101 protein-coding genes, 3 tRNA genes and 1 riboswitch (2 of these 105 only partly in view) are annotated in these 115343 nt (G+C 63.4%); of the genes, 42 read left to right on the forward strand and 62 right to left on the reverse strand.

All coding sequences use genetic code 11. The features are described 5' to 3' along the window. Positions 1-468: the 5' portion of a lysine--tRNA ligase gene (locus Q7V31_RS08735; protein WP_304733683.1), read on the reverse strand. Its footprint begins 1155 nt before the window's first position; only the first 468 of its 1623 coding nucleotides appear in the window; the start codon lies at positions 466-468; its stop codon lies beyond the left edge, outside the window. A 161-nt stretch (positions 469-629) separates the two neighbouring features. Between Q7V31_RS08735 and Q7V31_RS08740 the strand changes: the two genes are divergently transcribed. The 3 genes from Q7V31_RS08740 (at position 630) to Q7V31_RS08750 (ending at position 6013) form a co-directional block, all read left to right on the forward strand. After that, positions 630-2519: a sensor histidine kinase KdpD gene (locus Q7V31_RS08740; protein WP_304733684.1), complete on the forward strand. Its 1890-nt coding sequence runs from the start codon at positions 630-632 to the stop codon at positions 2517-2519. A gap of 36 nt (positions 2520-2555) precedes the next feature. Beyond that, on the forward strand, positions 2556-5468 hold the full coding sequence (locus Q7V31_RS08745; protein ID WP_304733685.1) for an ATP-dependent DNA helicase: 2913 nt from the start codon (positions 2556-2558) through the stop codon (positions 5466-5468). Positions 5469-5602: 134 nt separating this feature from the next. After that, the gene (locus tag Q7V31_RS08750) at positions 5603-6013 is read left to right on the forward strand and encodes a tellurite resistance TerB family protein (protein WP_304733686.1); all 411 of its coding nucleotides are present in this window, start codon (positions 5603-5605) and stop codon (positions 6011-6013) included. A gap of 4 nt (positions 6014-6017) precedes the next feature. Here Q7V31_RS08750 and Q7V31_RS08755 read toward each other — a convergent pair whose 3' ends face one another. Next, a complete protein-coding gene (locus Q7V31_RS08755) occupies positions 6018-6743 on the reverse strand; it encodes a hypothetical protein (RefSeq protein WP_304733687.1) in 726 nt (241 codons plus the stop codon). A 248-nt stretch (positions 6744-6991) separates the two neighbouring features. Here Q7V31_RS08755 and Q7V31_RS08760 point away from each other — a divergent pair, with 248 nt between their 5' ends. After that, the gene (locus Q7V31_RS08760; protein ID WP_304733688.1) at positions 6992-7819 is read left to right on the forward strand and encodes a sterol desaturase family protein; all 828 of its coding nucleotides are present in this window, start codon (positions 6992-6994) and stop codon (positions 7817-7819) included. Beyond that, positions 7816-8346, forward strand: coding sequence for a histidine phosphatase family protein (locus tag Q7V31_RS08765; protein ID WP_304733689.1), 531 nt, complete (start codon positions 7816-7818; stop codon positions 8344-8346). The genes Q7V31_RS08760 and Q7V31_RS08765 overlap by 4 nt, the downstream gene beginning before the upstream one ends. A gap of 9 nt (positions 8347-8355) precedes the next feature. Here the strand turns inward: Q7V31_RS08765 and Q7V31_RS08770 are convergent, their stop codons facing one another. Next, positions 8356-9312: a transporter substrate-binding domain-containing protein gene (locus tag Q7V31_RS08770; RefSeq protein WP_304733690.1), complete on the reverse strand. Its 957-nt coding sequence runs from the start codon at positions 9310-9312 to the stop codon at positions 8356-8358. A gap of 245 nt (positions 9313-9557) precedes the next feature. Between Q7V31_RS08770 and Q7V31_RS08775 the strand changes: the two genes are divergently transcribed. Both Q7V31_RS08775 and Q7V31_RS08780 read left to right on the forward strand, forming a co-directional pair. Continuing rightward, complete coding sequence (locus Q7V31_RS08775; protein WP_304733691.1) at positions 9558-11558, forward strand: glycosyltransferase family 2 protein; 2001 nt, start codon at positions 9558-9560, stop codon at positions 11556-11558. Positions 11559-11632: 74 nt separating this feature from the next. Continuing rightward, positions 11633-12163, forward strand: a complete 531-nt coding sequence (locus Q7V31_RS08780; RefSeq protein ID WP_304733692.1) for a PleD family two-component system response regulator — start codon at positions 11633-11635, stop codon at positions 12161-12163. A gap of 3 nt (positions 12164-12166) precedes the next feature. On the opposite strand, the gene Q7V31_RS08785 is transcribed toward Q7V31_RS08780, so the two are convergent. Next, positions 12167-13693, reverse strand: coding sequence for a malonyl-CoA synthase (locus Q7V31_RS08785; RefSeq protein WP_304733693.1), 1527 nt, complete (start codon positions 13691-13693; stop codon positions 12167-12169). A 60-nt stretch (positions 13694-13753) separates the two neighbouring features. Next, positions 13754-15724, reverse strand: coding sequence for a BCCT family transporter (locus Q7V31_RS08790; protein ID WP_304733694.1), 1971 nt, complete (start codon positions 15722-15724; stop codon positions 13754-13756). A 218-nt stretch (positions 15725-15942) separates the two neighbouring features. Here Q7V31_RS08790 and Q7V31_RS08795 point away from each other — a divergent pair, with 218 nt between their 5' ends. The 5 genes from Q7V31_RS08795 to Q7V31_RS08815 all read left to right on the forward strand — a co-directional run bounded on the left by Q7V31_RS08795 (position 15943) and on the right by Q7V31_RS08815 (position 22096). Further along, positions 15943-16536 carry a hypothetical protein gene (locus tag Q7V31_RS08795; protein ID WP_304733695.1) on the forward strand — a complete coding sequence of 198 codons (594 nt, stop codon included), beginning with the start codon at positions 15943-15945 and terminating at the stop codon, positions 16534-16536. Positions 16537-16874: 338 nt separating this feature from the next. Continuing rightward, entirely contained in the window at positions 16875-17528 is a 654-nt protein-coding gene (locus Q7V31_RS08800) for a TetR/AcrR family transcriptional regulator (RefSeq protein ID WP_304733696.1), read from the forward strand. Positions 17529-17554: 26 nt separating this feature from the next. Then, positions 17555-19897, forward strand: coding sequence for an RND family transporter (locus tag Q7V31_RS08805; protein WP_304733697.1), 2343 nt, complete (start codon positions 17555-17557; stop codon positions 19895-19897). A gap of 72 nt (positions 19898-19969) precedes the next feature. Then, on the forward strand, positions 19970-20806 hold the full coding sequence (locus Q7V31_RS08810; protein ID WP_304733698.1) for an outer membrane lipoprotein-sorting protein: 837 nt from the start codon (positions 19970-19972) through the stop codon (positions 20804-20806). 81 nt (positions 20807-20887) lie between these two features. Continuing rightward, entirely contained in the window at positions 20888-22096 is a 1209-nt protein-coding gene (locus tag Q7V31_RS08815) for a hypothetical protein (RefSeq protein WP_304733699.1), read from the forward strand. Positions 22097-22104: 8 nt separating this feature from the next. On the opposite strand, the gene Q7V31_RS08820 is transcribed toward Q7V31_RS08815, so the two are convergent. Next, positions 22105-22178: transfer RNA gene (locus Q7V31_RS08820), tRNA-Gly, on the reverse strand. A gap of 109 nt (positions 22179-22287) precedes the next feature. Here Q7V31_RS08820 and Q7V31_RS08825 point away from each other — a divergent pair. Beyond that, on the forward strand, positions 22288-23220 hold the full coding sequence (locus tag Q7V31_RS08825; RefSeq protein ID WP_304733700.1) for a radical SAM protein: 933 nt from the start codon (positions 22288-22290) through the stop codon (positions 23218-23220). On the opposite strand, the gene Q7V31_RS08830 is transcribed toward Q7V31_RS08825, so the two are convergent. Further along, positions 23217-24365 carry an alpha-hydroxy acid oxidase gene (locus Q7V31_RS08830; protein ID WP_304733701.1) on the reverse strand — a complete coding sequence of 383 codons (1149 nt, stop codon included), beginning with the start codon at positions 24363-24365 and terminating at the stop codon, positions 23217-23219. The two genes, Q7V31_RS08825 and Q7V31_RS08830, sit on opposite strands and share 4 nt — an antisense overlap. A 232-nt stretch (positions 24366-24597) precedes the next feature. Here Q7V31_RS08830 and Q7V31_RS08835 point away from each other — a divergent pair, with 232 nt between their 5' ends. After that, on the forward strand, positions 24598-25329 hold the full coding sequence (locus Q7V31_RS08835; protein WP_304733702.1) for a dienelactone hydrolase family protein: 732 nt from the start codon (positions 24598-24600) through the stop codon (positions 25327-25329). Positions 25330-25445: 116 nt separating this feature from the next. Further along, positions 25446-26087 carry an N-acetyltransferase gene (locus Q7V31_RS08840; RefSeq protein ID WP_304733703.1) on the forward strand — a complete coding sequence of 214 codons (642 nt, stop codon included), beginning with the start codon at positions 25446-25448 and terminating at the stop codon, positions 26085-26087. Here the strand turns inward: Q7V31_RS08840 and Q7V31_RS08845 are convergent, their stop codons facing one another. Next, a complete protein-coding gene (locus Q7V31_RS08845) occupies positions 26088-27179 on the reverse strand; it encodes a 2'-deoxycytidine 5'-triphosphate deaminase (RefSeq protein WP_370690647.1) in 1092 nt (363 codons plus the stop codon). It abuts the gene before it with no gap. Between the two features lie 171 nt (positions 27180-27350). Further along, positions 27351-27430, forward strand: a riboswitch (SAM riboswitch). A gap of 41 nt (positions 27431-27471) precedes the next feature. Here Q7V31_RS08845 and metZ point away from each other — a divergent pair. The 3 genes from metZ (at position 27472) to argE (ending at position 30499) form a co-directional block, all read left to right on the forward strand. Continuing rightward, complete coding sequence (gene metZ / locus Q7V31_RS08850) at positions 27472-28671, forward strand: O-succinylhomoserine sulfhydrylase (protein WP_304733705.1); 1200 nt, start codon at positions 27472-27474, stop codon at positions 28669-28671. Positions 28672-28824: 153 nt separating this feature from the next. Then, a complete protein-coding gene (gene apaG, locus Q7V31_RS08855) occupies positions 28825-29217 on the forward strand; it encodes a Co2+/Mg2+ efflux protein ApaG (protein WP_304733706.1) in 393 nt (130 codons plus the stop codon). A 103-nt stretch (positions 29218-29320) separates the two neighbouring features. Then, on the forward strand, positions 29321-30499 hold the full coding sequence (gene argE / locus Q7V31_RS08860; RefSeq protein ID WP_304733707.1) for an acetylornithine deacetylase: 1179 nt from the start codon (positions 29321-29323) through the stop codon (positions 30497-30499). A gap of 9 nt (positions 30500-30508) precedes the next feature. On the opposite strand, the gene Q7V31_RS08865 is transcribed toward argE, so the two are convergent. From Q7V31_RS08865 to Q7V31_RS08890, 6 genes are all read right to left on the reverse strand, one after another. After that, positions 30509-31108, reverse strand: a complete 600-nt coding sequence (locus tag Q7V31_RS08865) for a hypothetical protein (protein WP_304733708.1) — start codon at positions 31106-31108, stop codon at positions 30509-30511. After that, the gene (locus Q7V31_RS08870; protein ID WP_304733709.1) at positions 31105-32055 is read right to left on the reverse strand and encodes an Hsp33 family molecular chaperone; all 951 of its coding nucleotides are present in this window, start codon (positions 32053-32055) and stop codon (positions 31105-31107) included. Before Q7V31_RS08870 ends, Q7V31_RS08865 begins: the two co-directional genes overlap by 4 nt. Further along, positions 32052-32981 carry an ornithine carbamoyltransferase gene (gene argF / locus Q7V31_RS08875; RefSeq protein WP_304733710.1) on the reverse strand — a complete coding sequence of 310 codons (930 nt, stop codon included), beginning with the start codon at positions 32979-32981 and terminating at the stop codon, positions 32052-32054. The genes Q7V31_RS08870 and argF overlap by 4 nt, the downstream gene beginning before the upstream one ends. Further along, positions 32978-34189, reverse strand: coding sequence for an aspartate aminotransferase family protein (locus Q7V31_RS08880; RefSeq protein ID WP_304733711.1), 1212 nt, complete (start codon positions 34187-34189; stop codon positions 32978-32980). Before Q7V31_RS08880 ends, argF begins: the two co-directional genes overlap by 4 nt. Positions 34190-34536: 347 nt before the next feature. After that, complete coding sequence (locus Q7V31_RS08885; RefSeq protein ID WP_304733712.1) at positions 34537-34890, reverse strand: MliC family protein; 354 nt, start codon at positions 34888-34890, stop codon at positions 34537-34539. Between the two features lie 10 nt (positions 34891-34900). Further along, complete coding sequence (locus Q7V31_RS08890; RefSeq protein WP_304733713.1) at positions 34901-35710, reverse strand: ABC transporter permease; 810 nt, start codon at positions 35708-35710, stop codon at positions 34901-34903. Positions 35711-35945: 235 nt separating this feature from the next. Here Q7V31_RS08890 and Q7V31_RS08895 point away from each other — a divergent pair, with 235 nt between their 5' ends. Then, positions 35946-36461: a GcrA family cell cycle regulator gene (locus tag Q7V31_RS08895; protein ID WP_370690640.1), complete on the forward strand. Its 516-nt coding sequence runs from the start codon at positions 35946-35948 to the stop codon at positions 36459-36461. 92 nt (positions 36462-36553) lie between these two features. Here the strand turns inward: Q7V31_RS08895 and phoB are convergent, their stop codons facing one another. From phoB to Q7V31_RS08935, 8 genes are all read right to left on the reverse strand, one after another. After that, the gene (gene phoB, locus Q7V31_RS08900) at positions 36554-37249 is read right to left on the reverse strand and encodes a phosphate regulon transcriptional regulator PhoB (RefSeq protein ID WP_304733714.1); all 696 of its coding nucleotides are present in this window, start codon (positions 37247-37249) and stop codon (positions 36554-36556) included. A 95-nt stretch (positions 37250-37344) separates the two neighbouring features. Beyond that, positions 37345-38061: a phosphate signaling complex protein PhoU gene (gene phoU, locus Q7V31_RS08905; protein WP_304733715.1), complete on the reverse strand. Its 717-nt coding sequence runs from the start codon at positions 38059-38061 to the stop codon at positions 37345-37347. Positions 38062-38081: 20 nt separating this feature from the next. After that, a complete protein-coding gene (gene pstB, locus Q7V31_RS08910; protein WP_304733716.1) occupies positions 38082-38900 on the reverse strand; it encodes a phosphate ABC transporter ATP-binding protein PstB in 819 nt (272 codons plus the stop codon). A 44-nt stretch (positions 38901-38944) separates the two neighbouring features. Next, complete coding sequence (gene pstA, locus Q7V31_RS08915) at positions 38945-40231, reverse strand: phosphate ABC transporter permease PstA (RefSeq protein WP_304733717.1); 1287 nt, start codon at positions 40229-40231, stop codon at positions 38945-38947. After that, the gene (pstC, locus tag Q7V31_RS08920; RefSeq protein ID WP_304733718.1) at positions 40224-41603 is read right to left on the reverse strand and encodes a phosphate ABC transporter permease subunit PstC; all 1380 of its coding nucleotides are present in this window, start codon (positions 41601-41603) and stop codon (positions 40224-40226) included. The genes pstA and pstC overlap by 8 nt, the downstream gene beginning before the upstream one ends. Positions 41604-41686: 83 nt before the next feature. Next, entirely contained in the window at positions 41687-42730 is a 1044-nt protein-coding gene (locus Q7V31_RS08925; protein WP_304733719.1) for a substrate-binding domain-containing protein, read from the reverse strand. Between the two features lie 180 nt (positions 42731-42910). Continuing rightward, entirely contained in the window at positions 42911-44218 is a 1308-nt protein-coding gene (locus tag Q7V31_RS08930) for an ATP-binding protein (RefSeq protein ID WP_304733720.1), read from the reverse strand. 9 nt (positions 44219-44227) lie between these two features. Beyond that, positions 44228-45445 carry an acyl-CoA dehydrogenase family protein gene (locus tag Q7V31_RS08935; protein WP_304733721.1) on the reverse strand — a complete coding sequence of 406 codons (1218 nt, stop codon included), beginning with the start codon at positions 45443-45445 and terminating at the stop codon, positions 44228-44230. Positions 45446-45603: 158 nt separating this feature from the next. Between Q7V31_RS08935 and Q7V31_RS08940 the strand changes: the two genes are divergently transcribed. The 4 genes from Q7V31_RS08940 to Q7V31_RS08955 all read left to right on the forward strand — a co-directional run bounded on the left by Q7V31_RS08940 (position 45604) and on the right by Q7V31_RS08955 (position 49061). After that, positions 45604-46443 (forward strand): SDR family oxidoreductase, encoded by an 840-nt coding sequence (locus Q7V31_RS08940; RefSeq protein ID WP_304733722.1) that lies wholly within the window; start codon positions 45604-45606, stop codon positions 46441-46443. Between the two features lie 50 nt (positions 46444-46493). Then, positions 46494-47396 (forward strand): metal-dependent hydrolase, encoded by a 903-nt coding sequence (locus Q7V31_RS08945; protein WP_304733723.1) that lies wholly within the window; start codon positions 46494-46496, stop codon positions 47394-47396. Then, a complete protein-coding gene (locus Q7V31_RS08950; protein ID WP_304733724.1) occupies positions 47393-47917 on the forward strand; it encodes a hypothetical protein in 525 nt (174 codons plus the stop codon). Before Q7V31_RS08945 ends, Q7V31_RS08950 begins: the two co-directional genes overlap by 4 nt. A 247-nt stretch (positions 47918-48164) precedes the next feature. Then, positions 48165-49061 carry an alpha/beta fold hydrolase gene (locus tag Q7V31_RS08955; RefSeq protein ID WP_304733725.1) on the forward strand — a complete coding sequence of 299 codons (897 nt, stop codon included), beginning with the start codon at positions 48165-48167 and terminating at the stop codon, positions 49059-49061. A gap of 419 nt (positions 49062-49480) precedes the next feature. Here the strand turns inward: Q7V31_RS08955 and Q7V31_RS08960 are convergent, their stop codons facing one another. Both Q7V31_RS08960 and Q7V31_RS08965 read right to left on the reverse strand, forming a co-directional pair. Further along, complete coding sequence (locus tag Q7V31_RS08960) at positions 49481-50212, reverse strand: methyltransferase domain-containing protein (protein WP_304733726.1); 732 nt, start codon at positions 50210-50212, stop codon at positions 49481-49483. A gap of 917 nt (positions 50213-51129) precedes the next feature. Continuing rightward, entirely contained in the window at positions 51130-51816 is a 687-nt protein-coding gene (locus tag Q7V31_RS08965; protein ID WP_304733727.1) for a TetR/AcrR family transcriptional regulator, read from the reverse strand. 164 nt (positions 51817-51980) lie between these two features. On the opposite strand from Q7V31_RS08965, the gene Q7V31_RS08970 reads away from it, so the two are divergent. Next, positions 51981-52451, forward strand: a complete 471-nt coding sequence (locus Q7V31_RS08970; RefSeq protein ID WP_304733728.1) for a DUF3237 domain-containing protein — start codon at positions 51981-51983, stop codon at positions 52449-52451. 79 nt (positions 52452-52530) lie between these two features. Here Q7V31_RS08970 and Q7V31_RS08975 read toward each other — a convergent pair whose 3' ends face one another. After that, complete coding sequence (locus tag Q7V31_RS08975; protein WP_304733729.1) at positions 52531-52737, reverse strand: hypothetical protein; 207 nt, start codon at positions 52735-52737, stop codon at positions 52531-52533. A gap of 308 nt (positions 52738-53045) precedes the next feature. Here Q7V31_RS08975 and Q7V31_RS08980 point away from each other — a divergent pair, with 308 nt between their 5' ends. Then, positions 53046-54257, forward strand: a complete 1212-nt coding sequence (locus Q7V31_RS08980; RefSeq protein WP_304733730.1) for a DNA methyltransferase — start codon at positions 53046-53048, stop codon at positions 54255-54257. Here Q7V31_RS08980 and Q7V31_RS08985 read toward each other — a convergent pair. Next, a complete protein-coding gene (locus Q7V31_RS08985) occupies positions 54254-56803 on the reverse strand; it encodes a hypothetical protein (protein ID WP_304733731.1) in 2550 nt (849 codons plus the stop codon). The two genes, Q7V31_RS08980 and Q7V31_RS08985, sit on opposite strands and share 4 nt — an antisense overlap. Positions 56804-56817: 14 nt before the next feature. Next, on the reverse strand, positions 56818-57342 hold the full coding sequence (locus Q7V31_RS08990) for a hypothetical protein (RefSeq protein ID WP_304733732.1): 525 nt from the start codon (positions 57340-57342) through the stop codon (positions 56818-56820). Between the two features lie 1079 nt (positions 57343-58421). Between Q7V31_RS08990 and Q7V31_RS08995 the strand changes: the two genes are divergently transcribed. Continuing rightward, entirely contained in the window at positions 58422-60371 is a 1950-nt protein-coding gene (locus Q7V31_RS08995) for an autotransporter assembly complex family protein (RefSeq protein WP_304733733.1), read from the forward strand. Between the two features lie 649 nt (positions 60372-61020). After that, complete coding sequence (locus tag Q7V31_RS09000) at positions 61021-65241, forward strand: translocation/assembly module TamB domain-containing protein (protein ID WP_304733734.1); 4221 nt, start codon at positions 61021-61023, stop codon at positions 65239-65241. Between the two features lie 6 nt (positions 65242-65247). On the opposite strand, the gene Q7V31_RS09005 is transcribed toward Q7V31_RS09000, so the two are convergent. After that, positions 65248-65811, reverse strand: coding sequence for a hypothetical protein (locus tag Q7V31_RS09005; RefSeq protein WP_304733735.1), 564 nt, complete (start codon positions 65809-65811; stop codon positions 65248-65250). A gap of 131 nt (positions 65812-65942) precedes the next feature. Here Q7V31_RS09005 and Q7V31_RS09010 point away from each other — a divergent pair, with 131 nt between their 5' ends. The 3 genes from Q7V31_RS09010 to Q7V31_RS09020 all read left to right on the forward strand — a co-directional run bounded on the left by Q7V31_RS09010 (position 65943) and on the right by Q7V31_RS09020 (position 68329). Further along, entirely contained in the window at positions 65943-66263 is a 321-nt protein-coding gene (locus tag Q7V31_RS09010) for a 2Fe-2S iron-sulfur cluster-binding protein (RefSeq protein WP_304733736.1), read from the forward strand. Between the two features lie 63 nt (positions 66264-66326). Further along, entirely contained in the window at positions 66327-67430 is a 1104-nt protein-coding gene (locus Q7V31_RS09015) for a ferritin-like domain-containing protein (protein ID WP_304733737.1), read from the forward strand. Between the two features lie 89 nt (positions 67431-67519). Further along, the gene (locus tag Q7V31_RS09020; RefSeq protein ID WP_304733738.1) at positions 67520-68329 is read left to right on the forward strand and encodes a PAS domain S-box protein; all 810 of its coding nucleotides are present in this window, start codon (positions 67520-67522) and stop codon (positions 68327-68329) included. A 24-nt stretch (positions 68330-68353) separates the two neighbouring features. Here the strand turns inward: Q7V31_RS09020 and Q7V31_RS09025 are convergent, their stop codons facing one another. From Q7V31_RS09025 to Q7V31_RS09060, 8 genes are all read right to left on the reverse strand, one after another. Then, positions 68354-69373 carry an NADP-dependent oxidoreductase gene (locus Q7V31_RS09025; RefSeq protein ID WP_304733739.1) on the reverse strand — a complete coding sequence of 340 codons (1020 nt, stop codon included), beginning with the start codon at positions 69371-69373 and terminating at the stop codon, positions 68354-68356. A gap of 18 nt (positions 69374-69391) precedes the next feature. Then, positions 69392-71299, reverse strand: coding sequence for an alkyl/aryl-sulfatase (locus tag Q7V31_RS09030; RefSeq protein WP_304733740.1), 1908 nt, complete (start codon positions 71297-71299; stop codon positions 69392-69394). A 139-nt stretch (positions 71300-71438) separates the two neighbouring features. Next, positions 71439-71963 (reverse strand): PAS domain-containing protein, encoded by a 525-nt coding sequence (locus Q7V31_RS09035; protein ID WP_304733741.1) that lies wholly within the window; start codon positions 71961-71963, stop codon positions 71439-71441. A gap of 130 nt (positions 71964-72093) precedes the next feature. Continuing rightward, positions 72094-73809 carry an AMP-binding protein gene (locus Q7V31_RS09040; RefSeq protein WP_370690641.1) on the reverse strand — a complete coding sequence of 572 codons (1716 nt, stop codon included), beginning with the start codon at positions 73807-73809 and terminating at the stop codon, positions 72094-72096. Positions 73810-73836: 27 nt separating this feature from the next. After that, positions 73837-75780, reverse strand: coding sequence for an acetoacetate--CoA ligase (locus Q7V31_RS09045; protein WP_304733742.1), 1944 nt, complete (start codon positions 75778-75780; stop codon positions 73837-73839). Further along, the gene (locus tag Q7V31_RS09050; RefSeq protein WP_304733743.1) at positions 75777-77777 is read right to left on the reverse strand and encodes an acetyl/propionyl/methylcrotonyl-CoA carboxylase subunit alpha; all 2001 of its coding nucleotides are present in this window, start codon (positions 77775-77777) and stop codon (positions 75777-75779) included. Before Q7V31_RS09050 ends, Q7V31_RS09045 begins: the two co-directional genes overlap by 4 nt. A 10-nt stretch (positions 77778-77787) precedes the next feature. Continuing rightward, positions 77788-79380, reverse strand: coding sequence for a carboxyl transferase domain-containing protein (locus Q7V31_RS09055; RefSeq protein WP_304733744.1), 1593 nt, complete (start codon positions 79378-79380; stop codon positions 77788-77790). A gap of 7 nt (positions 79381-79387) precedes the next feature. Beyond that, on the reverse strand, positions 79388-80560 hold the full coding sequence (locus Q7V31_RS09060) for an isovaleryl-CoA dehydrogenase (RefSeq protein ID WP_304733745.1): 1173 nt from the start codon (positions 80558-80560) through the stop codon (positions 79388-79390). 88 nt (positions 80561-80648) lie between these two features. Between Q7V31_RS09060 and Q7V31_RS09065 the strand changes: the two genes are divergently transcribed. Then, positions 80649-81242, forward strand: coding sequence for a TetR/AcrR family transcriptional regulator (locus tag Q7V31_RS09065; protein ID WP_304733746.1), 594 nt, complete (start codon positions 80649-80651; stop codon positions 81240-81242). Between the two features lie 394 nt (positions 81243-81636). On the opposite strand, the gene Q7V31_RS09070 is transcribed toward Q7V31_RS09065, so the two are convergent. From Q7V31_RS09070 to Q7V31_RS09110, 9 genes are all read right to left on the reverse strand, one after another. Then, positions 81637-82116 (reverse strand): hypothetical protein, encoded by a 480-nt coding sequence (locus tag Q7V31_RS09070; protein WP_304733747.1) that lies wholly within the window; start codon positions 82114-82116, stop codon positions 81637-81639. Between the two features lie 185 nt (positions 82117-82301). After that, entirely contained in the window at positions 82302-82460 is a 159-nt protein-coding gene (locus tag Q7V31_RS09075; protein WP_304733748.1) for a hypothetical protein, read from the reverse strand. Between the two features lie 13 nt (positions 82461-82473). Continuing rightward, the gene (locus Q7V31_RS09080; RefSeq protein WP_304733749.1) at positions 82474-82929 is read right to left on the reverse strand and encodes an SMI1/KNR4 family protein; all 456 of its coding nucleotides are present in this window, start codon (positions 82927-82929) and stop codon (positions 82474-82476) included. Between the two features lie 168 nt (positions 82930-83097). After that, positions 83098-83967 (reverse strand): hypothetical protein, encoded by an 870-nt coding sequence (locus Q7V31_RS09085; RefSeq protein WP_304733750.1) that lies wholly within the window; start codon positions 83965-83967, stop codon positions 83098-83100. 662 nt (positions 83968-84629) lie between these two features. Then, positions 84630-85466 carry an SDR family oxidoreductase gene (locus Q7V31_RS09090; RefSeq protein ID WP_304733751.1) on the reverse strand — a complete coding sequence of 279 codons (837 nt, stop codon included), beginning with the start codon at positions 85464-85466 and terminating at the stop codon, positions 84630-84632. Between the two features lie 63 nt (positions 85467-85529). Next, complete coding sequence (locus tag Q7V31_RS09095) at positions 85530-85937, reverse strand: GFA family protein (RefSeq protein ID WP_304733752.1); 408 nt, start codon at positions 85935-85937, stop codon at positions 85530-85532. A gap of 106 nt (positions 85938-86043) precedes the next feature. Continuing rightward, the gene (locus tag Q7V31_RS09100; RefSeq protein ID WP_304733753.1) at positions 86044-87447 is read right to left on the reverse strand and encodes an aldehyde dehydrogenase family protein; all 1404 of its coding nucleotides are present in this window, start codon (positions 87445-87447) and stop codon (positions 86044-86046) included. A 34-nt stretch (positions 87448-87481) separates the two neighbouring features. Beyond that, positions 87482-87898: a MerR family DNA-binding transcriptional regulator gene (locus Q7V31_RS09105; RefSeq protein ID WP_304733754.1), complete on the reverse strand. Its 417-nt coding sequence runs from the start codon at positions 87896-87898 to the stop codon at positions 87482-87484. Positions 87899-87958: 60 nt separating this feature from the next. Continuing rightward, positions 87959-89203, reverse strand: a complete 1245-nt coding sequence (locus tag Q7V31_RS09110) for an acetyl-CoA C-acetyltransferase (protein ID WP_304733755.1) — start codon at positions 89201-89203, stop codon at positions 87959-87961. Positions 89204-89333: 130 nt separating this feature from the next. Here Q7V31_RS09110 and Q7V31_RS09115 point away from each other — a divergent pair, with 130 nt between their 5' ends. Then, positions 89334-89975, forward strand: coding sequence for a TetR family transcriptional regulator (locus tag Q7V31_RS09115; protein WP_304733756.1), 642 nt, complete (start codon positions 89334-89336; stop codon positions 89973-89975). A gap of 58 nt (positions 89976-90033) precedes the next feature. Here Q7V31_RS09115 and Q7V31_RS09120 read toward each other — a convergent pair. After that, positions 90034-90110: transfer RNA gene (locus Q7V31_RS09120), tRNA-Leu, on the reverse strand. A 231-nt stretch (positions 90111-90341) separates the two neighbouring features. On the opposite strand from Q7V31_RS09120, the gene Q7V31_RS09125 reads away from it, so the two are divergent. Further along, entirely contained in the window at positions 90342-90626 is a 285-nt protein-coding gene (locus tag Q7V31_RS09125; RefSeq protein ID WP_304733757.1) for a hypothetical protein, read from the forward strand. A 110-nt stretch (positions 90627-90736) separates the two neighbouring features. Next, on the forward strand, positions 90737-91438 hold the full coding sequence (locus tag Q7V31_RS09130) for a VIT family protein (protein WP_304733758.1): 702 nt from the start codon (positions 90737-90739) through the stop codon (positions 91436-91438). 109 nt (positions 91439-91547) lie between these two features. On the opposite strand, the gene Q7V31_RS09135 is transcribed toward Q7V31_RS09130, so the two are convergent. From Q7V31_RS09135 to Q7V31_RS09165, 7 genes are all read right to left on the reverse strand, one after another. Further along, positions 91548-91895: an OsmC family protein gene (locus tag Q7V31_RS09135; protein ID WP_304733759.1), complete on the reverse strand. Its 348-nt coding sequence runs from the start codon at positions 91893-91895 to the stop codon at positions 91548-91550. A 5-nt stretch (positions 91896-91900) separates the two neighbouring features. Continuing rightward, positions 91901-92746: a universal stress protein gene (locus tag Q7V31_RS09140; protein ID WP_304733760.1), complete on the reverse strand. Its 846-nt coding sequence runs from the start codon at positions 92744-92746 to the stop codon at positions 91901-91903. 10 nt (positions 92747-92756) lie between these two features. Beyond that, complete coding sequence (locus Q7V31_RS09145; protein ID WP_304733761.1) at positions 92757-93233, reverse strand: arsenate reductase ArsC; 477 nt, start codon at positions 93231-93233, stop codon at positions 92757-92759. Further along, entirely contained in the window at positions 93230-94315 is a 1086-nt protein-coding gene (gene arsB, locus Q7V31_RS09150; protein WP_304733762.1) for an ACR3 family arsenite efflux transporter, read from the reverse strand. Before arsB ends, Q7V31_RS09145 begins: the two co-directional genes overlap by 4 nt. A 45-nt stretch (positions 94316-94360) precedes the next feature. Further along, a complete protein-coding gene (locus Q7V31_RS09155; RefSeq protein WP_304733763.1) occupies positions 94361-94708 on the reverse strand; it encodes a helix-turn-helix transcriptional regulator in 348 nt (115 codons plus the stop codon). Between the two features lie 104 nt (positions 94709-94812). Beyond that, a tRNA-Arg gene (locus tag Q7V31_RS09160) sits at positions 94813-94889 on the reverse strand. 102 nt (positions 94890-94991) lie between these two features. Beyond that, complete coding sequence (locus Q7V31_RS09165) at positions 94992-96023, reverse strand: P1 family peptidase (RefSeq protein ID WP_304733764.1); 1032 nt, start codon at positions 96021-96023, stop codon at positions 94992-94994. 81 nt (positions 96024-96104) lie between these two features. Between Q7V31_RS09165 and ggt the strand changes: the two genes are divergently transcribed. Then, positions 96105-97832, forward strand: coding sequence for a gamma-glutamyltransferase (gene ggt / locus Q7V31_RS09170; protein ID WP_304733765.1), 1728 nt, complete (start codon positions 96105-96107; stop codon positions 97830-97832). Between the two features lie 112 nt (positions 97833-97944). On the opposite strand, the gene glk is transcribed toward ggt, so the two are convergent. From glk to Q7V31_RS09195, 5 genes are read right to left on the reverse strand one after another with little or no spacing between them, the layout of a single operon-like run. Beyond that, positions 97945-98937 carry a glucokinase gene (gene glk, locus Q7V31_RS09175; RefSeq protein ID WP_304733766.1) on the reverse strand — a complete coding sequence of 331 codons (993 nt, stop codon included), beginning with the start codon at positions 98935-98937 and terminating at the stop codon, positions 97945-97947. Beyond that, positions 98934-100415, reverse strand: a complete 1482-nt coding sequence (locus Q7V31_RS09180; RefSeq protein ID WP_304733767.1) for an ATP-binding protein — start codon at positions 100413-100415, stop codon at positions 98934-98936. The genes glk and Q7V31_RS09180 overlap by 4 nt, the downstream gene beginning before the upstream one ends. 31 nt (positions 100416-100446) lie before the next feature. Continuing rightward, positions 100447-101871 (reverse strand): NAD(P)/FAD-dependent oxidoreductase, encoded by a 1425-nt coding sequence (locus Q7V31_RS09185; RefSeq protein ID WP_304733768.1) that lies wholly within the window; start codon positions 101869-101871, stop codon positions 100447-100449. A 45-nt stretch (positions 101872-101916) separates the two neighbouring features. Then, entirely contained in the window at positions 101917-102651 is a 735-nt protein-coding gene (locus Q7V31_RS09190; protein WP_304733769.1) for a TVP38/TMEM64 family protein, read from the reverse strand. Beyond that, a complete protein-coding gene (locus Q7V31_RS09195) occupies positions 102648-103391 on the reverse strand; it encodes a DUF547 domain-containing protein (protein ID WP_304733770.1) in 744 nt (247 codons plus the stop codon). Before Q7V31_RS09195 ends, Q7V31_RS09190 begins: the two co-directional genes overlap by 4 nt. 337 nt (positions 103392-103728) lie before the next feature. Here Q7V31_RS09195 and rpmH point away from each other — a divergent pair, with 337 nt between their 5' ends. The 6 genes from rpmH (at position 103729) to Q7V31_RS09225 (ending at position 108891) form a co-directional block, all read left to right on the forward strand. Beyond that, entirely contained in the window at positions 103729-103863 is a 135-nt protein-coding gene (gene rpmH, locus Q7V31_RS09200) for a 50S ribosomal protein L34 (protein ID WP_293508957.1), read from the forward strand. 80 nt (positions 103864-103943) lie between these two features. Continuing rightward, on the forward strand, positions 103944-104366 hold the full coding sequence (gene rnpA / locus Q7V31_RS09205) for a ribonuclease P protein component (protein WP_304733771.1): 423 nt from the start codon (positions 103944-103946) through the stop codon (positions 104364-104366). Further along, a complete protein-coding gene (gene yidC, locus Q7V31_RS09210) occupies positions 104359-106188 on the forward strand; it encodes a membrane protein insertase YidC (RefSeq protein ID WP_304733772.1) in 1830 nt (609 codons plus the stop codon). Before rnpA ends, yidC begins: the two co-directional genes overlap by 8 nt. Before the next feature lie 3 nt (positions 106189-106191). Beyond that, on the forward strand, positions 106192-106890 hold the full coding sequence (gene yihA, locus Q7V31_RS09215) for a ribosome biogenesis GTP-binding protein YihA/YsxC (protein ID WP_304733773.1): 699 nt from the start codon (positions 106192-106194) through the stop codon (positions 106888-106890). Positions 106891-106916: 26 nt separating this feature from the next. Then, positions 106917-107849 carry an acetylglutamate kinase gene (argB, locus tag Q7V31_RS09220; protein WP_304733774.1) on the forward strand — a complete coding sequence of 311 codons (933 nt, stop codon included), beginning with the start codon at positions 106917-106919 and terminating at the stop codon, positions 107847-107849. 40 nt (positions 107850-107889) lie between these two features. Continuing rightward, the gene (locus Q7V31_RS09225; protein WP_304733775.1) at positions 107890-108891 is read left to right on the forward strand and encodes a DUF1036 domain-containing protein; all 1002 of its coding nucleotides are present in this window, start codon (positions 107890-107892) and stop codon (positions 108889-108891) included. Between the two features lie 19 nt (positions 108892-108910). On the opposite strand, the gene Q7V31_RS09230 is transcribed toward Q7V31_RS09225, so the two are convergent. Then, the gene (locus Q7V31_RS09230; RefSeq protein ID WP_304733776.1) at positions 108911-110140 is read right to left on the reverse strand and encodes a DUF2336 domain-containing protein; all 1230 of its coding nucleotides are present in this window, start codon (positions 110138-110140) and stop codon (positions 108911-108913) included. Positions 110141-110329: 189 nt separating this feature from the next. Between Q7V31_RS09230 and Q7V31_RS09235 the strand changes: the two genes are divergently transcribed. After that, positions 110330-111076, forward strand: a complete 747-nt coding sequence (locus tag Q7V31_RS09235) for a pyrimidine 5'-nucleotidase (RefSeq protein WP_304733777.1) — start codon at positions 110330-110332, stop codon at positions 111074-111076. Here Q7V31_RS09235 and mutL read toward each other — a convergent pair. From mutL to Q7V31_RS09250, 3 genes are all read right to left on the reverse strand, one after another. Next, a complete protein-coding gene (mutL, locus tag Q7V31_RS09240) occupies positions 111059-112876 on the reverse strand; it encodes a DNA mismatch repair endonuclease MutL (RefSeq protein WP_304733778.1) in 1818 nt (605 codons plus the stop codon). The genes Q7V31_RS09235 and mutL overlap by 18 nt on opposite strands. 7 nt (positions 112877-112883) lie before the next feature. Next, complete coding sequence (locus tag Q7V31_RS09245) at positions 112884-114215, reverse strand: glucose-6-phosphate isomerase (protein ID WP_304733779.1); 1332 nt, start codon at positions 114213-114215, stop codon at positions 112884-112886. Positions 114216-114325: 110 nt separating this feature from the next. After that, positions 114326-115343, reverse strand: the 3' portion of a protein-coding gene (locus Q7V31_RS09250) for a pitrilysin family protein (RefSeq protein WP_304733780.1). The gene runs 359 nt beyond the window's last position; only the last 1018 of its 1377 coding nucleotides appear in the window; its start codon lies off the right edge, out of view; it ends in the stop codon at positions 114326-114328.

Raw genomic sequence — 115343 nt, forward strand, 5'->3', positions numbered from 1 at the left:
TTCGGTCGAACTGGCGAATTCATATTCGAAGCCGTAGCTGTCGAGGAAGGCACGCAGACGGGCGTTGTTGTGCTCGCCGAAGCTTGGATGGGTACCGAAGGGATCGGGCACCCTGGTCAGCGGCATGTTGATGTAGCCGGCCAGCATGTCCTGGTTCGGAACGTTGGTCGGCACCTTGCGCAGGCCGTCCATGTCGTCGGAGAAACAGAGCAGGCGCGTTGGCACGCCGGGCGCCAGAATTTCAAAGGCGCGGCGAACCATGGTGGTGCGCGCCACTTCGCCGAACGTGCCTATATGCGGCAGGCCGGAAGGGCCGTAGCCTGTCTCAAACAGGACCGGGCGGGTGGGACCGCCTTCCTTCTCCAGCCGGTCGACGATCTTGCGTGCTTCCTCGAAAGGCCAAGCCTTGCTGACGCGGGCGGCCTCAAGAAGCGTGGTCGGTGCTATCGCCGTTGTTTCTGCTGGCATTTTTCGACTCGAAAGGATGATTTAAGGCTTTATCAAGCGCGCGGACCCTATGCTTACCACACCCCTCCGTCAACGCGGCAATCCGGGCCAAACAGGCGGCCGGCGGCCGATTTCGAGGGCTTGTGAACCAGAATTCCTGGGGCCCTCCGGAGACCCGAAAGTTGACCCATAGCGAGCCGGACAAGACGTCGACCCAGGCCGAGACTGACAGCGAAGCCGTAACCATCGCGCCATCCGGTCCGGTTCACCGTACCCACCCCATCGAGGCCCGTATCGACGCCGAACAGGTCCGCCTGCTGTTGACGCTGGGCGAGGCAAGTCGCCTGACGGTTTTCGGCGGCATTGTTGTTGTGGGGCTGGCCTTCTGGCCGCATGCGCCGATCTGGACCATCGGCGTCGTGGCGGCCATACAACTTGTCGCGCAGGTGCTTTTCGACCGGGTGCGTGCGGGGTTTCGCGCCGATCCCGATGTCGTCACCAATGCGGCGTTGTGGGGCAAGCGCTACGCGCTCGTCACCATTGTCAGCGGCTCGACCTGGGGCGTGGGCGCGCTGCTGTGGCTGCCGGGCGCGTCCTTTGCCCATGAAATCTTCTATGTGCTGGTGCTGGCCTGCCTTGCCATGGCAACGGCGATCACGCGCGCCAATCATCCGCGCGCCGTCGTCTACTACATCGCAGCCTCCTGCCTGCCGACCACCATCCTGCTGGTCTGGCGCGCCGATCCGCTTGCCATTGCAACCGTCGTGCTGGCAGGCATGTTCTTCGCCACCGTTGCCGGCTGGACGCGGCGTGTGAATGCCGGTTATCGCGAGGCCTTCCGGCTGCGCTTCGAGAATGCCGACCTCGCCGAGCGAATGGCCCGGGCCCATGCCGCCGCCGAACAGAAGCGCCGCGACGCCGAGGAGGCGGAAGCACGCGCAAAGGCCGCCATGCGCGCCAAACAAGCCTTCCTCGACATCCTGAACCACGAAGTGCGCGCGCCTCTGGAAGGCCTGAGCAACATGGCGCTGCACATTGCCGACGAACCGCTGAGCGACACGCAAAGAACGATCGCACGGTCGATGGAGGAAACCAGTCAGCTGCTGCGCCGCCTGTTCGACGACATGCTCGATCTGTCGCAGATGGAAGCGTTGTCGCTGGAATTGAGGCCCCGGCACTTCGATCCGGCGGAGCTGGCGGGCAGCGTCGTTCGCATGTTGCGGCACCAGGCGAACGAACGCGGCTTGTCGCTCGAACTCGATGCGGCGGTCGCTGCCGGCACCGATATGCTTGCCGATGCCGACCGCGTGCGCCAGGTGCTGACGAACCTGATCGGCAACGGCATCAAATTCACCGAAAAAGGCGGCATTGTCGTTCGAGTCGCGCCCATCCAAACGGCGGGCGGCGAAAAGGTGATGAGGTTCTCCGTGACCGACACCGGGCGCGGACTTTCGGATGAGTCCCGCGCGAAACTCTTCGAGACCTTCTGGCAAGGCGACGATGCGCGCGACTTCCGGTTTGCCGGGAAAGCGGGCGGCATGGGCCTCGGCCTGCCGATATGCGACCGTCTGGTGCGGCTCATGGGCGGCAAGATCGGCGTCGACAGCGCGCCGGACCAAGGCAGTACGTTCTGGTTCCTGCTCCCGGCGCAGCCCGGTGGCGCTGCGGATTATTTTGCGTCGCTGACAGCCGATGCCACGCCGCCAAGACGCCAGCCCGCCGACAAACTGATCGATCTCGGGCATCTTTACGAGATCGAACGCGAGATCGGGTCGCAGCGCATCACGGATCACCTGGTGGCCGGACTCGAACGCGTGCTGACGGTCCATCGCCGGATCGAGAACGCGCGCACCACGCGCGATGAGGCGGCGCTGGCGGAAGGCGCACGTGCCATGCAGGCCGCCGCCGACGATATCGGCCTCTCGGCGATTTCGCATGTCGCCAGCGACATCGAGATGGCGCTCGAACATGGCAAGGCCGAGGCCGCCATGCGCGAGGTGCCGCGGCTGCAGCAGAAAATCACCGCCACGTGGCGCGAACTCGCCAAGGCCTATCCGAGCCTCGCCAACTGATTTCATTCGAGGCGGGCCCGGCTATACTCGCCGCCCATGCCCCGCCCCTCCAACTCCGATTCGCCGATCGACCCGGCCGGCGGCTCCGCCGGTGGCGGCGACGGTGCTTTCCTGCCCGATGTACCGTCCGTCGTGCCGTCGCGGGCCGCCGGCGGCGCGGTGGTCGTCAGCGCCGAGGGTGAAGTCGACGAACTCGGGTCCGAGGCGGCGTTGAAGTTGATCGAGCAGGAGCCGGTGATGCTGGTCCATGCCAGCTTCACAGCGCGGCGGATCGCCCGCGGGCGGCCGTTCGGTGCGCCGGGACCACATGTGTTCGACCTGATGGAGCTCTTCGCCTTCGTGCATCCGGCGATGCCCTGCCTGCCGACGCCGGAGGGACTGGCACGCGCGCTCGGCCTCGATGCCGGCGACACACCGGAGACGCAGGCGCTGATGCTGCACGCAGCCGCAGCGCAAATGCTGAAGCGGTTGCAGGATCGCAGCCTGCCCGACCGTCCGTCGGCCGCCCGCACGGCCTTCCGCATGGCTGAAGGCGGCTGGGCCTGGGGACCGGGCGTGGTTGCCGCGCTTGCCGATGTACTGGGACGGGAGGGGCGGCCACCCGCGGGCCGCGGCTTCGATATCTGGAACGAACTGCCGGAGTGGGAAGAGCAGGCGCCGCGTCCGCCGGCGGGTTCGCTGCCGGTGAGCGAGGCCGAGGCGCGGGCGCGTCTGGCCGATCTTGCCGGCGCGGATGCCGAACGGCGCGAGGGGCAGGCCGAATTTGCCGGCGTGGCGGCGTTCGCTTTCGGCCCGCGCGAGGCTGCGGGTGCGCCCAATGTCGTCATCGCCGAGGCCGGCACCGGAATCGGCAAGACCATTGGTTATATCGCGCCCGCGAGCCTATGGGCCGAACGCAACAAGGGGACGGTGTGGATTTCGACCTATACCAAGAACCTGCAGCGGCAACTCGACCAGGAACTTTCGCGGCTCTATCCCGATCCGGCGGAAAAAGCCGAGAGAACCGTCGTTCGCAAGGGGCGCGAGAACTATCTCTGCCTGCTCAATTTCGCCGAGCTGGCGGACCGCGCGGCGCTGGGCGGCGGCGCGACCGCCGTCGGGCTGGTCGCGCGCTGGGCGAAGGCCAGCCGCGACGGCGACATGGTGGGCGGCGACTTTCCAGCATGGCTGGCGGCCCGGCTCGGCGGCGCGACGGGGCGCACGGGCCTGACCGACCGGCGCGGCGAATGCGTCTATACGGCCTGCCCGCACTACCGCAAATGCTTCATCGAGCGCGCGATCCGCAAGGCACGCCGCGCCGACATCGTGGTTGCCAATCATGCCCTGGTGATGCGGCAGGCGGCACTCGATCAAGCGATGGGGCAGATCGCAACGACCACAGCGACCGACACAGCCGGCGGCGCCGAGGATGAAGCGCCGAGCGGGCGGGAAGCGCGGTCGCGCTTCGTTTTCGACGAGGGGCATCACATTTTCGACGCCGCCGACAGTGCCTTCTCGGCCTCGATCTCGGGCATCGAAACCGCCGAGCTCCGGCGCTGGATCCGAGGCGCGGAAGGCCAGCGCGGGCGGCGCGGGCGCGGCCTTGACGAACGTATCGGCGACCTCATCGGTGGCGACGATCTGGCCGAAGAGGCGCTGGCCGCCGCGCTTTCAGCCGCCGCCGCGCTGCCCGCGCCGGGCTGGACCGCGCGGCTCAACGACGGCATGCCGCGCGGTGCGGCCGAAAAGTTTCTTGCCCTCGTGCGTCAGCAGGTTCATGCGCGGGCCGAAGACAATGACAGCCCCTTTTCACTCGAGGCGGAGACCGAACCGCCGGTGGCCGGCCTCGCATCGGCGGCGCGCGAACTCGATGCGGCGCTGCAACGCCTTGTGGCGCCATTGCGGCTCGTTGCGGAGCGCCTGCGCGCACGGCTCGACGACGCGGCCGAAGACCTCGACACCGCGACACGCATCCGCATGGACGCGGCGGCGCGCGGGCTCGACCGGCGCTCGCGTATCCTTGTTCCGGCCTGGCAGGCGATGCTGGCCAGTCTCAACGCTACAATGCCGGAGGCGTTCGTCGACTGGTTTTCGATCGAACGGATGTTCGGCCGCGAGGGCGATGTCGGCATGCACCGCCACTGGCGCGACCCGACCATCCCGTTCGCCAGAGCCGTGCTGGAGCCGGCCCATGGCGCGTTGATCACGTCGGCGACGCTGCGCGACCGTCTGATCGAGGAGACCGAGGACGACGAAGGCTGGGAGACGGCCGAAATCAGAACCGGCGCCGCGCATCTCGCATTGCCGGCGCGGCGCGCCTTCATGACTTCGCCCTTCGACTACGAAAATCAGGTGCGTATATTCGTGGTGCGCGATGTCGCACGTGGCGACATGGATCAGGTGGCCGCAGCCTATCGCGAACTCTTTCGCGCGGCGGGCGGCGGCGGGCTCGGGCTTTTCACCGCCATTCACCGGTTGCGCGCCGTGCATGAACGGATCGTGGCGCCGCTCGAAGAAGCCGGGCTGACGCTCTATGCACAGCATGTGGATGCGCTCGACACCGGCACGCTGGTCGACATATTCCGGGCTGAGAAGCACTCCTGCCTGCTGGGCACCGATGCCGTGCGCGATGGCGTCGACGTGCCGGGCGATGCCTTGCGCATGATTGTGTTCGACCGCGTGCCCTGGCCCCGGCCGGACATTCTGCACAAGGCGCGGCGCGAGGTTTTCGGCAAGACACGCTATGATGACATGCTGACCCGCCTCAGGCTGAAACAGGCCTTCGGGCGGCTGATCCGGCGCGCCAGCGACCGCGGCGTCTTTGTCGCGCTCGACGCGCGGTTGCCGACCCGGCTGACCTCGGCTTTCCCGCCGGGGGTCCCGGTTCACCGGGTGGGTCTGGCCGAGGCAATTGCCGAAGCGCGGATCTTTCTTGGCACCGCGCTTGCTCCCGACCAGACCAAACTCTAGAGACGTTCATCGTTTCACGGAAACGATGAACGTTTCTAAGTCTTTGTTTTGTCGCGTTTCCGGACGGTGAACCGGCTTCCACTTCACCTGGAAACGCTCTAAGCTCGCGCGCAAATTCGAGCCAAGGAAGCCTCATGTCGACGATTTCTCCCGAGACCGCCCTGATCTACATCATGGTGACGATGAGCGCCGTCGATCGCGCGATGAGCGACAATGAACTGCGCGACATCGGCACCATCGTCCAGACCCTGCCCGCCTTTCGCAACTTCAATCCCGAACGGCTGATTCCGGTGGCAAAGGAATGCGCGGCAATCCTGCAGGAAGATGGAGGGCTCGACGCGGTGTTCGGACTGGTGAAGGACGCGTTGCCGCCACATTTGCGCGAGACGGGCTATGCGCTGGCCGTCGAGATTGCGACATCCGACCTTGCGGTCGGCGCAGAAGAAATCCGGCTGCTGCAATTGCTGCGCGACACGCTCGATATCGACAAGCTGACGACGGCGGCCATCGAACGCGGTGCCCGCGCACGGCACATGCCGCTCTGACCGTTCAACTGCAGGAACCGGAACCCGTTTCGCGCATGTCGTCTTCGATGCGGTCGTAGAAGGTGCGGGTGCAACGCGAGGGGCCATCGTAGCGGTCGATCTCGCGATGGAGCATGACCGGCACGCCGTCATTCCATATATAGACGTCGACACCGCCCTCGGCGGCACTTGAGCGCCAGCGGCTCAAGATTTCCCGTGTCTCCGGGTCAAATTCAGGTGAGACGATTTCGTCGAGTGCGGCGCTTTCGACGAAGCGGTCGTCATCCGTGACCCAGAGCCAACTGCGGTAGCGCGTATTAGGGCCCGCCGTTCCCTCGGCGATGACGCGCATGTCGAGATAGCCGTCGAAATCCATGTCGATAAGCTCAAAGCCACCATTGTCGATCGCGGTCGGGGTTCGAGCATCGAGGCCGGCAATCACCTGGAACGGTTCGGCGCGACCTTCCCGACGGATCGAAATGGCGGTTATGACGCGCTCTCCGGTTTCCGGATCAAGATGCCAGCGCAAATCGAGCAGGAACTGCGGCAAGACCGGATTGATCCTGCTTTGGCAGACGATCGGTCCGTCCTGCGCAGCACCCGCCGGCTTGCGGCACGTAAAGTCGGCCTGAAAGGTTTCGTCGCCCGCGACCATTGCCGATGGCGACCGCGGGCTGGCCGACGCCCCATCGGGACGTTCGGGGGCGCCATCGCCCGGTTCACCGGCCTGTGCCGCAACGTCAGCCGCCACGTTGCCGGTCCCCGCCGGCGTGGCCTCTGCGGGCGCCGCCAGCAACGCCAAAAATACCGCCCCAGAAAAAACACCACCACGCATCGCAGCCGTCCCTTCCGGACCCTAGCATCCGGGTCTCGGCGCTATTTTATCCGAATGCCCCGCAAGGTGTCCTTTTTCTTGGTGGCAAAGCGACATTATAGTCGCGTTCTGCAGGGCGTTTCTTTGCGCTCGATGTGCGGCAATACCCTACCCAGCCGAGGCGCATGACCCAGTTCCTGTCGACCCACGAACCCGCGTTCCGGCTCGCCGCCTTTGTGGCAGTCCTGGCGTCAATGGCGCTGTGGGAATTGGCGGCGCCACGCCGGGCGCCGAGCATGCCCCGCTGGCGCCGCTGGCCGACCAATCTGGCGCTCTCGGCAATCGGTACCTTGCTGGTGCGGATCGTCGTACCGCTTGTCGCGGCGGCGGCGGCCGTCGAGGCCGCGCGGCGCGGCATCGGGCTTTTCAACTGGATCGGCGCACCGGCCGCCGTCGCAATTCCGCTTTCGATGATCGCACTCGATCTGCTCATCTATGCCCAGCATGTGGTCTTTCACCGCCTCGGTTTTCTGTGGCGGCTGCACCGGATTCATCACGCCGATCCGGATGTCGACGTGACGACCGGCATCCGCTTCCACCCGGTTGAAATCCTGATCAGCATGGGCGTAAAGATTCTGGCCGTGGCGCTTCTTGGTGCCCCCGTCGTGGCGGTTGTCCTGTTCGAGGTCCTGCTCAATGCGGCGGCAATGTTCAATCACTCGAATGTGCGGCTGCCTGTCGCAGCCGACCGGATTTTGCGGCGGATCGTCGTGACACCCGATATGCACCGGGTGCATCATTCGGTGCATCAGGATGAGCATGACATGAATTTCGGCTTCAGCCTTTCGATCTGGGACCGGCTCTTCGGCACCTATCGCGCCCAACCGCGCGATGGCCATGAAGCCATGCGGATCGGCCTTTTGGCCTATCCGGCGCCGGCACCGGCCGGTCTTGGCTGGAGCCTCGTCAATCCCTTTTCAGGCGCCGTGGAGCGCGGGGAGAAACGGATATGAAACGGCTGTGCCTGTGGCGCCACGCGAAATCGGATTGGGGCGATCCGGCGAAAGACGATTTCGACCGCCCCCTCAATGCCCGCGGCGCCAAAGCAGCCGAATTCATGGCCGGGTACATTACCAATTCGACGTATCGCCCCGACACTGTGCTCTGTTCGACGGCAGCGCGCGCCAGGGAAACATGTGCGCCGTTGGCCGCCCGGCTGGGCAATAGAGTGCCTATCATCTATCGCGACGAACTTTATCATGCGATGCCAGACGCGATGCTCGACGAAATCCGGCGGGCGCCGGACACAGCGCAAACGCTGCTGCTCGTCGCCCATAATCCGGGGCTTGTGCTGCTGGCGATGGCGCTGGCGGAAGATCCGGACGAGGAGACGGCGCTGCGCATTGCGCATGGGGTCCCCACCGGGGGCTTCATCGTTTTCGAGTTTGATGTCGAACGCTGGAGCGACATTGCGGACGGAAAGGGCCGCAGCGTCTTTTTCGGTCGGCCGCGCGACCTGATGACGGATGAAAAGACCTGAACGCCGTCTTCAGTAAATGTTGTTGGCGAAATAGCGGGCGCTGATACGGGCGTAGGTACCGTCGACAACCAGTTCTTCAAGCGCCGTGTTGAGCCGGTCGCGCAGGGCCTTGTCGTCGGCACGGAGCGCGATGCCCGCGCCTTCGCCGAACCATGCCGGGTCCGCATAGCTCGACCCCGCCAGGCGGCAACACGCGGCACCTCCGCCCGACGCCGTCCAGCGCAACAACACATTCCGGTCGGCGAAGAGAAGATCGGCGCGGCCGACCGCCAATGCATTCTGAGCCTCGGCGAGCGTCGCCAGCGCCAGCGGGTCGGCTTCCGGAAACCTCATCCGTACATAGGCGTGGTGCACCGAACCCGCCTGTACCGCTATGCGCCTGCCGGCAAGTGCGGCGGGTGTCGCGGCAGCCAGCGCGTTCGCCCGCTGCGTCGCAAAATGGCCCGGCGTCGAATAGTAGCGTTCGGTAAAGACGACCCCGCTATCTGCGGCCGGCGACGCGCGTCCGGACACGGGGATCAGCATCGAGGCGACAACCGCGTCACCCTCGCCACGCTTCAGCGCCGGCAGAAGCTCGCTCCACGGCCGAAGCTCGAAACTGCATTCGGCCTTCAGGCGCGCGCACAGGGCGCCGGCGATTTCAATGTCGAAGCCTGTGAGTTCGCCCGCATCATTGCGAAAGTTGAAGGGCGGATAATCGCCTTCGGTCAGGAGGCGCAGTCGCTCGACGTCCGGCTCCGGTGTGGCGGTAAGCGGCCGAGCGGGATGGGGCAGTGGAAGGTTCAGAGCCGCATATTGCTCGATCGTCAGGGGTGGCGACGTTGCGGTTGCCAGAAGCCCCGCCTCGCTCTCCCGCACGGCGGGCGCCTCGTCGACCCACGGCAGGGGCATGCCCTCATAGAGACGCACCAGCGTGCCCGCGAGCAGGACAATCGCAATGGTGTTGAGATAAAGCAGAAACCTCATATTCGCCCCAGATATTCCGGCCACACCGGTCGCACATCGACGGCTGTCTCAGTATGGCACATCGAGACGACGGTTCCTGTGCCGCCACAGGAATCCGCGCCGCTTTCGGCCTTTCAGCAGCAAGGACCGTACCCTCGTCATTCAGGCTATTAAGGTTAAGGGAAATCTATACTAGTATTCAATTTCCGTAATCCGAGTGTGTGTTGCCGAGAACTCCGCCACGCGTTCGAATCCGGAGATCCCTATTGGAAAACAGGAAAGATGCCGATGGCCGGCAGGCTTGGTCCGCGCCGATGCGCAACGACGGCCGCAGTCCACCGAGACAACGGCTTTCGGGTATCGCACCGCCGCTGATCGGTGAACTCGCCGTTGCGTCGGGTTTGGCGTTGCCCGAGACAATAAAGGCGGCACTCGATCGACAGCGCCGCTGGGGGACGTCTCTCGGCCGCATCATGGTCAGCTCCGGCTTGGCGCGGCAGGTCGATATGGCCCGTCTCTATGCCGCGCAGCACGGACTTCCCTTCGTCGATCTGCAGAACGATCCCCGCGATGCGACGTTGCGACACGCTGTTGATGTCGACTTCTATCTGCGCGAGCAATGCCTGCCCTGGCGACGGCGAGGTGCGGAGACAATCTACGTGGCGGCAGATCCCGCCGCGGCACGCCAAGCGATCGCACAGCATGAGGGACGGCCGCAGCCTGTTTTCGTTACGTCGCCGCGTGACATCAACCAGACCGTCATGGACGAATTCGGCGATGCGCTCAGCGAACGGGCGATCTCGGATCTCGCGCGCCGCATGCCGGAGAGTTCGGCCGCGACACCGGTGACCCGTCCTCAGGCAATCTTCCTGGCATGCCTGAGTGCACTGGCCATCGTCGCGTTCATTGCCGGGCCCGACATCACCCTGGTCACGCTCAATATTGTGTTCGGCCTGAGTTTCTTTGCCATCGCGGTTTTGAGATACACATCCATTTTCGTGGGCCTGATGGCGCGCCCGACCGATGAGGAGCGCGCGTATGAAAGGCACGGCGCGCCCGCCGATGTGGACCTGCCGGTCTATACCGTCATGGTGCCGCTCTTCGATGAAGCCCGTGTGCTGCCGATTATCGCGCAGGCGCTTCAAAAAATTGACTACCCGGCATCGAAGCTCGATATCAAATTCGTTTTCGAGGAGAGCGATACCGCAACTTGGGAAACGGCGAAGGCGCTGAAGTTGCCCGGCCATTTCGAGTTCATCCGTGTACCGACAACCATGCCGCGAACAAAGCCCAAAGCATGCAACTTCGCCCTGCCCTTCGCCCGTGGCGCGTTTCTTGTCATCTACGACGCCGAAGACATGCCGGAGCCCCAGCAACTCAAGAAGGCCGTTGCCGCATTTGCCTTGGGCGACGAAAAGCTGGCCTGCGTGCAGGCACAACTCAACTATTACAACTGGAACGAAAACTGGATTACGCGGCAATTCTCCATTGAGTACGCCGCTTTTTTTGACCTGCTGCTGCCAACGCTGACGCGCCTGGGGATGCCGATCCCGCTGGGCGGTACGTCGACGCATTTCCGCATCGCGGCACTGCGCGAGGCCGGTGCCTGGGACCCAAACAATGTGACAGAGGACGCCGATCTCGGTCAGCGTTTCGCACTGAAAGGCTACCGCTGCGGGATCATACGCTCGACGACACAGGAGGAGGCCAATTGCCGCCTCAACAACTGGATCCGCCAGCGCTCACGCTGGGTCAAGGGCTGGATGCAGACCTATCTGGTCCGGATGCGTCATCCCATGCAGCTCTATCGGGCGCTGGGCCTTCGGGGCTTTGTCGGTTTCCAGATCGTGATCGGCGGCTTTTCGCTCTCGAACCTGCTGCATCCCGTGTTCTATGCGGCGACGGCACTGGCGCTCGTCCTCACAGGAACGCCGGCCGGATTTCAACACGGAACCGCGCTCGCCATTTTCAATTTGGTTGTGCTAGTCGCGGGATATTCCGCTGCCATTGCAGCCGGCATGGTTGCCATCTTGGTGCGCGGACTGGCACCGCTTTTTCTGCAGACACTGACAATGCCGGCTTACTGGCTGCTGATCTCGATTGCTGCCTACAAGGCGATCTGGCAGCTCATCACGCGGCCATTTCATTGGGAAAAGACCGACCATGGGCTGAGCCGCATGATGGCGGATCAACTCGCCCGCCTCCCGCCCCTGCGAAATCCGGCTGAAATGCGCCATAGAAGTTCGATCTCCGACGATCCTTCCTAACGAATCGCTAAAGAGTTTCGGCCATAGTCGGGCCCGGCGCCGGACAGCGGCGGGTGGGCAGACGAGAGACCAAAATGGCGCAGGACAGCACGTCCCAGGAAATCAAGACCCTCGGCCCGGAGCAATACCTGAAGCTCGGCGTGCTGATCGTCGAAGATACACAGTTCATGGCCAACCTTCTGCGCAGCATCCTTTCAGCGCTCGGTGTTCGCAACATCACCAGCGTTCGCTCCGGCGAAGAGGCGTTGACGGCCCTGATGCGCGGCAAGGTCGATCTCGTGATCATGGATGACCTAACGCCGCCGCTCGATGGCCTTTCGGTTGTGCGCGCCCTTCGTACGGCTGACGAAGACGAGCTCAGCACCATTCCGGTCATCTATGTGACGGAGCAACGCGAACGCAGCGCCATTATCGGAGCCCGGGACGCCGGCGTCACAGAAATTCTTTCAAAACCCTTTTCGGCGCAGCAACTGATGGCACGCATCGAGACGGTCCTGACGCACCCACGCGCGATCGTGCGTTCGGCTGAATTTACAGGTCCCGATCGCCGCCGCCGTGAGGGCAAGGCTGTCGTGAAACGACGCGACAGCGACATCAAGAACTGACACTCAGGCGCAGGCAGACTTGTAGTCTTCGCGCAGGAAGTTTTTTTGAACCTTGCCCATCGTATTGCGCGGCAGGCTTTCCACGAAGAAGGCGCGCTTCGGAACTTTGTAATTGGCGATCTTCTCCTTCAGCCGAGCGATGAGTGTTGCTTCGTCGAGGACTGCGCCCTCACGCAACACAACAACGGCGACACCCGCCTCTCCAAAATCCGCGTGCGGCACGCCGACGATGGCCGATTCCAGAACCTCGGGCATGTCGTCCACCAGCTCCTCGATCTCTTTCGGATAGACGTTGAAGCCGCCCGAGATGATCAGATCCTTGGCACGACCGACCAGATGCACATAACCGTCGGCGTCGATCATCGCGACATCGCCGGTCCTGAACCATCCGCCGTCGGCAAATTCCTCGGCCGACTTTTCGGGCATTCGCCAATAGCCCTTGAAGACATTGGGCCCGCGCACTTCGAGGCCACCGATTTCGCCCGGTGTGCGCGGCACGCCTTCGTCGTCCGTCACCCGCAGTTCGACATCCGGAAGCGGCAAACCGACGGTGCCTGCGCGACGTTCGCCATCATAGGGGTTCGACGTATTCATACCCGTTTCCGTCATGCCATAACGCTCGAGAATGGCGTGGCCGGTGCGGGCCTGAAATTCGTCGAATGTTTCAGTGAGAAGGGGCGCCGAACCGGAGGTAAACAGGCGCATGTGGCGGACCAGCGCGGCGTCGAAATCCGCGCCTGCGAGAAGGCGTGTGTAGAACGTCGGCACACCCATGAATGTCGTGGCGCGCGGCAACAGATCGATTACATCGGCACGGTCGAATTTCGGCCGCCAGATCATTCTGGCGCCCGAAAGAAGAGCGCAGTGGCAAGCGACGAAAAGTCCATGTGCGTGAAAAATCGGCAAGGCGTGCAAAAGCACGTCCTGGTCGGTGAAGCGCCACGCTTCGCGCAGCGCGAGCCCGTTCGAAGCGAGATTGCCATGTGTCAGCATGGCGCCTTTGGGCTTTCCGGTGGTTCCGGACGTATAGAGGATGACGGCGAGGTCGTCGGCGCCGCGGGTGAGGGGCGGCGCGGCGTCTGTGACCGCCGCGGCCGCTTCGATAAAACTGCCCCGGGCCCCGGCGTCGAGCGTCAGAACGCGCGGCACCCCGCGACGCCGCGCAAGATCACCGATGACCGCTTCCACCGCAGGATCGCAGACCATAAGAGCGGGCTCGGCATCGCCCACAAGGTAGTCAACCTCCTCAATGCGATAGGCCGAGTTCATCGGCAAAAAAATGAACCCGCCACGCAGACAGGCGAGATAGAGGATCAGCGCCTCAGGCGACTTCTCAACCTGCAGTGCCACGCGGTCACCGGGTTTCAGACCTGTCTGTGCAAGGAGGGCTGCATAATTGGCCACATGGGCGGACAGGCGCGCAAATGACCACTCGCGCGGTCCGTGGGCGCGGCCCGGCACCTCCAGCGCAATACGCGCTCGGTCTTCGGGAAAGCCGTTCTCGATCAGCGTGTACAGTGAAAAGCTCATATTGCCTCGGGCGGGGCGATGGACAGGCCCGATATATACAGGAGACGGCGGCGGACCGCATTATCCGGTGCGCTGCATGTGAAGAAAATTGAGGTGGCGTTCGTACTGCCCTAGCAGGTCGGCAATCACCTGCTCCTTGGTGTAACCCAGAATATCATATCCTTGGCCACCTTCGTGCAAGGATACCTCCGCACGCCATGTGCGCTCCGGCCCCTCGCGCTCTCCCTCCAGCATCGCCATCGCGAAGGCAGGCAAGACGACGCCGCGCAATGATACGTCGTAGCGGAATTCCTCCTCGTTTCCATGCAATATGGTGAACGTGACTTTTTCGTCGTCGATAGACAGCGCCGCATCGAGACCGCGCGCTCGAATCTCGGTGACGACCTCCTCCAGAGCTGACCTCACGACCGTGCGCATGAAAGTGACTGCGCGCTCGCGGGTCGGCTGGTGAAGCATCGCACTCAGCCGCTGACGCCAAGGAACCGGCAAATGGCCCATGCCCGACGCGACGGGCATCGCGACTTGCATGTTTGTTTGACGTTGCACTTCCTGCCGGAGTGCGGTGAAAAGTCCGTAGCAGACGAGCAGCATGATCACCGCCAGCGGGAAACCGGAGGCGATCGCGCCTGTTTGCAAAGCGGCCAGGCCACCAGCCAGCAAGAGGATTGCGGCAACGAGGCCCTGCGTCAGCGCCCAGAAGACACGTTGCCAGACGCGCGATTCAATATTGCCGCCGGCGGTGATGATGTCGATGACGAGGCTGCCGCTGTCCGATGACGTGACAAAGAACGTGACGATCAGAATCGTCGCAATCGTCATTGTGATGACGGCAAATGGCAGTTGTTCGAGAAACTGGAAAAGTGCGACCGCGACATTGGCTTCGACAGCGGCAACCATCGATGCGGCACCCGACAACTCCATCGACAAGGCCGTGTTTCCGAACGCCGTGAACCAGAGGAACGTGAAACCCGATGGCACCAGCAACACGCCGACAACGAATTCCCGTATCGTGCGTCCACGCGAAATTCGAGCGATGAACATGCCGACAAAGGGCGACCAGGAAATCCACCAGCCCCAATAGAACAGGGTCCAGCCGCCAATCCAGTCATTGGGCCGATATGCATAGAGGGTGAATGTGCGGCCAACGATTTCGCTCAGATAAGCGCCGGTGTTTTGCATCACCGCCTGTAGCAGGAAGACGGTCGGGCCGGCGGCAAAGACGAAGACAACAAGAAAGACCGCCAGCGTCAGATTGAGTTCCGAGAGACGACGGATTCCGCGGTTGAGCCCCGACGCAACGGAGATGGTGGCAAGCAGTGCGACACCAGCCACCAGCGCCACCTGGACGGTGATTGTGACGGGAATGCCGAGGAGGTAGTTGAGGCCGGCATTGATCTGCATCACGCCGAGGCCGAGCGATGTCGCCACGCCGAACATGGTGCCCAGGACGGCGAAGATGTCGACGAGATGGCCGGGCCAGCCGTAAATGCGATCCCCGATCAAAGGATGGAGCGCCGAGCGCGGCGTCAGCGGCAATCCTTGACGGAACGCGAAGTAGGCCAGTGCCAGACCCATCACCGCGTAGATTGCCCAGGCATGCAGACCCCAGTGGAAAAAGGAAAGTTGCATGGCCCTGCGCGCAGCGTCGATCGTTCCGCCGTCGCCAGCCGGCGGCGATGAAAAATGGAGCACCGGTTCGGCGACACCATAGAACATGATGCCGATGCCCATGCCGGCGCTGAACAGCATCGCAAACCAGGAGTGCGTCGAAAAATCGGGCTCGGCGTCGTCGGGGCCAAGCTTGATCCGACCCATCGAACTAAGCGCAAGCCCCACGGCAAAGACCAGAAAGGTCGCGACGGCAGCGACGTAGAACCAGCCGAGCTCTCGGACAATAAAAGACTGAACCCCGGAGAACACCGAAGCGGCCAGAGAGGGCGAGGATGCGACGAAGAAAATCACCGCAAAAATCAGCGCCGCTGAACCGAGAAACACCGGCTTGCTGGCCTGAAAAAGCGGGGGTCCGTTCATTTCCGGTTCCTTTCGACTGCAAGTGGGGCGGTGCATTGGAAAAGCGGTACAACCAGCAGCGAATGAGGTTCGCCGCGCCGATTCCGCGCCGGATACTGATTTTGCGTAGCCGCAGCATGGCATGCTGGAGACGCATGGCCAACCCCCGCATTCCGCAGGTGGCAGGCGACACGCATGCAGGCTAGGCTTGCTTACTCATTTCACGGAGGTTGTTCCCCATGCGTATTCTGACGATTACGACCGTCCTCGTCGCAGCGTTTGCATCATCCAGTGCGGCGGCTGCGACCCTGACACCGCCCGACACAGCCTACAGCGCCACACGCGTCGTTGAGGCGGCGGGCATGACGATAAGCGGCGCGATCTACTACGACCACGGCCGGGAGCGTTGGGAAACGTCAATGCAGGGAATGCGGCAAGTATCGATCCTGCTACCCGACGAAAAGAAGCTTTTGATGTACATGCCCGATATGAACATGGCGATGGAGATGGGCGCGGGCGACGTCGCCGATTACGGCATTGGCGAGATTTACGACGAAGGCATCGAGGCCGAAGAGCTGGGTGAAGAATCGGTCGAAGGCGAACGGACGACCAAATACAGAATCGACCGGGACGACGTTGCAGCAACGATCTTTGTCTGGATGACACGCGATGGCATTCCGATGAAAGCCGAGGGCGCCGGCGCCGAAGGACGATTCTCGATGCTGCTGACCAACCTGACGCGCGGGGCACAGGACCCAGCGTTGTTTCGTCTACCCGATGGTGTTACGGCCATGAAAATGCCGGCAGGCATGCCGCCGATGATGCCGCGTTAGAGCCGCATCGCGCTATACAAGCGGACTGGCCAGTGCGGAACCGAATATAATTACGAAGAAAAGCAGCAGGCCGAGTGAAAGCCCGAGCGTACCTGCCGCGACATGCCTTGCGATTGCCATCTCGTCCATCCGGGAATCGTGACCGCCAATCGCTTTAATGTGCCGCGGCGACCATAGACTTGCATGACCCATACGGACCATGCCTCCGGCAGCCCATTGCAGGCTGCCGGGAAATCGGCGCAGGGCTCTTTCCGCGCGAGCCACATGACCGGGCTCTTGACCAAATGCCGGGAAGGGCTTATTTAAACCAACATACCAACTGGTTGGTTTATATTAAAATGCCTGAAAATCCCAGGACCTCGGCCGTTTTAGCGGCCTCCCCGGAGCCCGATGGCCGGCATGTTCGCGGCAACCGGACGCGGCATGCCCTGCTCGAGGCGGCCTTTGACGAGATCTACGAACAGGGATTCCGTTCGGCGAGCCTCAACGAGATCCTCCGCAGGGCCGGCTGCACCAAGGGCTCGCTCTATCACCACTTCCCCGACAAGCATGCGCTGGGTGTCGCGGCGGCGGCGGAATTTATCGGGGCATATATCAGGGATGTCTGGATCGAGCCGCTGCGCGCGACAGCTGACCCGCTCGCCACGATCCGCGCCATCATCGAACGCCATGCCCATGGCGGCATCGGCGTCGATCCGCGCTTCGGCTGCCCCTACCAGAATCTCAGCCAGGAACTTTCCGGCATTGATGCCGGTTTCCAGGAAATTTTCACCGACCTTTTCGAACGCTGGCGCGGCGCCATCGCCGATGCGCTGGCGCGCGGTCAGGCCGAGGGCACCGTTCGTACCGGGATCGATGCGCGGGCCGTGGCGACGCTGATCGTCGCCAGCCATCAGGGCGTCGTCAGCATGATCAAGGCGACGCAGGACCTCGAAGTGGGGCACGCGGCGGCAACGGCATTTTTCGACTATCTGGAAAGCCTGCGGCCGTAACCGGCCGGCGGGGCAAGTGAGGGTTCATGAACGATTGGGTCGTCGCCTACGGCAAGGCAATTGTGAAGTTCCGCTGGCTGGTGGTGCTGGCCTCTGTCGCCGGCGTGCTCTACCTCGCCAGCGGCGGCCGCTTCATCGAGTTCTCGAACGATTACCGCTATTTCTTCACCGACCAGAACCCGAACCTGCAGGCCTTCGAACGGCTGGAGCGGACCTATACGAGCCCCGACACGCTGCTCTGGGTGCTGAAGCCCGATGAGGGCAAAGTGACGACACCCGAACGGCTCGCCATCGTCAAGGAAATCACCGAACGCGCCTGGCAGACGCCCTTCTCGACCCGCGTCGACAGCCTGACCAACTACCAGTACACCAGCGCCGAGAACGACGACCTGACGGTGCGTGACCTCGTGGAAGATCCGGCAAGCCTGAGCGCCGCCGAGGCCGACGCCATCGGTGCCATTGCGCTTGCAGAACCCGTGATCGCCAATCGCCTGATTTCCGAGGACGAAACGACGACGGCGATTGCCGCAACGCTGAAAATGCCGCGCGACGACCAGCAGGCAACGGCGGAAGTGATGGCCCATGCGCGCGCGCTGCTGGCCGACATGCGCGCCGCGCACCCCGATATCCGTTTCGAGCTGACGGGCTCGGTGGCGCTTTCCAATTCGTTTGCCGAGGCGGCGCAGCGCGACCTCGCGACGCTGACGCCGGCCATGTATCTGGTGCTGGCGCTGACGGTCTTCTTTTTGACGCGCTCGATCCCCGGCACCATCGCGACGATCCTCGTCGTCACTCTGTCGGCGGCCGCCGCCATGGGCCTCGTGATGGGCTGGGCGGGCGTCAAGCTGACGCCGCCCTCGTCGGGCGCGCCGACCATCATACTGACCATCGCGGTGGCGGACTCGATCCACATTCTCGTCACCATGCTGATCGAGATGCGGCGCGGTCTGTCGAAACACGACGCCATCGTCGAAAGCCTGCGCGTCAACTGGGGACCGGTGTTCCTGACCAGCGTGACGACCGCCATCGGTTTCGCGAGCCTCAACTTCTCCGACGCGCCGCCCTTCCGCGACCTCGGCAACACGGCCGCCGTCGGCGCCCTGATCGCCTGGTTCCTGTCGGTGACGCTCTTGCCGGCGCTCGCCGCCATCCTGCCGATGAAGGCGAAGGACACGCTGGTCAGGCAGAGCGAGTTCATGGGCCGTATCGCCGAAGTGGTGATCGCCAACCGCCGCGTGTTGCTGGTCGGGATGATCGTGGTGATCGCCGGCCTTGCGACGCTCTTGCCGCGCTTCACCTTCAACGACCGCTTCGTCACCTATTTCGACGAGCGCATGGAGTTCCGCGTCGCTTCCGACTGGGCCGCCGACAACCTGACCGGCATCTACCAGATCAGCTATTCGCTGGGATCGGGCGAAACGGGCGGCGTGTCGAACCCCGAATATGTGGCCAAAGTCGAGGATTTCGCCAACTGGTTCCGCACGCAACCGGAAGTCGTCCACGTCTCGACCTTCTCCGACGTGATGAAACGCATCAACAAGAGCATGCATGGCGACGACGAAAGCTATTACCGCGTGCCCGACGACCGCGAGATGGCCGCTCAGTTCCTGCTGCTTTACGAGATGTCGCTGCCTTACGGCCTCGATCTCAACGACCAGATCAATGTCGACAAATCGGCGACCAAGCTGACGCTGACGCTGACCGACATTTCGACCGTCGAGATGCAGGGGCTGATCGACCGCGCCGACCGATGGCTGAAGACCAACGCGCCGGAACATATGTATTCCTATCCCGCGGGACAGGCCGTCATGTTCGCCTTTATCGGCCGCAACAATTTCAACGCCATGACCACCGGCACGGCCATCGCGCTGGTACTGATCTCGGCCTGCCTGATGCTGGCGCTCCGAAATCTCAGGCTCGGCATCGTCAGTCTGATCCCGAACCTGACGCCGCCGATTGCCGCTTTCGGCATCCTGGCGCTCTTCACGACCGAGGTCGGTTTCTGGTCGACCTTCGTGATCGCGACGGCGCTCGGTCTCATTGTCGACGCGACGGTGCATTTCCTGTCGAAATACCGCCGCGCCAGCATCGAGCAGGGCAAGTCGCCGGAGGACAGCGTACGCTACGCCTTCTCGACAGTCGGCACGGCCTTGTGGGTATCCACCTTTGTTCTGATCGTCGGCTTCGCTATTCTGGCCTTGTCACCTTTCAAGGTGAACGCGATGCTGGGTATCATGGTGGCGCTGACCGTCGCCGTGGCGCTGATCATCGATTTCCTGTTGCTGCCAGCGTTGCTCATTACCGTCGATCGCAGAAAGAAAATAGCGCCGCCGGCAGATGTCGTGGCATCTGCCTCACCGGCGGAATAGGCCGGGCCGCAAGCGGCACCAAACACGACTGCATGTATCTCCGTCCGCACGCGGGGAAAAAAGGAGGATCAAATGCATATTCGAGATTCGCTCAAGCTGGTTACAGCCGTCACGGCATTGCTTCTGCCCCTCTCGGCATCCGCCAGCGCGGAAGCCGTCGCGCTGCCCGACGACCCGGCGGCCAAGGGCCTTGCAATCGCCGAAGAAACCGACCGACGGAACCAGGGGTTCGGCGACACCAAAGCCACCATGAAAATGATCCTCGAAAATGCATATGGGGAAACAAGCGAGCGCGCGCTCCGGTCCATGACGCTCGAAAACCCGAACCCGGAGGAAGGCGACTGGACACTCAATGTCTTCGACAAGCCTCGCGATGTCGACGGCACGGCGCTTCTCACCTATGCGAAAATCCTCGATCCGGACGATCAGTGGATGTATCTGCCCGCAGTCAAACGCGTGAAACGCATTTCCTCCGTCAACAAATCCGGCCCCTTCATGGGCAGCGAATTCGCCTTCGAGGATTTCTCGTCCACAGAAGTCGGCAAGTACAGCTACAAATGGCTGCGCGACGAACTCTGCCCCGAACCGGTGGCGGAGCGTACCTGCCACGTGACCGAGCGCTACCCGCTCTATGAGCACTCTGGATACACGCGACAGGTCGTGTGGACCGACACGACCGACTATCAGGGGCGCAAGGTCGAATACTACGATCGCAAGGGCGAATTGCTCAAAACACTCACACTGACCGACTACAAGCTATACGAAAGCAAGTTCTGGCGAGCGCATGACCTCTTCATGGCGAATGTCGTGACTGGCAAGTCGACCCGTTTGACCTGGGAAGAATACAGCTTTGGCAACGGACTGACCCAGAACGACTTCAGCACCAACGCGTTGCAGCGCGCCCGCTGATCGCAGAGACAGCATGGAAACCGCGGCCCGCCGGACGGAGAGGCATGGCGGGCCGCGGCAACGACCGGTTGGGGGACTTTGATGCATTCCAGAATTTTCGATATGCGGACGGCACTGGCGCTGAGCATGACGCTTGCGACGGGTGCCGCGCAGGCCAGCGACATCCGTGTCACGGGCTATGTGGAACCGGAGTTGCAGTTTTTCACGCAAAGCGCGAGTGGCGCGGAACAGCGGCGCTGGAATGCATCTGTCGCCGCCGAAGTCACGTTTTCTAGATTCTGGGACAATTCGAGCCAGTGGATCGTGGTGACGCCCTTTGCGCGCTGGGACCGGCAGGACGACCACCGCACACATGTCGACGTTCGCGAGGCGAAATACGCGCGCGCCATCGATAACTGGGAGTTCCGCATTGGCCTCGACAAGGTCTTCTGGGGCGTGACGGAGGCCGTTCACCTTGTCGACATCATCAACCAGACGGATCTCGTGGAGAGTATCGATGGCGAGGAGAAACTCGGTCAGCCGATGATCATGGTTTCGTCCGTCTGGGAGGTCGGAACGTTTACAGGCTACCTGCTTCCCTATTTTCGCGAGCGGACCTTTCCGAGCCGCTCGGGCCGCCCGGCCTTCGACCTGCCGGTTGACGAAACGCAGACACAGTACGAGAGCGGCGCGAAGCAGCACCATCTCGATTTCGCATTGCGCTACAGCAATACGTTCGACATCTGGGATGTCGGTGTCAGTTATTTTCAGGGCACCAATCGCAATCCGCTGCTCCTGCCGGGCCTCGATGCCAGCGCACGGCCCGTGCTCGTGCCGTTCTACGCACAGGCGAAGCGGCTCAGCACAGATGTCCAGGCAACGGCTGGCGCCTGGCTCTACAAATTCGAGGGGTTCTGGCAGAACCAGCTCGGCGAACAGCACCTGCAGGCGACAGGCGGCATCGAATATACGTTCTACAGCATCTTCGACACGGCCTCGGATGTCGGCCTCGTCGCCGAATATGTCTGGGATGACAGGGGTGCCAACCGGCAGAACCCGTTTGCGAACGATGTCTTTGTGGCGCTGCGCTGGACGCCGAACGATGCTGCATCGACGGCCGTGCTTGCGGGCACAACTGTAGATCTCGACACACAGGCGCTGGGTTTTTCAATCGAGGCGCAACGCCGTTTCGGCGATGATTATTTCGTCAGTCTGGAAGCGCGTTTTTTCGGCAATGTGCCGCGCTCGGACCCGCTTTTTTCCTATAGCGACGACGATCTGATCCAGCTGCGTATCGCACGCCATTTCTGAGGGGTGGCTGGAGCGGGTGAAGGGAATCGAACCCTCGTCGTAAGCTTGGGAAGCTTCTGCTCTGCCATTGAGCTACACCCGCGCGAGCCGGTTCTAGCATGGCGGCCGCCCTGCGAAAAGGCCCGGAAAAGTGCCGAAAATCGCGGGATCGTGAGCGGAAGTGAGGTCGCACCCCGTGCTAGGCTCACGCCATGACCGACGCCACGCCCATCAAATTCAGCCATCCCGACATTACCGCCCGGGGCGAAGCCCGTGCGCACGTGTCTTTTCAAGGGCTTAAAACGCTCTGGATCAACACCGGCACGCTCTGCAACATCGAATGCGCCAATTGCTACATTCATTCGAGCCCGACCGACGACCGCCTTGTCTATCTGACGGCGTCCGAAGCATCGCATGTTTTCGACATGGTTGGGCATGATGCTATCGAGATCGGCTTCACGGGCGGTGAACCGTTCATGAATCCCGACATGTTGAGCATGATGCATGACGCGCTGGGACGGGGGCATTCCGTACTGGTCCTCACCAATGCCATGCAGCCGATGCAGCGGCCGGGGATAAAGTCCGGCCTGCTCGACATCAAGGCGCGTTATGGCGAACGGATGACGCTGCGGGTCAGCCTCGATCACCACACGGAAGCGCTGCACGACGCCGAACGGGGCGTAGGCGGCTTTGCGAAGACCATGGAGGGACTGCGCTGGCTCGCGGGCGACGGGTTCTCTCTCGCCATCGCCGGCCGCAGCATCCCCGGCGAGACGGAAGAGCAAGCGCGGAGCGGCTACGCGGCGCTCTTTGCGCGCGAGGGCGTTCATCTCGATACGGCGGACCGTTCGGCGCTGGTGATTTTCCCGGAGATGGACGAGAAGGCCGATGTGCCCGAAATCACGACCGCCTGCTGGGACATTCTGCATGTCGACCCGGCCGAGATGATGTGCGCGACGAGCCGTATGGTGGTCAAGCGCAAGGGCGCGGCGAAGCCGGTGTTCGTCGCCTGTACGCTGCTGCCCGACGATCCGCAATTCGAGATGGGTGAGACGCTCGCCGAAAGCCTGACGCCGGTGAAGCTCAATCACCGGCATTGCGCGAAGTTCTGCGTGCTGGGCGGCGCGAGCTGTTCGGCCGGCTAGCGAAAACGCAGATTGCCGCGGTTGAGATCGGCGATGCTACGACAGCCCATCAACTTCATATCGCGCTCGATCTCATCGCGCATCAGGCCGAGCGCGCGCTCGACGCCGGGCTGGCCGGCCGCCGCCAGCGCATAGAGATAGAGCCGGCCGCCCGAGCACGCCTTGGCGCCGAGCGACAGGGCCTTGAGCACATGGGTGCCGCGCTGAATGCCGCCCTCGCAGATCACGTCGATCTTGTCGCCCACCGCATCGACGATCTCGGCCAGCTGGTCGAACGGGCTGCGCGAGCCGTCGAGCTGGCGCCCGCCATGGTTCGACACCATGATGCCGGTGCAGCCGATATCCACCGCGCGCCTGGCGTCGGCGACGCTCATCACGCCTTTGAGCGCGAAATGCCCGCCCCATTTGGCACGGATCGCTTCGGCGTCCTTCCAGCTCATCGACTGGTCCAGCATGGTGGAGAAATAGCTGCCGATCGAGGTGGCAAGATTGGTGCCCTCCTGCACATGGTCCTGAAGATGCGGCAGCTCCATTTTCGGATGGACCAGATAGTTGACCGCCCAGCGCGGCCGTGCGGCGAAGCTGAACAGGCTATTGAAGGTGAGCCTCGGCGGCGAGGTGAAGCCGGTATGAAGGTCGCGCTCGCGGTTGCCGCCGGTGATCGTGTCGACGGTGAGCGCCATCACGTCGAATTTCGCGGCCCTGGCGCGCTCGATCATGCTGTCATTGAGGCCGCGGTCCTTATGAAAATAGAACTGGAACATTTTCGGCGTGTCGATCATCGCGCCGATTTCCTCCACGCTTACGGTGCCGAGCGAGGAGACGCCGAACATGGTGCCGTATTTCTGCGCCGCGCGCGCCACCGCCCGCTCGCCATCCGGGTGGAACAGCCGCTGCAGCGCGGTCGGCGCGCAATAGAGCGGCATGGCGAGCTTCTTGCCGAAGATGGTGGTCGACATGTCCACCGTCTCCACCCCGGCGAGCACGCTGGGGACGAGATCGCAGGTCTCGTAGGCTTCGGTATTGCGCCGGTAGGTCACCTCGTCGTCTGCTGCGCCGTCGATGTAGTGAAAGATGGGGGACGGCAGGCGGCGGCGGGCGAGCGCGCGGAAGTCCTTGAAATTGCGACAGCTGGCAAGACTCATCAAAACTCGCTTCGGCGCTCAGGGCACCCTGAAATGTTTTGAAAGCTTCAGGCTCTGGCGCCGACAAGTTGAGCCGAGGCCGGTGGCGAGACGGAAGGCGGAACACCGCAGCTGAATCTAGCCGGTGCTCCGGTGTTTGACGATAGGGCGGCGCGTGAAAGATTTGGCGGGCGCCGCCGGCACCCCCTATCCTTCCACCACAGAATCACTCAATCGGCACTGGGAGGCCATCATGTCCGCTTCGGCGAAGATCGCGACCGCGTTTGTCGAATACAGCCACGGCGACACCACTTTCGAAGGCTATGTCGCGCATCCCGAAGGCGGGGGCAAGCGGCCTTGCGTGTTGCTGGCGCATGACTGGAGCGGGCTCAATGGCGGCATGCGGCAGCGGACGGAGGAAGTGGCGCGGCTCGGCTACACCGCGTTTGCGCTCGACGTCTATGGCAAGGGCGTGCGCGGCGACGAGCAGGGCGACAATTCGGCGCTGATGGGGCCGTTTCTTGCCGACCGGGCGCTGTTGCGCAAGCGGCTTCTGGCGGCGCTCGACACGGCGGCGAAACTTCCGGCCGTCGACACGGCGAAGGTCGGCGCGATGGGCTATTGCTTCGGCGGGCTTTGCGTTCTCGATCTGGCGCGGGCCGCGCCGCCCATTCTGAAAGGCGTCGTCAGCTTTCATGGCATTTTCATGCCGCCCGATCTCGGACCGCAGGCGAAAATCACGGCCAAGGTGATGATCCTGCATGGCTGGGAGGATCCGATGGCGCCGCCGGATCACGCCGTCGGTGTTGCGAAGGAGATGACCGATGCCGGCGCCGACTGGCAACTGCACGCCTATGGCCATGCGCTTCATGCTTTCACCGTCGAAGGGGCCTATGCGCCCGAGCGCGGCATCGCCTATGACGCCAAGGCCGACCGGCGCTCATGGGCGGCGATGCGGGGCTTCTTCGAGGAAGTGTTCGCCTGACGCCGGGCATCGAATAGGTCAATCGACCAAAAACTGGTTGCGCCCCGCCGCGGGCGCCGCTAAGACTCCGCTTGTTGGTCATATGACCAAATCCGACCGACAAGCGGAGGAACCCCATGAGCATCGACATTCTGGCAGCCGACAAGGCGCTGGCGGCACGCCATGCGGCGCATATTCCGGATCTCGTCCGCGCCACGGGGCCACAATCCTACGACTATATTTTCGGGCCGCGCGCCGATGTCTACGATGCCTTTATCGAGACGGCCTGGATGGCACCCGGCAATTTCTTTTCCCACACGCAATCGACGATCGCGCTTGAGGACGGCGCCTTCCGGGGTGTGCTGATCGGCCATGACGGCCCGGCGCATTATCGATTGAAAGACGCGCTGTGGCCGCTCCTCGACGGTCTGGTGCAAAAGGGCGAGGTCGAGGCGGCGCATCTTGTTGCGCTGGCCGAGCGCGCCGACATTGCCAGCTACATGAATCCGCATGTGCCGGAAGACTGCCACTACATCATCGTCGTCTCGGTGCCGCCGGCGGCGCGCGGTCGCGGGGCCGGCAAGGCGTTGATCGAGAATGCCATTGCCCATGCACGAGGCGAGGGCTTTCGCTCGGTGCATCTCGACGTGATGTCTGACAATCCGGCCGTCGGGCTCTACCGGGCCATGGGATTTCAGCCGATGGCCGAAACGATCACACCCATTCCCTGCCGTCAGCATGGGCTCGCCATGGAACTCAGGATGGTGCTGCCGCTTTGACTACTTTGTTCTGAAGTGCTTCGAAAGCTTGAGACCCTGGCGCTGATAATGCGAACCGAGACCCGTGCCGTAGAGTTTCGCCGGGCGGTCAGTCAGGCGTTCGAGCACGAAGCGGCCGACAATCTGGCCGTGTTCGAGGATGAAGGGAACTTCATGCGAGCGCACTTCGAGAACGATGCGGCTGCCTGCCCCGCCCGCCTCGCGCGCGCCGAAGCCCGGGTCGAAAAAACCCGCATAATGAACACGAAACTCGCCGACCAGCGGATCGTAGGGCACCATTTCGGCCGCATGGGTCGCCGGGATGTGCAGCGCCTCACGCGAGGCGAGGATGTAAAATTCGGCCGGATCGAGAATAAGATGGTTGCGCCCCGGTCGCGCCGTCAGCGGATCCCAGAAGTCGAACACGTCATAGGCATCGGCCTTGTCGATGTCGATGACGCCGGAGTGACGCCGGGCCCGATAACCGACAATATCGCCTTCGCGCGCCGGCGCGAGATCGACGGTCAGCGCGATACCGCCATCGATGTCGGCCTCGCCGTCGACCAGGCGCAACTCCTCGTGCAGGCGCTTCATCTCGGCGTCGGTGCATGTATGTGTCCCGCGGCGGAAACGGATCTGTGCCAGCCGCGACCCCGGACGCACCAGAATTGGAAAGGTGCGGGGTGATATCTCGAGATAGAGATGCCCCTTGTAGCCCGCCGTCACGCGGTCGAACTCGGTCGCGAAATCGGCGATCAGACGTGTGAAGACATCGAGCCGGCCGGTCGAGCTTTTCGGATTGGCCGACGCCGAGGTGCGCTCCGACAACGCCAGCGCCTCGACCAGCGGCACCAGATAGACACAGCCTGTTTCGAGGACCGCGCCTTCGCGCAGGTCGATCTTGTGGAGCATCAGCTCCTCGACACGTTCCATTACGCCGTGATCGGGACCGGGCAGGAAACTGGCTCGCAGGCGATAGGCGACCGCGCCAAGTCGCAGGTCGAGACTTGCCGGCTGGATCTGGCTCGGCTCGATTTCAACCGCGCCCCATATTTCCTTTTCGCGGATCAGCGTCTCGATGCCGTGGGCCGGCAAGATGCCGGTCGCGTGCATCTGCCCGGCGCCGAGGCGGCGTGGCTCGTCGTCGCGATGGGGGAAGAGATCGTCGGCCGCTTTGGTCATGGTTTCCCGCATATTCCGGCTGTCCGGTTGTCCGTTATAGGTGGCCGATCCGCCGCCGGGAAGCCCCGGCTTGACGGGAAGCCAAGACGGCCCTTTAATGCGCGCCGATCCCGTGGTGATTTGAGCCGACCGGCTTGCGGCCACGTTAAACAATCCGCTAAAGAGGTCGGGCGTCCATGCCCCGATCTTTACAGGTCGGGGTTTTTTATTGGGGGCAACCCAGATGAGCAAGACGACACGCGACGGCCGCAAGCTGAAGGCCCGCACCGAAGCCGTGCATGGCGGCACCGCCCGCACCCCCTTCGGGGAGACCAGCGAGGCGATGTTCCTGACTTCAGGCTATGTCTACGAGACCATGGAGGCGGCTGAACGGCGCTTCAAGAACGAAGAACCGGGCTTCATCTACAGCCGCTTTTCGAACCCGACCGTGCGGATGTTCGAGGAGCGGATGATCGCGCTCGAAGGCGCCGAAGACGCGCGCGCCACCGCCACCGGAATGGCGGCGGTGACGGCGGCCATGCTCTGCTATCTCAAGGCCGGCGATCATGTGTTGTCGTCGCGGGCGCTTTTCGGCTCGTGCCGTTATATCGTTGAGGAATTGCTGCCGCGTTTCGGCGTCACCTCAACGCTAGTCGACGGGCGCGATATCGAGGCGTGGAAAAAGGCCGTCCAGCCCAACACGCGGATGTTCTTCCTCGAAACGCCATCGAACCCGACGCTTGAAATCATCGACATCAAGGCGGTGGCCGATGTCGCTCATCAGGCCGGGGCCAAACTCGTCGTCGACAATGTGTTTGCGACACCGGTGCTGCAGCGGCCGCTCGAACTCGGCGCTGATGTCGTCGTTTATTCGGCGACCAAGCATATCGATGGACAGGGACGCTGCCTCGGCGGCATCGTGCTGGCCGACCAGCAATTCATCGCCGATCATCTGGCCAATTTCCTGCGCCAGACGGGCCCGAGCCTCAGCCCGTTCAACGCCTGGGTAATGCTGAAAAGCCTGGAGACGCTCGACCTCAGAGTGCGCGAACATGCCCGGAGTACGGAAACGGTCGCGCGCTTCCTCGAAGGTCACAAGGGGATCGCCCGGGTCTTCTATCCGGGGCTTCCAAGCCATCCGCAGCACAATCTCGCCATGAGCCAGATGGAGGCAGGCGGCAATATCGTTGCCTTCGAAGTCGCGGGCGGCAAGGAGGGTGCCTTCCGTTTTGCCAATGCCCTGCAGGTGATCAAGATTTCCAACAATCTGGGCGATGCCAAAAGCCTCATCACCCACCCGGCCACGACGACACATCAGCGCCTGACGCCGGAGGCGCGTGCGGAGCTGGGCATCGGCGAGGGGCTGTTACGCCTCTCCGTCGGACTTGAGGATGTGGCGGACCTTGCCGACGACATTGAGCGGGCGCTTGGGGCGCGGCCTTAGGGCGCACCCCAAATAGCCCCCAAGCTGCCACAAAAACGCCGCTGTTAAGAGGAAGTTATAGGCTGGTCGATAGGCTGGTAAACGTGTGGAAAGAGTTGGGACAGAACGCCCCAAAACCACAAATAAACCGACGCCTTCGCGCAAGGATGCCCGATGTACAGCGCCCTGACCCGCTCCATCAATATTCTGGTCGAACCGACCTATCTCGAGGATCAGTCCGAGCCCGAGCAGGACTACTATGTCTGGGCCTATCGGGTGACGATCGAAAATCAGGGCCGTGAGACGGTACGCTTGCGCGCGCGCTACTGGAAGATCACCGATGCCAGCGGCCTCGTGCATGAAGTGCGCGGACCCGGCGTTGTTGGCGAGCAGCCGCTGCTGAAGCCCGGCGAGAAATTCGAATATACCAGTGGCACGCCGCTTGGGGCACCGTCGGGTATCATGTTCGGCAATTACGAGATGGAAAACGAGGCCGGCGAGACATTCGAGGTCGACATTCCGGCCTTCTCGCTGGACAGCCCGCATGCCCCGCGCCTGCTGCATTGACGCACCGGAAGCTGTCTTCAGCATACCTCGCTTCCCGGTTCCGCCCGCGCTAGAGTGACATTCTTCCCGTGTCACCCTTCAAGCCTGCCGGAATCCGAAATCCATGCCCGCGCCGCAACACCTCACCTCCCGCGAGATGATCGACAAGCTCATTTCGTTCGACACGACGAGCCATCTGTCCAATCTCGCGCTCGTCGAGTTCGTCGAAGGCTATCTCGCCAGCCATGGCGTCGTGTCGCAGCGCGTGACGAACGAGGACGGGACGAAGGCCAATCTCTTTGCCACACTCGGACCAGCGGATGCCGCCGGCGGCATCGTGCTGTCCGGCCATACCGATGTGGTGCCGGTCGAGGGGCAGGACTGGACCAGCGATCCCTTCAGCGTCATCGAACGTGAAGGCAAGCTTTTCGGTCGCGGCACCAGCGACATGAAGAGCTTCATTGCGGTGGCGCTTGCCTTCGTTCCCGCGTTCCTGAAGGACGGTCCGAAAATTCCGGTTCATTTCGCGCTGTCCTATGACGAGGAGGTGGGCTGTCTTGGCGTCAGGCCGATGATCGACGGCGTCATTCGCGGCATACCGCGTCCGCAGGTCGTGATTGTCGGTGAGCCGTCGTCGATGAAGGTCGTCAATGCGCACAAGTCGATCCAGTCCTATGCGACCGTCGTAACCGGGCTTGAAAGCCATTCGAGTGCTACCGACAAGGGCGTCAACGCGGTGATGTATGCCGCAGAGCTGATCGGCTTTCTGGCCGGGGTCGCCGAAGAAATGCGCCAGCGGGGCGACGTCTCGGGCCGCTTCCGTCCGCCCTACACCACCGTCAATGTCGGGCCGATCCGCGGCGGCACAGCGCTCAATATCATTCCGAAGACCTGCCGCTTTCTGTGGGAGTATCGCGCCCTTCCCGATCTCGACCCGGAAGAGATCATCACGCGCCTCAATGCATATGTGGAAGAAGCCGTGCTGCCGCGCATGCGCGCGGTTCACCCGGGCGCGCGGATCGAAACAACCCTGCGCGCCCAGGCGCCGGGGCTCGCACCCGATGAAGGCTCACCCGCCGAAACGCTGGTGCTGAAGCTCGCGCAATGCAATGCGGCCGAGGCCGTGTCCTACGGCACCGAGGCCGGACTCTTTCAGCTTGCCGACATTCCAACAGTTGTTTGCGGGCCGGGCGATATCGCACAGGCGCACAAGCCCGATGAATTCGTGGCGCTTTCGCAGATCGCCGAATGCGAGCGCTTCATGCGCCGGCTGGCGGATTATGTGTCAGGTCGTCCGATCTAGCGGATCGCCTCAGCGCAGGACCGGTCCCATCGAACGCCTTATTTCGGCGCTCATCTCCTCGTCGAAACGGGTCGCGAGATCCTGCATCAGCGCCGCATAGGCCGCGTCGCGGTCGTTGAGACTGGCACTCTCAAGAATGGTGCGGCTGGCATTGACGTCGGCATCGGCCGTCCAGCGTCCGTGCGCCCCGGCGGGACCGGGCCGCTCGACCGTCAGGCGCACTTTCAGGCGCGCCGTCAGCTTCGTGTCTTGCTGATCGCCGAAGATCCCTGTCAGCCCGCCCTTTTTCGGCAATTGCTCCGAGATGACGCTGCCGTCAAGGATCGAGAGGGTCGCGCCGCCGGTGCCGCCAGCCGCCACCAGGCGCGAGCGCGACCAGGCGCTGGCGACACCTGCCGGCGAGAGGCGGTGCAGATGTTCGACATGAGGCGGCCTTGCGGGCGATCCATATTGCTCATCGAGCCTGACCGATGCGACATCGAGCTTGAGCGGCGCGCGGGCGACCAGCGCCACGTCGCCAGGCGGCGGCGCGGATGGCGTCGCACAAGCAGCGGCGGCGAAAAGCAGGGCAAAAACAAAACCGAAACGCCAAGCAGCCAAAAACGTCATTCCTTCAATTCCTCGGGCTTAAAGACATAGACCGCGCTGCAGAATTCGCAGGTGGCGGTGATCACACCTTCCTGCACCATTTCGTCGATTTCGTGGCCACCGAAGGAGCGCAGGACGGTTTCCATGCGATCGCGCGAGCAATGGCAGGAAAATTCGACCCCGGAAGGCTCATAAGCGCGGACGCCGTCTTCATGGAAGAGCCGGAAAAGGAGGCGGGTCGGCGCCAGCGCCGGATCGAGCAGCTCGTGATCCTCCACCGTGTCGAGCAGGATCGCGGCGCGGTTCCAGTTTTCTTCTTCCTGCGTCCATGGGCCCTGGTCCTCGCCTTCGCGATAGCCGGTCAAGCCGCCGTCACGCGCGATGTGCTGGATCATGATGGCGCCGGCCCGCCAGTTCTTTTCGGGCCCGGCCGCGGCGCGGTGATAAAAAGGCCCGGCGGCCAGCCGGATGCGGGTTGCCACCTGTTCGGAGCTGGCAAAATATTCATGCGCCGAATGGCTGAGGCCTCGCGCGTCGAGGGCGACGATGCCCTGATAACGCTCCATGTCGGCGCCCTGATCAATGGTCAGTGCCAGAAAGCCCTTACCCAGAAGATCGGCCGGCGCCGCACGGCCCGCGACCAGCGCATCTGCCAGCCGTGCTTCGTCGACCTGCGCATAGCCGCGCAACTTGCCCGGCGATTCATAATCGGCGACCAGCATGCCGACCGGACCGTCGCCCTTGGTCTGCAGAATGAACCGGCCTTCGAATTTCAAGGCCGAGCCAATCATCGCGGCGAGCGCCAGTGCCTCACCAAGCAGGCGCGACACAGGCTCGGCATAGGCATGGGCCGACAACACACGGTCGACGAGCGGGCCGAGACGAACGACCCGGCCGCGAATGCCAAGACCCTCGATCTGGAACGGCTGGACAATGTCGTCAGTGCCGATCGCTACAGTATCGCTCATTGAAGACACCAGGCCAGCACGCCCTTTTGCGCATGCAGGCGGTTTTCGGCCTCGTCGAAAACGACCGAAGCGGGACCGTCGATCACGTCCGCCGTCATTTCCTCGTCGCGATGCGCCGGCAGACAATGCATGAAGATCGCGCCCTCGCCGGCTGCCGCCATCAATCGCGCATCGACCCTGTAGGGCGCCAGAAGGTTGTGCCGGCGCGCCGCCGTTTCTTCATCATCGCTCATCGAAACCCAGGTGTCGGTGTTAATGCAATCGACGCCGGCAACGGCTTCGCGCGGATCGGCCGTGACGGTGATCTTTGCACCTTTCTTCTTCGCCCAGTCGAGCGCTTCGGGCGATGGCGCCAGTTCCGGCGGACAGGCAATGCGCAATTCGAAATCGAGCTGGCCGGCGGCATGAATCCAAGAGGTCGCCATGTTGTTGCCGTCACCGATCCAGGCGACGCGGCGGCCGGCGATCGGCCCCTTGTGCTCCTCGAAGGTCATCACATCAGCCATCAACTGGCAGGGATGCGACAGATTGGTCAGGCCGTTGACGACCGGTACCGAAGCGTGTTCGGCCAGATCCAGCAACGTCGCGTGGTCGGCGGTGCGGATCATGATGGCGTCGACATAACGCGACAGCACGCGCGCCGTGTCGGCGACGGTTTCGCCGCGGCCGAGCTGCATGTCGCCGCCGTTCAACAACATCGTCTCGCCGCCGAGCTGACGCATGGCGACATCGAAGGACACGCGGGTGCGCGTTGAGGGTTTTTCGAAGATCATCGCCAGCAGCTTGCCCGCGAGCGGCTTGTCGGCATCGGGTTCGGCATGGCCGAGCCCCGGCCGGGCGCCCTTGCGGGTGCTGGAATCGTCGAGGATCGCGCGCAAGTCGGCCGGTGAAATCTCGTGAAGATCGAGGAAATGCCGAAGGCTCATGACAGTGCTCCACTCTTCGTCGCTGGCGCGTCGAGCCTTGCTTCGAGTACCGCGCAGGCCCGCGAGAGCTTTTCCATCGCCTCGTCGAGATGGCTTTCCTCAATGATGAGCGGCGGCAGCAGCCGCACGACATTGTCGCCGGCGCCGACGGTCAGCATGTGCTCGTCGCGCAACGCCTGCACCAGGTCGGTGTTGGGCACCCGGCATTTCAAGCCGAGCATCAGACCTTCGCCGCGCACGCTCTCGACGATGCGCGGATGCTGGTCGGCCAGCATGGCCAGCTTCTGTTTCAGTTTCAGACCGAGCGACGCCACATGCGGCAGAAAGCCCTGATCGAGCGCGAGATCGAGCACCGCATTGGCGACCGCCATGGCCAGCGGATTGCCGCCGAAGGTCGAGCCATGCGTGCCCGCCGTCATGCCGCGCGCCGCCGCCTCGGTCGCCAGACAGGCGCCAACCGGGAAGCCACCGCCCAGCGCCTTGGCGATCGCCATGATGTCCGGCGTCACGCCCGCCAGTTCGTGGGCGAACAGTTTGCCGGTGCGCCCCATGCCGGTCTGCACTTCGTCGAGCACCAGCAGGATGCCGGCCTCGTCGCAAATGTCGCGGATGCGACGCAGGTCCTCGGTCGGCAGCACGCGGATGCCGCCTTCGCCCTGGATCGGTTCGATCAGCACGCCCGCCGTCGCCGGGCCGATCGCGGCCTTGAGCGCCTTCAAGTCGCCGAAGGGCACTTGCGGGAAACCCGGCATCGCCGGCCCGAAGCCCTCGAGATATTTCGCCTGGCCGCCGGCGGCGATGGTCGCCAGCGTCCGGCCGTGGAAGGCGCCTTCCATGGTGATCAGTTCATAGCGTTCCGGCGCGCCGCCGGCGGCGTGATATTTGCGCGCCATTTTGATCGCACATTCGAGCGCCTCGGCGCCGGAATTGGTGAAAAAGACCGTGTCGGCGAATGTCACCTCGACAAGGCGTTTCGCGAGGCGTTCCTGACCGGGAATGCGGTAGATGTTGGAGGTGTGCCAGACCATCTGCGCCTGCTCGGCGAGAGCGGCGACAAGATGGGGATGGGCGTGACCGAAGGCGTTGACGGCGATGCCGGCGCCGAAATCGAGATAGCGCTCGCCTTCGGCGGTAATCAGCCAGGGGCCTTCGCCCCGCTCGAATTCGAGGTCGGCCCGCGCATAGGTTGGCAGAACGGGAGTAATCACGGGAATCTTGTCCTTCTCACAGCTTTTCCGTCAAACCGTCATCGGGGAAAGAGGAGTGGACATCGCGAGCGATGCGCGACGAACGGGGCTCCGGGCTTTCCATGCGAGACGGCAGTTTCCTGCGCCGCGCCCTTCCAATTGGCGCGGTCTCCTCGCTGTCAGCGTCGTCGTTTCCCGTTCAGCATCATGTCGATCACCTCGAAGCCTCTCCGGCCGGGCACGCGCCCAATAGAAAAAGCCGCCTGAAAAGGGCGGCGGTCCGGGAAGCAGCGGAGTATTGCGGAGGCGCCGGGTGCTGTCAATCGGGGTTTATTGGCAGAAAATGGCGGGAATCGGGGCCGGGCGTTCTATGGAAGCCGACAGCCCGTCTCCAGCATGCCGCTTTCGCCGTCTGCCTCGCGGGCGAGAAAGCCCTCCTCACCCTTGCTCCACCAGATGAGCGGCGTTTCCGGGTCGAGGGCGCGGTACCGGGTGCCCGAGGCGGCCGGGACGGCCCGCATCTGGATTTCGTCGCCATCGAAAAACAGGAAGACCAGCGTTTCGCCGGTTTCGAGCATCACTTCGGCCAGTTGCAGCTCGGCGCCGCTGTCGCAGAGATAGGAAAGCAGCGGGCCGCTGGCGTCGAGCGTTTCGCCGGGCCCTTCCTCGGCCGCGGCGGCGATGGTCGTCAGCATCAGGATGGCGAGCAGGCGGGCCGGCATGACGGGCTCCTCAGGCCTTGAGACGATAGCCTGTGCGGAAGAGCATGTGACAGAGGAACCAGAGCACGAGATTGACACCGATGACCAGCGCCACGCCGATCTCGATGGCGCCGTCGGCATGACCGGTGACGCCGTAGCGGAAACCGTCGATCAGGTAGAAGACCGGGTTCCAGAGCGTGACCTTGTGGGCGAAATCGGGAAGCTGCGTCACCGAATAGAAGGTGCCGGACAGAAAGGTCAGCGGCAGCAGCACGAAATTGGTCACGGCCTGCAAATGGTCGAATTTCTCCGACCAGACGCCAGCCAGAATGCCGAAAAGCGACAGCATCAGCGAGGCGCCGGCGGCGAAGAACAGCAAGGCCCACAGATGCGCGAGCCCCAGATCGACGAAAGGCAGCATGGCAAGCGCCGTCACCGCGCCGCAGACAAGGCCGCGCGTCACGCCGGCCAGCGCGATGCCGATATTCAGCTCCATCGGCGACAGTGGCGGCATCAGCACATCGACGATGTTGCCCTGGATTTTCGAGATCAGCAGCGAGGAGGAGGTGTTGGCAAAGGCGTTCTGGATCATGGTCATCATGATCAGGCCCGGGGCCAAGAATTCGACAAAGGGAACCCCATGCACGTCGGGGCGGAACTTGCCGATGGCGAGCGCGAAGATCGCCAGATAGAGCAGCGTCGTGATGACCGGGGCGGCAATGGTTTGCGTCATCACCTTCCAGAAACGGCGGACTTCCTTCAGATAGAGCGTCCACATGCCGAGCCAGTTGACCGCACCGAAGCGGCGGGCGCCTTCCGCAGGCCAAGGGGTGGGGGTCATGGGGCGCTCCTGTGATGGGCAAGCATCGGCGAGACTTAAGGGAGGCAGGCGCCGCACACAAGCCGCCATGGCGGTTCTTTTCTGTGGATAAGGCCGCACGCCCGACGGCAGCCGGTTGCGACATTCATGCTTTATATTGTATATTTATTCTTAACGCCTACGAAATCTAGTGGGGTCAGGTTTCAGCGACAGGCGTCCAATCGGGCCGAGAGGGGGCCCCAAGGGGAAGAGCATCATGTGGACCGATGAACGCGTGGAACTGCTGAAGAAGCTCTGGGCCGACGGCCTGAGCGCCAGCCAGGTCGCCAAACAACTGGGCGGCGTCACCCGCAACGCCGTCATCGGCAAGGTGCATCGCCTCGGCCTGTCGGGCCGGGCGACGCCGAGCCGGCCGGCGCGGGCGCGCAGCACCGGCCCCCGGACGCTGGTCCGGGGCCGCCCCGATCCGCTGACTGGCGAGGCCCGCGCGGAAGAGCGCGCGGCGCGCGAGACGGCAGAGGCGCACAGCGAGACGGTTCAGGAAGAGCGGATGCTGGAACCGAGCCAGCGCGCCACCGTGCTGACGCTGACCGAGCACACCTGCAAATGGCCGATCGGCGATCCGGGACGCCCGGGCTTCCATTTCTGCGGCCGCGGCGCCGACAATGCCTCGCCCTATTGCACCGAGCACGCGCGGCTGGCCTATCAGCCGGCGCAGGCGCGGCGCAACCGCGAGCGTCAGCGCAGCAAGGATCATCGCCTGGTCAGCTAGACCAGCGCCTTTTCGGGGCGTTGAGGGGACAAGGAAACCGGCATCCGCAAAAGCGGGTGCCGGTTTTTTCATGCCGCCGGGACCAATGCGCGTCAGGCCTGGAATTGTTCGTCCAGCGAATAGCCGGCCGAGCGGACGGTGCGGATCGGATCCTTCTCGCCCTTGTCGTTCAGCGCCCGGCGCAGGCGGCCGACATGGACGTCGACGGTGCGCGCCTCGACATAGACGTCCGAGCCCCAGACCGCATCGAGCAACTGCTCGCGGCTGAAGACGCGGCCCGGATGCTGGATCAGGTGGTCGAGCAGCCGGTATTCGGTCGGGCCCAGTTGCACCTCGCGCTCGCCGCGGCGCACCCGGTGCGCGGCGCGATCGACGATGATGTCGCCGAAGGTCACGAGGTCCTCCGACAAGGCGGGGCGGATGCGGCGCATCACGGCGCGGACACGGGCCAGCAATTCGGTCATCGAGAAAGGCTTGGTCAGATAGTCGTCGGCGCCGGTGTCGAGGCCGCGGATGCGGTCGCCCTCCTCGCCCCGGGCCGTGATCATAATGATCGGCAGGTTGCGCGTCTCATTCCGGGCACGCAGCTGCCGGCAGACCTCGATGCCCGACAGGCTCGGCAGCATCCAATCAAGCAGGACCAGATCGGGCGGCGTCTCCTTGATCAGCAGCACCGCTTCCTCGCCATCCGACGCGGTTACGACCTTGTAGCCTTCCTTGTCGAGATTGTACTGGAGGAGCGTCAGCAGAGCCTCTTCGTCCTCGACGATCATTACGGTCGGTTTCATGCGCCTCTCGAACTGATTCCGGTCGTTCCCGACAGAATCCTGACCCTCTTCGCCGCTATGGGCAAGCACCACGGACATGATTCCTCCTGTTTATTTCAGTTCCCGGCCCCGACGGCGGTCGTGCTCGTCGTATCGCCCTTGGGTCGTTCGTCATGCACCCACTCGCCGGTGACCAGATAACCGACCGTTTCGGCGATGTTGGTGGCATGGTCGCCGATGCGTTCGATGTTCTTGGCGATGAAGAGCAGATGGGTCGAAACGCCGATGGTCCGCGGATCTTCCATCATGTAGGTCAGAAGCTCGCGGAACACCGAGTTGTACATGGCGTCGATTTCCTCGTCCTCGCGCCAGACCTCCATGGCGGCGCCGGCGTCGCGATTGGCATAGGCATCGAGCACCTGCTTCAGCTGCCGCTGGGCCAGACGTCCCATCCGGGCAATGCCCTGGATCAGCTTGTTGGCGCCCTCGAAATCGTTCTGCAGAACGAGGGCCCGCTTGGCGATGTTCTTGGCCAGATCGCCGATGCGCTCGAGATCGATCGAAATCTTGATCGCGGCAATCGCCTCGCGCAAATCGGCCGCCATCGGCTGACGCAGCGCGATCATGCGCACCGCGTGCGACTCGATTTCGGCTTCAAGCGTGTCGATCCGCTGGTCCTCGCGAATCGTGCGTTCGGCGAGCTGCGCGTCGCGCTTGACGATTGCCTCGATCGCGGCCGAAAGCTGCGCTTCGGTGAGGCCGCCCATCTGGGCGATGCTGGTCGCCAAGGCGTCAAGTTCATCCTGGAAGGATTTTACGATGTGCTGGGTCACGCCCGTCACTCCTGTTGGCTCTAGCCGAAGCGGCCCGTGATGTAATCCTGGGTACGCCGGTCGGACGGATTGGTGAACATGTGTTCCGTCGCGCCTTCCTCGACAAGATGGCCGAGATGGAAGAAAGCCGCGCGCTGCGAAACGCGCGCCGCCTGCTGCATCGAATGCGTTACGATGACAATCGTGTAGCGTTCGCGAAGCTCGTCGATCAGTTCCTCGACCTTGGCGGTTGCGATGGGGTCGAGCGCCGAGCACGGTTCGTCCATCAGGATGATGTCGGGATTGACGGCAATGGCGCGGGCAATGCAGAGGCGCTGCTGCTGGCCGCCCGACAGGCCCGTACCCGGCTCCTTCAGGCGATCCTTCACTTCGTTCCACAGGCCTGCACGGCGCAGGCTTGCTTCCACGATGGTGTCCATTTCCGAACCGGCCTTCGCCTTGCCGTGAATGCGAGGACCATAGGCAATGTTGTCGTAGATCGACTTCGGAAACGGATTCGGCTTCTGGAACACCATGCCGACGCGGGCCCGGAGCAAAACGGGGTCGATTTTCGCGTCATACACATTCGCGCCGTCGATCTCGATGCTGCCCGTCACGCGGCAGATGTCGATGGTGTCGTTCATGCGGTTGATACAGCGCAGGAAAGTCGACTTGCCGCAGCCCGACGGGCCGATAAAGGCCATCACCTGGCGGGCCGGAATGTCGATGGTCACATCGAACAGCGCCTGCTTCTCGCCATAGAAGACGGAAACCTTGCTTGCCGCCACTTTGACGTCATGCGTGCCGGCGCGAGCCGCCTGATCCGCAAGAACATCCGCGCCTTCTACCGACTTCGTCATGATCATTCCCGACGCTTCAGTGGTTGCCATTGCCATCATGTCTGTCACCACTTTCTTTCAAACCGCTTGCGCATGTAAATCGCAATTGCGTTCATGCAAACCAGAAAACCGAGCAAAACCACGATGGCCGCCGAGGTCCGCGAGGTGAAACCGCGCTCCGGGCTGTCGGCCCAGATATAGATCTGGGTCGGCAGGGCGGTCGACGGATTGAACATGCTGTCGGGGGCGGCGGTGATGAATGCGTTCATGCCGATCAACAGCAGGGGCGCCGTTTCACCTAAAGCCTGCGCCAGACCGATGATGGTGCCTGTCAAAATACCGGGCATGGCGAGCGGCAGAACGTGGTGGCCGACCGTCTGCATCTTCGAGGCACCGACCCCGATGGCGGCTTCGCGGATCGAGGGCGGAACAGCCTTCAGCGCGGCGCGCGTGGCGATGATAATGGTGGGCAGCGTCATCAGCGACAGCACAAGGCCGCCGACGATGGGTGCCGAACGGGGCATGCCGAAGAAGTTGAGAAACACGGCAAGGCCCAGAAGACCGAACACGATGGAAGGTACGGCGGCGAGGTTGTTGATATTGACCTCGATCAGGTCCGTCCAGCGGTTCTTCGGCGCAAATTCCTCGAGATAGACCGCCGCCGAAATCCCGACAGGGAAGCTCACAAGGAAGCAGATCAGCAACGCATAGAAAGAGCCGACCAGCGCGCCGCGAAGACCGGCCAATTCAGGGAACCGGCTGTCGGCATTGAAGATCATGCCGGTATTGAGCGGCGTCGTGATGCGGCCCTGCTCGACCAGACGATCATACCAGCCGATCTGGTCGTTGTTGATGCGGCGCTGCTCCGGCGGCAGGTTGCGGTCGATGCCGCCCTTGTGGAGCTGATCGCCTATATCCGACATCGGGAATGTGAAATCCACCGTCTGGCCGATCAGCGAGGGATCGGCCACCACCATGTCGCGCAGCATGTATTGTGCGTTGTTGGTGAAGAGTTGCCGCAGCTCGCGCAGCTCGCGGGGCGTGTCGACTTCCGGGTAGAGCCGCGAAATCGTGTCGGCGAGCATCTTCTGATAGCTGGCCGAACGCGGGTCCGACCGGTCGATGGCCTCGGCAGGCAGTTCCACCTGCAGCGTGACATGGGTCTGCGTGACGGCAGGCAGCGCCGTCATGACGATTGTTCCGACCAGGATTGCCAGCATGCTCAGAGCAAAGACGATGGCGGCGACGCCATACATGCGCAGGCGCTTGTCGGCGGCATAGCGGCGCTTCAGGCTGGCATCCGGTTCGTACCAGATACCGGTCCGGGTTGTGGCGGCGGATTTATCACTCATAGCGTTCCCGATAGCGCTTGACGACCTGCAGCGCGACGACATTGAGCGCGAGGGTCGAGAGGAAGAGGACGAGGCCGAGACCGAAAGCGGCAAGCGTCTTGGGACTGTCGAATTCGGTGTCGCCGATCAGCAGCGTCACAATCTGCACGGTGACCGTGGTGACGCCCTCGAGCGGATTGGCGGTGAGCGTGGCCGTCAGACCCGCGGCCATGACGACGATCATGGTCTCGCCGATGGCGCGGCTGACGGCAAGCAGCACGCCGCCGACAATTCCGGGCAGCGCCGCGGGCAGCAGAACCTGGCGAACGGTCTCCGCCTTGGTTGCACCCAGCGCATAGGCGCCGTCGCGCAGCGACTGCGGGACGGCGGAAATGGCGTCGTCGGAGAATGACGAGATGAAGGGGATGAGCATGATGCCCATGACGCCGCCTGCCGCGAGCGCGCTGTTGGAGGCGACCGACAGGCCCATGGCGACGCCCCATTCCCGGATGAAGGGGGCGACGGTCAGAATGGCGAAGAAGCCGTAGACGATGGTCGGGATGCCGGCGAGGATTTCGAGCAGCGGCTTCACCAGGGATCGGACGGTGCCGTTGGCATATTCGACAAGATAGATCGCCGAGAAGAGGCCGACGGGCAGCGCGACGAACATGGCGATGGCACTGATGAAGATGGTGCCCCAGAAGACCGGGACGGCGCCAAATGCCCCTTCGGCAGCCACCTGGTCGGCGCGCATTGCCGTTTGCGGGCTCCACTCCATACCGAAGAGGAACGAGAGAACCGGCACGCGGGAGAAAAAGGCGAGACTCTCGATCACCAGCGAGAGAATGATGCCGAGTGTCGTGAGGATCGCCAGAATGGAACAGACGATCAGCCCCCAGCGGATGATGCCATCGACGCTGTTGCGGGCTCGGAATTCCGCCGAGAGGCGCGATCCCGCGAAGGCCATGCCGGCGATGGCGGCGGCAAGCGCGCAGACGACCATGGCGAGCGACGCCGTGCCGCGCAGCACATTGTAGCGCGCGGCCGCATCGAGGATCGCCTGGTCGGGTGTGCCGAAAATGCGACCACCGGCAACGCTCTTGATTTCGCTGAGGATGAGCGACATCCGCGAGCCTTCGATGCCGTCGGTGACGTAGGACGGAAGGCCGGCAAGAATGAGACGATCGATAACAGTGCTTTCGGCGGCGATCCAGACCAGCACCAGAAGGAAGGCGGGGATGCCGCAGGAAAGCGCCACGAAGTAGCCGTGATAGGCGGGGATCGAATGCATGCCGATCCCGCTCTTCTTGAGGGCGGCTGCATTGGCGCGGCCCCAGAGATAGCCGATCAGCGAGAGGGTCAGGACGATCGCGAGGAGCGTAGTGGCGGACATCGGGAAATCCTGACGCGAGAAAATAGGCAGCGCGAGAGAGACAGGATCACCCGGCGCCCGCGAGCGCCGGGTGAGGTGTCGTCTTACTTCTTCGGCGCCGGCATGTTGACCGCGTCCTTCACGGCCTTCTGCACGGCGGCGCGGGGGCCGTCGGCAAGCGCGATCAGGCCGCGCTCGATCAGATAGCCACCGGGAGACAGCGCATCGTCGCTGACGAATTCGGCCACGAATTCGTTGAGGCCGGGGATCACACCGCGATGGGCGTTCTTCGTGTAGAAGTAGATCGGACGGGAGATCTTGTAGGAACCGTCGGCGATCGTGTCTTCGTTCGGGGCAATACCGTCGACCTTCACCGGCTGCAGCTTGTCCTGGTTTTCGTACAGGAACGAGTAGCCGAAGATGCCGTAGGCGTTGGAGTCGGATTCGAGACGTTGAACGATCAGGTTGTCGTTTTCGCCGGCTTCGATGAACGGGCCATCGGTACGCATGCGCTGACAGACTTCCTTGTGCGCGTCCTTGTCGAGCGCGACGATCGCCGGGAATTCCTTGCAGCCTTCTTCCATCACGAGTTCGACCCATGCGTCGCGCGTGCCGGAGGTGGGCGGCGGGCCCATGACGACGATGGCGGTGTTGGGGAGCGAGCCGTCAATGTCCGACCACTTCTTGTAGGGGTTGGCGACGATCTTGCCGCCGACTTCGACCTTGTCGGCCAGCGCCTGGAAGAGCTGCTTCTTCGTCAGGTCAAGCTGCACGCCCTTGCGGGACACGGCCATCGAGAGGCCGTCATAACCGATCAGGGCTTCGGTGATGTTCGTCACGCCGTTCGACGTGCAGAGTTCATATTCCGAAAGCTTCATCGCGCGCGAGGCGCCCGTCACATCCGGGTGGCCGGTACCGACGCCACCGCAGAAGATCTTCATGCCGCCGCCGGTACCGGTCGATTCGACCACCGGCGAGGGGCTGCCCGTCTCGTTGGCGAACTGCTCGGCGGCCGCCTGCGAGAAGGGGAACACAGTCGACGAACCGACGACCGAAATCTGGTCGCGGGCATGCGCCACGCCGGCAACCGAAAGAGCGGCGACGGCAACCGTCGCGGCCATCGTCAGGGATTTGAGTTTCACGTTCATTCTCCAGTCTTGTGAATGCCGGGCGCCAAGCAGCCACATTGGCCCCCCTGGCGCGCCCAAGCCGTTCCGGTCTTTTGAAGTGGCTTAACCTTCAGGCCGGCGGACGCTAGCGGGGTGTCACGAAAGCTTTACGACAGTTGCATGACAGTTTTGTGACAGCACCCGGCAGCGCGGCTTTCGTCAGCCCGCGACAGGAAAAAGAACTGTAAAAACAGAGCCTTGGCCGATCTCGCTTTCGATCTGCAGCGTTCCCTGATGGCGATTGACGATGTGTTTGACGATCGCCAGCCCCAGCCCCGTGCCGCCACGGGCGCGCGAGGCAGCGGCGTCAACGCGGTAGAAACGTTCGGTCAAACGCGGCAGATGCTCCTTGGCGATGCCCGGGCCGAAGTCGCGGACCGAGAGCCGGACCATCGGGCGGCCCAGCTTCTCGTCCGGCGTCAGGGAAATCTCGACGCGCTTGCCGGCGCGGCCATAGCGCAGCGCATTGTCGGCGAGGTTCTGGACGACCTGGGCCAGCTCCTCGCGGTCGCCGCGGATGCGCGGCAGGCCGGCCGGGGCTGTCACAATCACCTCGACGCCATATTGCTCCGCCGTCGGGGTCAGGCCGTCGGCGACATCGCTGACCACGCCCAGCAGATCGACCTCGTCGGCGGGCCGCATGTGTTCGCGCAATTCGATGCGCGAGAGCGAGAGCAGGTCTTCGATCAGCCGGCGCATGCGGCCGGCCTGGTCGGCCATGATTTCGAGAAATTTCTCGCGCGCTTCCGGATCGTCCCTGGCGTGACCGCGCAAGGTGTCGATGAAACCCGAAAGCGAGGCCAGTGGCGTTTTCAGCTCGTGGCTGGCGAAGGCGACGAAGTCGGCGCGCATCGCCTCGACGCGCTTGGCGTCCGTCAGGTCGTGCAGCAGAACGAGGTAGAGGGACGGGTCGCCTGCGCCTTCAGCTTCGATAGGTACGACGAAGGCACTGAAATGCCGTTCGACCGGCACCGGCATTTCATATTCGATCGTGCGGGCGACGCCGTCCCGCATCACGCTTTCGATCGCCGCGATCAGCGGCGCGACGCGCAAGGCGGTTGCCACATGCCGGCCAAGCGCGGTCTTGCCGATCAGCGGCTCGGCGGCGCTGTTGCCGAAGACCACGCGGCCGCCGCCATCGAGCACGAAGAGCGCGTCGGGAAGACGGTTCAGAATGGCGAGCGCAGGACCGGCCGCAAACGCCGACGGCGCCCTGTCATCGGCGCGGGACTGAATCCGGATCGGCGCCGTTTCGCCCATGGCAATGGCGCGCGCAACGGCGACGCCCGCCAGCAACAGAAAGGAAACGAAAGCCGCAGTGACATGAAGCGCGCCTGTCAGCGCCAGCATGAGGAAGATGACGGCCGCCGTGACGACAAAGGATCGCGTGCCGGTCCAGCGCGCCCAGAAGTCGCGCAGCCAGACCCTGCCCTGCCGCCGTCTCGATCCGTCGTTCGCCGCCGCCATTCGCTCTCTTCAGGCTCCGAAGTCCCAGCTCATGCCTTCGTGGTAGCACTTCAATACACTTTTCGCGATGACGATGCGATGAACCTCGTCGGGCCCGTCGGCGAGCCGCAACGTGCGGGCGCCCTGATACATCCCGGCCAGCGGCGTGTCGCCGGAGACGCCGAGCGCGCCATGCACCTGGATCGCGCGATCGACGACGCGCTCGAAGGCGGCCGGCACGAAGACCTTGATCGCCGAGATGTCGACGCGAGCGCTCGACCCTTCCTCCATGCGATGGGCGCAGTGAATGGTCATCAGGCGGGCGGCCTGGATGTCCATGTAGCTGTCGGCGATGAAACCCTGGATGAATTGTTTGGTTTCGAGCTTGCCGCCATGGACCTCGCGGCTGATGGCGCGCTTGCACATCAGGTCGAAGGCGCGCCACATCTGGCCGATCGAATTCATGCAGTGGAAGACGCGGCCTTCGCCGAGACGATCCTGCGCCGCCTGATGGCCGGAGCCGGTGCGGCCGAGCTGGTTTTCGAGCGGTACACGGACATTCTCGTATTTGATTTCGCAATGATCGCCGCCGGTGTGCCCCCAGACCGGGACCGAGCGGATGATGTTCACGCCGGGCGTTGTCATCGGCACGATGATCTGGGTCATCTTGTCCTTGACGCCGCCCTTGCCGTCGGCCTGTTCGGTGCGGCACATGACGATGGCGATGTCGGCGCGGCGACCGTTGGAGGTGAACCATTTGTGGCCGTTGATCACCCAGTGATCGCCGTCCTTCACGGCACGGGTCTGGATCGCATAAGGATCGGAGCCCGGCTGGTCGGGCTCGGTCATCGAGAAGCAGCTTTCGATGTCGCCGGCGACCAGCGGCTCGAGCCATTTCTTCTTCTGTTCGGGCGTGCCGTATTTCAGCAAGATTTTCTGGTTGCCGGAATTGGGCGCGACGACGCCGAAGAGCCGCGCCGAGAAAGGCGACCAGGCCATGATCTCGTTCATATAGGCGTGCTTCAGAAAGCCGATGCCCATGCCGCCGTAATCTTCCGGCAGATGCGGCGCCCAGAGGCCCTCATCCTTGACTTTGCTTTTGATCTTCGTGCGGACGGCTTCGGCTTCGTCGCCGCCCTTGTAGAGGATCGGCTCGGCCGGGATGATGTCGCCGGTGACGATCGCAGCCGTGCGAAGCCTGATCTCGTTGATACCGTCGTCGAGACCGGAAATGGGCTGTACCTGCATGATCGTTCCCCCTCATTGGCGATTTCGTTTGCGCCAGCATAGAGGGGCCGGCGGGGCGCGGTCCAACGCGATGCGAAAAGGCGCGCGAAGCTCCGTGACATTTCCATGAATTGTCATAGTTTAGGGCCGGTTCAGTGGTTCAGACGAGGCAGGGGCGGATGACGGCGATCGACGGCAAACTGGCGGTGGTGACGGGTGCGGCGAGCGGCATCGGACGGGGGACGGCGCTGGCGCTGGCCAGGCGCGGGGCGCGGCTGGCGATCACCGATCTCGACCGGGCGGGGCTTGCCGAAACGGCGGCGCGGATCGAGGCGCTGGGGGGGACGGTGACGACCTATCTGGTCGATGTCGCCGACCGCGACGCGGTCTATGCCTTTGCGCAGGAGATCGAGGCTTCGCATGGCGGCGCCGACATCGTGATCAACAATGCGGGCGTCGCGCAGATCGCGCGGGTCGACGAGCTCGGCTATGACGATTTCGAATGGGTGATGAATATCGATTTCTGGGGCATGGTCTATGGCAGCAAGGCCTTCCTGCCGCAGCTGCAGGCGAAGGGCGAAGGTCACATCGTCAATGTGTCGAGCATTTTCGGCTTGGTCGCGGTGCCGACACAGGCCGCCTACAACTCGGCCAAGTTCGCCATTCGCGGCTTCACCGAAGCGCTGCGGCACGAGATGAAGGGGACGAACATCCAGATCTCCTGCGTGCATCCGGGCGGCATCAAGACCAATATCGTCCGTAATGCCCGTTTTCTGCAGAGCACGCAGGCCACCCTGCGCGAGGACGCGGCATCGGGCTTCGACAAGATCGCGCGGACGACGCCGGAACGCGCCGGCGAGGTGATCGTCGAGGGCATTGCGAAGAACAGACCGCGCATCCTGATCGGCTTCGATGCCAAGCTGGTCGACTGGCTGCAACGGTTGATGCCGGCTTCCTATGGCAAGATCATGTTCCGGCGCGAGGGCAGCGTGTTGACCGGACAGGCGGAGACGAAATAGCGCGACGCAAGATCGCCGCAAGGCGATCACTGGCGAGGGGGAGGCATCGGTTGAGCGAGACGACAGCAAGCGACGGCGCGGCGCGCATGACGGTGCGGCGCATGGGCTTTGCCTATCCGGCCGCGATGAGCGGACACTGGAACGCGCGGCGTCCGGAATTTTCGCAGATCGTCAATGCGGCGTCGCTGGCGATGCCCTATCTCGAACCTTACCTGATCAAGACGATGCGCGAAGCGCGGCCGCAAATCCGCGACGCGGCGCTGCTGGCGGCGCTCGACGATTATGTGGCGCAGGAGGCGATGCATTTCCGCCAGCACCGGAAGTTCAACGAGGAATTGAAGGCGCGCGGCTACACCTCGATCGAAAAGATTGAAGCGGTGCTTGCATCGGATTACCGCAAGCTCGGCGAGACGCGCTCGCTGGCGTTCAACCTCGCCTATGCCGAGGGCTTTGAATCGATGGCGCTGGCGATCGGGCGGATGCTGATCGAGGACCGCGAATTCCTGTTCGGCGGCAGCGAGAGCGGCGTTGCCTCGCTGATCCTGTGGCACTTCGTCGAGGAGATCGAACACAAGAATGTCGCTTACGACGTGTTCGAGCATCTGGCCGGAAATTATTTCCGCCGCGTGCACGGGCTTCTCTATGCGACGGTGCATATCATGTGGCGGACGCGCGGCGGCTATCAGGCGCTGCTGAAGGAAGACGGGCTGTGGCGCGATCCGCGTTCGCGCCTCGCGCTGGCATTGCTCCTGATACGGATTTTCGCGCAGCTGACACCGAAGATGCTGCGCATTCTGATGCCCTTCTACAATCCGCGCCAGGTGAAGGATCCCGCCTGGGCGCTTTCCTGGGCGCGTCTCTTCAAAGCCGACAATGACGGCGCCGGGCGGCTCGACACCGCCCGTCTCGATGCGCCCGAACCCGTTGCCCTTTCCACCGGAGAAACAAAATGAGCCTAGAGTCATCGGAAACCGCCGGCGCAAGCAACATGGCGGCGCGGATGCGCGCGCTGCTTTTTTTCAACGGCGTCGGTTTGTTCGTGCTGGCGATCATCATCGGCTGGATCTGGTTCGTCGCGCTGCTCGGCCGCGTCGTGTTGTGGCCGCTGCCGATCGACATTCCGGTTTCGATTCCCGATGACGGACGCGCCTGGCGCATGGCGCATATGGAAGGGATCACGCAAGGACTGATGCTGATGGCGCTCGGTCTCGGCGGATCGTTCATGCGGCTGACGCTGAAACAGTTCCGCTGGTTCTTCTGGTCGGCGCTGGTGACGGCGTGGCTGTTCACGATCCCGCCGATCTTCAACGCGTTGTTCGGCACGCGCGGACTGGCGTTTGGCGGCGGACCGTTCAAGGGTGGGCTGGCGAATGACGTGATTTACCTGTTCGGCTGGCCGCCGGTGATCGCGGTGCATATCATGCTGGGGCTGGCGGTGCTGGGCGTGTGGCGGCATCTCCAGGCCGAAAAATGATCGTCCGGATGCGGAGGATCGGGCGGTTTTTGCCCGATTGTGACAGCGTTATTTTCCCGTTATGACCCCCTCTGTCACAAAACTGTCATAAAACTGTCACAAACGGGTTTATCCCCGGGGCAAAGCACCACTTATCCCCGGGTAAAAGGGCGCTTTATCCCCGGATGCGGCGGGCCATGGCAGGATTCGCTATTTTTTGTTTTGCGCGGGCCGCGCACGGATTTGAAGACGGCAAGGACATGGAATCATGACGGATCGTTCGGAGACCTCGCAGCTGATCGGGCCCGCCTCGCGGGTCTATTTTTCGCAGCGGCTGCGGCTTCACTATGTCGACTGGGGCAATGAGGAGGCGGCGCCGCTGCTGATGATCCATGGCGGGCGCGACCATTGCCGCAACTGGGACTGGACGGCGCAGGCGTTGCGCGACCGCTTTCACATCGTCGCGCCCGATTTGCGCGGCCATGGCGACAGCCAGTGGATGGTCGGCAGCGGCTACGAGATGAACGATTATGTCTATGACATCGCGCAGCTGATCCATCAAAAGGACCTGGCGCCGCTGACCATCATCGCGCATTCGATGGGCGGCGCGATCGCGCTGCGCTATGCGGGGCTCTACCCCGAGAACGTCAAGAAGCTGATCGTCATCGAGGGGCTGGGGCCGTCGCCCAAGATGCTCAGCGAGCGGAAGGCCATTTCGGCCGACCAGCGCATCCGCAACTGGATCGACGAGGTGCGCAAGCTGTCGTCGCGGCTGCCGCGGCGCTACGAGAGCGTCGAGGAGGCCTACAAGCGGATGCAGGGCGAGAACCCGCATCTGTCGCCCGAGCGGGCGCGGCACCTCACCGTGCACGGCGTCAACCAGAACGAGGACGGCACTTACAGTTGGAAGTTCGACAACTACGTGCGCGCCTTTTCGCCGGCGGGCTTCGACGAGGAGACATCGCGTTTGCTCTGGGAACGGATCACCTGCCCGACGCTGTTGATCCGCGGCACCGAAAGCTGGGCGAGCGACCCGCTGGCCGACGGGCGGGCCCAGCATTTCAAGACGGCCAAGGTGGTGGCGGTCGAGGGCGCCGGGCACTGGGTGCAGCATGACAAGCTCGATGAGTTTCTGCGGCTGACCGAGGATTTTCTCGCCGAGTGAGAGAAGGTTTTTGCACGCGAAGGCGCGAAGACGCGAAGAAGAAGAAGGTAAGGACTCACGCAGAGGCGCAGAGACGCAGAGAAGAGAAGGGAAGAATTGTTGGCGCTTCGCACCGAAGAGTCCTTGTGGTGAGTGCAAAAAAAGAAAGCCGTCATTGCGAGGGTGAGGGGTGGCTCGCGGGGCGCGAGCGAAAAGGTCCGGTGGACCTTTTCGAACCCCGAACGCCCGTAGCGAAGCAAAGGGCCAAAGCGACGAAGCAACCCAGTCTTTCGCTTGCCGCTTTCCGGGTTGCTCTCGCCTTGGCGAAGCCGGAGCTTCGCTACGGCGCAGCCAGGTCGCTACGCTCGCAATGACGAATTGGGGGGCGGCGGATAGAACACCGACGGAGGGTTTGATGGTCGCAGCTGGAGAAGCGGGACCTAAACCCCTACGACGCGCTTCCACAAGGGTCTGTCGTCGCGGCGGCGGCAGATGAAAGCGGTGGCGTTCAACGGCCCCGGTTCGTGGGCCTCGATCAGCGTCCAACCTGCGGCCTCGACGATCGAAATCAGGAAGTCCGGATTGTACGTGCTCATGTGGCCCGGCTTCGTTTCGTCTCCCTCCCGATAATCCCTGGTGGCCGGATCGAGGAATGCGGTGAAATACATTTTTCCGCCCGGCCTGACCGCTTCATAGAGCATGCGAAACACGAGATCGGCTTCGTCGGGCTGCTGGTGCGTGATCACGGAAAACATCGACGCAATGTCGAAGTTGCGGTGGCCAAGGTCGACGATGTAGCCAGGCGACGGCCATTCGCCTTTCGGGTTGTAGCCTTTGTTGCGCATGTTGATGCGGTGGAAGGCCATTCTCTCGGCAACAAGATTTTCTCTGCACCACGTGATGGCTTTGTCATTCTGATCGATGCCGAGATACAGGCCGACCGGCAGGTTCAGATTCCAGATGGTCTGGCCGAAGCGCGACCCACACCCGAAATCCAGTATGCGCAGGCCATCGAAGGTTTTGTAGCCACAGCGGCGGATCATGGTGTCGAGAAGGACATATCCCGTCACTTCGACAGGCAGCGCCGCCACCTTCGCCGAATTATGATTGTAAGGGCTCGCTTGATAGACCCAGCGGGGGCTTTTCTGAACAGTGAGCTCGCCATACTTCATTTTGCCCAGGTGCCTCCCTAGGTTGTTTTCGAGTCGGGAGTATAGCCGTGATTTCAGCAAACGATAGGGGACTTTATCTCGTCAGTCAGCGACGCTGCTCATTCGGGGCACCGAAAGCTGGGCGAGCGACCCGCTGGCCGACGGGCGGGCGCAGCATTTCAAGACGGCGAAAGTGGTGGCGGTCGAGGGCGCCGGGCACTGGGTGCAGCATGACAAGCTCGATGAGTTCTTGCGGCTGACCGAGGATTTTCTCGCCGAGTGAGAGAAGGTTTTTGCACGCGGAGGCGCGGAGGCGCGGAGAAGGAAGAAGGAAGGATTGTTCACGCGAAGACGCGAAGACGCGAAGAAGAAAGAAGGGGTTCACGCAGAGGCGCAGAGACGCAGAGAAGAGAAGAGAAGAATTATTGGCGCTTCGCGCCGAAGAGTCCTTGTGGTGAGTGCAAAAGAAAGCCGTCATTGCGGGGAGCGTCAGCGACGAAGCAACCCAGCGCTGAGCTTGCGGCTTTCTGGGTTGCTTCGCTGCGCTCGCAATGACGGCTATCTTTTGTTGCCTCCCCCTCATCGTCATGACCCGGACAAGCCGGGTCATCCACGTCTTTCTTGTCCGTCGCAAAGACGTGGATGGCCCGCATAAAGCGGGCCATGACGAATTTGGGGGAGGCTCGTCTCTATCTTCGCGGCTTCGCGGCTTCGCGTGAACAATCTTTCTCTTCTCCGCGCCTCCGCGTCTCCGCGTGCCAATTTCTTCCTTCGCCGCTTGTGGCGACGTGGATTGGGTCCCGGGAATAAATCCCGGGATGACATTTGTTTTTTGATCTTTGGGCGGAGAATATCGCGCGCGCCCTTCCCCCTCCCCAAAATTCGCTGTGCGAATTTTGACCCTCCCTCAGGGGGAGGGTGGGAAGAGACATGCGCGCTCAGGGTTTTGTGGTTTCTTTCAGCGCAGCGAGCGTTTCGGGCGAGACGGGGGCCTGGAGGGCGCCGGCGATTTCGTCGAAGAGGTTGGCGATGAAGAAGGCGCGGCCTTCGGCGTCGGTCGTCGCGTCGCCGCGGCGCGTCCAGATCGACAGCGAGGTCAGCGCCATTTCGAGCATGAAGCGCTGGCGCTGCACGGCGATTTCGGGCGGCAGGTCGCCCAGCAGCGCGACGATCAGCGCGTTGGCGCGGGTAATGCCTTCATAGCCGCTGCGCACGGCGATGGAGGGCAGGTCGAAATCCGGATCGTTGAGGACCTGGGCGGCGAAGCGGACGAAGCGGACGCCGTCGTCGGTGTCGAGCAATTCGGTGAGGGGCTCGAAGGTCGCCCGGAGAATGGCGTGCAGATCGCGCTCCTGACCGGCCGCCATCAAGGCGTCGATCCGTTCGACGCGGCGGGCGTCGATCACCTTGACGCGCTGGCCGAGAATGGCGTCGATCAGGCGCTGCTTCGAGCCGAAGTGATAATGCAGCGCCGATTCATTGCGCTGGCCGGCGGCGGCGTTGATTTCCTTCAGGGTGACGCCATGCAGGCCGCGCTCGCCGAAAAGCCTTTCGGCGGCCACCATCAGGCGCAGGCGCGTGTCGCCGCGCTTGCCCGGCTTCGCGTCGGTTTCGGTCTCGCTCATGGGGACAGGGTAATGGGCCGCATTAGGGGGAGCAAGGGGGATGGCTATATGTGAGGCGCGCCCCTGAAATTCCGGCGCCGCGCTCCACCCGTTCGGGCGGGTCGTCATCTGCCGTTCCGGCGCAATCTCCTCATCTTTGCCGAGATATGACGACGGAGCCGGCCATGGCGCAGTTCGATCTGAAGCTGGAACATGTTTTCTCCTACAACGCGACTCTGACGCCGCCGGAACTGATCGGCCCGGTCCCCGACAATATTCGCGCGAATTTCTACGTCACGGGGGGCGATGTGTGGACACCGGACGGCACGAGGATCGGCAAGGTGAAAGGGGTTGGCGGCGACTGGCTGACCGTTCGCCGGGACAACAAGGGACAGCTCGATGTCCGCGCGACCGTGGAAACTTTCGACGGCGCCTTGCTCTATGTCGCCTATAGCGGCTTTGTCGACCTCGGCGAGGGCGGCTATGAAAATCTTCTGACGGGCAAACTTCCCGCGACGGCGCAAGTGCGCGCGGCGCCGCAAATCTGCACGTCCAGCCCCTCCTATGCGTGGGTCAATGGCTGCCAGTTCGTGAATATCGGCGAAGTTTCATTCGAGAAGAATTCGATTACCTACGATACCTACGTCATCCGCTAGAGCGACGGGAACGTTGGCCTGCGCCCGCCCGCGCCGGTGGCAGGCCAGCAGAAAAATCCGGGTGCCTGCAGGGGGCGGTTCAACCGAAGGGCCACGGGCCGCGCCGCCTTTCGGGCAGGCCCAGCCATTCGCGCACCGTATCCTCGGCGGGGCGCGTTTCCTCCCAGAGCGGCACGGCGCCTTCGATGTGCTCGCGGGCGGTGGGCGAGAAGACCGAGGCGATGAAGGCGAGGCCCAGGACCGTGACCAGGATCGTCAGCAGCGGCCGGAAGGCGCGCATGATCATTTCGCGTGTTTCCCCATGTGTTTTCTCTCGCGCGGCTGCCGATTGCCGGATGGTGGTGGGGTGAGTGTCGTCTATCGGGTGGTGGTGGGCTAGTGGGAGTGTCACCCTTGTGATCTGGTCAGCAGAACCTACCCGCGCCCGTGTGGGGCGCTGCGAATCAATTCGATGGCAATGCCGATCCGCGAGAGCCGCGCTGCGCAATAACCAGGTGAAGTCAATGGGTTACAGGAATCGCTTGCGCAGATTCCTCTTTATGATTCAATTACTTAGTAATTATCAGGCGGCCGTAGCGGGAAGATGGCAGAACAATGAACGCGTTAAGCCCTGCTCAAATGTACGGACCGAATGACGCTGCTACGATAGTTCGTGCTGCTCAAGACGGATCGCGCGTAGCCGGACTGACGCATAACTTCTATCGTTACCCTGCACGCTTCTCACCCATTTTTGTCCGCTCAGTGATCGAGGCTTACACTAAGCCGGGCGACTGGGTGATCGATCCGTTCTCTGGCGGTGGAACAACGCTGGTCGAAGCGGTGGCTCTAGGCCGCAATGCCTTGGGGATTGATATAAGTTCGCTAGCCAGCTTCGTCAGCGAGGCCAAGACCTTACAGCTCAGTGACGCCGATTTTAGTGCGTTTGGACGTTGGCGTATGCGGCTGCCCGACGCAATTAATATGCACGCGCCCGGTTGGCGTTTCGATTCATATGCCGATGCAGGATATTATCGCAATCTTGAAGGGGTGGAGTTTTGGCGACTCCGCAAAGCGATAGAGCAATGCATAGCGTCCGTTGAGCGAGTCCGCTGCAACGGCGCCCATATTCTGGCGCGTTGCGTTGTGCTCAAAACTGCGCAGTGGGCGCTAGACTCCCGCAAGACCAGACCCTCTGTGGCCCAATTTAAAGCTGAATTGATAAAGCAGGCAAAGGTGATGTTTGAAGGAGCGCTCGAGCTAAGGGAAACGATTCAATCGCTCAACCTCCCTATGGCGCCTCGGGCAATCTCAATCAATCGCACAACTGCGGGAGCAGAGACCGAGGCATCAGTTCAAGACGTATGTCCGCCAAAACTTATTTTGACGTCGCCCCCATATCCAGGCATCCACGTTCTGTACCATCGCTGGCAAGTTGACGGCAGAAAAGAAGCCCCCGCGCCCTTTTGGATCGCAGGTAAACTCGATGGAGCAGGCCTATCGCATTATACGATGGGTGACCGAAAGAACCCCGGTCTAAACTCGTACTTCAAGAACTTGGAGGCCTCATTTCGATCCATTGCCCGAATGGCGGGCCCCAAAACGATGATTGTCCAAATGGTTGCTTTTTCTGAGGCAGATAGGCAACTGCCTCGCTACCTGCAGGTGATGCAGGAATGCGGCTTAGAGGAAGAGGTCAACTGGGGCATAGATGATGGAGACGGACGTCTTTGGCGCGATGTCCCCAATCGAAAGTGGCACGCTCACCAGAAGTCTCACGCGCCGGGCGCACGTGAAGTTGTTCTGTTACACCGGAAAGCCTCGGCCTAGGCGGTCTCCTCCAATCCCTCGACAACGTCTTCGGAGTCGAGATCGCTGGAGCCGAGCGAAATCAGTGCAGGCACGAACGGCGCCATGGCGCGGCAGGTACGCTCCACACGATCCTCGATAGTTTCGATCGGCACATCATCATCGATCCGCTCGGACCTTTTTGTCCGCTTTTCTTCTAGGAGAAGCGATAGCCCGATAAGCACGTTCGCATACAAGAACTGCTCGCGCAGGAGACTGGTGCTCTCCTTCGACAGCCGTTTGTTTTTGGCCTCGCTCTCGAGCGGTAGGTTGTCCATGTTGACCTTGAATTGATAGAACTCCGAAGTCTCGTCGTCGGAATATCCAAGCGATTCAATCTTCATGGCCGTGAATTCATCAAAGCGCTCAGCTTCCCATTCATCGCGGTACACACGCTTGATACTGGGCGATTCCAGTTCGGTGGGGCGCTCACGTTCTGCGCCATCCTTATTTTTTGGCGGTTTCCGCTCACCGCCGCCACCCCCTGTCTTTTCAGCCGTCGGTTTGACCCGAACTTTGATGCGATTTTCGAAGAGACGATGCGCGTCATGGGTGCGTGCGATGAATTCAAACTCATCATCGACACTGGCACCATTTGGCAGATCGACCATGACTACGGCTATGCCCTTCTTCAATGTCGGACCATTCGGGCTGGCCTTATACTCCGCCCCGTCATTGCCCTTCCATGTCAGATCGAATGCCCCGCGCTCTGCTGCTCGCGTGAAGTAGTCGTTGCGTGCGTCTGTTTCGAAAGTGAGCCGCATCCGGTTGTTGATCGGACATGACCGGCTCAAAACTTTGCCGTACTCGATACCTTTGCTCTTGAAGAAGGTTGGATAGACCTCCCCCTTGAAGTCCTCTTCTGTTTCGCTGCCCGTGGGGACGGTATTAAAGGGGGCAGATATGCGCTGGCCGAGCTTCAGGAGCGTCGTCAGATTGGGCGAGCTCTTTATTAGAGACTGCAAAACATCGGTGAGCGGCCGATCATCTTGGAGACGCTCATTCATCCGTTCTTGCTGGCGCTTGTTGCGTAGTTCTTTGAGCTCGTGGCAGTCCCGGATCGCCTTTTCGAGCGAATCCACCAAGGCCTGCTTGAATTCATTGTCTGCAAGCCGGTCCCGGCTTGGCATGAACAAATCTTCTCGTGTGACACTGCTAAGTTCATCACACTCGACAAAGACAAGAAGGTCATCAGCCAACGGCTTCATTTTGACCGCCTCGCGTCGAAAAAAGTCCTTGGGAAGACTGCCTTGGGTCTGTCCATTGCGCAGGAAAACAATGCCTTCGCGTTTGCGATAGCCGCGCACGCCGCCAAGCTTCTTGGCCTGCGCCCCATTATCCTCCTCATCACTTTCCTTCGTCGATCCTTCCGCCACGAAGGCAAAGACATTGGCAATCAGCTTTTCACCTGTGGGTTGGAAGGGGATGCGCACCGGAAAACCGATCTCGACGTTATCGCTATCTTTGATCCGGCGGAGCAAGCCAGAGACAGTTGTGCGGCGGCTACCGACATCCAGGTACTGACCAACCTTGTTGGTGCGGTATTCATAGAAGCGAACGGGAAGCGCAATTTCGGGAAGCAGCAGATCAAGACGGCTCAGGAGGCTCTTGCCACGCAAGATATTCGAGCGTTCGCCCAGAAAGTTGTACTCATACATCTTGATGGCTGTGCCATAGGGTGCTTCGCGTCCATATGGACCATCGTCGTCCGGGTAAATCGGAAATGTCTCAGACGGGAAGGACAGAACGTTGCCGTGGCGATCCTCACAGTCCGATCCAACGCCGAGGGGCGCGAGGTAGGTATAGACAGAGTTTTTGGGCGTCCCTTGCGCGCCGGACGGGAACTCGCGACGGACAACGGTAAAGCTCCACTCGCGATCGCGGGGGCAGGCGCTCTCATCCAGAAAAGCCGGGTTGCGCTTCGAGATGACCAACTGAAGGTTATTCTTGCCGCAGAAGCGCAGCGCTCCTGTCCCGCCCTGATTGAACTGTCCCTGAACGAAGGGGATATATTGCTTGTTGCTCTTGCTAAGCGAGAGGATCGTATCAGGCAGTCGGTCCGGACTTTGACCTTCGCCACAATCCGCAATCGTGATGTTGAGCTGCTCAGGCCTTGTTCCGGTTGCACACAACGTGATGCCGTCGGCGATTTCACGGGTTTTTTGAATACCCCAATCTTCCACAAGTCCGCCGGTAGCTAACTTGTCTCCCTTACCACCTTCAAAGAACTGAGCAACTGCATTCCTAATCGTCCGAGGTGCATCAGAACTGGAAGGATCGATGCCGTGCAATTTGCACTCATTAATCAGCCTGGCGTCGACAGAGTTTACGATTTTCTCGGCTAGGGCCGCTTCCGCTAAACTTTGTTGGTTTCCACTTTGTCCCCAATTATTTTCAACATCGCCATAGTAGCGCCAAAGCTCTGGCCGATCCCAATACCCGCGCGCCTTGAGAAGTTCGACAACCGTTTCTTCACTGTCAGCCCTAAGCAAAGCTAGGCATAAGCTTTGATTATCTCCCCTCTTCATACTCCCCTCCCAAATTAGAGCTTAAAATCAACGCCGTCAGAACGCTTCGTGCTCTTCATTCGTAACTTCAATGCTTCGATTTCATCGGTGAGTACCTTGACGATTTTCCTGACGTCTTCGTCATCGTATTCGTAGGCGCTCCGGTTGCCGAGCTTGCCAATCACACGAACGGCCTTAATGGCATTCACGGTTCGCCTCTCAGCAAGCTCCACGAATTTCTGGCGCTTAGAAGTCGAAGATTTTTTGTATTTTTCTCTGGTCATTTTCAGAACTTGTTCTGACATAGTTTTTCTCCAATATTCCAGTCTTATAAAAATTTGACGGCTTGAATAACCAGAGTCAAGGACTTTGATAAATTTACAAACAATTCCCTGAGTAATATTTTGGATTTTTATAGATAGAATGTTGAAATTGCTTCTTTTTTTCATAGCAAGTTTTTTCGTTTTTCTAATTTTTCCACGAAGAATCGTGCAAATTTTTCCCTTTTTGGCCAATCCATTGAAGAATTTACGCGATACTTTGGTCGTATTCGCGGCCAATCACATAACGCTACTCGGCCTAGATTTTACTTTCCTAATCGTCAGTCGATTCACACCCGGTGCAACCTCAATGCATTCGTGATCATCGAGACCGGCGACAGCGACACCGCCGTCGCTGCGAAGATGAGGCTGAACAAGAGACCAAAGGCTGGGTGGTGGAGCCGGCAAAGACGACGTTGGGATGCGTTGCGAGAAATGTGATGCCAGCTCACATCGCAGCAGCCCATGGTTCCCGGCTTTCGCCGGGATGACACCCTTGTTTTGAGCAAGAGTGGAACCACGCCTGACGAATTGTGCGAATGCCGCTGATCGCGATGACAGACCGGCGAGAGCGCCAAGCCGCCATTCCCGCCCCATTTTCCCCTTCCTGCATCACCCCCCCACCTGCCCCCTCGCCGCCATTTTCTGCCATTATGGTGGCCGACAGGCTTGAAAAACGGCGGCGGGCGGCGGCGCGGCGGGCGGATGGTGGAGTTTGCGAACATGACGGGCAGGCGCGGCGGCACGGCGGAGACGGGATGCGGGTGAGGCGCGGCACGGGCACGCGGCTGTCGCCGATTTCGTTCGGGGCCTGGAAAAGCCCGGCGGGGTTTTTCGCTTGCTGTCGGATGTTGCGGGTTCGGGCCGGCGGTTTCCTCGGCAGACATAGAGGGGCCCTGCGTCGGCACCGCGCCGGGGCAGCGGCAATCTCGGCAACCAGCATCGAGGTGGATTGGGTCCCGCCTGCGCGGCCGAAGCCGCTTCGGCGCGGCGAAGGCCCGGCAACGAGTGCCGGGATGACACTGAATATTTGGAAAGGGAACGGGCTCAAGGACCCCTCCCCAAACGATCTGCGATCGTTTGACTGCCCGGCCCTGCGCTTGCGCTCCGGGCGTTCGCGGCTCGAAAAAGTCCACCGGACTTTTTCGTTCACTGACGTGAACCGCCTCTCACCCCTCAAGGGGAGGGTGGGAAGAATTGCGGCTGCCTTGATGACACTGAGTGGTTGGCGGAGGAACGGGCTCAAGGACCCCTCCCCAAAATTCGCGATGCGAATTTTGACCCTCCCACAGGGGGAGGGTGGAAGAAGAATTGCGGCGGTGTTCGCGCTGGCGTTTTTTGCGCTCTTTGCTTTTGCGGCGCCGGATTTTGTGCGTGCCGAGGAGGCGGCCGAAGCGGCCGCCGAAGCCGAGGCGTCGGCCGAAGCGGCGGACGACGCGGCATCGGAGGCAGCGGCGGAAGCGGCCGAGGCGGAGACGGCGGCGGCGCGGGCGGCGGCGGACGAAGCGGCGACGCCGCGGGTCTGGGAGCGGGCGCAAGGGGCGCTTTCCTTCACGACGCGGGTGGCGGGGCGGCGCATCCCCGACCAGTTGCGCGAAATGCTGGAAGAGGCGCGCGCGCTGGGCGTCGACGATGCCGATGGCGTGCCGCCGCCTTCGACGCTGGCGCAGTTGCGGCGCCGCGCGCAGGAAGACAGTTTGCGGCTGGTCGAGGTGCTGCGCTCGGAGGCCTATTATAATGGCCGCGTGACGCCGATGGTGCGCGAGGCGTCGGGCGGGCGTTTCGAGGTGATCTACCAGGTGGTGCTGGCCGAGCGGGCGATGATCCGCAGCTTCCGCATCGTCTATCCCGATCTGGCCGATAGCGAAGTGGCCGCCCATGCGCTGCCGCAGGACGGGGCGGCGCTGGGGCTTCAGCCCGAGCGCGCGGCGCGGGCCGAGCGCATTGTCGATCTCACCAACGAGGCGGTGACGCATCTCCACAATCACGGCTATCCGCAAGCCGCACTCGACAACCGGCGGGTGGTGGTCGATCTCTCGTCGAGCATGGCCGATGTGACGCTGACGATTGCGGCCGGGCCGCGGCTGCTGTTCGGGCCGCTGCTGGTGCGCAACGAAGGCGGGCGCACGCGCGAAGATTATGTGACCGGGCTTGCGACGCTGACGCCGGGCAAGGTTTACGACCGGCGCGAGGTCGATGCGACGACGGCGGCGCTGCGCGGCAGCGGCTTGTTCGAGACGGTGTCGGTGACGACGGGCGCCGTCGACGCCGAGGGCCACGCGGTGCAGGAGATCGAGCTTGCCGAACGCAAGCCGCGCACGGTGCGGCTCGGTGCGGCGTGGTCGTCGAGCGAGGGGGCGGGCGTGCGCGGCAGCTGGGAACATCGCAATCTTTTCGGCGCGGCCGAAAAGCTGGTGCTGGGGCTTTCGATCGCCGAGATCGAACAGAAGGGCACGGCCGAGTTCCGCAAGCCGCGCTTCCTGCGCCCCGACCAGGCGCTGCTCATCAGCGCCGAGATTGCCAATGCGCAGAGCGATGCCTATGACGAATATCGGCTCCGAACCGGCGCCTCGCTGGAACGGGTGTTCGGGCCGCGGCTCAGCGGCAGCGCCGGTGTCGGCTTCGAGGTGACGCAGACCGAAGACGCGACCGGGCGCACCGACTATCAATTGTTCAGCGTGCCGGCGGTGCTGCGCTATGACAGCGCCGACGATATTTTCGATCCGAGCGAGGGCATCCGCGCGACGGTGGCGGCGACGCCCTATTTCGGCAGCGCCGACGGCGCGGCGACGACGTTCCTGCGGCTCGAGGGCAGCGGCGCCACCTATTTCGCCGTCGCCGACAGGCTGACACTGGCGGTGCGCGGGCGCTACGGCATGCTGGCCGCCGACGACACCACCGATGTGCCGGGCTCGACGCGGTTTTATGCCGGCGGCGGCGGCTCGGTGCGCGGCTATGGCTACCAGATGGCCGGGCCGCTCAGCGCCACCGGCACGCCGCTGGGCGGACGTTCGGTGATCGAGGCCGGGGCGGAAGCGCGCTACCGCGTCAGCGAGACGATCGGCGTCGTCGCTTTCGTCGATGCCGGGCAGGCCTATCGCGAGCTGACGCCGCGTTTCGACGGCAGCCTGTTGTGGGGGGCGGGGCTCGGGCTTCGCTATTACACGCCGATCGGTCCGATCCGTTTCGACGTGGCGGTGCCCTTGGACCGGCGGCGGGGCGTCGACGACGCGTTCCAGATCTATGCCTCGATCGGACAGGCTTTCTGATGGAAGGGGTTTATCAGGTTGCCAAAAACGCAGTGTCATCCCGGCGATCCCGGCCTTTGCCGGGACAGGCGCCGGAATCCGTCGGCAGCCGCAGCAAACGGCGCGGCGAAGGGAAGAAGAAGGGTTCACGCGGAGACGCGGAGGCGCGGAGAAGGGAAGGAATAGTTCACGCGAAGACGCGAAGACGCGAAGAAGGAAGAAGTAGAGGATTGGCGCTTCGCGCCGAAGGCGCAATAAATTTTCTCTATCTCCGTGGCTCCGCGTCGGAGCCTGTCCTCGGGATCGCCAAAGGCGATACCCGTGGGCGTGCAAAATCTTCGCCTTGCCGGACCCCCGTGGATACCGGTGTTCCTGGCCTTCGCCGGGACAAGCGCCGGGATCCATCGGCAGCCGCAGCAAACGGCGAGGCGAAGGGAAGAAGGGTTCACGCGGAGACGCGGAGGCGCGGAGAAGAGAGCAAGCAGGAAAATTTCAAGCAGAGACGCAGGGAATGTTTCCTGGCGCTTCGCGCCGAAGGCGCAATAAATTTTCTCTATCTCCGCGACTCCGCGCCTCCGCGTGCAAAATCTTCACCTTGCCATGGACCGCCCATGGCAAGGCAACGGGCCCAGGGGTTACATGCGGTAGCCCCGCTGACGGAAGGGAGATGATGGCAGACGCAGCGAAAAATCCGGCGACGATCTGGCTGCGGCGCGGGCTGGCCGTGGTGCTGGCGGCGGGTGGGCTGGTGTTGGCCCTGATCGCGCTGGGGCTGGCGCTGCTCAACATCGCGCCGGTGCGCGAGGCGCTGCTGGGCGCGGCGCTGAAGGCGGCGCGCAGCGGCACGACGACAATCGAGATCGGCGGGCTCGACGGCGTGTGGCCGGGGGCGCTGCGGCTCAGTGACCTCAGCATCGGCGACGAAGAAGGTGTGTGGCTGCGGCTCGCTTCGGCCGAACTCGACTGGCGGCCGCTGGCGCTGTGGCATGGCGAGTTGCACATCACGCGGCTCGATCTGGCCGGGCTCGATCTGATGCGCCTGCCGGATGCGGTGGAGGCGCAAGCCGGCAACGAAGAGTTCGAGCTGCCGGAATTGCCGTCGCTGCCTTTCGCGCTGCGGCTCGAACGTTTCAACGCCCGCGAGATGCAGCTCGGCGCGGCGGTGGCGGGCGAGGCGATCGACTTTACGGCGCAGGGCCATGCGCTGCTGACGCGGCGCGAAGACGATGTCGCGCTTTCGGTGGCGCGGGCCGATGGCGGCGGCGACCATGCCGAGCTGCGCTATCGTTTTCATGCCGGGCCGGAACGGGGACTGCTGAAGCTCAGCCTCGAAGAAGGCAGCGCGGCGCGGCCAAGCGCGGTGGCGCGCCTTATCGGGCTTGACGGCGTGGCGCGGCTGGCGGTCGAGATCGACGGGCAGAGCCTTGCCGGGCTGATGACCGGCGCGGCCAGGATCGATGCCGGGCGGGCACTAGTGCTCGAGGCCAACGCGCATGGGGCGCTGGGCGAGCGGGCCAATCTGACCTTCCGGCTCAATGCCGAAGGCGATCTGGTGGCGCGGGAACTGGATTTCCTCCCCGAGGCGCGGGCGGTCGCGGCCAGCGGGCGGCTGACGCAGGTGGCGGCTGACCGCTACCGGATCGAGAATGCCGCTTTCGCCGCCGGCGGCTTGTCGGTGACCGGCGAAGCGACCGCAACGCGGCGGGCCGGGCATTACGATGTCGAAGCGGCGGGGATGGCGGACGGCGTCGAGGTCTTGTTCGCGCAACCCGCCAATGCGGCGCCCGGGCCGCTTGGCTGGCGCCTCAACGGCGATGTCGATGCGGCGCTGAGCCTGGCGACGATCCGTGAAGCAGTGCTGAGCGGGCTCGGCGGCGAGGCGCGCTTTGCCGGCGAGGCGCGGATCGAACTTGCCAGCGGCGCGGTGCGGGCCGAGGGCGATGTGGCGGCGGCGTTTGCCGATCTCGAGCCGCTCGGGCAATTGCTCGGCCAGACGCTGCGCGGCGAAGGCGAGGCAACGCTGTCGGGGTTCACCTATGCCGAGGGCAAGGGCAGCGGCGCGCTGGCGCTGCGCAGCGGGCCCGTCGGCACCGATGACGAAAGCCTCGACCGGCTGCTGGCGCAAGGAATGACGGCGCAGGCGGGCTTGCGCTTCGACGATCGCGGCGGCTGGTCGGTTGCCGCGCTGACGGCAGTGGCCGGCGGCGCCCGGCTCGACGGCGCGCTGACGGTGACGGCGGCAGGCGCGCGCGAAGGAACGGCGTCGCTCAAGATCGAGGAGATCGCCGCGCTGCTTGCCGGCGACGACACGCGCGGGGCGCTGACAGCGCAAGCGAGCCTTGGCGGCGCGCCCGGCGCGGCGCGGCTGACGCTCAAGGCCGAACTCAGCGGCGGTGCGGCGGCCGGGATCGACATTGCCACGGCGACGCTCGAGGCCGATCTCGTCGAAGGCGGCAGCGGCCCGGCGCTGCTGGTGCTGACGGGCGCAGACGGGCGGGCGCGCGTCGCCACGCAAGTGACCTTGCCCACCGAAGGCGGGGCGCATTTCGAGGCGATCGAGGCGCAGCTTTTCGGGGCGCCGCTTTCGGGCGCGGTGCGGCTGTCGCCCGACTGGATCGCCTCGGGCGAAATTTCCGGGCGGCGGGTGGCGCTGGCGCCGCTCGGGCGGCTGGCCGGGATCGCGCTCGAGGGCCGCGGCGAGATCGCGCTGACGCTCAATGACCGGGCCGGCCGGCAGGACGCGCAAGCGACGCTCAGCGCCAGGCGGATCGATATCGATATCGGCGCGACGCTGGGGACCGGCGCCTCGGCGGGCGAGATGCTGTCGCTCGACCAGGTCGAGATCGCGGCGGCGCTGAGCGATCTTCATGGTGCGGCGATGCTCGATGCGCGGCTCGCGGCCGGCGGCGGCGCCTCCGGCAATACCAATTTCAGCGCCATCGCCGCCGGCGCGCAAGGGCCGCTCGACAATCTCGAACTGACCGCACAGCTCGACGGCGAGCGGCTGTCGCTGCGGGCCGAGACGGTGTCGCTCGATATCGGCGGCCGGTGGCAGGGCGACGCGCTCTCCTTCGAGACGCTGTCGCTGACGCTGGGCGACACCTCGATGGCGCTGGCCGCCCCGCTGCGGATCGCGCTGCCGGCGGGCGGGCTCGATGTGGCCGGACTGGCGCTCGCCTTTGCCGGCCCGGAAGGCGCCGGGACGCTCGCGGCGACGATGCGGTTGCGGCCGCGCGCCGTGCAACTGACGCTCGATGCCGAACGCATGCCGCTGGCGCTGCTGACGCCGCTGCTGCCGGTCGATGCGACCGGCGGGACGATGAGCGGCCGCGTCAGGCTCGACACGGCGCGCGAAGAGGGCGAAGTGGCGCTCCGCTTCGACGCTGTGCAACTGACCGATGCCGAACTCGATCAGCGGCCGGCCTTCGATGCGACGCTGGAGGGGCGCTGGGCGCAGCGGCGGCTGACCGCGGCGGCGCGGGCGCGTGGCGTTTCCGAAGAACCCTTCGTGCTCAATGCGTCGCTGCCGCTGGTGCGCGATCCGGGCGGTGCCTGGCCGGCGCTGCCGGCGCGCGGCGCGGTCAGCGGCGATCTCGGCTGGCGCGGGCCGATGGAGTCGCTGATGGCGCTGGTCGACCTGCCGGGGCAGCGGCTTGCCGGCGACACCGAAATCGCCCTGCAGGCGAGCGGCGATGTGTCGGCGCCGGTGTTTTCCGGCCATGCGCATCTCCGCGGCGGCCGTTTCGAGAATTTCGCCACCGGCACGGCGCTGCGCGATCTCGATATCCGTCTCGATGGCGCGCGCAGCGAGGTGTTGCGCTTCGCGCTCAGCGGGCGCGACGGCGACAGCGGCCGGCTGACATCCGAGGGCACGATTTCGCTGGCCGCCGACCGGGCGGATGCGATCCGTGTGCAGACGAAGTTTGCCAATCTGCAGGTGGCGCGGCGGCAGGACCTGACGCTGTCGGTCAGCGGCGATCTCGCCCTGACCGGCGCGGCGCTGCCACCGACCAAGGAAGCGCCGCTGAAACTGACCGGGGCGCTGACGACCACCGATGCGCTTTTCATCATTCCCGAACGCCTGCCCTTCAATGTGCCGCATATCGCCGTCATCGAGGTCAACGGGCCGGACGAGGCGGCCGAGGCCGGGCCGGGCCAGGAAGAGGTGCCGTTTCCCTCCGAACTCGATCTGGCGCTGACCATCGGCGCGCCGCCGGCGCAACTGGCCGGGCGCGGCGTCAATGCCTTGTGGACGGGCGATCTGAAGGTGACCGGCACGGCCGACGATCCGCGCGTCAACGGCACGCTGCGCAGCCTGCGCGGCACGCTCGAATTCGCCGGCAAGACCTTCACGCTGTCGCGCGGGGTGGTGACGTTCCGCGGCGAGGTGCCGCCCGACCCGGCGCTCGACATCGCGCTCGACTACAGCCGCGGCGCTTTCAAGGCGACGATCGGCATTGGCGGGCGCAGTTCGATGCCGACGATCACGCTGACATCGCAACCGACCATGCCGCAGGATGAAATCATTGCGCGGATCCTGTTCGAAAAAGGCGTCGGCGAATTGTCGGCGATGGAGGCGGCGCAGCTTGCCAATACGGCCGCCCAGCTTTCCGGCGCCGGCGGCATTGGCGGTTTCGGCCTGCTCGGCCAGATGCAGCGCGCGCTCGGGCTCGATGTGCTGCGCGTCGACCAGGGTGCCTCGGGGGGCACGACGGTGGCAGCCGGGAAATATCTGCGCGAGGGGTTTTATGTCGGCGTCGAGCAGGGGGCGCTGGCCAGCGATTCATCGGTGAAGATCGAGATCGACCTCACCGACAATATCAGCGTCGACACCAAGGTCGGGCAGGACGCCTCGAGCGGCGCCGGCATCAACTGGAAATGGGACTATTGAGACAGCTCAGTAACGCGAGCCGCCGGTGATGCCCCGGGTCGTCGTCGCGCCGCTGGTGAAGTCGTTGATCTTGTCGAGCTGCTCGCGGTTGCGGATCTTCTCTTCGCGCTGCCGGCGCTCATAATCCTCGGCATACATTTCCGCGTCGTGCAGATCCGGCGTGTCGTAATCCGAATCGTAGTCCGAGCGGTAATTGACCGGCGGCGAATCGACCGGATCGGACAATTCGTAACGGATGTCGCCATTTCCGGCAGGCGCCTCCTCGGCCGCGGCCGGGAGCATGGCCAGCGGGCCGAAGGCTATCAGCGCCGCGAGCGCCGCCGCGGCAGGCCATTTGATCCTTGGCCAGGGAGAGGCTTTTCCGTTCATCCGACACCATTCCTTCTGCAACGCCACCGTCCCGCAGCGGACCGTTCCGAAGCGGAACCATACAGGAAAGCCGCACGCTCCGACACAGCCGGATTTGAACCGGAACGGCCGGAAGGTTAACGGCGGCGCGGCGCCGGTCGCCCATGCAGACGAAATTTCGACGCTGCCGCCGCTGACCCCCGGGCGGACGATCTGCCGCACCCGGCCGGACGGTGCCGGACACTCTGTCGCGGCGCCTGCGGCTCAAAAATAGGTACATTTTGTCTAGGGGTATTACCCTAACACGACCCCGAAACGGGGCGGGCAGGAAACGACCGGCGGCGGCGAGGAACATGACAAAGGTCACCTATATCGAGTTCAGCGGCACGGAACACAGCGTCGATGTGGCCGACGGGCTGTCGGTGATGGAAGGGGCGGTGCGCTACACCATCCCCGGCATCGAGGGCGATTGCGGCGGCGCCTGCGCCTGCGCGACCTGCCATGTCTATGTCGAAGAGGGCTGGCTCGAGAAAGTCGGGCCGATGGACGAGCTCGAGCGCGACATGCTCGATTTCGCCTTCGACGTCAAAGAGAACAGCCGCCTTTCCTGCCAGATCAAGGTCGAACCCTCGCTCGACGGGCTCGTCGTCAAGACGCCCGCGCGCCAGTACTAGCGGAACCGGAAACCACAGGCCGCCCGAACAGAAGAACAAGCGGCCGCAGCCAGGAGGAAGACCATGAGTGCACAGACCGGAGCAAAGGTCGTCTCGAAAGGCGACTGGAAAGTGACGATGACGCCGGACGATATCTACCGCAATCCGATGGATATCGCCTGGACCTTCGACTACATGTTCTCGGAAGACAAGGTCGAGGACCTTTACAAGCGCGCCAAGCAGAACCAGTGGGATTCCGACGATCTGCTCCCTTGGGACACGGTCGTCGATCCGTCGCGCCCGCTGATCGCCAATGACAGCGACATCTATCACAAGATGCCGTTCTTCAAGCGGCTGTCGAAATCGCAGCAGGAAACCTTCACCGCGCATTCGACGGCGCAGTTGCTGTCGCAATTCCTGCATGGCGAACAGGGCGCGCTGATGACGGCGGCCTGCGTGACGCATTCGGTGCCGGACGAAGGCGCCAAGCTTTATGCCGCGACGCAGACGATGGACGAGGCGCGGCATGTCGAGGTCTATTCGAAATATTGCGACAAGATCGCGATCATCTATCCGATGTCGCCCTGGCTGAAGCAGCTGATCGACGTGACGCTGCAGTCGGACCGCTACGAGAAGGTCATGATCGGCATGAACATGATTGTCGAAGGGCTCGCGCTGGGCGCCTTCAACAACATGTACCGGACGACGACCTGCCCGCTTCTGAAACAACTGACCTTCAACGTGATGCGCGACGAGAGCCGGCATGTGTCGTTCGGCCATGTGTTTCTCGGGCCGGTGTTCAAGAAGATGCATGCCGACGATCTCGAAGAGCTTGCCGAGTTCGCCTTCCAGGCCGTCAATATTCTGGTCAAGGCGCAGACGGCCGGGACGATCGCAAACAAGGTCGATCCGGGCTTCATGCAGGTGCTCGAAAACAGCGGCATCGATGCCGACGATTTCTTCAAGGGCCTGAAGGAAGCCGAGGAGGCCGGCCTCACCCGCGACCTGCCGCCCGGCCAAGTGCATGCGCTGAAGGACCTGATGATGCCGGCGCTGGCGCGTGTCGGACTGCTGACGCCGACGGCGCGCAAGAAGTACGATGAGGCGGGTATTCCGGTGTTCGACGACATCCGGGTGCTGCAGGCCATGGAAGGCGGTCATCCGACCGGCGAGGTTGCGGCCGAATAACCGATCAGATCAGCGGTGCGCCGGCCATGCAGCGGGCCGGCGCACCGTTTCGGCTCACGCGCAAGCTGCGCAACCAGAGAGAAATCGATATGGCGAACAAGGCGGGCGAAACGGCGCGTGATGACGAGCGGCCCGATTTCCATCGCGCGCTGGTCGACGGCATTCCGGAGGCGATCATCGTCTCGACCCCGGAAGGCGAGATCACCTATTTCAATCCCGCTTCCGAACGGCTGCTTGGATACAGCGCCGCCGAGGTTATCGGCAAGAGCATCACGGTGCTGGTGCCGCAACAGCCGGGGCGGCGCGCCGATCCGGTCAAATGGCTGGCGCGCTGGGCGGCCGAACCCGAACACGAGCAGTCGCGCTTTCTCGATCTGATCGGGCGGCGCAAGGACGGGCATGAAATGCCGGTCGATGTGCGCGTCGTCGAAGCCCGGATCGGCGGCGCGGCGCGCTTCCTGATCACCTTCCGCGACAACAGCGTCAGGCGGCAGGAACAGGTCGCCTACAAGGAGCGCAACCTGCTCTTCTCGCGCATCCTGATGGTCGCCGAGGACGGGATCATCTCGGTCGATGCCGAGCAGAAAATTACCTTCTTCAATCTCAAGGCCGAAAAGATGTTCGGCTATCGTGCCGAAGAGGTTCTCGGCCAGAAGCTCGACACCCTGTTGCCCGAGCGCTTCCGGAAACCGCATGCCGGACAGGTCAAGACCTTTGGCACGTCGAAGGACGCATCGCGCTGGATGAGCGACCGCGGGCCGGTGACCGGACGCCGCAAGGACGGCACGGAATTTCCGGTCGATGCCACGATCACCAAGGTCGAGACCGGCGGCAAGATCACCTATACGGCGCATCTGCGCAGCAATGCCGGCAAGACAACACGCGTGGCGCGGGCGTGACGGGCCGGCGCGCCGATGTGACATTCAGGGCGCGTCGGCGACCTTGACCACCAGCTTGCCGATATTGCCTCCATCGAAGAGCTTGTTGACGGCAGTGGGCGCCTCTTCGAGACCATCGACAATGGTTTCGCGGTGCTTGAGCTTTCCTTCCGCCACCCATTGCGCGAGCTGCATCGTGCCTTCGGCGAATTTGGCCATGAAGTCGATGACAATGAAGCCGCGGATGGTGATGCGGCGCATCAGGATCGGCGAGAAATCGGCGCGCATCGGCTCGCCGGTGTTGTAGCCGGAGATCATGCCGCAGAGCGGCATGCGGCTGAACAGATTCATGCGCGCCATCACCGCTTCCATGATTTCGCCGCCGACATTTTCGAAATTGACGTCGATGCCGTCGGGCGTCGCGGCGGCCAGCTGCTCGCGCCAGTCCTTGCGCTTGTAGTCGACGGCGGCGTCGAAGCCGAGATCCTCGATAATGTGGCGGCACTTGTCGGGGCCGCCGGCAATGCCGACCGCGCGGCAACCCTTGATCTTCGCGATCTGGCCGACAACCGAACCGACGGCGCCGGCCGCCGCCGAGACGACCACCGTGTTGCCGGGTTGCGGCTCGCCAAGTTCCAGCAGACCGAAATAAGCGGTCAGCCCCGTCATGCCGCAGGCGCCGAGCATGGTCGGCAGGCCGACCGGCAGCCCCTTCGGCAGCACGCCCATTGCGCTCGCGCCTTCATCGGCAATGCAGTAGTCCTGCCAGCCGGTCAGGCCGCTGACATGATCACCTTCCTTGTAGCGGGCCGAATTCGATTTCACGACGACGCCAATGCCGCCGCCGCGCATCACCGCGCCGATCTCGACCGGCGGCATGTATTGATCCATGTCGCTCATCCAGATGCGGTTGGTCGGATCGAGGCTGAGGTAAAGGACGCGCACCAGCGCCTGGCCCGGGCCCGGCGCCGGGATCGGCTCCTTCACCAGATCGAAATTCGCGGTTTCGATGCGGCCCGTCGGACGGGATTTCAGGCGGAACTGGCGGTTGACGTCGTTTTTCATTTTTTCTCCCTGCGTGCCTTACGGCATCACGATTTCAAACCAGAAGTCGAAGCGGTCGAGCAGCGACAGAAAATCGGCGAAGGGCTTCGTGTCGCCTTCGACCGACACCTTCTTTTCGGCGATTGCCGCATCGAGCGTCGTTTCGCCAACCACAAGCTCGACCAGCGCGGCGCGGGTCAGCGAAACGGCGACAGCGCCCGCTATCTTCCTGTCCTTGTAGTGATGCAGCACGGCGTTTTCCAGCGTCAGCGCGTAGCGTTCGCCGGTGTCGGTGAAGCTCAGAGCGAAGGCAAGCTGGCGGGCGCCGGCCTTGGTGCCGTTGAGGCGCACCGAGAGCGAGTCGATCAGCTGCTCAGCGGGGAGCGCCTTCAACTGGCCGGCCGCACCCTGACGCGGCACGTCGGAGGGCGGGCGCGGATTCCGGAGTTCCATCGCGGCCGTGAGATAGAAACCGCGCCACGGACCCGACTCCGCCTGATAGCCCATCTGCTCCAGCGCATCGGCCTGCAAATGCCGCGCATCGGCATTCGACGGATCGGCGAAGACCAGATGATTGACGATTTCGGCGACCCAGCGAAATTCGCCCTTGTCGAAGGCGGCACGCGCTTTGGCGAGCAGCGCATCGGCGCCGCCGGCGAGATCGACATAGCGCTTGCCGGCTTCGACCGGCGGCAGCTTGTGCAGGTTGGCCGGATTGCCGTCGAACCAGCCGAGATAACGCTGATAGACCGCCTTGGCATTGTGGTTGAGCGTGCCGTAATAGTCGCGCGTGTACCATTCGCTGGCCAAGCTCGGCGGCAGCGCCAGCTCCTCGGCGATTTCGAGCGGCGTCAATCCGTGATTGGCCAAGCGCAAGGTCTGGTCATGGACATATTTGTAGAGGTCGCGCTGCTTTTTCAGGAAGGCGACGGTCGCCTCGCGGCCCCAGCGCGGCCAGTGATGGCTGGCAAACATCAACTCGGCATCGCCGGCGAAGAGATCGATCGCCTCGTCGATATACCAGCTCCAGGACTTGGCGTCGCGCACCTGGGCGCCACGCGGCGTGTAAAGATTGTGAAGCTGGCAGGAGCAATTCTCGGCCATGCAGAGCGCCTTGAATTGCGGGAAGTAGAAATTCATTTCGGCCGGCGCTTCGGTGTCGGGCGTCACCTGAAAGACGATCTCGACTCCGTCGATAACGAGCCTGGTGCCGGTTTCGGAAATGCTGACGGTCGGCGGCACCAGGCTCACCTGTCCCATCGACACGGTCTTGCCGAGACCGGCATCGACATGGCCTTTCGGTCCGCGCGGCAGCAACGCGCCATACATGTAGGTCGCGCGGCGGCCCATCGCGTTGCCGGCCAGCACGTTTTCGCTGACCGCCTCTTCGAGGAAGCCTTCGGGCGCGATGATCTGAAGGCCGCGCTCGATGTCGGCGTCACTCAGCACGCCATAGACGCCGCCATAGTGATCGACATGGCTGTGGGTGTAGATGACGGCGGTGACGGGCTTGTCGCCGCGGTGCTTGCGCATCAAGGCCAGCGCGGCGGCGGCCGGTTCGGCCGAGATCAGCGGGTCGATGACGATGTAGCCGGTGTCGCCCTCGATGAAGGTGATGTTGGAGAGGTCGAAATTGCGGACCTGACAGATGCCAGGCGTAACTTCGAACAGCCCATGGATCGCGTTGAGCTTTGCCTGACGCCAGAGGCTCGGATTGACCGTGTCGGGACAACCGGTGCAACCGTCATGCGCGGTATCGATGAACGAAAAGGTACCCATGTCCCAGACGGCATGACCGGCGGCGTTCAGAACCTTTGCGTCCGGGATCGTGCCGATGAAGCCGCGCCGGGCCAGCTCGAAATCATCGCCGGTGTCGGGGGGCAGAGCCCCTTTCAATGCGCCGTGTGCGGCGCGCGTCGCCTCGGTTGCGTCTTTCGGATTTTCCATGGAGCCCCGCCCGTTCGCTGTCCGCCGTTGGCTGGCGGCCGTTCCAGCGCTCGCCGGAACAACCAGCGGCGCATTGGGGCCAGACTACAGGCTCGGCCGTCGGCGGCAAGAGCCCGCAGCCGTTAACGGCATGGCGAAATCACGACTCCACGTCGCCGCGCATTGAAAAATGAGCGACCAGAAATATCATGTCGATGCCGGTACCGTCCTTGCTCAAGGGCGCCAGCAGAATCTCGAAGCGGATAAAGGTTTTGTCTTCGTGCAGCACATTGCCGACGGCACGGATCGGCCCGCCATGATCGAGCATGGCGCGGGCGACACCCCGCCAGCGTTCGAGAATTTCCGGCGCCAGCCGGGTCGCCAGCGGCCGATTGTGAATGGGGCCGAAAACCTCTTCAAAGCGCGCGCCCGCCAGACGCGGGAACAGCTCGACGCCGTCCGCCGGCAAGGCCTTCATTTCGAAAAGGCAGAGATTAGGCAGAAGAGGTGCGATTTCCTCGGGGCGTATGTCGCCGCGCAACGGCATCGGCCGGCCAGCCGCTTTTTTCCGCCAGTAATCAAGCCCGGCACGTGGCATTGATGCCGCAAAGTTCAGTTCCGTATCGACGTCGATCGGCGGCAATTCAATCGATCTGCGGTATGCGCCCTCGCCTCTGGTCGCCATTCGTCTCCCCCGGAACACGTCTCACGGACGCCCGATTCGTTTCCAAGCCTAATACAGCCAGAGCTCCGGGCAAAACCGGGATTTCGACAACACTCCGTTCAGAGAACAATCGCCGACGGCATGCATGCGGTCAGGCGGTTCGGGCGATGTCGAGCTTCAACTCCGCGATCATCGCATCGCGGATCTGGAATTTCTGCACCTTGCCGGTGACGGTCATTGGAAATTCGGGCACGAAGCGGACATAGCGCGGCACTTTGTAATGCGCGATCTGGCCCTTGCAGAAACCTTTGATCTCTTCCTCGGTGGCGCTTTCGCCGGGTTTCATCTTCACCCAGGCGCAGATTTCCTCGCCATATTTCGCATCCGGCACACCAACGACGGCGACATCCTCGATTTTCGGGTGGCGGTAGAGATATTCCTCGATCTCGCGCGGATAGACGTTTTCGCCGCCGCGAATGACCATGTCCTTCAAGCGGCCGACAATGTTGCCATAGCCTTCGACGTCGATGGTGGCGAGGTCGCCCGTATGCATCCAGCCCTCGGCATCGACCGCTTCGGCGGTTTTTTCCTTGTCGTCCCAGTAGCCAATCATGACGGAATAGCCGCGCGTGCAGAGCTCGCCCGGCTCGCCGCAAGGCACGGTCTTGCCATCGAGATCGACGATCTTGCATTCGAGATGCGGCTGCACGCGGCCGATGGTCGAGACGCGGCGTTCAAGCGTGTCGCTCTCGCCGGTCTGGAAGCTGACGGGACTTGTTTCGGTCATGCCGTAGGCGATGGTCACGTCGCGCATATGCATGCGGGAAATCACCTGCTTCATCACCTCGACCGGACAGGGGGAGCCCGCCATGCAACCGGTGCGCAATGAGGAGAGATCGAACTTGGCGAAATCGGGATGGCCGAGCTCGGCGATGAACATGGTCGGCACGCCATAGAGGCCGGTGCAGCGTTCCTTCTCGACCGCCTGCAGCACCGCCAGCGGATCGAAGGCATCGGCCGGATAGATCATGGTCGCACCATGCGTCAGGCAGCCGAGATTGCCCATCACCATGCCGAAGCAATGATAAAGCGGCACGGGGATGCAGAGGCGGTCACCCTCTTTCAAGCCAATGCTGCGCCCGACCATGAAGCCGTTGTTGAGAATGTTGTGATGCGAGAGCGTCGCGCCCTTCGGCAGACCGGTGGTGCCGCTGGTGAACTGGATGTTGATGGCGTCGCGGCAGTCGAGCTTGTCGGCCAGTGCGGCGACCGCCTTGCGTTCGGCATCGCCCGCCCTGCCCGCGATGTCGTCGAATTGCAGCCAGCCGGCGCGAGGGCTGCCGCCGATCTGGATGACATGTTTCAGTTGTGGAAGTTTCGCCGATGCGAGTTCGCTTGTGGATTGCGGGATTTCCGGCGCCAGCGTTTCGACCATCTCGACATATTCGGAGGTCTTGAAACGCTCGGGCGCGATCAACGCCTTCACGCCGACCTTGTTGAGCGTGTATTCGAGCTCGGAGAGGCGATAGGCCGGGTTGATGTTGACCAGAACGATACCCGCCTTGGCGGTGGCGAATTGCGTCAGCGTCCATTCGGCGCAATTGGGCGCCCAGATGCCGACGCGGTCGCCGCGCGCGAGACCTAATGTCAGCAGGCCGGCGGCCAGCGCCTCGGCTTTGTCGTTCAGTTCCTTATAAGTCCAGCGGATGTTCTGGTGGACCGAGACCAGCGCCTCGCGATCCGGCCATTTGGCGGCGGCGGATGTCAGCGCCTGACCGATGGTTTCGTCGCGCAAGGCGGGCGTATCCGCGCCGCGCACATGCGACATGCCGGGCGCAACCGGCCTGCCCGCTTCGCTTTTTCCCATGACGATCCTCCCGACCTCTGTTTTCGTTCAGCTTTTCAGGTCTTCGATGTCCTTGTAAAGCTCCAGCGCTTCGGGGTTTGCCAGCGCTTCACGATTTTTGACCGGCCGGCCATGCACGATGTCGCGCACGGCAAGCTCGGTGATCTTGCCCGATTTGGTGCGCGGAATGTCGGCGACGGCGACGATTTTGGCCGGGACATGGCGCGGCGAGGCGCCTTCGCGGATTTTCGTGCGGATCGCCGCGCGCATGGCGTCGTCGAGCGCCTGGCCGGGCTTCATCACCACGAAGAGCACGACGCGGACATCGCCGGCGAAATCCTGACCGATCGCCAGCGCTTCCTGCACTTCCGGCAGTTGCTCGACCTGGGCGTAGATTTCCGCCGTGCCGATGCGCACACCGCCCGGATTGAGCGTTGCGTCGGAACGGCCATGAATGACGATGCCGCCATGCGCCGTGATTTCGGCGAAGTCGCCATGGCACCAGACGCCCGGAAAGCGTTCGAAATAGGCGGCGCGGTATTTGGCGCCATCTTCATCGTTCCAGAAGCCGACCGGCATCGACGGGAAAGGTTTGACGCAGACCAGCTCGCCCTTCTCGCCCGCGACCGGCTTTCCCTCGTCGTTCCAGACTTCGACCGCCATGCCGAGGCCCTTGGCCTGGATTTCGCCGCGATGGACGGGGAGCATCGGACTGCCGAGCACGAAGCAGGAGACAATGTCGGTGCCGCCGGAGATCGAGCAGAGGGCGACGTCCTGTTTCACGTCCGCATAAACATAGTCGAAGCTTTCGGCGACCAGCGGCGAACCGGTCGAGAGCATCATGCGCATCGAGGAGAGATCATGCGTTTCGCGGGGCGCGAGACCTTCCTTCTTGATCGCGTCGATGAATTTCGCCGAGGTGCCGAAGACATTGATCTTCGCTTCGTCGATATAGTCGAAGAGAACGGAGGGGCCGGGCGCGAAGGGCGAGCCGTCATAAAGCGCCAGCGTGGCGCCGGCGGCCAGCCCGGAGACCAGCCAGTTCCACATCATCCAGCCGCAAGTGGTGAAGTAGAAAAGACGCTCGCCGGGACGCAGGTCGCAATGGAGGCGATGTTCCTTCAGATGCTGCAGCAATGTGCCGCCTGCCGAATGGACAATGCATTTCGGTACGCCGGTCGTGCCGCTCGAATACATGATGTAGAGCGGATGCGAAAACGGCAGGCGCGCGAAGCTCAGTTGCGCGTCGCGGGCAGATGCCAGCACATCCGGCCAGTCGGTTGATTTTGCGAGATGTTTTTTGCCCTCGCCGATAAAAGGCACGACGGCGACATGCTCGAGCGACCGCAGGCCGGCGATGATTTCGGCAAGCTTGTCATGCGCCGGAAGAATTTTTCCCGCATAGCGGTAGCCGTCGCAGGCGATCAGCACTTTCGGTGCGATCTGGCCGAAGCGGTCGAGCACGCCCTTGACGCCGAAATCGGGCGAGCAGGAGGAAAAGACCGCGCCGATGCTGGCGGCGGCGAGCATGGCGACAATGGTTTCGGGGCAATTGGGCATGAAGGCGGCGACGCGGTCGCCCGGCGCGACGCCCCATGATTTCAGCATGGCGGCAAGGCGCGCCACATCGGCACGCAGTTGCGCATGGCTGACGGGTGCGGCCACACGTCCTTCATTGTTAAAAAGAAGTGCCGGGGTTTCGCCTTCGCCGCGTAGCAGGTTTTCGGCGAAATTCAACCGTGCCTCGGGAAAGAAGCGCGCGCCGGGCATCTTGCCGCCGTCGAGCAGCGTGACGCTGCCCTTGTCGCCGATGACGGCGCTGTCGTCCCAGATTTCGTTCCAGAAGAGGTCCGGATGGGCGACCGACCAGCGATGCAGCGCCTCGTAACCGTCGAGCGCTGTGCCATGATTTTCGTTCACCCGCGCCATGAATGCCGCCATGGCCGAAGCGGCGATGCGATCCGGCGCGGGCGACCAGAGCGGCGCGCTCATTTTTCGGCTTCCTCGAAAGTAACCAGCGCCGCGCCGGCCTCGACCTGATCGCCGACAGCCACATTGACGGAAGCGACCTTGCCATCGGCGGCGGCCAGCAGCGTCTGCTCCATTTTCATCGCTTCCATGACGACCAGCGCCGCGCCTCTTTTGATTGTCGCGCCGGTTTCGGCCAATACCTGCACGATCTTGCCGGGCATTGGCGCTTTCAGCGCGCCGGTGTCGGCATCCGCAGCCACATCGACGTCGAGCGGATTGACGACGGAGAATTCGGTCGCGATGCCTTCATGGATCAGTGTGAAGCCACTGCCATTGGCGACAAAGGCGGCGGCGTGCCTTGCGCCGTCGACGGTTGCCGTCAGCGCGCCATCGGCGGTCAGCGCGGCATCGGCGACGATCGAGGCGCCGTCATTGACCAAAATCAGGCGGCAGGCATCGTCCTGCGGTTCGAGCTTCAGCGACAGCGGCGCGCCGCCGAGCAGAAAGTTCAGAGTTTCGGCGCGGCGGCCGCCCAGCACCCAGCTATCGGTGGCGCCCCAGGGCGAGGTTTCGGTCGCAGCGGCGCGCTTGCGCGCCATCAGATGCGCGGCGGCGGCCAGCGCCAGAATGCGCGGCGAGGGTTCGGCCGGCGGCACCAGCGCGTCGAGATGACGATCGATAAAGCCGGTGTCGATGTCGCCGTCGATGAAGGCGTCATGGCCCAGGGTTTCGATCAGAAAGCCGAGATTGGTTTTCGGGCCCGCCACTTCCATGCCGGTGAGGAAATTTTTCAAGGTTCTCAAGGCGATGCGGCGCGTCTCGCCATGGGCGATGATCTTGCCGATCATCGGATCGTAGAACATCGTCACCTCGTCGCCCTCGCGTACACCCATGTCCATGCGCACATGGGGCATGTTTTCGGGCGCGCGGAGACGCGCTAGGCGGCCGGTCGAGGGGAAGAATTTCTTCGCCGGGTCCTCGGCATAGAGGCGAACCTCGACCGCATGACCGGTGAGCGGAATGTCCTTTTGTTTCAACGGCAAGTGCTCGCCGGCGGCGACGCGCAATTGCCATTCGACCAGATCGAGGCCGGTGATCGCTTCCGTCACCGGGTGCTCGACCTGAAGGCGCGTGTTCATTTCCATGAACCAGAAACCGTCGGCTTTCAGGCCGTCGGTGGCATCGGCAATGAATTCGACCGTGCCGGCGCCGCGATAGCCGATGGCTTTTGCGGCGGCAACGGCCGCATCGCCCATGGCCTTGCGCATTTCGGGCGGCATGCCGGGGGCCGGCGCCTCCTCGATCACCTTCTGGTGGCGGCGCTGTAGCGAGCAGTCGCGTTCATGGAGCGACACCGCATTGCCATGGCTGTCGGCAAAGACCTGGATTTCGATGTGACGCGGGCGGGCCACATATTTTTCGACCAGCACACGTTCGTCGCCGAAAGCGGCGCCGGCCTCGCGCATGGCGCTTGCCAGTTCCTTGCCGAATTGCGCCGGATCGTCGACGCGGCGCATGCCCTTGCCGCCACCGCCGGCCACCGCCTTGATCAGCACCGGATAGCCGATCTTTTCGGCCTGTGCGGCCAGAAACGCGGCATCCTGATTGTCGCCGTGATAGCCCGGCACCACCGGCACCTTTGCCTTTTCCATCAAGGCCTTGGCCGCATCCTTCAAGCCCATGGCGCGGATTGCCGCAGGCGGCGGGCCGACAAAGACGATGCCGGCCTTCTCGCAGACCTCGGCAAAGGCGGCGTTTTCAGAGAGGAAGCCATAGCCCGGATGGATGGCGCCGGCGCCCGAACGCAGGGCCGCTTCGAGAATGGCGTCGGCGCGCAGATAGCTTTCGGCGGCAGGTGCGGGGCCGATGCGGTACGCCTCGTCGGCCTCGGCGACATGGTACGCGTTGGCGTCGGCATCGGAATAGACCGCGATGGTTTTCAACCCCATGCGGCGCGCGGTGCGGATGACGCGGACGGCGATTTCGCCGCGATTGGCGATCAGGAGGGATTTGAACATTTCTCTTCCCTCACATGCGGAAGACGCCGAACTGCGTCTCCGGTATCGGTGCGTTGAGTGCCGCCGAGAAAGCCAGCGCCAGCACGCGGCGGGATTCCGACGGTGCGACGATGCCGTCGTCCCAGAGGCGGGCGGTGGCGAAATAAGGGTGCCCCTCCTCGTCATATTTGGCGCGGATCGGCGCCTTGAAGGCGTCGGCCTCTTCGGGCGTCCATTTCTCGGCATCGCGGTGAACGGTGGCCAGCACGCTTGCCGCCTGTTCGCCGCCCATCACCGAGATGCGGGCATTGGGCCAGGTGAAAAGGAAGCGGGGCGAATAGGCGCGGCCGCACATGCCGTAATTGCCGGCGCCATAGGAGCCGCCGACGATCAGCGTCACTTTCGGCACATTGGCGGAAGCGACCGCGGTGACGAGTTTGGCGCCATCCTTGGCGATGCCGCCGGTTTCATATTCACGGCCGACCATGAAGCCGGCGATATTCTGCAGGAAAAGCAGAGGGATCTTGCGCTGGCAACAGAGCTCGATGAAATGCGCGCCCTTCAAGGCCGATTCCGAAAACAGGATGCCGTTATTGGCGACGATCCCCACCGGCATGCCGTGAATATGGGCAAAGCCCGTGACCAGCGTGGTGCCGTAGAGTTTCTTGAATTCGTCGAATTCCGAACCGTCGACCAAGCGCGCGATCACTTCACGGATGTCGTATTGCACCGAGAGTGAGGACGGCACGATGCCGTCGAGTTCGGCTGCGTCATAGAGCGGCGCGACGGGGTCGCGCAGCGGAATGTCGATTGTTTTCTTGCGGTTGAGCGTCGCGGCGATGCGGCGCGCGATGGCCAGCGCATGGGTGTCGTCCATCGCGTAATGATCGGTGACGCCGGATTTGCGCGAATGGACATCGGCGCCGCCGAGATCTTCGGCGGTCACCACTTCGCCGGTTGCGGCCTTCACCAGAGGCGGGCCGCCGAGGAAGATCGTGCCTTGTTTCCTGACGATCACGGATTCGTCTGACATGGCCGGCACATAAGCGCCGCCGGCCGTGCAGGAACCCATGACGACGGCGACCTGCGGAATGCCTTTCGCCGACATGCGGGCCTGATTGTAGAAAATGCGGCCGAAATGCTCGCGATCGGGGAAGATTTCGGCCTGATTGGGCAGGTTGGCGCCGCCGCTGTCGACCAGATAGAAACAGGGCAGATTATTTTCGAGCGCAACCTCCTGGGCGCGCAGGTGTTTCTTGACCGTGACCGGATAATAGGTGCCGCCCTTGATGGTGGCGTCGTTGCAGACGATGACGCATTCCTGACCGGCGATGCGGCCGATGCCGGTGATGATGCCGGCGCCGTTGATCGCCTCGCCATACATGCCATGGGCGGCCATCGGCGAGAGTTCGAGAAAGGGCGCACCGGGGTCGATCAACCCGTGGACGCGGTCGCGCGGCAAGAGCTTGCCACGGGCCGTGTGGCGCTCGCGGGAGCGCTGGTCGCCGCCCTCGGCTGCCTTGGCGCGTTCGGCCGCAAGCGCGCTCACGAGGCCCGCCATCGCCTCTGCATTGGCCTTGAAGCGCGGGTCGCGCGTGTTGACGTTCGTCTTCAGCACGGACATGGGGCGCTCACGCGGTTTCGTTGAAAAGTTCGCGGCCGATCAGCATGCGACGGATTTCCGAGGTGCCGGCGCCGATTTCGTAGAGCTTGGCGTCGCGCAACAGGCGGCCGGTCGGGTAGTCGTTGATGTAGCCGTTGCCGCCCAAGGCCTGGATCGCCTCGAGCGCCATCCATGTCGCCTTCTCGGCCGCGTAAAGGATGGCGCCGGCTGCATCCTTGCGCGCCGTCTGGCCGCGGTCGCAGGCCTTGGCGACTGCATAAACATAGGCGCGGCAGGCATTCATGGTCGCATACATGTCGGCGAGCTTGCCCTGCATCAGCTGGAAGGTGCCGATCGGTTCGCCGAACTGCTTGCGTTCATGCACGTAAGGGATCACCGCATCCATGCAGGCCTGCATGATGCCCAAGGGGCCGGCGGCCAGCACCGCGCGCTCATAGTCGAGGCCCGACATCAGCACGCGGACGCCTTCGTTGAGCTTGCCCAGCACGTTTTCGGCCGGAACCTCGCAATCCTCGAAGACGAGTTCAGCGGTGTTCGAGCCGCGCATGCCGAGCTTGTCGAGCTTCTGCGCGGCGTGGAAACCCTTGAAGCCCTTCTCAATGATGAAAGGCGTGATGCCCTTGGGGCCGGCGGCCGGATCGGTTTTCGCATAGACCACAAGCACTTCCGCGTCGGGGCCGTTGGTGATCCACATCTTGGTGCCGTTCAGCACATAGCGGTCGCCCTTCTTCTCGGCCTTCAGACGCATCGAGACGACATCGGAACCGGCGCCGGGCTCGGACATCGCCAGCGCGCCGACATGCTCGCCACTGATAAGCTTCGGCAGATACCTGTTTTTCTGTGCATCGGTGCCGCAACGGCGGAGCTGGTTGACGCAGAGATTGGAATGGGCGCCATAGGAAAGGCCGACACTGGCGGAAGCGCGGCTGATCTCTTCCATCGCCACGACATGTTCGAGATAGCCGAGGCCGGCGCCGCCGAACGCTTCTTCCACCGTGATGCCGAGAAGGCCCAGATTGCCCATTTCCGGCCAGAGATCGCGCGGGAAGGTGTTGGTGGCGTCGATTTCGGCGGCGCGCGGCGCGATGCGGTCTGCCGCGAAGGCGCGCACCGTGGCGCGGATCATGTCGGCGGTTTCGCCGAGATCGAAATCGAGCGAGGGGTAATCATTGTGGCCCATGGACATTTTCCCTGTCAGGATATAAAAACGATCATACGTTTGTTTCCAGCGGCGAGCAAGAGGCAAAAATGGCCGGAAAGGGCCGAAAATGAGCAGGACCGCCGGCTCCTCCGGCCCGAAAACGCTGGCCGCGATCCGCGAGGCGGGGCTCGACCTGATCCATGCCCATGGCTATGAGGCGATGAGCCTGAGGGAGCTTGCCGCCCGTGTCGGCTTGCAGCCCGGATCGCTCTACAACCATATCAGGACCAAGCAGGAACTGCTCTTCGTCCTCATTCACGACCACATGACGGCGCTCTTGGAACGCGCCGACGCGGCGCTTGAGGGCCAAGACGGGCCGCAGGCGCGGCTCGAGGCCTTCACCGCCTTCCATCTCAGCTATCATATTGAACGCAAACGCGAAGTCTTTATCGGCTCGTCGGAAATCCGCAGCCTCGAACCCGACAATCGCGCGACGATCGTGGCGCTCAGGCGGCAATATGAGGACCGGCTCTGCGCCATTCTCGAAGCGGGCGCGGCGCAAGGGCTGTTTGCGATCGGCGATGTGCGGGTGACGGCTTATGCGATCCTCGCCATGCTGACCGGCATCTGCACATGGTACGAGCCAAAGGGCCGCATCGGTCATGCGGCGCTGATCGGCATTCACACACGGCTGGTGCTCGACGGCGTCAGGCGGGGATAAGCCGGACTTATCCCGCAGCGGCGGCACGCGCGACGCGACAGCGCTGTCGACAGCGAAAACACAGCCGACCCCCCCCTCTGTCAAAAAACTGTCATAAAACTGTCACAAACGGTGAAAATTTTCATTCGTGTGCGGATGATCGAGAAACTTATCCCCGGTTTCGGGCGGGTGCGGATTCCGCGCCGGGTGATTCGGGATCGGGCGACGGGGGATCAAAATAATTTATCCCCGGGGTGGGCGGGCTGGGGCCGAACACCTTCTCGATGCTAATGCCGGTCGTGGGGCCGGTGATGTAATACCGGGTCTTGCTCGCCGTTACCTGGTGGGTGCGCGCATGCTCGCCACTGCGGCGGAAGCTGGTGGTTGCCCATCTCCAAATGGAAGGCGCCTGAAATCAATCCACACCAAAATTTTTCAATTTTCTGCTGCTACCGGCCACTTCGTGCCGATCGAAATATTCCTCTTCGGTGCTTTTTGTTATTTTCACGAGACTCCCAAAGTCTGCCGATAACTTCTTCCTGTATTCACAGTTACTGGCGATATAAATTTTCCCCTCTTGCGCTATCGGTATAGCAGCAAGCATTGCACCATCGTTGTATTCATTCCACAGCGACTCATGTACCTCTCTTAACCCGTGGTCAAATGGATGTTCAAATTGTTCCAGCGCAGCTGATAATGAAATGACCGAGTAGCACACATCGTGTTCGCCGGAATTTTCAGAGCATCCATTCAAAACAAGCAGAAACACCACTCCAATTGAAGCCGCTTTCCCGCGCTCCAAAAACGACATGGGTGCTAACGCCTGAGAAATTTCTCCAATCTTGTCTGCGATCAGCATTTTTTCTTCGCTCAATATCTCAGTTGCCTCTGCCACCTACATGTATCCGTAGATTTCAACACCAATCGAAGCATATGTCATGCCGCGAACCGTCATGAGATATCGCTGCCCCCAGCGAATTGCCTTCGGAATAGTATTGTGCCGGTATCATTTGATGCAACTTGCCGATACCTCTCCGATCTCGAATTGTTATTTGCCGGTGTGAGCCCGCGCCCCAGTGCCTAGGCGAACGCGCCTGTTATGGCGCCGCTGGCGAACTTGCTGCCGCCGAGTTCGGCGGCGATATTGGCGATGCCGGTCGCGGGGTCGGTGATGCAATACCGGGTCTTGCTCGCCATTACCTGGTGGATGCGCACATGCTCGTTGGACACCGATCGCACGAAGCGTGCCCGACTAGAGTTCGTGCAACTCGCGTAGCAGCAACTCAAAGTCAGCTGCTACGGGATAGAGGTCACTCTCGTCCCACAGGTTGCTTCCCCAGAACGGTTTTCGATCCCAGAACAGAACCGGCGCATCTTTCTTGCGAAGATCCAGAATCAGGAAATCGTCGCCTTCGGTTCCGGCAATCGGCAGGATACCCATCGGCACCGTTTCCCCCAGTTCTGTCAGGTTGCTCTCAAGGTCCTCCGTTCCGATATTGGCCTTCAGACCGAAGAACGCTTGAATGACACCCGAGGGGTTGCCCTCCATGCCCGCGATCGGGAAAGCGGCCGGCACGGGCTGGCCGCCGTTGGTCCTGAGCAGAAATTCCGCGTACGCTTTCGGCAAGCGAATGCCGTGCCTGTCGGCGAACGATCTCAACTCAATCTCGCCGATCGTCGCATTGGGTTCGACAACGTCCTGCAGCATCGATCAGGGTCCTCCGCGACCAAGCGCTACGTCACCTGTGTGACCAGTTGCGGCAATCTCAACCCGGGGGAAACCCGAAGGACTCCACTTCTGAACGGCTACAATCAGGGGACCACGTCAGCACGAAATCAAAAAGATGAAGGCGTGCAAAAACGAAACTAGGAGGGTTCACCGCAAGTAGCGCTTTATTGTCGAGTATCTGGACGTGTAGAAAACCATTCTAATAATCACGAGAAGCGAGCACATAAGGGCGGCGAGCATAAATAGCTGGAAATTGGATTCGTGTATGTTCCATAGAAGTCCCCCTCTTTTCTCAAACTCCACATCCCGAAGCCAAAACAACAAAAAGATCAAAGCAAATACAAGAAGTAATGCGCCGACCGGCCGCCGGATTACGCCTGCCATCCGGCCGATGTCCAAGACACCGTCGACGAACAGCTCCTTGGCAGAATTATGAATGTTGCAGTTGTGCGAGTAATAAATTGCGTATGCAGCAATCGATATTGCGAACATGTAGAAGACCAGGGAATAGTAGAACTTCACGAAAACCGCACGACACTCGTAACCCCCGGTTTGCAGCTGTTCGAAAATGAAGCGAACAGCTCCCGCCAAATGAAAGGCGGGAAATGAAAACGCGTCTATTGCTGCCGCGTTAGAACAAAACAGAGTGTCCGAAAACACCATGTTGAGCATCAGCACGGTTACGAACACACAGAACCACGGCAGAAAGAGCGCTGTATTGAAGAGACGCTCCGCCCTTGCCATCCGCTTGAACGGTTCGGCAGTTCCGTTTTGCTGGAGAGCGATCAGAAAATCTTCGTCCCTCCAGTTATTGACGACGAATTTTCTCAAATCCCAATCATAACGATAGTGCCAACGCGCGAAATCAATAGCTGCGCCCAGCACGGCAAATCCGAAGCCCCAGAAAAAAGAAGTTGCTCCCAGCCAGCCGATGAAACCGAACAAAGCTGTGACCAGCGTCGCCTGCAGTGCCGCCATGGCCCGATACTCGATGCGATGCAGGATACTTATGGCCACGCCCGCCTCACGCCCCCGAGTTCCCGCAAGTGAGATGCAGGCGGCGCCTCACCGGCGCGCCAGCCACGCATAAACGCCGTCGCCGGCGTCTCACGCGGAAGAAGAACCCGGAGCCACTGCCATTTCGAAGAGGAATTGCAATACATCGGTGCAACATCGCCAATGCTTGACGATCAGCTTTCAACATGCGCTTCCCCCCAGAACACATACAAGCTTGCAAGACTCACTGCTCAAGAAGCCTAGCCGGAAAAATGCATCATGCAACGGGTATTTTATGCAGTCTGAAACTACGCATCTGTTGTTTAATATTCTGTAGGCGAACCAATATTGCACTTGTTCCGCTCAGTTGAAGGCGGCCGGCGGACAGGTCGTCGCCCGCGTTGCTTTCAGTGACGGCATTGGGATGTGGGTTCTGTTTGTGTACGGATCGTCTCTCAAACGCAAACCGCCGCCTCGTGGCCGGGCAGCGGTGTTTTCGATCTTCGGATTGCGCCGCGGCGACCAGCATTGCGTTGGGCGGCGGCGCCGGGATTCAATATTGAATGCTGCGGCAAGCGGCGCTGCGCGTGGGCCCCGGCAACAAGTGCCGGGGTGACACTGTATTTGGAGCAGAGGCGGAAAAATGAAACGTGAACCGCCGCCTCGTTACCGCGGCCAGCGGCTCAGAGAATATAGGCGTCGCCGGCGGCGCGGATGGTGATGTCGCCGAGCGAGACGCCCCAGGGCTGGTCGATCGCCGTGATCACGGCATCGGCGATGTAAGCGGGATCGAGCACGGCATAGGCGGTGCTGTCCGGATTGACGCGGTCGTCCTGTACCTGGCCTTCGAGGATGGCGGTCATCGCGCCGATATAGGCCGTTGTGTTCTGCCCGAGAATGCCGACAACGGCTTCGGGATTGACGATCGCGCCGCCAAGGCCGGTGGCCGGTACGCCGGTCGGCTTGATAATCGTGACCTTGATCTTGCCGGCCGCTTCGACGCGGAGCGACTCGGAAAGAAAGTTCACGGCGGATTTCGTGGCGCCATAGACCGCCGCGCCCACGACCGGAAAATTTCCGTAGATGGAAGAGATGTTGATCACATGGCCACGGCCTTGCGCCATCATTGGGTCGTAGGCGGCGATGATGCCGTTCATGACGCCCTTGATGTTGATGTCGATGCATTTGCTCCATGCCGCGCTTGCCGCCTTGTGATCGGCAAAGAAGGCAAGCGGCATGATGCCGGCATTGTTGATCATCACGTCGACGGCGCCATGCGTCTCGACGGCATGGGCGACAAGCGCCGTCATGGCGGCCAGGTCGGTGACGTCCGTCCGCTTGCCGGATGCCTTGCCGCCGGCGCTTGTGACAAGTTTCACCGTTTCGGCAAGTCCTTCCTCGTTCACATCGCCGCAAACGACATTGGCGCCGCGCGCGGCGGCCTTCCGGCATATCAGACGCCCGAATCCGCCGGCGGCGCCGGTGACGACAATGGTCTTGCCTTTTACATGATCGGTCATTCGGATTTCATCCATGCGTTCTGCCGCGACACTGCCGCCGCAAGGTGAGCGGTCAAAGCGCTGTCAGGCCGGATTCTTCGGGAAGCGCGCCGCGGCGACCAGCGGCGGCACCCAGCTTTGCGCACTGTCGCACCATACTTCCGACGCCGGTTGCAAATCCGAGGTGTCGTCGAGCGTGCCGGCCTTGATGATGGCGATGGCCTTGTTGGCCGAGAGCATCGAGAAAATCGGCGAGCCGCAGGTCGCACAGAACTGGCGCTCGACGGTGTTGCCGCTGTCGGCGCGATCCATGTAGCTCTTGAGTTCTCCGCTGGTGGCAAGCGAGGCCGCCGGCACAACGACGTTGAGCGAAAACGCGGCACCGCCCTGACGCTGGCAGTTCCTGCAATGGCAGATCAGGGTTGCGAGCGGCGGCGCATCGCTCACATAGGAAAACTGGCCGCAGAGGCAACGGCCTTCAAGTTTCGACATGACGGAATGATCCTCGTGTTTTCCCATGGACGGCGGAGAAGGAAGATGGACCCCCGGGTCGAGAGCCCGGGGATGAACGGTGCGGGCGCAGAAGCGCCCACTCCGTTCACTTCGCCATGTTGATGACCTGGAGCTGGGTGAATTCCAGCAGGCCTTCCTCGCCGAGTTCGGAGCCCAGTCCCGACATGCCGGCGCCGCCGAAGGGGATGTTGGGGGCGAGGTCGGCGTGTTTGTTGATCCAGACCGAGCCCGACGACATCTGCGTCGCCAGATCGTAGGCGCGTTTCGGATCGGAGGACCAGATCGAGCCGCCGAGGCCATAGGGCGAGGCATTGGCGCGGGCGACCGCATCCTGCGGATCGGAATATTTGATCACCGGCAGGACCGGGCCGAACTGTTCCTCGTCGACAAGGCGCGAACCGTCGGTGATGTCGCGGACGATGGTGGGGCGGATGAAATAGCCACGCCCGGCCGGCGTCTCGCCGCCGGCGATGACCTTGCCGGTCTTCCTGGCGTCCTCGATCAGCTCCCGGACCTTGTCGAACTGCATCTTGTTCTGCAGCGGCCCGAGCTGGGTGCCCTGTTCGAGGCCGTCGCCCATCACCGCGTTTTCGGCGAGTGTCGCGAGCTCGGCGCACATTTCGTCATAGATCGATTCATGCACATAGAGCCGCTTCATGGCGATGCAGACCTGGCCCGAATTCTGGAAGGCGCTCTGGAAGAGCTTCGGCGCCGCTTCCTTCGGGTTGACGTCATCAAGGACGATGCCGGCATCGTTGCCGCCAAGTTCCAGCGTGATGCGCTTCAAGAGGCCGGCGGCGCCGGCCATGACCTTGGCGCCGGTCGCGGTCGAGCCGGTGAAGGAAATCTTGCGGACATCGGGATGCGCGGTCAGCGCGGCGCCGAGATCGTTGGCATCCGTCACGATGTTGAGGACGCCGGCGGGCAGGATGTCCTTGATCAGCTCGCCGAGTTTCAACGAGGTCAGCGGCGTCGTCGGCGCCGGCTTCAGCACCACCGTGTTGCCGGCGAGAAGCGCCGGCGGCAGCTTGAAGGCCATCAGGATCAGCGGGAAGTTCCAGGGCACGATGGCGCCGATGACGCCCAGGGGCTTCCTGTGCGCCTCGACGCGCTTGCCCTCGCTGTCCTCGATCACTTTCACCGGCAGATCGAGCATGGTGAAATAGCGGAAGAAGGCGGCGGTGCCGTAGACCTCGCCGGTCGCATCGGCGAGCGGCTTGCCCTGCTCCTGCGTCAACAGGCGCGCCAGTTCCTGGCCGTTCGCCTCGATCACATCGGCGATTTTCAGGAGCGCCTGCTTGCGTTCGGCAATCGGCGTTTTTGCCCAGGCCGGAAATGCGGCTTTCGCGGCGGCGACGGCTTGATTGAGCTGCGCCTCGGAAGCGCGCGGACATTTCGTCAGCACTTCTTCCGTTGCCGGATTGATCACATCCATCGTCTGGTCGCCATCGACCAGCTTGCCGCCGATCAGAAGCTTGTAGGCGCTCATCGTTTCTCCTCCCCGGAGTTACTTTATTGTGTGTTCACGCCGCGCGGGCGCCGCGCGATTTCTGTTTCGGTGCACCTTCTGCCTTCGGCGACAGGCGGGCCTCGAAATTGCGGCAGGCGGTTTCGAGCCTTGCGAGCTGTGCGTCCGCTTCGTCGCGGAGTTTTTTCACGGCTTCCATGCGGCGGCGGAAAATGCCCAGCGCATGGCGATATTGCCGGGCCGTGCCTTCCTCGTCGCCATCATAGAGATCGAGGATCGTGCGGATTTCATACAGCGTCAAGCCGACGTCGCGGCCGTTGAGGATCAGCTTCAGGCGGGCGCGGTCGCGCTTCGAATAGAGCCGGGCCTGGCCGCGGCGGTCGGGCGACAGCATGCCCTTCTCTTCATAGAAGCGCAGCGCACGGGGGGTGATGCCGAATTCGGCCGCAAGATCGGTGATGGTCCAGGTCATGATGGAACCTCCCTCGAATGAAACGGGCGGACGCCCCGAAAGGCGTCCGCCACATGTGGATTACTGCATGCGTTCGACGATGATGGCCGGCGCCATGCCGCCGGCGGCGCACATGGTGACAAGGCCGTAGCGCTTGTCCTGACGTTCGAGCTCATCGACGATGGTGCCGATCAGGATCGAGCCGGTGGCGCCGATCGGATGGCCGAGCGCGCAAGCACCGCCATTGACGTTGACCTTGTCGCGGTCGAGCTTCAGGTCGCGGATGAACTTTTCGGCGACGACGGCGAAGGCCTCGTTGATCTCGAAGAGGTCGATGTCCTCGATCTTCAGGCCGGCCTTGGCCAGCACCTTCTGCGCGGCGGGCACCGGCGCGTTCAGCATCAGCGTCGGGCAATCGCCCATATTGGCGGTGGCGACGATGCGGGCGCGCGGCTTCAGGCCGTTCTTCTTGGCGTAAGCAGGCGAGGCCAGCAGGATCGCGGCGGCGCCGTCGACGACGCCCGAGGAATTGCCGGCATGGTGGATGTGGTTGAAGGTCTTGAGGTCCGGATATTTCTGGCGGATCAGATCGCCATAGGTGGTGCCTTCGGCATCGACCGGAATGCCGGCCCAGACTTCGAAGGAGGCCTTGAGGCCCGAGAGACCTTCCATCGTCGTCTGCGGACGCGGGAATTCCTCATGATCGAGCGCGACTGAGCCGTCATCATTGTAGACGGTGACCAGCGATTTGGCGAAGCGGTTTTCGGCGATGGCTTTCGCGGCGCGCTGCTGCGAGACCAGCGCCAGTTCGTCGACCGCCTTGCGGTCGATGCCCTGCATGGTGGCGATCGCATCGGCGCAGACGCCCTGCTGCGACTGCGGATGCTGCTTGCGAAGGTGGAGATTGCCGGCATCCATCATCGGCGGCGTTTTGATGTCGGCGGTGGCCGAGGTGTAGCTCATCATTTCGGTGCCGCCGGCGATGACCAGATCTTCCATGCCGGACATGATCTGCGCGGCGCCGAGATTGACGGTGGTGATGCCCGAGCCGCAGAAGCGGTCGAGCGTGACGCCAGAGGCGCGAATGTCGTAGCCGGCATCGAGCGCTGCCATGCGGCCCATGTCGCCGCCCTGCGCGCCGCGCTGGGAGGAGGTGCCCCAGAGCACGTCATCGACTTCGGCGGTGTTGATGTCGTTGCGCTTTGCGATCGCGGCCAGCACCGTGCGGGCCAGATGCTGCGGATGCAGATGGGCGAGCGCGCCCTTCCCCACCTTGCCGATGCCGCGGGGGGTGCGTACTGCGTCGATGATCCAGGCTTCGCTCACTTGTTCGTTCCTTCCTGTGTGGCTGCCATTTTTGAGCGGCAGGGCTCGCTTGCGCGGCCTGCCTTAATGGCGTATTTAATTTCTTAAACGAGTATTTAAATCGAAAAAACCAGAAGCGCAAGGAGGACCGGTGGAGCCGCAAGCAAAGAACAAGGCACGGGCGGCGCCGGAACGGCCTTCGGCACGGGGGCAGTTGCTCGACGCCGCCGGGGCGCTGATGGGCGAGCGGCAGTCGATCGACGTGCCGCTGGCCGAGATCGCGACGCGGGCGGAAGTGAACGTGGCGCTGGTCAGCTATTATTTCGGCGGCAAGGAAGGCTTGCTGCTGGCGCTCGCCAAGCGCGATGCGGCCACCGCACTCGACGAGCTCGACCGGCTGATGAGCCTCGACCTGCCGCCGGCCGAGAAGCTGCGGCGGCATCTGGCCGGCGTCATCCGCACGTTTTTCCGCTATCCCTATCTCTACCGGCTGCTCGGTGCGCTGATGCGCGACGCGGAGAGCGGCGCGGCGCGCGAGATCGCCGAATTTTTCGTCGTGCCGCTGACGCTGACGGCCAAAGAGCTGATGGAGGAAGGGGCGAAGGACGGCACCATCCGCCCGCTCGACCCGACACTCTTCTATCTGGCCGCACTCGGGGCCTGCGAACACATCTTCGCCAATCCGACCGTGCTCAAATATGCGCATGGCATCGACAAGCTCGATGACGAGACGCGGCGGCGCTACACCGAAACGGTGCTCGACACGCTGATGAACGGGTATCTGGCGAAGTAGGTTTTCGGGTATTTGCGGCGATTACCGCCCTTATTCACCGCAAAATGTGCGGTGAACCTGGTGCGCCCGGAACGCTTCGAAGGTCCGAGCCTCGGATTCTTCGTCCGATGCTCCAGCCAGCCGAGCTACGGAAGCGGCGGCGCTACACCGAGACGGTGCTCGACACGCTGATGAACGGGTAAGTGGTGAAGTAGGGCTTCGGGTATCTCGTCAAGGGGTGCGCGGCCGCAAAACCGCGGGCCTAGGTAGTTCCCGAGGCTGCCTGGCGGCCCGCGCCGCACGCAGAATGGCTCAAACGGATCCGGCCAACCGGCCGAACAACGATGCCTGCCGAAATCCGTTCGGCGCCATTTCGCGAGGAACCCCATGGCCTATAACCAGAACGACGCCAACAGCAACAACACGCTCTATTTCATCGTCGGCGGCCTTGTCGTCGCCGGCGCGATTGTCGGCTTCCTCTTCTATACGGGGACGCTGGGCGGCGGCACGCAGACGAATGTGACGATGGAGTCGCCGCTGGGCGTGCCGGGACCGGCCGGGCCGCAAGGCGCGACGGGCAATACCGGCAATACGGGTAACACCGGCTATACCGGCGCGACAGGCGCCACCGGGGCAACCGGTGCGACGGGCGCCGACGGCAGCGACGACTAAGCCGGCGCCAACCGCATTCTGGAAACCGAAGCTCGACATCGGCCGGGCTTCGGTTTTATCTGTCCTGAGCGATCCGACCGACCGGCAACGCCCACGCGCTTCAAGGCTACATGGCACGGCTTCACCTGCATCCCGAGAGCCATCTCGTTTCGCGCATCGGCTGGCTGCGGGCAGCGGTGCTGGGCGCCAATGACGGCATTGTCTCAACTGCGAGCCTGATTGTCGGCGTGGCGGCGGCGTCGGCGGCCGTTTCCGAGGTACTGATTGCCGGGATTGCCGGTCTGGTCGCAGGCGCAATGTCGATGGCCGCCGGCGAATATGTCTCCGTCAGTTCCCAATCCGATACCGAGCGGGCCGATCTCGCACGCGAGAGCGCCGAGCTTGCCAGCCAGCCCGAATTCGAACGGGCGGAGCTCGCACGCATTTATGTCGGCCGCGGCGTCGAGCCCGAACTGGCGCAGCAGGTCGCCGAACAATTGATGGCCAAGGATGCGCTTGCGGCGCATGCGCGCGACGAACTCGGCATTTCGGACATCACGACCGCGCGGCCCGTCCAGGCCGCGCTGACATCGGCCGCGACTTTCGCGGCGGGAGCGGCGCTGCCGCTTTCGATGGTGTTGCTGATGCCACCATCGGCGCTGGTTTTGGGCGTATCGGCGGCCTCTCTCGTCTTCCTCGCACTGCTGGGCGCCGCCGGCGCCCAGGCCGGCGGCGCCGATATCGGCAAGGCGACGTTGCGCGTGACCTTCTGGGGGGCACTCGCCATGGCGGCGACCGCCGGAATCGGCACGCTCGTCGGAACGGTCGTCTGATCTGCGCAACCGAGCAGCAGGTAGATGCGAGCTTCACAGGGGGAACTGCATACCGGTACATGCCGACCATTCGATACGTCCGAACCGGTGGCATCACGGTCGTGTGCCGCTATGCGCCATCGGGCGCGGGCAAATCCGATGCTGCGGGGCAGCGCGCCACGAGCTGCCCCTCTGAAACAGCCACGACCTCACCTTCGCCCAGCGCCACCCAAGGTTCACTCGACAACGGTACGCTGGCCAGCAGCGCAATCCTCTGGCCTACCCCATCGACGGTCACGCCGTCCGCAGCGATGCCCTTGATCATGCAAGCGGCGACGGATGCGAGGAACAATTCGGCAGGGTTGAAGGCGTCTTCGCGGCCCTTGACGTCGGTATCGAGTGCGATCTCCGCGTGCTTTGTCACGGCCAGACTGCCGTGATCGTCGATCCGGCGGGCTTGTACCGAATATTCGAGCATGCGTTCTATTCCTTCTGCAGCGGCACCATCAGCACCGGACGCCGGGCGATTTCGCAGACATGGTCGGCTGTCGAGCCGATGATCTTGCTGTCGATCCAGTTGCGGCCATGCTTGCCGACCACAATCAGCGAATAGCCGTCTTCGCCGGCGCGCGAAATGATCGCATCGGGATCGCCGGTTTCGATGCGCGAGGCGGCGCGACCGCCGGTTGCCTCGATGCGCTGAAGAAGCGCCCGATGCTGCGTCGCGGCCGCCTCCCTTTCATCGGTATCCGCGTCCGGCGCCAGCACGGTCAGGCAGTCGACCTGCGCCGCGCGGGATGCCAACCAGACCGCCGCTTCCTCGGCACCGCGCGACTGCGGCGACAGATCGGTCGCCAGCAGGACACGCTGCAGCGCCCGGCTGCAGACCGCGGCGCATGTTTCGGCCTGCCCCGCCGCGGCCGGCTCGAGCCGTTCGATCAGGACCGGCAGCGCCGACTTGCGGATGATCTCCCGGGCGACGCTGCCGAGAAAAATCTCGCGCAGGAAATTGCGGCTGCGCGAACCGACAACCACCAGGTCGGCTTTCCGTGCCGCGGCGATGGCCAGCAATTCATCGGCCGGAACGCCGCTTGCCGTGACCGCGACGTCGACCGCCAGCCCGGCCGCGCGCAGCGGCGCGGCGCGTTCTTCGAGCCAGGCACGGTAATCGTCTTCATGGCCGAAGCCGGCGCCCTGCCCGTAACCGATCTCGATCACATGGGCGAGCGTCACGGCTTCGACACCCCATCGGGCGAGATCGGGCAGACAGGACAGGAGCGATGCTTCGGCCGGCGAGAGATCGACACCCACAAGGGCTTTGCTGAACATGCGTTTCTCCTCAATCGCGAACGGTGGGGACCGGCGTTTCGGGCAGATGGTCGGCAAGGCCGGCCGCGATGTCGGCGTCGCTGAGACGGCGCAGCATGTCAATCCGTGTGCGGATCTGATCGCGGGCGGCGCGGAAGCGGGCGCGCATTTCATCGGCCGGCAATGTCGTGTCCTTCGAGGCGGGATCGGCAATCGGCCAGTGCAGACGCCGCACCCGGCCCGGCAGGACCGGGCAGACTTCCTCGGCGCAGAGCGTGACGACCAGATCGATGGCGGCCGGGTCGATCTCGTCGACCGATTTCGAGCGCTGGCCGGAAATGTCGATGCCCAGTTCGGCCATGGCCTCGATCGCATAGGGGTTGACGGTGGCGGGCGCCGAGCCGGCGCTCAGCACCGTGACGCCGGCGCCCATCATGTCGCGGGCAAGCCCCTCGGCCATCTGGCTGCGGGCCGAATTGGCCACGCACATGAAGAGAATGGTGGTCATGATGCGCCTCCGCTCTGCACCGGGATGGGGGCGGCCGCGCCGTTTTCGCTGGCCGGGAAATGCCGCCGGGTGCGGTTGGCAAAGGCGACCAGCGACAGCATCACCGGGACCTCGACCAGCACGCCGACCACGGTGACCAGGGCGGCACCCGAATTGAGACCGAAGAGGCCGATCGCCACCGCGACCGCCAGTTCGAAGAAATTCGAAGTGCCGATCAGCGCGCAGGGCGCGGCCACGTTATGCGGCACGCGCCAGGCCCAGGCCGCCGCATAGGCAATCGCGAAAATGCCGTAGGACTGGATCAGCAGCGGCACCGCGATCAGCGCGATCAAGAGCGGGCGGTCGAGAATGACATGACCCTGAAAACCGAAAAGCAGCACCACGGTCGCCAGCAGGCCGAGGATCGAGAAGGGTTTGACCCTGGCGGTGAAGCGCGCGACATGGGCCTCGCCCGGCGCGCCGGGGCCGCCGCGCTTGACCAGCAGGGCGCGCGTCGCCGCTCCCGCCGCCAGCGGGATGACGACATAGAGCCCGACCGAGAGCAGCAGCGTTTCCCAGGGCACCTCGATGTCGGTGACGCCGAGCAGCAGCGCGACGAGGGGCGCGAAGGCGAAGATCATGATGATGTCGTTGAGCGAGACCTGGACCAGCGTGTAGTTGGCATCGCCGCGCGTCAGCTGCGACCAGATGAAGACCATGGCCGTGCAGGGCGCGGCGCCCAAGAGGATCAGGCCGGCAATATACTGTCCGGCATCGGCCGGATCGATCAGATCGGCGAAGACGAATTCGAAAAAGAGCACGCCGAGGGCGGCCATGGTGAAGGGCTTGATCAGCCAGTTGACGATGACCGTGATGACCAGGCCCTTGGGACGACGGTGCATCTGGCGCAGGCTGGCGAAATCGACCGCGACCATCATCGGATAGACCATCGCCCAGATCAGGATCGCCACCAGCAGATTGACCGAGGCATATTCCCAGGCCGCAACGGTCTGGAAGAGGCCGGGAAAGAGATTGCCGAGCGCGACACCGGCGACGATGCACAAGGCAACCCAGAGCGAGAGATAGCGATCAAAGAGCGACACGTCGGGGCCTTTCGGTTGCGGCGCGGGGGTTGGTGCGGGATATGTTCAGCATACGGATGGTTCCGGTTCGCCGGCCTCGAAGACCGCGTCGAGCAGCGCGGCCAGCGGCCGCAGGCTGGCGGGATTGAGCGAATAGCAGATGCGCGGGCGCTCGATTTCGCCGGTGATGATGCCGGCTGCCTTCAGGATGCGCAGATGTTCGGAGACGGTCGACTGGGCCAGCCCGACCTCATCGACAATGTCACAGCCGATGCAGGTGCGTTTTTCGAGCAGCAGGCGGACGATGTGGATGCGCGCCGGATGCGCCAGCGCCTTGGCGAGGGCGGCGATGTCGTCGCCGGTTGGCGCCGGCCGGGCGGGCGCGGGCACGGATCGGGCTGTGGCGGCGGCCATGACGGGCTTCCTTCGTCTATCGTCGATTGACGATGAATAGGCCGAGGCGGCGGTGGCGTCAAGACGGTCGGGACCCCGTGCGGGGGCCGGATGGCGGCGGGAAATGGTGCGCCCGGAACGATTCGAACGTCCGACCCTCAGATTCGTAGTCTGATGCTCTATCCAGCTGAGCTACGGGCGCGCTTGCGCTTCAGATGGGGCGGGCGGCACCGCCGCAATGCCCCGAAGGCGGCTTCCTCTTAAAGCTTCGGGGGCGCGAAGGCAAGGGTTTCGCGGGTTTGTCTCACAGGCCGTGGAGATCGCGGAAGGCGCGGGTTTGGCCCAGCGTTTCGGCCTCCCAGAGGGCACGGGCGACGGCGCGGGCGACGCAATCGGCGGCCATGGCGCCGAGACTGGCGACGGCCATGTGGCGGGGCGCGGGGCCGAGGGAGCGGCGCGCGGTGGCCAGCACGAAGATCGCATCGCCATCGACCGGGGCGTGGACCGGACGGACGGCGCGGGCCAGCCCGTCCTGGGCCATGATGGCGACACGGCGGCATTCGGCCGGCGTCAGGTCGGCATCGGTGGCGACGACGCCGATGGAGGTGTTGCCGCCGGGCTGGGGTGCCGACTTCGAGCCCGTCAGCGGGTCGAGGGCGGCGACGCCCTTGCCGTCCGGCCAGCCGAGACCGCCGAATTCGCCGTCCATTTCGTAAGGCGCGGCCCAGAAGCGCGGCGCGCCCGGCACCACCGCCGAACCGAAGGGATTGGCTGCGACCAGCGCACCGACGGTGAAGCCGTTGGCAGCAACGGCCGAGGCCGAGCCGAGGCCGCCTTTATATTGCCCGGCAATGGCGCCAAGGCCGGCGCCGGCATTGCCGAGACGGAAGCTGCCCGATGCCGCTTCGCAAGCCGCACGGCCGAGCGCGCCATAAGGCGGGGTCTCGCCCCAGGCCTTGTCGCCGCCATTGGCCAGATCGAAAAGGATCGCAGCCGGGACGATGGGCGAGACCAGCGGGCTCGAACCGACGCGGTAGCCCTTGCCGCGCGCACCGAGCCAGGCGGCAGCGCCGGACGCCGCCTCAAGCCCCCAGGAGGAACCGCCCGACAGCACCACTGCATCGACGGCGTCGACCAGACAAGCGGCGTCGAGCAGGTCGGTCTCGCGGGTGCCGGGGCCGCCGCCGCGCATGTCGCCGCCGGCGACCGCGCGCGGCTCGGGCAGGACGACGGTGACGCCGGTGCGGGCGCCCGCGTCTTCGGCATTGCCGACCGATATGCCCTCGACATCGGTGATCAGGTTCAACGGGCCTTTGCGGATCGCGCCGAAGTGCATATGTGTGACCTTCCGGTTTGTGGTCTGCTCAATTCATATATCCTATTTGCGGCCCGGAACACCGCAGGAGGAAACGCAAGCATGAAACTCACCCGCATCGCGCCGGCCCTGTCGGCGGGCGCTGCGCTGTTGCTTCTCGTTGCCGTGCTCGTGATTGCGCTCTGGCCGCGCGCGCAGCCCTACATGGTGGCCAGCGCCAATCCTTATGCCAGCGATGCGGGAGCCGCGATCCTGAAGGCGGGCGGCAGCGCCGTCGATGCGGCGATCGCCGTGCAGGCGGTGCTGTCGCTGGTCGAACCGGAATCCTCTGGCCTCGCCGGCGGCGCGTTCCTGCTGCATTACGACAAGCGGTCGGGGGCGCTCGATGCCTGGGACGGGCGCGAGACGGCACCGATGGGCGTGACGCCCGATCTCTTTCTCGGCGCCGACGGCATGCCGATGGATTTTCTTTCGGCCATGGTCAGCGGGCGTTCGGTCGGGACGCCCGGCGTCGTCATGATGATGTGGGAGGCGCATCGTGAACACGGGCTCCTCGACTGGGCCGACCTCTTCACGCCGGCGATCCGGCTTGCCGAAGAGGGCTTCGCGGTGGCGCCGAAACTGGCGCAGGCGATTGCGCGTGACCCGGTGCTGATGCAAATGCCGGTGGCGCAGGATTATTTTTACCGGCTCGGCGATGACGGCACCCGGCGGCCGCTCCAGGAAGGCGAGGTTCTCAAGAATCCCGCCTATGCGGCAACGCTGCGGCTGATCGCCGAAAAGGGTGCGGCCGGTTTCTATCAAGGACCGGTCGCCGAGGCGATTGTCGATGCGGTGCAAAACGCACCGATGCGGCCGGGCATGCTGGCGCTTGAAGACTTCGCCGCCTACAAGGCGGTCAAGCGCGAGGCGGTTTGCGCGCCCTATCGGCGCCTGCGTGTCTGCTCGATGCCGCCGCCGACTTCGGGCGGGCTGACGCTTTTGCAGATTCTCGGCATTCTCGAAAATTACGACCTGGCCGGCATGGGACCGATGACGGTGACCGCGGTGCATTTCATCGCCGAGGCCGAGAAACTCGCCTATGCCGATCGCGATTTCTATATCGGCGATCCGGATTTCGTCGACGTGCCGGCCAAGGGCATGCTCGACCGCGATTACCTGAAAGCGCGCGCCGCGGAGATCGATGCCAGCCGGACAATGGGCAAGGCCCGGCCCGGCGTGCCGCCGGCACAAGGCGGCACGGAATGGCGCGCCGGGCTTTCGCCGGAACGGGCCTCGACGACGCATTTCAGTATTGTCGACGGGCGCGGCAATGTCGTTTCGATGACATCGTCGGTCGAAGGGCCGTTCGGCGCGCATCTGATGGCCGGCGGCATGATCCTCAACAATCAGCTGACGGATTTTTCCTTTGCGCCGGAGGAAGACGGCCGCGCGGTCGCCAATGCGGTGGCGCCCGGCAAGCGACCGCGCTCGTCGATGACGCCGGTGATCGCGTTCGACGAAGACGGCGATTTCCTTTTCGCCATCGGCTCGCCGGGCGGGCCGCGCATTATCGGCTATGTGGCGCAGGCCCTGATCGCGCTAATCGACTGGGAGATGGGGATGGAAGAAGCGGTGGCGCTGCCGCATTTTCTCGACCGCAACGGGGCGCTTGAAATCGAACAGGGGACGGCGCTTGAAGAGATGATCCCGGTGCTCGGCCAGCTCGGCCACAGCATCGATGTGCGGGTGCTGATGAGCGGCCTGCACGGGATCGCGATGACGGCGCAGGGGCTTGAGGGCGGCGCCGATCCGCGCCGCGACGGCAGCGTGGCCGGCGGCACGCGCTAGAGACGTTCATCGTTTCACGGAAACGATGAACGTCTCCAGGTCTTTGTTTTGTCGCGTTTCCGGACGGTGAACCGCCCCCTTTGGTTCAAAGGAGGCACTTCACCTGGAAACGCTAGAGCGCGGCGCGGGCCGCGCGGGCAAGGCCGAGCAGCGCCGCGTCGGGACGGGTGACGACGAAAGCGGGGATCGCTTTCATCCAGTCTTCGAGGCGGCCCTTGGCCTCGAAACGGGCGCGGAAAAGATCTTCGTCGAAAAGGCCCGGCATGGCGGCAATCCAGCCGGGCACGATGCCGCCGGCGATATAGACGCCGCCACGCGCGCCGAAGGTCAGCGCCATATCGCCGGCAACCGCGCCGAGCCAGCCGCAAAACAGCGCCACCGTTTCGCGCGCAAGGGCGCAGGTGTCGGCGTGGGCGCGGGCGGCGATTTCCTCGGGCGTCAGCGGATCGGCTGGCGCGCCATAAAGTGCTGCCAGCGTCGCATGGAGCGTGACAAGACCGGGACCGGAGAGAACACGTTCGGCCGAGACATGACCGAAGCGCGCCTGAAGATGCGCCAGAACCGCCGCCTCATGTGCATTGGCCGGCGCCAGATCGACATGGCCGCCCTCGCCCGCCACGGCGATCGCCTGCGGGCCGTCGAAGACAAGCGCCGAGACGCCAAGGCCGGTGCCGGCGCCGACAATGGCAATGGGGACGTCGGATAATGGTTCGCGCGCGCGGCCGATGGGATGACGGTCGGCCGATGCAAGGGCCGGAACCGCGAGCGCCAATGCCGCGAAGTCGTTCATCAGACATGGGCGCGCGACAGCGGTGGCGCGGGCCAGCGCTTCGACGCTGACCTCCCAGGGACAATTGGTGAGGCGGATATGCGCCGTCGCCCCGGCCCCCGAAACGGGACCGGCGGCGCAAAGGGCGGCCGCGCCAAGCGCGGGATGGCCTTCGGTCTCGAGAAAGGCTTCAAGCGCATCGTCGAGCCGCGCATAGGCGGTGGTGTGGAGCACGGTCACCGGGCCGAGCGTCAACTCGCCGCCGCGCGCGAGCGCCAACGCGAAGCGTGCATTGGTGCCGCCGATATCTGCCACGAGAAGCTTCTCGCTCTTCATGCCGACGCGATCCCTGTCGCGTCGCAGGCCGACAGCGCGCCGCTAGTGTCGGGGATGCAGATGCGGAAATGCGTGCCCGACGCCGCGCTTTCGACAAGTTCGATATGACCGCCATGCGCGCGGACCAGCTCCTCGACAATGGCCAGACCGAGACCGCTGCCGCCGGCGCGCACGCCACCCGAAAAGGGTTCGAACAGATGCGCGCGGGCCTTTTCGGGCAGGCCGGGGCCGGTGTCGACGATATCGACATGCACCCGGTCCGCTTCGCGGCGGGCGGAGATGCGGATGTCGCCGCCTGTCGCGTTTTCGGCCAACACCTGCGCCGCATTGCGGGTCAGGTTCAGCAGGATGCGAAAGAGATGATCGGGATCGGCTTCGATCTCGAGAGCGGGCGGGACATCGTTCACCCAGCGGATATGGGCCTGCGGCGCCCAGGCCGCTTCCGCGACCTCGTCGGCGAAAGCGGCCAGCGCGATGCGCGTGCGGCGGGGCGGCGCTTCCTCGGCGCGTCCGAATTTCAATGTGTTGGCACAGAGATCGATCGCCCGGTCGATTGCGGCAAAGAGGCGCGGCGCCAGATGCTGCACCATCGGATCGTCGATGGCGCCGATGCGGTCGGACATCAACTGGGCGCTGGCGAGGATGTTGCGCAGGTCGTGGCTGATCTTGCTGACGGCCGTGCCGAGCGAGGCGAGATGCGCCTTCTGGCTCAAGGTGGCGCGAATTTCCTTCTGCATCAGCGATAGTTCGCGTTCGGCGATGCCGATTTCGTCGGCACGGCCCGAAGGCGCGATGACGCGGCGGGCGTCTTCCGGGTCGTTGCGGAAGGCAACCATGTTTTCGGTGATGCGGCGCATCGGCCGCACAAGCACGAAATGAAGTGCTGTGAAGACGAGACCGGCGGTGATGATCGAGATCACCAGCGAGAGGAGAAAGATGTTCTTGCCGTAGCGCAGCATCGCGTGGCGCAGCGGCGTTTCGTCGAAGACGATTTCGATCGACTCGCCGGCCGCAAAACGCGGATTGCCGGTGACGAGCACGACGCGGCCGTCGCCGGCAAGAAGCGTTTCGAAGGCATCCATGACCAGAAACATCGCCATGGCGTCGCGCAGGTCGAAGCTCGTGTCGACCGTCGGTGGCATGTCCTCGCTCAGAACCAGGCGGCGCGCCTCGTCGCGATGCAGCGCGACCGCATAGACCTGGGCGTTTTTCAGCAGTTCCTCGCGCAAGGCCGGCGAGACCATGTTGTCGGGCCGGGCCTCCAGCGCCAGCGAGGCGATTTGCGCGGCGGCCAAACGCTGCTCGAGCCAGGTAAGGCGAAAATTGGCAATCGAGGGCACGAAGATCAGCACTTCGGCCAGCATCACGAAGAGAACCGTCAGCACCAGCAGGCGGCGCGACAGGCTTTCGCGCAGCGGACGGGCAAGACGCGCGAGCCTGCCTTCCGCAATGCCGCCATTGTCCGCCGTCGCTCTCATGGTCTCCGTCCCTGGCGTTCCGGGCACCAGCTTAGCCGAACAGGCCGAGAAAGCGCACCAGCATTCGCGTTTTGGGGCTGAAAAGCGTCGGTGTGTAGTAGGAGCCGGCCACACGCTTGCCGACTTCGGAGAAGGTCGGATAGGGCGCAACGACGCCGGCCATGGCGCTGAGCTTCAGGGCGTGGGTCTTCGCCAGCACCCAGGGCAGGATCAACTCGCCTGCATGGGCGCCGGCGATGGTGGCGCCGAGCACGCGGGCATGACTGTCGGTGATGACCTTGATGACGCCGTCGGTTTCGTGTTCGGCCTGGGCGCGGTCGTTCTCGGCGAAGTGCCAGCGCAGCACGTTGATCTTCATGTGACGTTCGCGGGCTTCCGTCTCGGTTTCGCCGACATGGGCGAGTTCGGGATCGGTGTAGGTCACCCAGGGAATCGAGGTGTGATCGGCCTTGGCCGGCACGCGGAAGAGCGCGTTGCGGATGACGATGCCGGCGTGATAGCCGGCGACATGGGTGAACTGAAGGCCGCCCGCCACGTCGCCGATGCCGAAGACGTGCTTGTTGGTCGTGCGCAGGCGTTCATCGACGACGAGACCTTTCGGCGAATATTCGATGCCGGCCTTTTCGAGTTCGAGGCCCTCGACATTGGCGCGGCGCCCGGTCGCGATGAGGAGATGCGAGCCTTCGATCTCGCGCGTCTTGCCGCCGACTTCAACCGTTACCACGACGCGGCCCGTCTCGCCGGCGACGCTTGCGACTTTCGCGTCTTCGACGATCTCGACACCTTCGCGGCGCAGGCGGTCGACGACGATGGCCGAGAGTTCCGGGTCGTCGCGACCGAAAACGCGCAAGCCTTCGAGGACCGTCACCTTGGCGCCGAGACGACGATGCGCCTGTGCCATTTCCATGCCGATCGGGCCGCCACCGACAACGATCAGATGGGCCGGGCATTCGGTATTTTCGAAGATGTTCTCGTTGGTGAAGAACGGCAGTTTGTCGAGACCGGGGATCGGCGGCACAGCGGCACGCGAGCCGGTGGCGATCACGAAACGGCGGGCGCTGATTTCATTGTCGCCGGCGATTACGGTCGAGGCGTCCTTGAAGCGGCCATGCTCCTTGATGACGGTGACGCCGAGCGCCTCGAAGCGGGCGACGGAATCGTTGGGGGCAATGGCCGCGATAACGCCGTGGACATGGGCATGGACCTTGGCAAAATCGACCTTGGGTCTTGCCGGCGCGATACCGAAAGGCGCGCCCGCGCTCATGCGGTAAGCCTGTTTGGCTGCGGCGAGCAGCGCTTTCGAGGGAACACAGCCGGTGTTGAGGCAATCACCGCCCATCGCGTCGCGCTCGATCAGCACCGTCCTGGCGCCCATCTGCGCGGCACCTGCCGCCACCGACAGTCCGCCCGAGCCTGCGCCGATGATGCAGATGTCGGCCTTGATCCGCTTCGCCATGATTTCCTCAGCGTGTTGGGACAGTGTGTCGGGAAGACGTGGCGCTCAATCCTGCGCCGCGCCGGTCATGCGTTTGTAGATGACGGGTACCAGAGCCAGAACCGCCAGCGCCAGCACAGGACCGATGATCTGCGGCTCGAAGAACAGGCCGAGATCGGGATCGCGGCCGGCGTCGAAGACCGCGCCAAGGCCGTTGCCGAGGCTGGCATAGACGAAGGTGCCGGGAATGATGCCGATGAAGGTGGCGACGACATAGGTGCGCAGGGGAACGCCGAGAAAGGCCGGCGCCAGATTGACCAGGAAGAAGGGGAAGAGCGGCACCAGCCGCAGCACCAGCATGTAGTTGAAGGCGTTCTTGCCGAAGCCTTGCTCCAGCTTGCGCAGGCCCGGCCCCGCCTTTGCGCGCAACAGGTCGCCCAGCGCGGTTTTTGCCGCCAGGAAAATTGCCGTCGCACCGACCGTCGCGCCGACAACCGTCAGCGTCCCGCCGAGCCATGTGCCGAAGAGAAAGCCGCCGGTCAGGGTGGCGACCAGCGCGGCCGGCAGCGAGAAGGCGACGATGGCGATGTAGGCCAGGACATAGATGAGCGCCGCAAGCAGCAGATTGTCGGCGACCCAGTGGGTCAGCGCCTGCCGGTTGTCGCGCAGCGTGTCGAGGGTCGCATAGCGGTCAAGGCCGAGGGCGAAAAAGGCGACGAGGCCGGCCGCCAGCACCACGAGCGGCAGGAGACGGCCAACGGAAAAATTGCGCGCCGGCAATTGCGGGGGTGTTTCGGTCATTCCACTTTCTCCAGACGCGCCGCGTCGTTGAGCGACCAGTCGTAATCATATGACGACACGCGCGAGACCCCGGCCAGCGCAGCGGCAAGCTTCGGCCCGGCATATTTGCGCAATTCGGCGAGAACGCCGGCCTCGGTGCCGCCAAAATCCTTCTTGTACCAGCTAAAAATGCTCGAGGCGGTGAGGCGGCCATCGCGGAAGGCGGCACCGCGCGGGCTGTTGATGTAGCGGCGCGCGGCCTCATCGAGCATGGCATCGAGGGTCGCCCCCTCATATGGCTCGGTGGCCAGATCCGGGCAGCTCCAGGAGGCACAATTGACCGCATAGTGAACGCGGGCATCGCCGAAATCGGGGCGCAGGATGCCGTGTTCGATGTCGTCGAGCGACAGATCGCGGCCCGCAACGCGAACGAGCTTCTTGCCCCAAGGCCCGCGGGCAAAGAGGCCCGGCGAAATCGAAATGTCACGGATCGAGGCCACGGGGTAGTGGTCGATCACAACCTGAACGGTCACTGCATTGTAGAGATTGACCCAAAAGGCGAATTGCTCGTCGCGGGACAAGGCGGCCGGGTCTATCGCTTCAAGGCTCTCGATATAGGCGGCAAGCGCCGCACGATCCGGCTCGCTTGCCTTGAGGCCCGCATAGTCGACGAAATGCGGCGCCGCCCCACCGTCGTCCGGCGGCGGCAGAACCAGCCAGCTCTGCAGCAACGCGCCCCAGGGCCGGTGATCGGGCGTCATGGGCGGCTCCGCGCCGGCCGGGGCGACCAAAACGCCAAAAAAGAACAAAAATAGAACAATATAACGGGCTCTCCCGGACATGGTGCTGCTCCCTGATGGCGAAGCGGCCGGACCATACGCCGAATGCGGCGGCCCGAAACGGGGTATCACTCATTTGTGAGACAAAGTCAGGCAGAGTGAAACAAGACAGGCATGGCGTTGACTTGCGCGACCCATATCGCTTATACACCCGCCTGACAGCCGTGAGGCGGCAACGCCTGCGGCTCTTGTTTTTTATTGGCATTCGAGAGGCCGGCTCCCCTGAGCTGCCCGGTGCCGGACCTGCCGGAGAAGAGACGTGAAACGGACCTATCAACCGAGCGAACTCGTCCGCAAGCGCCGCCACGGCTTCCGCGCGCGCACGGCCACCAAAGGTGGCCGCAAGGTGCTCGCCGCCCGCCGGGCCAAGGGCCGCAAGCGGCTTTCGGCCTGACCCCACTCCGCAACGCCGGCGCCTGCCCGCCGACGGCTTACCGGGTACGCGGTTGTCCGGGTCCGAATGCGAGCAGCCCGATGGACCGCCAGATCGACAAAATTCGCAAACGCCGAGATTTCCTTGCCGCCGCTCGCGGGCGCAAGCGGGCCGAACGCGGCCTCGTGCTGCAAGCGCTCGACCGACAGGACGGTGCTGCACCCCGCGCCGGATTTACCGTCACCCGCAAAGTGGGCAACGCCGTCATCCGCAATCGCGCCAAGCGCCGGTTGCGCGCGGCGGCGGCTGAAATTCTTCCGCTTGCCGCAAAACCCGGCTACGACTACGTGCTGATCGGCCGCCACGACACGCCGACGCGCCGATGGGCCGAACTTCTCGCCGATCTACGCGCCGCGCTTGACGAGGTTCACGGCAGCCACACCACCAGGCCACGCGACCGCGCTTCCGCCTCACGCTCCGAAGCTTCGCCTTCCGACATCGGGAAAGACCTGCCACATGGGTGACAACCGCAACTTCATCATCGCCATTTTCCTGTCGGTTCTCGTTTTTATCGGGTGGCAGTATCTGGTCATCAATCCACAAATGGAAGCCGAGCGCGCGCGGCAGGAAGCGATCGAGGCGGCGGCCGGGGCCGAGACGGGCGCAGCTGACGCGCCGGGCGGCGATGTGCGATTGCCGTCGGTCGAAGCGCCGGCGCAGCCCGGCATCGGCGGCGTCATTGCGGCCGAAACATTGCCGCGCGATTCCGCACTGGCCCAGGCGCCGCGGCTGGCCATTCGTTCGGCCGAGCTCGACGGCTCGATTTCGCTGAGAGGTGCGCGCTTCGACGACCTCCGGCTGCGGCAGTATCGCGCGACGACCGATCCCGAGAGCGCCGAGATCGCGCTGTTCTCGCCGGCCAAGACGCCGGCTCCCTATTTTTCGGAATTCGGGTTCATCGGGGTTCCGGGCGCGAATGTGAACCTTCCCGACGCGGCGAGCGTGTGGCGCGTGGCGGAGGGCGAGACACTGACGCCCGAGACGCCGGTGACGCTTGCCTGGGATAATGGCGCGGGCCTCACCTTCCTGCGCCGTATCACGCTCGATGAGCATTATCTTTTCACGATTTCCGACCGGATCGAGAACCGCACCGGGCAGGCCGTGACGCTCTTTCCCTACGGCCTGATCTCGCGCACCGGCAAACCTTCCGGCAGTTCGTTCTTCATTCTGCATGAAGGCCTGATCGGCATGTTTCCCGAGGATGGTCTACGCGAGGTCGACTATTCGGACCTCGAGGGGGAACCCGCACAGACATTCGACGCCTCGCGCGGCTGGCTCGGCATGACCGACAAGTACTGGGCGACCGTGCTCGCGCCTGAAAACGATCGCCCCTTTACCGCGCGCTTCAGCGAAGACCCCGATCCGCGCCGCGAAATCTACCAGACCGATTTTCGCTACGAAGCCATCACGCTGACCGATGGCGAAAACTCGACGGTGGAAAGCCGGCTTTTTGCCGGCGCCAAGGTGACGTCCGTGGTCGATAGCTACGATGCCGCCGGCATCTACAAGTTCGAATTGCTTATCGACTGGGGCTGGTTCCACTTCCTGACCAAACCGCTGTTTCATGCTCTGCATTTCATCGCGGGTTATATCGGTAATTTCGGCATCGCCATTCTCATCATCACGGTACTGATCAAGCTCGTCTTCTACCCGCTTGCCAACAAGTCCTATGTGGCGATGAGCAAGATGAAGAAGCTGCAGCCCGAAATGGAGAAGCTGCGCGAACGCCACAAGGACGACAAGCTGAAGCAGCAGCAGGAGATCATGGAGCTCTACAAGAAGGAGAAGGTCAATCCGCTGGCCGGCTGCCTTCCCGTTCTGATCCAGATTCCGGTGTTCTTTGCGCTCTACAAAGTGCTTTTTGTCACCATCGAAATGCGACATGCACCGTTTTTCGGCTGGATCACCGATCTGTCGGCGCCCGATCCGACATCGCTCTTCAATCTTTTCGGGCTGATCCCCTGGGACCCGCCATCGCTTCTCATCATCGGCATCTGGCCGCTGATCATGGGCTTTACCATGTTCGTGCAGATGCGCATGAACCCGCTGCCGGCCGATCCGATCCAGGCGCAGATTTTTACCTGGATGCCGGTGATCTTCACCTTCATGCTGGCAAGCTTCCCGGCCGGCCTCGTGATCTATTGGGCGTGGAACAACACGCTGTCGGTGCTCCAGCAAGGCGTCATCATGAAGCGCCAGGGCGTCAAGATCGAAGTCTTCAGCAATATGGGCTTCGACAAGGTTGCGGCGCTCTTCACCGGGGGCGGCGACAAGCCGAAAGGCTGAACGATGTCCGGGGCGCCAGGCGGCGAGCATGACGACGACGCGCCGGACCTCGAAGCGGGACGCTGGCTCTTTGCGCAGACCTGTTCGTTCGTGCGCGGCGCGGTCGATATGGAAGGGTTGCCGCCGGGCGATATGGCCGAGGTCGCCTTTGCCGGCCGCTCCAATGTCGGCAAGTCGAGCCTTGTCAATGCGCTGACAGGCCGCAAGACGCTGGCCCGCACGTCCAACACCCCCGGACGGACCAAGGAACTCAACTTCTTCGTGCTGGGCGCCGAGAACCGGCCGGCCATCATGCTCGCCGACCTGCCGGGTTATGGTTATGCACGCGAAACCCGCACCCGCGTCGAACAATGGACCGATCTCGTGATGTCCTATTTGCGCGGCCGCGCGACGCTGCGCCGGGTGCTGCTGCTGATCGACGCGCGGCACGGACTAAAGGCGAACGACAGCGAAGTGATGGCGCTGCTCGATGAGGCCGCGGTCTCGTACCAGATTGTGCTGACCAAGACCGACAAGCTGAAATCCGGCGAACTGGAAAAACGGCTGGGTGAGGTTGAGGCCGGCATCCGGGCGCATGTCGCCGCGCATCCACGGGTCATCGCCACCTCGAGCGAGACCGGGACCGGCATCGCCGAACTGCGCGCCGAGATCGCCTCGCTGGCCGCGGTCGACGCGCTGGGGTATAAAGCCCGAACCCGTTGAAATCGAGGCAGGGAGTGCGAGGGTCGATGCCGGATACAACCACCGACAAGAATGCGGCATCGCCCGACGAGGCGGCAAAGCTCGAACGGGCACGCGTCCTTTCGGAAGCGCTTCCCTTCATGCAACGCTACGACAAGCGTACCGTCGTCGTGAAATATGGCGGCCACGCGATGGGCGATGAGGCGCTTGGTGCCGAGTTCGCGCGCGACATCGTTCTCTTGAAGCAGTCCGGCGTCAACCCCATCGTCGTTCATGGCGGCGGCCCACAGATCGGCGCGATGCTGACGCGTCTTGGCATCAAGAGCGAGTTCTCGGGCGGATTGCGCATTACCGACAAGGCGACGGTCGAAATCGTCGAGATGGTTCTGGCCGGCTCTATCAACAAGCAGATTGTGGCGCAGCTCAACCAGGCAGGCGGACGCGCCATCGGCTTGTGCGGCAAGGATGGCAATCTCATTGTCGCCCGCAAGGTCGAGCACAAGATCCACGACCCCGAGTCGAATATCGAGAAGATTCTCGATCTCGGTTTTGTCGGCGAGCCGGAGAAGATCAATCCGGAGATTCTCGATGTCATCCAGAAGTCCGACATCATTCCCGTTATCGCGCCTATCGGCGTGTCACGCGACGGGGAAACCTACAATATCAATGCCGACACGGCAGCCGGTGCCATCGCTGCGGCCATGGGCGCTGCGCGCCTGCTGCTGCTTACCGATGTCCGCGGCGTGCTCGACAAGCAGGGGGAACTTGTAACCTCGCTCACGCTCGACAAGGCCAAAGCGCTGATGACGGACGGCACGATCTCGGGCGGCATGATTCCGAAACTCGAGACCTGTATCGATGCGGTGGAGGGTGGCGTTGAAGCCGTTGTCATTCTTGACGGACGCGTGCGTCATGCGGTGCTGCTGGAGCTGTTCACCGAGCATGGCGCGGGAACGCTGATCCGGAAAGCGACCGACTGACAAGTCCGGCTTTCCAGACGGAAAGGTGCAGGCCGACGCCATGAGCCTTCGTTTCAACCTTCTTGCCCTGTGTGCGGGCCTCTGTGTCCTTGCGGTGGCACCTGCCCATGCCGACTACCAGCTCTGCAACCGCACGAGCTATGTGCTGGACGGCGCGATTGCCGTTCAGGAGGGTGCCGTCTGGCAGAGCCGGGGCTGGGTGAGGATGCTCCCCGGCGGTTGTGCTGTTGCGCTAACGGGTCCGATTGAAAGTGAGGAATATTTCGTATTCGCACGCTCGATCGAGGCCCATCAAGGACGTACGCAGTATTTCTCCGGCAATGAGCGTTTTTGTACCGCCGACGACAGCTTCTTGATCGAGGGTCGCGATCAATGCGCCGCACGCGGATATGATGCCAACGAGTTTCTGCCCGTGCGAACCGAGCGCGGCAACGACTGGGTGACGACCTTCTCCGAAGCGAGCGACCACACCGCCGAGCAGGCCGAAATCGCCGGGACGCAGCGGCTGCTGCAGGACAACGGCTTCAAGCTCTCGCGGGTCGACGGAATCGCGGCGCGCAACACGACGCGCGCCGTCGAAGCCTTTCAACGGCTGATCGGCGTCCCGGCCGATGGACAGATCGACCAGATCCTGATCGAACAGCTGATCGCGGGCGCCGAACAGGAGCAGGCGAAGGCCGGTCTCGATGTCTGCAACAAAACCGGGCACCTGATCTGGAGCGCCCTTGGATATCGCAGTCTCGAGGGCGAGATGTCGAGTGGCTGGATTCGCATCGAGCCCGGGCAGTGCCGCAAGGCCATCAAGGGCAAGCTGACGGAGCGCGAATATTTCGTCTATGCCGAAGCGGTCGACGATGAGGGCACGATCGCCCGGGTCGATGGCGATACCCTGATCTGGTCGGGCGATGCACGCTTCTGCACCAAGCCAACGCGATTCGAGATCAAGAGCCGCGACCGCTGCGCGGCGCGCGGTTTCGATGAACGCGCTTTCATGCGGATCGAAACGGGCGGGAAGTCAAATTGGGTGCTCGATCTCGACTAGAGGATGACGGCGCCGATGTCTAGTTCACCTCGGTGTCAATCCCGAAATACTGAAGATGCCAGAGCATCTCACTGGGCTCCATCGGGTAGTCGATCCCGGCGCGAGGCAGAACGAGATTGTTCTTCGGGACATGCGCGATATAGGTCTGAATGGAAAGGGCCGTCCGCATCGCCAGGCCCGCCTTCCAGCACAAGGCCGCGATTCCACGGCCACTCTCGGCCTCTATGACCTGTTCAATGCGGGCGCGATCGACCCCACTGAGCAGCGAAAGCGCAAGGACGACCGTCGTCTTCTGACCGGTCGTCGCCGCATCCATGACCATCTCGTCGCCCAGATCGCCTCTTGCAAAGGCTTCCGTTACCGCATTGCGATCAAGCGCTGGACGCTCTGCAGGTTTTTCCGCGTCGATCCGGTCGCGCGCGCGCGCCTTCAACCAGATCGATGTCTCCTCATCCAGGTTGTTGCGGTGCGCCAGCTCGTCGATCAATGCCCGGGAAACAAAAGTGGCAATGCGCCGCACGGCGCGCAGGGAAAGTTCGGTGCGCATCACCAGCGGCTGATGCCAGGCTTCGATCCCGGCCGCCTTGGCAATGACGCTCTCGAGCGAGTTCTCGCGGATGCGGGCGCTGGGATTCGTCAGAAGTTGTGCCACGGCCGAAATATCGAGCGTTGCGATCACGGCGTCCGACACGCGGGCGCTCAGACCTTCGCGGCGTGCGATGGCATCGACAGCACCCTGTATGCGACATGTCGCAATCAGTTCGACAAGGTCCTCATCAGACAGAAGCGGAGAATATTGCAGGATCGGCCCGCAGACCGAAATCTCGACATCGCGCGCCAAACGGGTCGCCAGCTGCTTTGGAATCGTGGGGCAACGCGCAACCTCGCGCGCGACGATCGCGCGGACGCGCGGCGCTTCGTCCTCGGCGATCTTTTCCAGCAACTCGACGGTGCGTTGCTGCAATGCCGTTCTTTCGCTGCGCGGCATGTCGGGCATCATTCGGGATATCTTGCGCGCCAGTTCCTCGCGCACCTCGACACCACTGTCTGTGCGCAGGAGCTCGTCCGCATGGATCGGCGACGCCGGATTGGCGGCGACGAGGCTGCGGACTTCGAGATCGTCGTCACATGCAAGATAGTAGAGCGTTTCGGGTGGCGCATCCGCGCGGGCAGCGAGCTCGCGCTTGGTCGCACGCTGGTGGCCTTCGAGAGCCTCGCGCGCGTCCTCATAGCGGAGCCGTTCGGGCAATGTCCGCCGTCCCCACAGTCTCGATAGCAGCCCGAACGCCATCGGCACTCCCTGAAAAGCGGCCCGAAGCGTGCCACAGCTTCCGCCTGCCCCAGTTTCGAGGGGTAGCCCTTAACAGTCGCTTAATCTCCGGGACTATCGACCGGCCAAATGCTTGCCATTCGGCGCGGCGCCGGGCACATAGGGGCCATGCCCGAGCCCCGCCTTCCGCCGACCGATGCCGCCGCCCTCGCGGGCCGAGGTTTTTCGCATATCGAGAACTGGATCTTCGACCTCGACAACACGCTTTATCCGCCCTCCTGCGATCTCTTTGCGCAGGTGGACCAACGGATGACGGCCTTTATCGGGCGCTTTCTCGATGTCGATGCGGCCGAAGCGCGGCGCATTCAGAAGGACTTCTATGTCGAGCACGGCACAACATTGTCCGGCTTGATGAAAGTTCACGGTCTGGCGCCGGCGGCGTTCCTGCAATTCGTCCACGATATCGATGTGTCGGCGGTGACGCCCGATGCGGCGATGGGGGCGGCGATTGGAAGGTTGCCCGGCCGCAAGCTCATTTTCACCAATGGGTCGGTCGCCCATGCCGAAAATGTCATTCGACGGCTCGGCATCGAACATGTCTTCGACGGCATTTACGACATTGTGACCGCACGCTATGAGCCGAAGCCGCGGCGCGGCGCCTATGAACGGCTGGTCGAAGTGAGTGGCATCGATCCGGAACGCGCGGCCATGTTCGAGGATATTGCCCGCAATCTCGAAGTGCCACATGCGCTCGGCATGACCACCGTCTGGGTCCGGCCGGGCCCACCCGGCCCGGAACGGCACCAACAGATTTCACACGAAGGCGCGGACGGCGTGCATGTCCATCACGTCACCGACGATCTTCGTGCCTTTATCGACGCACTCGCGCCGGTGGCATCAGCGACGGCCGAATAGACGCTCGATGTCGGCGAGCTTCAGCTCGACATAGGTCGGGCGCCCGTGATTGCACTGGCCCGAATGCGGCGTCGCTTCCATCTCGCGCAGAAGCGCATTCATCTCTTCAGCCGTGAGGCGGCGGCCCGCCCGCACCGATCCATGACAGGCAATGGTGCCGCAAACCTCTTCGAGTCTTTCCTTCAACGACAAGGCCTCGTCGAGTTCGGAAAGATCGTCGGCGAGATCGCGCACCAGGCCTTCCACATCAAGCTTGCCGAAGATGGCCGGCACTTCGCGGACGATGACGGCACCGGTGCCGAAGGCCTCGAGCACGAAGCCGAGCTCGGCAAGTTCTTCCGCCCGGGCAGCCAATCGCGCCGCTTCGGCCTCGTCGAGGTCGACCACTTGCGGGATCAGCAGCATCTGGCGCGCGACGCCCTGCGCTTCCATCGCCTTCTTCATGCGCTCGTAGACCAGGCGTTCATGGGCGGCATGCTGATCGACGATGACAATGCCATCCGCCGTCTGGGCAACGACGTAGGTTTCGTGAAGCTGGCCCCGTGCAACACCCAGCGGACGATCAATGCCCGAGGCGCTCCCGGTGTCCTTGTCTGAATCCATCACAGGCTCGACGCGCGCGCCGTGACCACCGATATCGGCGAAAGCGCCCTGCCACGCGCCGCGCTCCTCGGCAAAGCCGCGCGACGGCGCACCCTGTGACCGATAGGCCGACATAGGCGCTGCCGTGGCATCCGGGCGCAGGGCGCCGAGTGCGGCGCCCGCCACCGTAGTCGAGGCGCGGTGACCCGCCCCTGCCAACACATGCTTCAACGCCCCGACAATCAGCCCGCGCACCAGACCTGAATCGCGAAACCGCACTTCGGCCTTGGCCGGATGGACATTCACGTCGACGTCGGCTGGATCGATGTCGATGAACAGCGCCACCGCCGGATAGCGGTCGCGCGCCAGAAAATCGGCATAGGCGCCACGCACCGCGCCGACGATCAACTTGTCGCGCACGGGGCGGCCATTGACAAAGAGAAACTGCATCTGGGCGGTGCCGCGATTGTAGGTCGGCAGGCCGGCGAAGCCGGACAGGCCGATGCCCTCGCGCACAGCGTCGATGGCGAGCGCGTTTTCGGCGAAGTCGCGGCCCATGATGGCGCCGAGGCGCGCGAGACGGCCAGACGCGCCCGGCAGTTCGGGATCGAGGCGCAGCAGGGTGCGGCCTGCGCTTGTCAGCGTGAACCCCGTTTCGGCATTCGCCATGGCGAGGCGCTTTACCACATCCGATACGGCCAGTGCTTCGGCCCGCTCGCTTTTCATGAACTTCAGACGGGCCGGCGTCGCATAGAAAAGATCGCGCACTTCGACGCTTGTGCCGGTCTTGCCGGGCGCCGGCTCAATCGCTCCAACATGCCCGCCCTCGACCGAGATCCGATGAGCGTTGGCGTCGTCGCGTGCGCGACTGACAATCGCAAGGCGGGCGACCGTACCGATCGATGGCAGCGCTTCACCGCGAAAGCCGAGGGTCGAAATGTTGTGCAGATCCTCATGCGCATCGCCATCGGCGCCGAGCTTCGATGTCGCGTGACGCTCAATGGCGAGCGACAGTTCCTCAGCGCTCATGCCGAAGCCGTCATCAGCAACGCGGATCAGGTCGCGGCCGCCGCCGTCGATCACGACATCGATATGGCGGGCACCGGCATCGAGTGCATTCTCGACCAGTTCCTTGACGGCGCTCGCCGGCCGCTCGACCACCTCGCCGGCGGCGATGCGGTTGATCGTTCCCTCGCTGAGGCGGCGGATGCGGCTCATCTGTGCCTCAAGCGCTCCCTTGCGCAAGATACTTCCGGGCGAGAATCTTGCCTTCCTCGACCGCCGGCTGATCGAACGGATCGACGCCCAGCATGTCGCCGGCGATCATGGTTTCCAGCATGAAATGCATGAAAAGCGCACCGAGCGTGCGTTCGTTAAGCGCCGACAGATGGAAGGTCCGGACGGGGCGACCATTCTTCGCCAGCGTGTCCGCTGTCGCACGTTGCTCAGCATCGACGAGATCGCCCACGGTGCAGCCGCCAAGGAATGCGAAATCCGTGCCCTTGGCCAGATCGGCGCTCGCCATCGGGCCTTTGCCTTTGACCTCGGTCATGAAGACCGTGAAAAGTTTGTCGCGCGGGCCGTCGAGCCAGAGCTGCAACTGGCTGTGCTGATCGACGGGCCCGAGCGCCTTGACCGGCGTCGTGCCCTTGCCGTCCTTGCCAAGACTTTCAGCCCAGAGCTGGCAGTGCCACGACAGAAAACGCTCCAACCGATCGGCATAGGCCATGAAAACCGAAATGCTGGCACCTCTCGTTTGCGCCAGCGCAAGCGAAAGGGCGGCGCCGGCGGCCGGCGCCACGTCTCTTGCCGGCGCGCCGGAGAGGACCGGTGCCAGTACCGAGGCCGCCCCTTCGCGTATGGCTGCAATGTCGAGACCCATCAGACAAGCCGGCAGCAGGCCGACATTGGTCAGCACCGCATAGCGTCCGCCGACGCCCGGGTCGTGATCGAGCGTCGGGAAGCCTTGTGCCTCGGCCAGTGCGCGCATCGGATTGGGTTTTCCGTTCTTCGCCGGCTCCGTCAACACCGCGAAGTGATGCTTCATGTATTTGCCGCCGCCCGCCTTTTCGATGGCGCTCATGGCGGCGAGCGTCTGGATTGCGGGCTCGACGGTGCCGCCCGATTTCGAGACCACCAGAAAACGCGTGGTGCGCAGATCGGCATTCGACAGCGCAGCTTCCATGGTCGCGGCATCGAGATTGTCGGGCACGTGGATTCGGACGCCCTTCTGAACATGGGCCTGCGTGCCCCAGCCGGTCAGTTGCGCCAGTGCCTGTGCACCGAGGGCCGAGCCGCCAATACCGAAGATGAAAAGATCGGTGGTGTTGTCGAGGAGCGCCGAGGCCACGGATTCAATGGCCGGAAAGTCATCGCGGCGCGCCGGCACCCGGAGCAGCGGCAGCGACCCGTCCTCATGGGCCTTGCGCAGCCGGCCCAAGGCCTTTTCCGCCAGGGTGAGCGCGGCGTCGAAATCTGCGCGTGCGAGCCCACCCTCTCCTATGGCGTCGCTGAAACAGGCGTCGATCGACTGGACGTAGGGCGCGGCAGCGGCCATGCAAAATTTTCCATCCTGAGATCGGAAACATGCCGGAATCGACTCGGCAAATTGGAGCCTAACAAGAAGCCGTGCGGCCGGCCAGAAGATCGCGGGTCAGCCGGATGCGGCTAGTGCTGGCGGCCGGGCGCTGCGGGGGGCGCCATGTCGCCGGTTTCCGGCAGACCTTCGACCGTGGGCGAAAGATTCGGCCGGCCGACAATCACCACCACCAGGTCGTCAGCCCGCAGCAAGCGCCGGGCAACGCGCGCGATGTCTTCCTGCGTCACGTCCTCGATCAGGCCGTTGCGGCGCTCGACATAGTCGATGCCGAGGTTCTCGGTCTGTATGCCCATGAGCTGGTTGGCGATCGCGCTATTGGATGTAAAGCGCAGCGGGTAGGAGCCGGTGAGATAGGTCTTGGCGTCAGCGAGTTCCGCGGGCGAGACGCCCTCCTCCGCCATGCGCCGCAGCTCACCACGAATGATCGACAGCGACTGGCCAACACGTTCGTTTCGCGTCGCCACCTGCCCGAACATCATCGCTGCCTTTTTCAGCGGCGAAAGCGAGGTGCCGACCGAATAGGCCAAACCGCGCTTCTCGCGGACTTCTTCCATCAACCGCGAGGAAAAGCTGCCGCCGCCCAGAATGTAGTTCATCATGAAAGCCGGAATGAAATCCGGGTCGTCACGCGCCATGCCCTGCGCGCCGAAAATAACGACGCTTTGCGGAAAATCGCGCTCAACAACAATGGTCTGGGCGCCGGACGCAACTTCAACCACCGGAATTTCCGGCAACACCGCTTCGGCCGGCAAGGCGCCGAAGGTCTTGTCCAGCAGCGTGCCGAGCTCGTCCGCCGAGATTGGTCCAACGACAGAGATTTTCAGGTTGTTGCGCGCCAGTACATTCTTCGTATAGCCGATCAGGTCGCCGCGCGAGATGCGCGCCAGCGTTTCGGGTGTACCCTGCCGGTTCAACGCATAGGGATGGCCGCCCAGTGCCGCACGGTACCAGGCATCGGCCGCCAGCCAGTCCGGTGACTGGCGATTGCGCGCAACCGCAACGCCAATCTGGGCGCGGATGCGTTCGACCGCATCGTCGTCGAAGCGCGGTTCGACAATAGCGAGCGCGAAGAGTGCGAAGGCTTCG

This window comes from Parvibaculum sp., assembly GCF_030651915.1.
Classification (GTDB): Bacteria; Pseudomonadota; Alphaproteobacteria; order Parvibaculales; family Parvibaculaceae; genus Parvibaculum.

Coding starts and splice junctions, on each gene's coding strand:
- Q7V31_RS08745 (WP_304733685.1), top strand. CDS start 2,556: ATGCCCCGCCCCTCCAACTCCGATTCGCCGATCGACCCGGCCGGCGGC.
- Q7V31_RS08750 (WP_304733686.1), top strand. CDS start 5,603: ATGTCGACGATTTCTCCCGAGACCGCCCTGATCTACATCATGGTGACG.
- Q7V31_RS08760 (WP_304733688.1), top strand. CDS start 6,992: ATGACCCAGTTCCTGTCGACCCACGAACCCGCGTTCCGGCTCGCCGCC.
- Q7V31_RS08765 (WP_304733689.1), top strand. CDS start 7,816: ATGAAACGGCTGTGCCTGTGGCGCCACGCGAAATCGGATTGGGGCGAT.
- Q7V31_RS08770 (WP_304733690.1), bottom strand. CDS start 9,312: ATGAGGTTTCTGCTTTATCTCAACACCATTGCGATTGTCCTGCTCGCG.
- Q7V31_RS08780 (WP_304733692.1), top strand. CDS start 11,633: ATGGCGCAGGACAGCACGTCCCAGGAAATCAAGACCCTCGGCCCGGAG.
- Q7V31_RS08785 (WP_304733693.1), bottom strand. CDS start 13,693: ATGAGCTTTTCACTGTACACGCTGATCGAGAACGGCTTTCCCGAAGAC.
- Q7V31_RS08790 (WP_304733694.1), bottom strand. CDS start 15,724: ATGAACGGACCCCCGCTTTTTCAGGCCAGCAAGCCGGTGTTTCTCGGT.
- Q7V31_RS08795 (WP_304733695.1), top strand. CDS start 15,943: ATGCGTATTCTGACGATTACGACCGTCCTCGTCGCAGCGTTTGCATCA.
- Q7V31_RS08800 (WP_304733696.1), top strand. CDS start 16,875: ATGCCTGAAAATCCCAGGACCTCGGCCGTTTTAGCGGCCTCCCCGGAG.
- Q7V31_RS08805 (WP_304733697.1), top strand. CDS start 17,555: ATGAACGATTGGGTCGTCGCCTACGGCAAGGCAATTGTGAAGTTCCGC.
- Q7V31_RS08810 (WP_304733698.1), top strand. CDS start 19,970: ATGCATATTCGAGATTCGCTCAAGCTGGTTACAGCCGTCACGGCATTG.
- Q7V31_RS08815 (WP_304733699.1), top strand. CDS start 20,888: ATGCATTCCAGAATTTTCGATATGCGGACGGCACTGGCGCTGAGCATG.
- Q7V31_RS08825 (WP_304733700.1), top strand. CDS start 22,288: ATGACCGACGCCACGCCCATCAAATTCAGCCATCCCGACATTACCGCC.
- Q7V31_RS08830 (WP_304733701.1), bottom strand. CDS start 24,365: ATGAGTCTTGCCAGCTGTCGCAATTTCAAGGACTTCCGCGCGCTCGCC.
- Q7V31_RS08835 (WP_304733702.1), top strand. CDS start 24,598: ATGTCCGCTTCGGCGAAGATCGCGACCGCGTTTGTCGAATACAGCCAC.
- Q7V31_RS08840 (WP_304733703.1), top strand. CDS start 25,446: ATGAGCATCGACATTCTGGCAGCCGACAAGGCGCTGGCGGCACGCCAT.
- Q7V31_RS08845 (WP_370690647.1), bottom strand. CDS start 27,179: ATGCACGCGACCGGCATCTTGCCGGCCCACGGCATCGAGACGCTGATC.
- metZ (WP_304733705.1), top strand. CDS start 27,472: ATGAGCAAGACGACACGCGACGGCCGCAAGCTGAAGGCCCGCACCGAA.
- apaG (WP_304733706.1), top strand. CDS start 28,825: ATGTACAGCGCCCTGACCCGCTCCATCAATATTCTGGTCGAACCGACC.
- argE (WP_304733707.1), top strand. CDS start 29,321: ATGCCCGCGCCGCAACACCTCACCTCCCGCGAGATGATCGACAAGCTC.
- Q7V31_RS08865 (WP_304733708.1), bottom strand. CDS start 31,108: ATGACGTTTTTGGCTGCTTGGCGTTTCGGTTTTGTTTTTGCCCTGCTT.
- Q7V31_RS08870 (WP_304733709.1), bottom strand. CDS start 32,055: ATGAGCGATACTGTAGCGATCGGCACTGACGACATTGTCCAGCCGTTC.
- argF (WP_304733710.1), bottom strand. CDS start 32,981: ATGAGCCTTCGGCATTTCCTCGATCTTCACGAGATTTCACCGGCCGAC.
- Q7V31_RS08885 (WP_304733712.1), bottom strand. CDS start 34,890: ATGCCGGCCCGCCTGCTCGCCATCCTGATGCTGACGACCATCGCCGCC.
- Q7V31_RS08890 (WP_304733713.1), bottom strand. CDS start 35,710: ATGACCCCCACCCCTTGGCCTGCGGAAGGCGCCCGCCGCTTCGGTGCG.
- Q7V31_RS08895 (WP_370690640.1), top strand. CDS start 35,946: ATGTGGACCGATGAACGCGTGGAACTGCTGAAGAAGCTCTGGGCCGAC.
- phoB (WP_304733714.1), bottom strand. CDS start 37,249: ATGAAACCGACCGTAATGATCGTCGAGGACGAAGAGGCTCTGCTGACG.
- pstB (WP_304733716.1), bottom strand. CDS start 38,900: ATGACGAAGTCGGTAGAAGGCGCGGATGTTCTTGCGGATCAGGCGGCT.
- pstA (WP_304733717.1), bottom strand. CDS start 40,231: ATGAGTGATAAATCCGCCGCCACAACCCGGACCGGTATCTGGTACGAA.
- pstC (WP_304733718.1), bottom strand. CDS start 41,603: ATGTCCGCCACTACGCTCCTCGCGATCGTCCTGACCCTCTCGCTGATC.
- Q7V31_RS08925 (WP_304733719.1), bottom strand. CDS start 42,730: ATGAACGTGAAACTCAAATCCCTGACGATGGCCGCGACGGTTGCCGTC.
- Q7V31_RS08930 (WP_304733720.1), bottom strand. CDS start 44,218: ATGGCGGCGGCGAACGACGGATCGAGACGGCGGCAGGGCAGGGTCTGG.
- Q7V31_RS08935 (WP_304733721.1), bottom strand. CDS start 45,445: ATGCAGGTACAGCCCATTTCCGGTCTCGACGACGGTATCAACGAGATC.
- Q7V31_RS08940 (WP_304733722.1), top strand. CDS start 45,604: ATGACGGCGATCGACGGCAAACTGGCGGTGGTGACGGGTGCGGCGAGC.
- Q7V31_RS08950 (WP_304733724.1), top strand. CDS start 47,393: ATGAGCCTAGAGTCATCGGAAACCGCCGGCGCAAGCAACATGGCGGCG.
- Q7V31_RS08955 (WP_304733725.1), top strand. CDS start 48,165: ATGACGGATCGTTCGGAGACCTCGCAGCTGATCGGGCCCGCCTCGCGG.
- Q7V31_RS08960 (WP_304733726.1), bottom strand. CDS start 50,212: ATGAAGTATGGCGAGCTCACTGTTCAGAAAAGCCCCCGCTGGGTCTAT.
- Q7V31_RS08965 (WP_304733727.1), bottom strand. CDS start 51,816: ATGAGCGAGACCGAAACCGACGCGAAGCCGGGCAAGCGCGGCGACACG.
- Q7V31_RS08970 (WP_304733728.1), top strand. CDS start 51,981: ATGGCGCAGTTCGATCTGAAGCTGGAACATGTTTTCTCCTACAACGCG.
- Q7V31_RS08975 (WP_304733729.1), bottom strand. CDS start 52,737: ATGATCATGCGCGCCTTCCGGCCGCTGCTGACGATCCTGGTCACGGTC.
- Q7V31_RS08980 (WP_304733730.1), top strand. CDS start 53,046: ATGAACGCGTTAAGCCCTGCTCAAATGTACGGACCGAATGACGCTGCT.
- Q7V31_RS08985 (WP_304733731.1), bottom strand. CDS start 56,803: ATGAAGAGGGGAGATAATCAAAGCTTATGCCTAGCTTTGCTTAGGGCT.
- Q7V31_RS09000 (WP_304733734.1), top strand. CDS start 61,021: ATGGCAGACGCAGCGAAAAATCCGGCGACGATCTGGCTGCGGCGCGGG.
- Q7V31_RS09010 (WP_304733736.1), top strand. CDS start 65,943: ATGACAAAGGTCACCTATATCGAGTTCAGCGGCACGGAACACAGCGTC.
- Q7V31_RS09015 (WP_304733737.1), top strand. CDS start 66,327: ATGAGTGCACAGACCGGAGCAAAGGTCGTCTCGAAAGGCGACTGGAAA.
- Q7V31_RS09020 (WP_304733738.1), top strand. CDS start 67,520: ATGGCGAACAAGGCGGGCGAAACGGCGCGTGATGACGAGCGGCCCGAT.
- Q7V31_RS09025 (WP_304733739.1), bottom strand. CDS start 69,373: ATGAAAAACGACGTCAACCGCCAGTTCCGCCTGAAATCCCGTCCGACG.
- Q7V31_RS09030 (WP_304733740.1), bottom strand. CDS start 71,299: ATGGAAAATCCGAAAGACGCAACCGAGGCGACGCGCGCCGCACACGGC.
- Q7V31_RS09035 (WP_304733741.1), bottom strand. CDS start 71,963: ATGGCGACCAGAGGCGAGGGCGCATACCGCAGATCGATTGAATTGCCG.
- Q7V31_RS09040 (WP_370690641.1), bottom strand. CDS start 73,809: ATGGGAAAAAGCGAAGCGGGCAGGCCGGTTGCGCCCGGCATGTCGCAT.
- Q7V31_RS09045 (WP_304733742.1), bottom strand. CDS start 75,780: ATGAGCGCGCCGCTCTGGTCGCCCGCGCCGGATCGCATCGCCGCTTCG.
- Q7V31_RS09050 (WP_304733743.1), bottom strand. CDS start 77,777: ATGTTCAAATCCCTCCTGATCGCCAATCGCGGCGAAATCGCCGTCCGC.
- Q7V31_RS09055 (WP_304733744.1), bottom strand. CDS start 79,380: ATGTCCGTGCTGAAGACGAACGTCAACACGCGCGACCCGCGCTTCAAG.
- Q7V31_RS09060 (WP_304733745.1), bottom strand. CDS start 80,560: ATGGGCCACAATGATTACCCCTCGCTCGATTTCGATCTCGGCGAAACC.
- Q7V31_RS09065 (WP_304733746.1), top strand. CDS start 80,649: ATGAGCAGGACCGCCGGCTCCTCCGGCCCGAAAACGCTGGCCGCGATC.
- Q7V31_RS09080 (WP_304733749.1), bottom strand. CDS start 82,929: ATGCTGCAGGACGTTGTCGAACCCAATGCGACGATCGGCGAGATTGAG.
- Q7V31_RS09090 (WP_304733751.1), bottom strand. CDS start 85,466: ATGACCGATCATGTAAAAGGCAAGACCATTGTCGTCACCGGCGCCGCC.
- Q7V31_RS09095 (WP_304733752.1), bottom strand. CDS start 85,937: ATGTCGAAACTTGAAGGCCGTTGCCTCTGCGGCCAGTTTTCCTATGTG.
- Q7V31_RS09100 (WP_304733753.1), bottom strand. CDS start 87,447: ATGAGCGCCTACAAGCTTCTGATCGGCGGCAAGCTGGTCGATGGCGAC.
- Q7V31_RS09105 (WP_304733754.1), bottom strand. CDS start 87,898: ATGACCTGGACCATCACCGATCTTGCGGCCGAATTCGGCATCACCCCC.
- Q7V31_RS09125 (WP_304733757.1), top strand. CDS start 90,342: ATGGCCTATAACCAGAACGACGCCAACAGCAACAACACGCTCTATTTC.
- Q7V31_RS09130 (WP_304733758.1), top strand. CDS start 90,737: ATGGCACGGCTTCACCTGCATCCCGAGAGCCATCTCGTTTCGCGCATC.
- Q7V31_RS09135 (WP_304733759.1), bottom strand. CDS start 91,895: ATGCTCGAATATTCGGTACAAGCCCGCCGGATCGACGATCACGGCAGT.
- Q7V31_RS09140 (WP_304733760.1), bottom strand. CDS start 92,746: ATGTTCAGCAAAGCCCTTGTGGGTGTCGATCTCTCGCCGGCCGAAGCA.
- Q7V31_RS09145 (WP_304733761.1), bottom strand. CDS start 93,233: ATGACCACCATTCTCTTCATGTGCGTGGCCAATTCGGCCCGCAGCCAG.
- Q7V31_RS09155 (WP_304733763.1), bottom strand. CDS start 94,708: ATGGCCGCCGCCACAGCCCGATCCGTGCCCGCGCCCGCCCGGCCGGCG.
- Q7V31_RS09165 (WP_304733764.1), bottom strand. CDS start 96,023: ATGCACTTCGGCGCGATCCGCAAAGGCCCGTTGAACCTGATCACCGAT.
- ggt (WP_304733765.1), top strand. CDS start 96,105: ATGAAACTCACCCGCATCGCGCCGGCCCTGTCGGCGGGCGCTGCGCTG.
- glk (WP_304733766.1), bottom strand. CDS start 98,937: ATGAAGAGCGAGAAGCTTCTCGTGGCAGATATCGGCGGCACCAATGCA.
- Q7V31_RS09180 (WP_304733767.1), bottom strand. CDS start 100,415: ATGAGAGCGACGGCGGACAATGGCGGCATTGCGGAAGGCAGGCTCGCG.
- Q7V31_RS09185 (WP_304733768.1), bottom strand. CDS start 101,871: ATGGCGAAGCGGATCAAGGCCGACATCTGCATCATCGGCGCAGGCTCG.
- Q7V31_RS09190 (WP_304733769.1), bottom strand. CDS start 102,651: ATGACCGAAACACCCCCGCAATTGCCGGCGCGCAATTTTTCCGTTGGC.
- Q7V31_RS09195 (WP_304733770.1), bottom strand. CDS start 103,391: ATGACGCCCGATCACCGGCCCTGGGGCGCGTTGCTGCAGAGCTGGCTG.
- rnpA (WP_304733771.1), top strand. CDS start 103,944: ATGGACCGCCAGATCGACAAAATTCGCAAACGCCGAGATTTCCTTGCC.
- yidC (WP_304733772.1), top strand. CDS start 104,359: ATGGGTGACAACCGCAACTTCATCATCGCCATTTTCCTGTCGGTTCTC.
- yihA (WP_304733773.1), top strand. CDS start 106,192: ATGTCCGGGGCGCCAGGCGGCGAGCATGACGACGACGCGCCGGACCTC.
- argB (WP_304733774.1), top strand. CDS start 106,917: ATGCCGGATACAACCACCGACAAGAATGCGGCATCGCCCGACGAGGCG.
- Q7V31_RS09225 (WP_304733775.1), top strand. CDS start 107,890: ATGAGCCTTCGTTTCAACCTTCTTGCCCTGTGTGCGGGCCTCTGTGTC.
- Q7V31_RS09235 (WP_304733777.1), top strand. CDS start 110,330: ATGCCCGAGCCCCGCCTTCCGCCGACCGATGCCGCCGCCCTCGCGGGC.
- mutL (WP_304733778.1), bottom strand. CDS start 112,876: ATGAGCCGCATCCGCCGCCTCAGCGAGGGAACGATCAACCGCATCGCC.
- Q7V31_RS09245 (WP_304733779.1), bottom strand. CDS start 114,215: ATGGCCGCTGCCGCGCCCTACGTCCAGTCGATCGACGCCTGTTTCAGC.